This window comes from Hahella sp. HNIBRBA332 (genome assembly GCF_030719035.1).
In the GTDB taxonomy this organism is placed as follows: Bacteria; Pseudomonadota; Gammaproteobacteria; order Pseudomonadales; family Oleiphilaceae; genus Hahella.
Genome location: NZ_CP132203.1, coordinates 4842914 through 4958256 on the forward strand (window position 1 = coordinate 4842914; position 115343 = coordinate 4958256).

Annotated in this window: 106 protein-coding genes and 1 riboswitch; of the genes, 51 read left to right on the top strand and 55 right to left on the bottom strand. The window is 54.4% G+C overall.

From position 1 onward, the window contains the following. Positions 1–104: 104 nt before the first annotated feature. A complete protein-coding gene (locus O5O45_RS21355) occupies positions 105–929 on the bottom strand; it encodes a proteasome-type protease (protein WP_305901357.1) in 825 nt (274 codons plus the stop codon). Between the two features lie 208 nt (positions 930–1137). On the opposite strand from O5O45_RS21355, the gene O5O45_RS21360 reads away from it, so the two are divergent. Continuing rightward, positions 1138–1911: an acetoacetate decarboxylase family protein gene (locus O5O45_RS21360; protein ID WP_305901358.1), complete on the top strand. Its 774-nt coding sequence runs from the start codon at positions 1138–1140 to the stop codon at positions 1909–1911. Positions 1912–2530: 619 nt separating this feature from the next. On the opposite strand, the gene ald is transcribed toward O5O45_RS21360, so the two are convergent. Next, complete coding sequence (ald, locus tag O5O45_RS21365) at positions 2531–3652, bottom strand: alanine dehydrogenase (RefSeq protein ID WP_305901359.1); 1122 nt, start codon at positions 3650–3652, stop codon at positions 2531–2533. A 132-nt stretch (positions 3653–3784) separates the two neighbouring features. Between ald and O5O45_RS21370 the strand changes: the two genes are divergently transcribed. After that, the gene (locus O5O45_RS21370; protein ID WP_305901360.1) at positions 3785–4270 is read left to right on the top strand and encodes an Lrp/AsnC ligand binding domain-containing protein; all 486 of its coding nucleotides are present in this window, start codon (positions 3785–3787) and stop codon (positions 4268–4270) included. Positions 4271–4292: 22 nt separating this feature from the next. Here O5O45_RS21370 and creD read toward each other — a convergent pair whose 3' ends face one another. Then, positions 4293–5654 (bottom strand): cell envelope integrity protein CreD, encoded by a 1362-nt coding sequence (creD, locus tag O5O45_RS21375; protein ID WP_305901361.1) that lies wholly within the window; start codon positions 5652–5654, stop codon positions 4293–4295. A 213-nt stretch (positions 5655–5867) separates the two neighbouring features. On the opposite strand from creD, the gene O5O45_RS21380 reads away from it, so the two are divergent. From O5O45_RS21380 to O5O45_RS21390, 3 genes are all read left to right on the top strand, one after another. Next, on the top strand, positions 5868–7022 hold the full coding sequence (locus tag O5O45_RS21380) for an FIST signal transduction protein (RefSeq protein WP_305901362.1): 1155 nt from the start codon (positions 5868–5870) through the stop codon (positions 7020–7022). A gap of 33 nt (positions 7023–7055) precedes the next feature. Further along, a complete protein-coding gene (locus tag O5O45_RS21385) occupies positions 7056–9548 on the top strand; it encodes a hybrid sensor histidine kinase/response regulator (RefSeq protein ID WP_305901363.1) in 2493 nt (830 codons plus the stop codon). A 131-nt stretch (positions 9549–9679) separates the two neighbouring features. Further along, positions 9680–10888, top strand: coding sequence for an EAL domain-containing response regulator (locus tag O5O45_RS21390; RefSeq protein WP_305901364.1), 1209 nt, complete (start codon positions 9680–9682; stop codon positions 10886–10888). A gap of 1 nt (position 10889) precedes the next feature. On the opposite strand, the gene cobC is transcribed toward O5O45_RS21390, so the two are convergent. The 9 genes from cobC to O5O45_RS21435 form a co-directional block, all read right to left on the bottom strand. Next, positions 10890–11444 (bottom strand): alpha-ribazole phosphatase, encoded by a 555-nt coding sequence (gene cobC / locus O5O45_RS21395; protein WP_305901365.1) that lies wholly within the window; start codon positions 11442–11444, stop codon positions 10890–10892. Beyond that, positions 11429–12295, bottom strand: a complete 867-nt coding sequence (locus O5O45_RS21400) for an adenosylcobinamide-GDP ribazoletransferase (protein ID WP_305901366.1) — start codon at positions 12293–12295, stop codon at positions 11429–11431. The genes cobC and O5O45_RS21400 overlap by 16 nt, the downstream gene beginning before the upstream one ends. 12 nt (positions 12296–12307) lie before the next feature. Further along, the gene (cobT, locus tag O5O45_RS21405) at positions 12308–13354 is read right to left on the bottom strand and encodes a nicotinate-nucleotide--dimethylbenzimidazole phosphoribosyltransferase (RefSeq protein WP_305901367.1); all 1047 of its coding nucleotides are present in this window, start codon (positions 13352–13354) and stop codon (positions 12308–12310) included. A 115-nt stretch (positions 13355–13469) separates the two neighbouring features. Continuing rightward, positions 13470–13997: a bifunctional adenosylcobinamide kinase/adenosylcobinamide-phosphate guanylyltransferase gene (gene cobU / locus O5O45_RS21410; RefSeq protein WP_305901368.1), complete on the bottom strand. Its 528-nt coding sequence runs from the start codon at positions 13995–13997 to the stop codon at positions 13470–13472. After that, complete coding sequence (locus tag O5O45_RS21415) at positions 13994–15484, bottom strand: cobyric acid synthase (protein WP_305901369.1); 1491 nt, start codon at positions 15482–15484, stop codon at positions 13994–13996. Before O5O45_RS21415 ends, cobU begins: the two co-directional genes overlap by 4 nt. 60 nt (positions 15485–15544) lie before the next feature. Then, positions 15545–16735, bottom strand: coding sequence for an NHL repeat-containing protein (locus tag O5O45_RS21420; RefSeq protein ID WP_305901370.1), 1191 nt, complete (start codon positions 16733–16735; stop codon positions 15545–15547). Positions 16736–16766: 31 nt separating this feature from the next. After that, positions 16767–18713, bottom strand: coding sequence for a TonB-dependent receptor plug domain-containing protein (locus tag O5O45_RS21425; RefSeq protein ID WP_305901371.1), 1947 nt, complete (start codon positions 18711–18713; stop codon positions 16767–16769). Positions 18714–18824: 111 nt separating this feature from the next. After that, a riboswitch (cobalamin riboswitch) is annotated at positions 18825–19021 on the bottom strand. Between the two features lie 145 nt (positions 19022–19166). Beyond that, a complete protein-coding gene (locus O5O45_RS21430; protein WP_011394921.1) occupies positions 19167–19355 on the bottom strand; it encodes a DUF3012 domain-containing protein in 189 nt (62 codons plus the stop codon). A gap of 146 nt (positions 19356–19501) precedes the next feature. Beyond that, entirely contained in the window at positions 19502–19888 is a 387-nt protein-coding gene (locus O5O45_RS21435; RefSeq protein WP_305901372.1) for a hypothetical protein, read from the bottom strand. A 218-nt stretch (positions 19889–20106) separates the two neighbouring features. On the opposite strand from O5O45_RS21435, the gene O5O45_RS21440 reads away from it, so the two are divergent. The 6 genes from O5O45_RS21440 (at position 20107) to maiA (ending at position 25906) form a co-directional block, all read left to right on the top strand. Then, positions 20107–20790: a phospholipase D-like domain-containing protein gene (locus O5O45_RS21440; protein ID WP_305901373.1), complete on the top strand. Its 684-nt coding sequence runs from the start codon at positions 20107–20109 to the stop codon at positions 20788–20790. Positions 20791–21027: 237 nt separating this feature from the next. Continuing rightward, complete coding sequence (phhA, locus tag O5O45_RS21445; protein WP_305901374.1) at positions 21028–21846, top strand: phenylalanine 4-monooxygenase; 819 nt, start codon at positions 21028–21030, stop codon at positions 21844–21846. A 192-nt stretch (positions 21847–22038) separates the two neighbouring features. Continuing rightward, the gene (gene hppD, locus O5O45_RS21450; RefSeq protein ID WP_305901375.1) at positions 22039–23136 is read left to right on the top strand and encodes a 4-hydroxyphenylpyruvate dioxygenase; all 1098 of its coding nucleotides are present in this window, start codon (positions 22039–22041) and stop codon (positions 23134–23136) included. Then, a complete protein-coding gene (locus O5O45_RS21455) occupies positions 23129–24256 on the top strand; it encodes a homogentisate 1,2-dioxygenase (protein ID WP_305901376.1) in 1128 nt (375 codons plus the stop codon). Before hppD ends, O5O45_RS21455 begins: the two co-directional genes overlap by 8 nt. A gap of 22 nt (positions 24257–24278) precedes the next feature. Continuing rightward, a complete protein-coding gene (locus tag O5O45_RS21460; protein WP_305901377.1) occupies positions 24279–25262 on the top strand; it encodes a fumarylacetoacetate hydrolase family protein in 984 nt (327 codons plus the stop codon). Continuing rightward, positions 25259–25906, top strand: coding sequence for a maleylacetoacetate isomerase (gene maiA, locus O5O45_RS21465; protein ID WP_305901378.1), 648 nt, complete (start codon positions 25259–25261; stop codon positions 25904–25906). The genes O5O45_RS21460 and maiA overlap by 4 nt, the downstream gene beginning before the upstream one ends. Positions 25907–25940: 34 nt before the next feature. On the opposite strand, the gene O5O45_RS21470 is transcribed toward maiA, so the two are convergent. Further along, positions 25941–26693 carry a DUF5071 domain-containing protein gene (locus tag O5O45_RS21470; RefSeq protein WP_305901379.1) on the bottom strand — a complete coding sequence of 251 codons (753 nt, stop codon included), beginning with the start codon at positions 26691–26693 and terminating at the stop codon, positions 25941–25943. Positions 26694–26703: 10 nt separating this feature from the next. Beyond that, positions 26704–27378, bottom strand: a complete 675-nt coding sequence (locus O5O45_RS21475) for a PrsW family intramembrane metalloprotease (RefSeq protein WP_305901380.1) — start codon at positions 27376–27378, stop codon at positions 26704–26706. A gap of 66 nt (positions 27379–27444) precedes the next feature. On the opposite strand from O5O45_RS21475, the gene O5O45_RS21480 reads away from it, so the two are divergent. Then, on the top strand, positions 27445–28824 hold the full coding sequence (locus tag O5O45_RS21480) for a hypothetical protein (RefSeq protein WP_305901381.1): 1380 nt from the start codon (positions 27445–27447) through the stop codon (positions 28822–28824). A gap of 67 nt (positions 28825–28891) precedes the next feature. Here the strand turns inward: O5O45_RS21480 and O5O45_RS21485 are convergent, their stop codons facing one another. From O5O45_RS21485 to O5O45_RS21495, 3 genes are all read right to left on the bottom strand, one after another. Further along, a complete protein-coding gene (locus O5O45_RS21485) occupies positions 28892–30100 on the bottom strand; it encodes an MFS transporter (protein WP_305901382.1) in 1209 nt (402 codons plus the stop codon). 266 nt (positions 30101–30366) lie between these two features. Next, a complete protein-coding gene (locus O5O45_RS21490; RefSeq protein WP_305901383.1) occupies positions 30367–32565 on the bottom strand; it encodes a sensor histidine kinase in 2199 nt (732 codons plus the stop codon). Next, positions 32565–33299, bottom strand: coding sequence for a response regulator transcription factor (locus tag O5O45_RS21495; protein ID WP_305901384.1), 735 nt, complete (start codon positions 33297–33299; stop codon positions 32565–32567). The genes O5O45_RS21490 and O5O45_RS21495 overlap by 1 nt, the downstream gene beginning before the upstream one ends. A gap of 169 nt (positions 33300–33468) precedes the next feature. On the opposite strand from O5O45_RS21495, the gene O5O45_RS21500 reads away from it, so the two are divergent. From O5O45_RS21500 to O5O45_RS21510, 3 genes are read left to right on the top strand one after another with little or no spacing between them, the layout of a single operon-like run. Next, on the top strand, positions 33469–33999 hold the full coding sequence (locus O5O45_RS21500; protein ID WP_305901385.1) for a PspA/IM30 family protein: 531 nt from the start codon (positions 33469–33471) through the stop codon (positions 33997–33999). Beyond that, positions 33996–34559, top strand: a complete 564-nt coding sequence (locus O5O45_RS21505) for a hypothetical protein (RefSeq protein ID WP_305901386.1) — start codon at positions 33996–33998, stop codon at positions 34557–34559. Before O5O45_RS21500 ends, O5O45_RS21505 begins: the two co-directional genes overlap by 4 nt. Before the next feature lie 34 nt (positions 34560–34593). Beyond that, complete coding sequence (locus O5O45_RS21510) at positions 34594–35835, top strand: vWA domain-containing protein (RefSeq protein ID WP_305901387.1); 1242 nt, start codon at positions 34594–34596, stop codon at positions 35833–35835. Between the two features lie 60 nt (positions 35836–35895). Here O5O45_RS21510 and O5O45_RS21515 read toward each other — a convergent pair whose 3' ends face one another. The 7 genes from O5O45_RS21515 to O5O45_RS21545 all read right to left on the bottom strand — a co-directional run bounded on the left by O5O45_RS21515 (position 35896) and on the right by O5O45_RS21545 (position 45436). Continuing rightward, positions 35896–37167, bottom strand: a complete 1272-nt coding sequence (locus tag O5O45_RS21515) for an immunoglobulin domain-containing protein (RefSeq protein WP_305901388.1) — start codon at positions 37165–37167, stop codon at positions 35896–35898. 242 nt (positions 37168–37409) lie between these two features. After that, entirely contained in the window at positions 37410–37886 is a 477-nt protein-coding gene (locus tag O5O45_RS21520) for a GNAT family N-acetyltransferase (RefSeq protein ID WP_305901389.1), read from the bottom strand. 128 nt (positions 37887–38014) lie between these two features. Then, entirely contained in the window at positions 38015–39547 is a 1533-nt protein-coding gene (locus tag O5O45_RS21525; protein WP_305901390.1) for a right-handed parallel beta-helix repeat-containing protein, read from the bottom strand. A 106-nt stretch (positions 39548–39653) separates the two neighbouring features. Then, positions 39654–40415 (bottom strand): metallophosphoesterase, encoded by a 762-nt coding sequence (locus O5O45_RS21530; protein ID WP_305901391.1) that lies wholly within the window; start codon positions 40413–40415, stop codon positions 39654–39656. A 90-nt stretch (positions 40416–40505) separates the two neighbouring features. After that, entirely contained in the window at positions 40506–42032 is a 1527-nt protein-coding gene (locus tag O5O45_RS21535) for a type VI secretion system contractile sheath domain-containing protein (protein WP_305901392.1), read from the bottom strand. Between the two features lie 242 nt (positions 42033–42274). Next, a complete protein-coding gene (locus O5O45_RS21540; protein WP_305901393.1) occupies positions 42275–44362 on the bottom strand; it encodes a TRAP transporter permease in 2088 nt (695 codons plus the stop codon). Positions 44363–44422: 60 nt separating this feature from the next. Further along, entirely contained in the window at positions 44423–45436 is a 1014-nt protein-coding gene (locus tag O5O45_RS21545; RefSeq protein ID WP_305901394.1) for a TAXI family TRAP transporter solute-binding subunit, read from the bottom strand. Positions 45437–45709: 273 nt separating this feature from the next. On the opposite strand from O5O45_RS21545, the gene O5O45_RS21550 reads away from it, so the two are divergent. From O5O45_RS21550 to O5O45_RS21575, 6 genes are all read left to right on the top strand, one after another. After that, complete coding sequence (locus tag O5O45_RS21550) at positions 45710–46021, top strand: hypothetical protein (RefSeq protein ID WP_305901395.1); 312 nt, start codon at positions 45710–45712, stop codon at positions 46019–46021. Positions 46022–46088: 67 nt separating this feature from the next. Next, the gene (locus O5O45_RS21555) at positions 46089–46307 is read left to right on the top strand and encodes a hypothetical protein (RefSeq protein WP_305901396.1); all 219 of its coding nucleotides are present in this window, start codon (positions 46089–46091) and stop codon (positions 46305–46307) included. A gap of 133 nt (positions 46308–46440) precedes the next feature. Continuing rightward, positions 46441–47025 carry a hypothetical protein gene (locus tag O5O45_RS21560; RefSeq protein ID WP_305901397.1) on the top strand — a complete coding sequence of 195 codons (585 nt, stop codon included), beginning with the start codon at positions 46441–46443 and terminating at the stop codon, positions 47023–47025. Between the two features lie 161 nt (positions 47026–47186). Continuing rightward, entirely contained in the window at positions 47187–47648 is a 462-nt protein-coding gene (locus tag O5O45_RS21565; protein ID WP_305901398.1) for a hypothetical protein, read from the top strand. A 1-nt stretch (position 47649) separates the two neighbouring features. Beyond that, complete coding sequence (locus O5O45_RS21570; protein WP_305901399.1) at positions 47650–48417, top strand: hypothetical protein; 768 nt, start codon at positions 47650–47652, stop codon at positions 48415–48417. A gap of 117 nt (positions 48418–48534) precedes the next feature. Next, a complete protein-coding gene (locus tag O5O45_RS21575) occupies positions 48535–48912 on the top strand; it encodes a nuclear transport factor 2 family protein (protein ID WP_305901400.1) in 378 nt (125 codons plus the stop codon). Between the two features lie 15 nt (positions 48913–48927). On the opposite strand, the gene O5O45_RS21580 is transcribed toward O5O45_RS21575, so the two are convergent. Together O5O45_RS21580 and O5O45_RS21585 are read right to left on the bottom strand one after the other, a co-directional pair. Further along, entirely contained in the window at positions 48928–50286 is a 1359-nt protein-coding gene (locus O5O45_RS21580) for a sigma-54-dependent transcriptional regulator (RefSeq protein ID WP_305901401.1), read from the bottom strand. After that, positions 50279–52375 carry an ATP-binding protein gene (locus O5O45_RS21585; RefSeq protein ID WP_305901402.1) on the bottom strand — a complete coding sequence of 699 codons (2097 nt, stop codon included), beginning with the start codon at positions 52373–52375 and terminating at the stop codon, positions 50279–50281. Before O5O45_RS21585 ends, O5O45_RS21580 begins: the two co-directional genes overlap by 8 nt. 231 nt (positions 52376–52606) lie before the next feature. Here O5O45_RS21585 and atpD point away from each other — a divergent pair, with 231 nt between their 5' ends. The 8 genes from atpD (at position 52607) to O5O45_RS21625 (ending at position 58763) form a co-directional block, all read left to right on the top strand. Next, complete coding sequence (gene atpD, locus O5O45_RS21590; protein ID WP_305901403.1) at positions 52607–53986, top strand: F0F1 ATP synthase subunit beta; 1380 nt, start codon at positions 52607–52609, stop codon at positions 53984–53986. Beyond that, positions 53983–54366 (top strand): hypothetical protein, encoded by a 384-nt coding sequence (locus O5O45_RS21595; protein ID WP_305901404.1) that lies wholly within the window; start codon positions 53983–53985, stop codon positions 54364–54366. The genes atpD and O5O45_RS21595 overlap by 4 nt, the downstream gene beginning before the upstream one ends. 27 nt (positions 54367–54393) lie before the next feature. Then, positions 54394–54660, top strand: a complete 267-nt coding sequence (locus O5O45_RS21600; RefSeq protein ID WP_305901405.1) for an AtpZ/AtpI family protein — start codon at positions 54394–54396, stop codon at positions 54658–54660. A 65-nt stretch (positions 54661–54725) separates the two neighbouring features. Next, on the top strand, positions 54726–55430 hold the full coding sequence (locus O5O45_RS21605; protein ID WP_305901406.1) for a F0F1 ATP synthase subunit A: 705 nt from the start codon (positions 54726–54728) through the stop codon (positions 55428–55430). Next, positions 55430–55702 (top strand): ATP synthase subunit c family protein, encoded by a 273-nt coding sequence (locus tag O5O45_RS21610; RefSeq protein WP_305901407.1) that lies wholly within the window; start codon positions 55430–55432, stop codon positions 55700–55702. Before O5O45_RS21605 ends, O5O45_RS21610 begins: the two co-directional genes overlap by 1 nt. A gap of 27 nt (positions 55703–55729) precedes the next feature. Next, positions 55730–56458, top strand: coding sequence for a F0F1 ATP synthase subunit delta (locus O5O45_RS21615; protein WP_305901408.1), 729 nt, complete (start codon positions 55730–55732; stop codon positions 56456–56458). Continuing rightward, positions 56451–57956, top strand: coding sequence for a F0F1 ATP synthase subunit alpha (locus O5O45_RS21620; RefSeq protein ID WP_305901409.1), 1506 nt, complete (start codon positions 56451–56453; stop codon positions 57954–57956). The genes O5O45_RS21615 and O5O45_RS21620 overlap by 8 nt, the downstream gene beginning before the upstream one ends. A 3-nt stretch (positions 57957–57959) precedes the next feature. Then, positions 57960–58763: a F0F1 ATP synthase subunit gamma gene (locus O5O45_RS21625; protein WP_305901410.1), complete on the top strand. Its 804-nt coding sequence runs from the start codon at positions 57960–57962 to the stop codon at positions 58761–58763. Positions 58764–58785: 22 nt separating this feature from the next. On the opposite strand, the gene O5O45_RS21630 is transcribed toward O5O45_RS21625, so the two are convergent. Continuing rightward, on the bottom strand, positions 58786–59199 hold the full coding sequence (locus O5O45_RS21630; protein ID WP_305901411.1) for an FAD-binding oxidoreductase: 414 nt from the start codon (positions 59197–59199) through the stop codon (positions 58786–58788). Positions 59200–59361: 162 nt separating this feature from the next. Between O5O45_RS21630 and O5O45_RS21635 the strand changes: the two genes are divergently transcribed. Together O5O45_RS21635 and O5O45_RS21640 are read left to right on the top strand one after the other, a co-directional pair. After that, positions 59362–60081, top strand: coding sequence for a sterol desaturase family protein (locus tag O5O45_RS21635; RefSeq protein WP_305901412.1), 720 nt, complete (start codon positions 59362–59364; stop codon positions 60079–60081). A gap of 110 nt (positions 60082–60191) precedes the next feature. Next, positions 60192–61133 carry a ribose-phosphate diphosphokinase gene (locus O5O45_RS21640; RefSeq protein ID WP_305901413.1) on the top strand — a complete coding sequence of 314 codons (942 nt, stop codon included), beginning with the start codon at positions 60192–60194 and terminating at the stop codon, positions 61131–61133. Between the two features lie 12 nt (positions 61134–61145). Here O5O45_RS21640 and O5O45_RS21645 read toward each other — a convergent pair whose 3' ends face one another. Next, positions 61146–62114 (bottom strand): hypothetical protein, encoded by a 969-nt coding sequence (locus tag O5O45_RS21645; RefSeq protein WP_305901414.1) that lies wholly within the window; start codon positions 62112–62114, stop codon positions 61146–61148. A 202-nt stretch (positions 62115–62316) separates the two neighbouring features. Between O5O45_RS21645 and O5O45_RS21650 the strand changes: the two genes are divergently transcribed. Then, positions 62317–63117: a substrate-binding periplasmic protein gene (locus tag O5O45_RS21650; protein WP_305901415.1), complete on the top strand. Its 801-nt coding sequence runs from the start codon at positions 62317–62319 to the stop codon at positions 63115–63117. A gap of 64 nt (positions 63118–63181) precedes the next feature. Then, entirely contained in the window at positions 63182–63724 is a 543-nt protein-coding gene (locus tag O5O45_RS21655) for a YaeQ family protein (protein ID WP_305901416.1), read from the top strand. Positions 63725–63732: 8 nt separating this feature from the next. Here the strand turns inward: O5O45_RS21655 and O5O45_RS21660 are convergent, their stop codons facing one another. Then, positions 63733–64599, bottom strand: a complete 867-nt coding sequence (locus tag O5O45_RS21660; protein ID WP_305901417.1) for a DMT family transporter — start codon at positions 64597–64599, stop codon at positions 63733–63735. A gap of 154 nt (positions 64600–64753) precedes the next feature. Here O5O45_RS21660 and O5O45_RS21665 point away from each other — a divergent pair, with 154 nt between their 5' ends. Continuing rightward, positions 64754–65695 carry a LysR family transcriptional regulator gene (locus O5O45_RS21665; RefSeq protein ID WP_305901418.1) on the top strand — a complete coding sequence of 314 codons (942 nt, stop codon included), beginning with the start codon at positions 64754–64756 and terminating at the stop codon, positions 65693–65695. Between the two features lie 6 nt (positions 65696–65701). Here O5O45_RS21665 and O5O45_RS21670 read toward each other — a convergent pair whose 3' ends face one another. Together O5O45_RS21670 and O5O45_RS21675 are read right to left on the bottom strand one after the other, a co-directional pair. Further along, positions 65702–65905 carry a hypothetical protein gene (locus O5O45_RS21670; RefSeq protein WP_305901419.1) on the bottom strand — a complete coding sequence of 68 codons (204 nt, stop codon included), beginning with the start codon at positions 65903–65905 and terminating at the stop codon, positions 65702–65704. Further along, complete coding sequence (locus O5O45_RS21675) at positions 65902–66798, bottom strand: hypothetical protein (protein WP_305901420.1); 897 nt, start codon at positions 66796–66798, stop codon at positions 65902–65904. The genes O5O45_RS21670 and O5O45_RS21675 overlap by 4 nt, the downstream gene beginning before the upstream one ends. A 138-nt stretch (positions 66799–66936) precedes the next feature. Here O5O45_RS21675 and O5O45_RS21680 point away from each other — a divergent pair, with 138 nt between their 5' ends. Together O5O45_RS21680 and O5O45_RS21685 are read left to right on the top strand one after the other, a co-directional pair. After that, a complete protein-coding gene (locus O5O45_RS21680) occupies positions 66937–67647 on the top strand; it encodes a lipoprotein (RefSeq protein ID WP_305901421.1) in 711 nt (236 codons plus the stop codon). 82 nt (positions 67648–67729) lie between these two features. Next, positions 67730–68512 carry a secretin N-terminal domain-containing protein gene (locus tag O5O45_RS21685; protein ID WP_305901422.1) on the top strand — a complete coding sequence of 261 codons (783 nt, stop codon included), beginning with the start codon at positions 67730–67732 and terminating at the stop codon, positions 68510–68512. Here O5O45_RS21685 and O5O45_RS21690 read toward each other — a convergent pair whose 3' ends face one another. Beyond that, positions 68513–69616, bottom strand: coding sequence for an ABC transporter substrate-binding protein (locus O5O45_RS21690; RefSeq protein ID WP_305901423.1), 1104 nt, complete (start codon positions 69614–69616; stop codon positions 68513–68515). It abuts the gene before it with no gap. A 193-nt stretch (positions 69617–69809) separates the two neighbouring features. Here O5O45_RS21690 and blaOXA point away from each other — a divergent pair, with 193 nt between their 5' ends. The 3 genes from blaOXA (at position 69810) to O5O45_RS21705 (ending at position 72191) form a co-directional block, all read left to right on the top strand. Continuing rightward, the gene (gene blaOXA, locus O5O45_RS21695; protein ID WP_305901424.1) at positions 69810–70622 is read left to right on the top strand and encodes a class D beta-lactamase; all 813 of its coding nucleotides are present in this window, start codon (positions 69810–69812) and stop codon (positions 70620–70622) included. Between the two features lie 141 nt (positions 70623–70763). Then, positions 70764–71807 (top strand): hypothetical protein, encoded by a 1044-nt coding sequence (locus tag O5O45_RS21700; protein WP_305901425.1) that lies wholly within the window; start codon positions 70764–70766, stop codon positions 71805–71807. A gap of 159 nt (positions 71808–71966) precedes the next feature. After that, positions 71967–72191, top strand: a complete 225-nt coding sequence (locus O5O45_RS21705; RefSeq protein WP_127968486.1) for a hypothetical protein — start codon at positions 71967–71969, stop codon at positions 72189–72191. Between the two features lie 66 nt (positions 72192–72257). On the opposite strand, the gene O5O45_RS21710 is transcribed toward O5O45_RS21705, so the two are convergent. Together O5O45_RS21710 and sbcD are read right to left on the bottom strand one after the other, a co-directional pair. After that, a complete protein-coding gene (locus O5O45_RS21710; RefSeq protein WP_305901426.1) occupies positions 72258–75947 on the bottom strand; it encodes an AAA family ATPase in 3690 nt (1229 codons plus the stop codon). Beyond that, complete coding sequence (gene sbcD, locus O5O45_RS21715; RefSeq protein WP_305901427.1) at positions 75944–77260, bottom strand: exonuclease subunit SbcD; 1317 nt, start codon at positions 77258–77260, stop codon at positions 75944–75946. Before sbcD ends, O5O45_RS21710 begins: the two co-directional genes overlap by 4 nt. Before the next feature lie 309 nt (positions 77261–77569). Between sbcD and O5O45_RS21720 the strand changes: the two genes are divergently transcribed. Beyond that, the gene (locus O5O45_RS21720; protein WP_305901428.1) at positions 77570–79387 is read left to right on the top strand and encodes a putative Ig domain-containing protein; all 1818 of its coding nucleotides are present in this window, start codon (positions 77570–77572) and stop codon (positions 79385–79387) included. 129 nt (positions 79388–79516) lie between these two features. Here O5O45_RS21720 and O5O45_RS21725 read toward each other — a convergent pair whose 3' ends face one another. The 8 genes from O5O45_RS21725 to ehuB form a co-directional block, all read right to left on the bottom strand. Beyond that, entirely contained in the window at positions 79517–80485 is a 969-nt protein-coding gene (locus O5O45_RS21725) for an ankyrin repeat domain-containing protein (protein WP_305901429.1), read from the bottom strand. Then, the gene (locus tag O5O45_RS21730) at positions 80482–83247 is read right to left on the bottom strand and encodes a protein kinase domain-containing protein (protein ID WP_305901430.1); all 2766 of its coding nucleotides are present in this window, start codon (positions 83245–83247) and stop codon (positions 80482–80484) included. Before O5O45_RS21730 ends, O5O45_RS21725 begins: the two co-directional genes overlap by 4 nt. Next, a complete protein-coding gene (locus O5O45_RS21735; protein ID WP_305901431.1) occupies positions 83226–83987 on the bottom strand; it encodes a PP2C family serine/threonine-protein phosphatase in 762 nt (253 codons plus the stop codon). Before O5O45_RS21735 ends, O5O45_RS21730 begins: the two co-directional genes overlap by 22 nt. A 6-nt stretch (positions 83988–83993) precedes the next feature. Next, complete coding sequence (locus O5O45_RS21740; RefSeq protein WP_305901432.1) at positions 83994–84665, bottom strand: vWA domain-containing protein; 672 nt, start codon at positions 84663–84665, stop codon at positions 83994–83996. Between the two features lie 116 nt (positions 84666–84781). After that, on the bottom strand, positions 84782–85555 hold the full coding sequence (gene ehuA, locus O5O45_RS21745; RefSeq protein WP_305901433.1) for an ectoine/hydroxyectoine ABC transporter ATP-binding protein EhuA: 774 nt from the start codon (positions 85553–85555) through the stop codon (positions 84782–84784). Continuing rightward, positions 85552–86229 carry an ectoine/hydroxyectoine ABC transporter permease subunit EhuD gene (gene ehuD / locus O5O45_RS21750; protein WP_305901434.1) on the bottom strand — a complete coding sequence of 226 codons (678 nt, stop codon included), beginning with the start codon at positions 86227–86229 and terminating at the stop codon, positions 85552–85554. Before ehuD ends, ehuA begins: the two co-directional genes overlap by 4 nt. Continuing rightward, positions 86226–86888, bottom strand: coding sequence for an ectoine/hydroxyectoine ABC transporter permease subunit EhuC (gene ehuC, locus O5O45_RS21755; protein ID WP_305901435.1), 663 nt, complete (start codon positions 86886–86888; stop codon positions 86226–86228). The genes ehuD and ehuC overlap by 4 nt, the downstream gene beginning before the upstream one ends. Positions 86889–86899: 11 nt before the next feature. Beyond that, a complete protein-coding gene (gene ehuB, locus O5O45_RS21760; protein WP_305901436.1) occupies positions 86900–87727 on the bottom strand; it encodes an ectoine/hydroxyectoine ABC transporter substrate-binding protein EhuB in 828 nt (275 codons plus the stop codon). A gap of 373 nt (positions 87728–88100) precedes the next feature. On the opposite strand from ehuB, the gene O5O45_RS21765 reads away from it, so the two are divergent. Beyond that, a complete protein-coding gene (locus O5O45_RS21765; protein ID WP_305901437.1) occupies positions 88101–88898 on the top strand; it encodes an SdiA-regulated domain-containing protein in 798 nt (265 codons plus the stop codon). 74 nt (positions 88899–88972) lie between these two features. On the opposite strand, the gene O5O45_RS21770 is transcribed toward O5O45_RS21765, so the two are convergent. Beyond that, positions 88973–89239, bottom strand: coding sequence for a hypothetical protein (locus O5O45_RS21770; RefSeq protein ID WP_127968473.1), 267 nt, complete (start codon positions 89237–89239; stop codon positions 88973–88975). Between the two features lie 321 nt (positions 89240–89560). Here O5O45_RS21770 and O5O45_RS21775 point away from each other — a divergent pair, with 321 nt between their 5' ends. The 5 genes from O5O45_RS21775 (at position 89561) to O5O45_RS21795 (ending at position 96323) form a co-directional block, all read left to right on the top strand. Then, a complete protein-coding gene (locus O5O45_RS21775) occupies positions 89561–90547 on the top strand; it encodes a GlxA family transcriptional regulator (RefSeq protein WP_305901438.1) in 987 nt (328 codons plus the stop codon). A 17-nt stretch (positions 90548–90564) separates the two neighbouring features. After that, positions 90565–92238 (top strand): VRR-NUC domain-containing protein, encoded by a 1674-nt coding sequence (locus O5O45_RS21780; RefSeq protein ID WP_305901439.1) that lies wholly within the window; start codon positions 90565–90567, stop codon positions 92236–92238. Beyond that, positions 92229–94595: a helicase C-terminal domain-containing protein gene (locus tag O5O45_RS21785; protein ID WP_305901440.1), complete on the top strand. Its 2367-nt coding sequence runs from the start codon at positions 92229–92231 to the stop codon at positions 94593–94595. The genes O5O45_RS21780 and O5O45_RS21785 overlap by 10 nt, the downstream gene beginning before the upstream one ends. 271 nt (positions 94596–94866) lie before the next feature. Continuing rightward, on the top strand, positions 94867–95469 hold the full coding sequence (locus O5O45_RS21790) for a hypothetical protein (RefSeq protein WP_305901441.1): 603 nt from the start codon (positions 94867–94869) through the stop codon (positions 95467–95469). 143 nt (positions 95470–95612) lie between these two features. Continuing rightward, the gene (locus tag O5O45_RS21795; RefSeq protein ID WP_305901442.1) at positions 95613–96323 is read left to right on the top strand and encodes a CARDB domain-containing protein; all 711 of its coding nucleotides are present in this window, start codon (positions 95613–95615) and stop codon (positions 96321–96323) included. A gap of 69 nt (positions 96324–96392) precedes the next feature. Here the strand turns inward: O5O45_RS21795 and O5O45_RS21800 are convergent, their stop codons facing one another. The 5 genes from O5O45_RS21800 to O5O45_RS21820 all read right to left on the bottom strand — a co-directional run bounded on the left by O5O45_RS21800 (position 96393) and on the right by O5O45_RS21820 (position 99775). Then, a complete protein-coding gene (locus O5O45_RS21800) occupies positions 96393–96704 on the bottom strand; it encodes an AzlD domain-containing protein (RefSeq protein WP_305901443.1) in 312 nt (103 codons plus the stop codon). Continuing rightward, complete coding sequence (locus tag O5O45_RS21805) at positions 96704–97441, bottom strand: AzlC family ABC transporter permease (RefSeq protein ID WP_305901444.1); 738 nt, start codon at positions 97439–97441, stop codon at positions 96704–96706. Before O5O45_RS21805 ends, O5O45_RS21800 begins: the two co-directional genes overlap by 1 nt. A 73-nt stretch (positions 97442–97514) precedes the next feature. Beyond that, positions 97515–98330 (bottom strand): AraC family transcriptional regulator, encoded by an 816-nt coding sequence (locus O5O45_RS21810; protein ID WP_305901445.1) that lies wholly within the window; start codon positions 98328–98330, stop codon positions 97515–97517. Between the two features lie 274 nt (positions 98331–98604). After that, the gene (locus O5O45_RS21815) at positions 98605–98832 is read right to left on the bottom strand and encodes a hypothetical protein (protein ID WP_305901446.1); all 228 of its coding nucleotides are present in this window, start codon (positions 98830–98832) and stop codon (positions 98605–98607) included. Positions 98833–99292: 460 nt separating this feature from the next. Next, positions 99293–99775 carry a DUF2059 domain-containing protein gene (locus O5O45_RS21820; RefSeq protein ID WP_305901447.1) on the bottom strand — a complete coding sequence of 161 codons (483 nt, stop codon included), beginning with the start codon at positions 99773–99775 and terminating at the stop codon, positions 99293–99295. Positions 99776–100020: 245 nt separating this feature from the next. Between O5O45_RS21820 and lpdA the strand changes: the two genes are divergently transcribed. Next, on the top strand, positions 100021–101451 hold the full coding sequence (lpdA, locus tag O5O45_RS21825; protein ID WP_305901448.1) for a dihydrolipoyl dehydrogenase: 1431 nt from the start codon (positions 100021–100023) through the stop codon (positions 101449–101451). A 228-nt stretch (positions 101452–101679) separates the two neighbouring features. After that, the gene (locus O5O45_RS21830; RefSeq protein WP_305901449.1) at positions 101680–102153 is read left to right on the top strand and encodes a type III secretion system chaperone; all 474 of its coding nucleotides are present in this window, start codon (positions 101680–101682) and stop codon (positions 102151–102153) included. 14 nt (positions 102154–102167) lie between these two features. Here O5O45_RS21830 and O5O45_RS21835 read toward each other — a convergent pair whose 3' ends face one another. Next, positions 102168–102878, bottom strand: a complete 711-nt coding sequence (locus tag O5O45_RS21835; protein ID WP_305901450.1) for a DUF1223 domain-containing protein — start codon at positions 102876–102878, stop codon at positions 102168–102170. A gap of 619 nt (positions 102879–103497) precedes the next feature. Between O5O45_RS21835 and O5O45_RS21840 the strand changes: the two genes are divergently transcribed. Both O5O45_RS21840 and O5O45_RS21845 read left to right on the top strand, forming a co-directional pair. Further along, positions 103498–105777, top strand: coding sequence for an Ig-like domain-containing protein (locus O5O45_RS21840; RefSeq protein WP_305901451.1), 2280 nt, complete (start codon positions 103498–103500; stop codon positions 105775–105777). 331 nt (positions 105778–106108) lie between these two features. Continuing rightward, positions 106109–107398 (top strand): MFS transporter, encoded by a 1290-nt coding sequence (locus O5O45_RS21845; protein WP_305901452.1) that lies wholly within the window; start codon positions 106109–106111, stop codon positions 107396–107398. Position 107399: 1 nt separating this feature from the next. Here the strand turns inward: O5O45_RS21845 and O5O45_RS21850 are convergent, their stop codons facing one another. The 3 genes from O5O45_RS21850 to O5O45_RS21860 are packed head-to-tail and all read right to left on the bottom strand — an operon-like array spanning position 107400 to position 110099. Beyond that, a complete protein-coding gene (locus O5O45_RS21850; protein WP_305901453.1) occupies positions 107400–107927 on the bottom strand; it encodes a GDYXXLXY domain-containing protein in 528 nt (175 codons plus the stop codon). Then, positions 107924–109021 carry a DUF4401 domain-containing protein gene (locus tag O5O45_RS21855; RefSeq protein ID WP_305901454.1) on the bottom strand — a complete coding sequence of 366 codons (1098 nt, stop codon included), beginning with the start codon at positions 109019–109021 and terminating at the stop codon, positions 107924–107926. Before O5O45_RS21855 ends, O5O45_RS21850 begins: the two co-directional genes overlap by 4 nt. Further along, positions 109014–110099: a DUF2157 domain-containing protein gene (locus O5O45_RS21860; RefSeq protein ID WP_305901455.1), complete on the bottom strand. Its 1086-nt coding sequence runs from the start codon at positions 110097–110099 to the stop codon at positions 109014–109016. Before O5O45_RS21860 ends, O5O45_RS21855 begins: the two co-directional genes overlap by 8 nt. 221 nt (positions 110100–110320) lie before the next feature. Between O5O45_RS21860 and O5O45_RS21865 the strand changes: the two genes are divergently transcribed. Further along, the gene (locus tag O5O45_RS21865; RefSeq protein ID WP_305901456.1) at positions 110321–110668 is read left to right on the top strand and encodes a YceK/YidQ family lipoprotein; all 348 of its coding nucleotides are present in this window, start codon (positions 110321–110323) and stop codon (positions 110666–110668) included. A gap of 53 nt (positions 110669–110721) precedes the next feature. On the opposite strand, the gene O5O45_RS21870 is transcribed toward O5O45_RS21865, so the two are convergent. From O5O45_RS21870 to O5O45_RS21880, 3 genes are read right to left on the bottom strand one after another with little or no spacing between them, the layout of a single operon-like run. Further along, a complete protein-coding gene (locus O5O45_RS21870) occupies positions 110722–112131 on the bottom strand; it encodes a PleD family two-component system response regulator (protein ID WP_305901457.1) in 1410 nt (469 codons plus the stop codon). Positions 112132–112142: 11 nt separating this feature from the next. After that, positions 112143–114647, bottom strand: a complete 2505-nt coding sequence (locus tag O5O45_RS21875; RefSeq protein WP_305901458.1) for an ATP-binding protein — start codon at positions 114645–114647, stop codon at positions 112143–112145. Continuing rightward, positions 114637–115245, bottom strand: a complete 609-nt coding sequence (locus O5O45_RS21880) for a hypothetical protein (RefSeq protein WP_305901459.1) — start codon at positions 115243–115245, stop codon at positions 114637–114639. The genes O5O45_RS21875 and O5O45_RS21880 overlap by 11 nt, the downstream gene beginning before the upstream one ends. Between the last annotated feature and the right edge of the window lie 98 nt (positions 115246–115343).

Sequence of the window (115343 nt, forward strand, 5' to 3'; positions counted from 1 at the left end):
CTCCTACCTTGCACTGCAGCTGGGTCAGGAGCCGGCCGTCCAGTAAAGAAACACGTAAATCCATGTTGTCGCAGCGCTTTTATGCAACTACCGCGCCTTGGCGCTTATTTATTTTTTTCCCATTCAAACAGCGGCAACTCATTGAACAACGCCTTAAGCCCTTCGCCCCATTGCTTACGCAACGTCGCATAATAAGGTGAGTTCAGTTTCAGGTGCATGACGTGGGCCGGCTCCAGCTTACCCGTTTCATAAACCAGAAGATCAAACGGCGGCGCCACGGATAAATTACTGCGCATGGTGGAGTCCATGGAAACCAGCGCGCATCGGGCCGCCGCTTCAAGACTGGAATTGGTGCGAATCACCCGATCCAGAATTGGCTTGCCATATTTGGTTTCCCCTATCTGCAGGTACGGCGCGTAGGGCGAGCTTTGAATATAGTTTCCTTCAGGATAGACCATTAATATCTCATGAGGCCCATCTTTATATTGCCCGCCAACGATCAAAGTGCAGTCGAAATTGGCTCCCTGTTTCAAATCCTTTTCATAATAGTTTTTCAATTCGACGCTCAATGCGCCGATGTAGCGAGCCGCGTCGCTCATATCATTGCAACCGGCCAGTCCGCCCTCTCCAGAGGGATTCTCCAAATCGCGCGAGATGCGCCTCACTACTGCCTGGGTCGTGGCCAGGTTGCCGGAGGTCAGCAACGTGACAAAGGCTTTTTCCGGCACATTGAATGAATACATTTTGGGATAGGTGTTGACGTTATCAACCCCTGCATTGGTACGGGAATCAGATGCAAACACCAATCCGGCATCAACGGATATCGCCAAACAGTATGTCACGACCGCACTCTCATTAAACAACAGGGAATCGGCTGCATAATGTACTTGGCGACGCATGCTTGCAATAAATTCTTTGTTAATATTCATATGCGGCGCAAGCGGATTGAGGGCAGCTCCTCGCCGGAATAATATGCGCTCCCCAATGCGGATCAGGATGGACGTTGGCGACCTGAAAAGCCCGCCGACTGCGCGAACTGACTCACATCAAACCCTGAGAGCAAGTTCGTGTTACTCTGTGTAAATCACCCGGCCAGGAGCCGCCGCCTCAATCCACGCCATCTGCGGAGACATCCCGATGACCGGAGTCAAACTAGGATTAACCACTCCATCTCCCATGCCAAGCACAGACAAAGGCGCACTCTCCGCGTCGATCAGCTACCTCGACAGCGCCTGCATCAACGCATTTTTTCCCGTTTCCGTGGAGGCGGCGACATCCCTGCTAATAGGCAGTGGGCTCAAACCGGCTTTTGCGCTGGGTTCTCACACCTTGGTCGTGCTCAGCATCTACGATCACAAGCGTTGCGCCATCGGCGCGCACAAAGAAGCCGGCCTGGTCATTCCCGTGCTGCCGGAAGGAGAAAGCCTGCCTTTGAGCAACGTGCTGGATTTATATCTGCCGATTAATCAGCGCCGCATCGGTTTTTTCCCATTGGATCTCCCGGTCACTTCGGAGAACGCGCTTTCGACAGGCAGAGAGCTATGGGGGCTGCCGCGCTTCCCGGCGGAGATCACTTTCGCCAGCCAACGCAGACAGATACACACGCAAGTCCGCTCCGACGGCGAAACGCTGTTTACTCTGAGTGGCGAGACACTGCCTGGTATTCCAGTGATCCCCGTCAACCTCCTGATTTACACCCAGGTGGAACATCGACTGACCAAAACCAAAGTCCGTTTGAAAGGATTTGGAAAGCTCTACCCTGCCGGAACCGTCAGACTGACGGTGGGCGAAACTGACCATCCGATGACGGAGCATCTGACTCGTTTGGGCCTCGATGAAAAAAGCCCGGCTTTGTTGATGCGCGCCGAACGTCTGCAAATGTTGATGGAGCCTGCGGTAAGGATTGAGTGACGCTACGCTTGTCTGCACAAGCGCACAGTGATTGACCAAGCTCCAGGATCACCGCCCCATCTTGGAGCCTCCAGCGAATATTCGGGGCGATAACATGAAGGAAAAACGTCCTCAGTTACATGGAAGCTATCCAAAGATTAACGCTTTTTCTTTTGCTTTCAGTGAATTGCCCGGAAGTTGAAAGCCGCTGGCACGGCTTATGCTGAAACTGGAGTGAAAGAGGTGTCCCAAACCAAACGATAGACCCACAACCCAACGAAGACGGATTGTCTCAATCAAACCACTGAGAAGAAGGATTTAGCTATGAAACCCGAAACCAACGAAAGTCTGCTGTTCGCATTAACCCACCCCTATGAGGTGACGGTTATGCAGGAAATGAGAGAGTATTTTGAGTGGATGTATTACGCCAACTAAGAAGGCATCCCGCCGAGCAGGAAACGCACAGTACAAGGACGTTCTCCTGCCTCTGCGCTGTTTTTGCGTTCCCCGCAAAAACAAAAGCGGCCACTCAGGGCCGCAAGGAAGACGAGAATCCATTCTCCAATGCACTAGAGAGCATAAGCGCCGAAGCGCTCGTGCGGAGGTTTAACGGTTTTACCCGTTAGAACAATGTCGCCTGTTACAGCAACGCCAGACCTTCTTCCGGAGTCAGGGACTCAATGTCCTGAGCAACGCCGACGGAAGGACAGGTCAGCTTACCTTTCACTACGTTCAGACCTTGCAGCAGGAAGGCGTTGTCTTCCAGAGCCTGCTTCGCGCCTTTATTGGCCAGTTGCAGAACGAATGGCAGTGTTGCGTTGGTCAGCGCCAGAGTAGAAGTACGCGCTACAGCGCCAGGCATGTTGGCTACGCAGTAGTGAACGACGTCGTCAACGATAAAAGTGGGTTCCGCATGGGTAGTCGCATGAGAAGTCTCGAAGCATCCGCCCTGGTCGATCGCCACGTCGACAACCGCCGCGCCGCGCTTCATTTTTCTCACCATTTCGCGAGAAACCAGTTTCGGTGCCGCCGCGCCTGGGATCAGAACGCCGCCGATTACCACGTCAGCTTGCGTCACCCACTCTTCAACCGCTTGCGCAGTGGAGAATACGGTTTGTACGCTATTGCCGAAAGTCGCGTCGAAGCGTCTCAGTACGTCAACGGATTTGTCCATAACGACAACACGCGCGCCCATGCCGACAGCCATCTGGGTGGCGTTGAAACCAACCACGCCGCCGCCAAGAACTACAACCAGCGCCGCTTCCACACCAGGAACGCCGCCCAACAACAGACCACGACCCGCCTGGGATTTTTCCAGACAGCGCGCAGCAGCCTGGATGCTCATGCGTCCAGCAACTTCTGACATAGGGGATAACAACGGCAGGCGACCTTGCGCGTCAGTCACAGTTTCATATGCGATACAGGTAGCGCCGCTGTTCAACAGATCTTGGGTCTGAGGAACGTCTGGGGCCAGGTGCAAATAGGTAAACAGGGTTTGCCCAGGACGCAACATTGCGCGTTCTTGAGCTTGAGGTTCTTTCACCTTGACGATCATATCGGCGACTTCAAACACTTGCTCAGCGGTAGCCGCGATTTCCGCGCCAGCCGCAACATACTGGTCGTCAGTGAAGTCGATGGCTGCGCCGGCATCCTTTTGCACCACCACTTTGTGCCCATTGCGAATCAGCTCCTGGACAGCGGCGGGAGTCAATCCGACACGGTATTCGTGGTTTTTTACTTCTTTTGGTACACCGACAATCATTAATAAGCCCTCTCAAGGTTAGTAATAATTCCAGTCTACGCTTTGTATGCAGAATTTATCTCTGTTGTTAAAATCAAACTCAGTGATTTATTCTTTAATTTTGAGATTTTCAGAAAATTCAACTGGCCAAAAATGAAAAAGCAGCTGGACCGCATAGACCACGCCATTTTGCGCGAACTACAAAGTGAAGGACGCCTCAGTAACAGTGAACTGTCCCGGCGGGTGAACCTGAGCCCCACTCCCTGCCTTGAGCGGGTAAAACGGCTGGAAAGAGACGGCTACATTCGACGTTACACCGCCGTTCTGAACGCCAAAAAACTCGGAGTGGGACTGGTGGTGTTTATTGAAATTGGCCTAAACAGAACCTCTCGGGACGTTTTCGCTGATTTCAAGGACTCCGTCATCAAAGTCCCGGAAGTGCAGGAATGCCACCTTGTCTCCGGCAACTTCGACTATCTGATAAAAGCCAGGGTGGCCAACATGGATCAGTACCGGGCTTTGCTGGGAGAAAAAATCCTCGTGCTACCCGGCGTAAGGGAGTCACGCAGTTATGTAGTGATGGAGACGGTAAAGGAAGGTCAGGAACTGAAACTGGACGGCTGGCGCGAAGACGTCTGAGCCTCGCGCCAGTCGTTCCCGATCAATCTTCCGCCGCGCCTCCTTCATCGCCCCGGAGGTTATACCAGTCGATCTTGCGGGTGGCGAACATCGCCGCGCCAAGGATGACAAACAATCCGAGAGAGCCGTATAGCAGCGCCAGATCTTGTTCGTTCAACAACGACAATAGATAACCGTACAACACAATCAACAATGTGACGAAGGCGACAGTTAGCTTTCTCCGCCGAATAAACTGTCCGGCGTACCATCCCACCTGGCCGATAACGGCGCCACAAGCAATCAAATAAGCCGCCCAGGTTCCCAGGTGCTCTGACAGCGAGAGAAACAGCAGGTAGAACAGGCACAGAGTGAGCCCCGTAAACAGATATTGCATAACATGGATGCGCACGCCGCTGATGACTTCAAAGAGCCACAAGCACGCAAAGGTGCAGGTAAGGAACAGTAACGCATACTTCACCGAACGACTGATTTCCTGGTACCCCGCCCCCGCCGCAGGTCGTGACACGCCGACTAACGGTGAAACATGATCAAGCAAGGCGGGCGCTGAACCCGTCCAGGATGCAGGCACCCCTTTGGCCAGAAACGGAATGTCCCATTTGGCGTAAAAGGCGTCCTGTTCCAGCTTACGCTCCACCGGCAGCCAATTCCCCTGAAAACTGGGATCCGCCCAGTCGCCGTTGATTTCGATATTGCTCTCCTGTCCGACTGGCGACACATACAATGCCTGTGCGCCCTTTAAACGTATCGCCAGATTGAAATCATTAGGGGCGTCGGCGTTTATCGATCCTACCGGCAATCGCATATGTACGCCGTTAACGTCCGCCATGCCGCCGCCTGGAGAGGGCGCGGCCTCGCGCTCATTCCAAAGAAATTTAATCGGGCTTTGAATCGCTTTGACATCCCCAATCGCCACCGAAAGATAGGCGTCTTTAAACCGCAGCGACTGGTTTTCCTCCAGCTCCTGTAATTGTGGACGCAGATCAAACGCCCCTTTCAGGTTGGCGTCCGTATGATAAAGGGGCGCCTCATAAATACCTCGGTAGCGGATATCGCTGGTAACTTTGAATTTGGCGTGTAGATAGGTAGGCGTCACCATCAAATAATGGGTCCGCATAATTGGCCTGATGGTGGACTCCTGTGCGACTGCTTTGGATGCTGTGTCCACCGGTATGACAAGAAAGGGACCATTCACCGTCTGTTCGCCGCCCCATTTCTCCGTAATCTCCGTTACGACATCATGATATCTGACGCTGCGCTCGCCGATCAGACCATTAATCTTCATGATGGGAATCTGCAATATCAGGATCAGCACTCCAATCATAAAGGCTTTGCCCAGTGGGGAATGAAGCCCAAACCGCCGCCAACTTACTTCTTTTACATTCACCTTGCCCGCTCCTTTGTTTGTTCTGTGGCTATCAAAACAAACAAATAGGGCGAACTGATGGGAAAATCAGGGCGAAATGTGGCGCGGAGAACTTTATTGGGCGGGATGAATTCTCATCATTGAGCAACTAGACTTTAGGTAACGCCTGAACTGATGCATTTCACCGGCCTTGAGCCGTCATTTTAATAACAGCTGTTACCGTGAAGGTGTCCCATGAAAGCCTGCTCCACTTCCACTAACGCCGCCGATCCTTATCGGGCGGGGACCATGATGGGCGACGTCCTCGCCGCCATACGCCCTGAAGTCATCTTCTTATTCTCCACCGTTCACTATGAGAACCCGCAAGAGCTTGTCGAAGGGCTGTACGACAGTATTGGCAACGATGACCTGGTGATTATCGGCAGCACCGGAGATGGATTCTTTGAAAGCGAAGGGCCAAGGGACATCGGCGCCTGCGCACTGGGACTCAACTCGGAAGGTCTTGTCAGGTGGCGCGCCTCCCACGCATTGGGCGTCGGCGAGCAGCCTGCGCAAACCGCGCGCACCGCCCTTTCCGCCGCGTTGCAAGCCTGTGGCGATGACAAACCAGCATGCATGTTTATGGTGTCGGATTTTCGCGCCGACGCCTCGCAGATTGAAAAGGTGTTGGAGGTCGAGACGGACATCCCCATTGTCGGAGGCTTCGCCGCCGACGATAACAAGATGGCCAGTTGCACCCTGTACGCCAACCGCCACGCCCTTTCCGATGCGGTCGTAGTCATGACGGCGTCCGGCAAGCTTCATTTCGATATCTCCATCGGCAACACCTTGAATGCTGTCGGCCAGCCCGGAGTAATCGACAGGGCGGAAGGCGCTACGATTTTCTCCATCGACGGCACCGACGCCATGGATTTCATCGAACGGGAAACCGGCAAGCCGGTGTTGCAATCGGACCGCGGCATCACCTCCCTGTCGATTATTGATTCTGATGAGCCGGATATCACACGACTGCGCTCCATCGTGCCGGACTTTTCCGTTTCCGAGCGATTTCTGGGGCTTTATGGCGGCATAGAACAAGGCAAGACGGTACAAGTATGCCTTGCACAACCGGAAACCATTATCAGCGAGGTATACAGTATCGCCGAAAAGGCCCGCAATCGTGGCGTGAAACCCGTTGCAGCGCTTATCGTAAGCTGCGTGGGCCGCAAATGGTTATTGGGCCGGGAGATCGAGCATGAAATCCGCGCCTTAGCTGAACACTTCGGCAGCGCCCTGCCAATCGCAGGATTTCCGTCATTTGGGGAGATAGGTCCGCTCAAGACCGCGAAGGGCTATTCTAGAAACTTGTTCCACAACATGACCTATGTACTTCTGTTAATATCCGAATAACCCGTTCGCGCTTCCGTAGGGCATTGATAATAAATGAAAGCCAGGTTAATCAGTACGCTCGACCCCGCACCGCCAGGCTTCACCTTCCGCCACCCGCAAAAACGCGATCTGGTGGCCGGACCGGTTGTGGTGGTCACGGACAATGCGGAGCAAGTGCTCGCCATTGTCGACCATCGCAGCGACCGCTTACAGGGAGCGATAGTCCGCTTCGGCGACGCCTTTGATTTGCAACCCCTGGGGCCACGCTGCTGGCTGTTGCTGGCGCCTCATCACTGGTTCAACGACCTGGCGCAAATCTTCACCCCCATGTTGCAGGTGCTGGACGACACCATTCCACTGCTGGACGAATCCCAGGAACTGCAGTTGAAACTGGAGCGCGCCAGTCGCGACCTGTCCACGACCCACGACGATTACCAACGGGTCAACGCACGCCTGCAAAACAAAGTGGAAGCAGTCACCAAAGCCCAAAGCGAAATATTGGCGCTGAACACCGCCCTGGAAAAACGCGTGGAAGCGCGCACTGCCGAGCTGGCGGAAACCAACCGCAAGCTGCTTGACGCCAAAGAGGCGGCGGAAAGCGCCAACGAAGCCAAAAGCTTGTTTCTGGCGACCATGAGCCATGAAATCCGCACGCCGATGAACGGTATTCTGGGAATGCTGGAGCTGCTGTCTCATTCGCAGCTCAGCGCGGAACAAACCAAGATGATCAGCACAGTCAGGGATTCCGCCTTCTCCCTGCTGAATATTCTCAACGACATTCTCGACTTCTCCAAAATAGAAGCCGGACGCATGGAGCTGGAAAGCATTACCCTGTCCGTAGAGGAAATCATCGAAGGCGTTGCGGAGACAGTGGCGGCCAGCGCCAATAAGCGCAATCTGCACTTGCATAGCTACGTGGACCCGGATATTCCCGACGCGCTCATCGGCGACGAAGTGCGTCTGCGCCAGATTCTGTTCAACCTGTGCAGCAACGCCACCAAGTTCACCGACACCGCCAACGGACAGCAAGGGTGCGTCACCTTGCGCGCCGATCTTCTGCACAGCGCCGGCCAGCTCTATTCCATGCGCATTAGCGTCAAAGACAACGGCATCGGGATGGATCAAGTTACCCTGGACAAGTTGTTCAGCCCATTCACACAAGGAGAAAGCTCCACCACCCGTCGCTATGGCGGCACCGGATTGGGTCTGTCCATTTGTAAGCGCCTTACGGAGATAATGGGGGGCGCCATAGAGGTCTCCAGCGAACCTGGTCAGGGCACGGAATTTCGACTCAATCTGACGCTGGCCGCCGCACCGGGCGCTCGCGTAGCCCCCCCTCCCACTCTGGATGGCATCGAGACGCTGGTAGTGCTAAGCGACGCACTGACGCGCACGACTGTCACCAACTACTTGCTGAAATTCGGCGCAACCGTACAAAGCTGCCAGGACATAAAAGAGGCGTCCATACACCTCTCCAAAGCCCTGCAGCTGGACCGTACGCCCCCCGTTCTGCTGACTTATGCAGAGCAGGACAGCGATCTCTCTCCCTTGCTGAAGTTACGCGGACAACCCTGGGGACAGGACGTGCGCTTTATCATCCTGACGCCGCGACGATATCGGTCACTGAATCCGCCGCCGGATTCCGTCAAAGTCTATGTCTACCCACTGTGCCGCAACGATCTCGTGATGGCCGCCGCAGCAGCGGCCGGGCGCTGCAGTCCACCGGTCAGACACTTCCAGGACCCTGACAAGATCCCCCGTTTCGACGTGCCGAATCGCCCAGGCCTGCACCCTGTGAGCATACTGGTGGCGGAAGACAACCTCACCAATCAGGAAGTCATCCGCCTGCAGCTGAAACGACTCGGCCTGGACTGCATCATCGTGGAGAATGGTTGCCAGGCGCTGGCGGTATGGCAGCAGCGTCAGGTGGACCTGGTGCTTACGGATTGCCATATGCCGGAAATGGACGGCTTTCAGTTAACGTCGGCGATCCGGGAAAAAGAGGGTACGGGCCTGCGCACTCCGATTATCGCCATTACCGCCAACGCCTTGCGGGGCGAAGCGGAACGCTGCCTGCACGCAGGCATGGATGACTACCTATCCAAGCCCGTGGAAATACGCAAACTGTATGAGACGCTGGCCAAGTGGCTGCCGCATCAGCGTCGCAAACTTAACCCCGCCGACCACCCGGAAATGGTGGAAGGCTCCGTAGATCTCAATGTACTGGGCGACTCGGTGGGACCTGATATCGACGTGCAACATGAAATTCTCACCAAATACAGGGAAGACGCCGCCGCCAATCTACGGGCGCTACAGCTTGCAGCCCAACAGGACAACCCTGAAGCTGTAGCGTTCGAAGCGCACCGTCTCAAATCCTCTTCCCGCGCCATCGGCGCGGAAGCGTTGGGAGAATGGAGTGAAAAAGCGGAAATGGCCGGGCGCGGCGCCAATTGGCGCGATATCCGCTTCGCAATCAGCGGTATTGAGCAAGAGTTCGAAAAAGTAGACTATTATTTACAAAACTGGCTGGCCCATAACGGAGGTTGAGCCGACTGCGACAACAACCGTCACGCAGCCCCGTCACCCTCGACAGTTCCGTCCCCACATTGCGGCCGCTTGGTCGATACGACGGAGCAAGACCCGACGACACGGTTCAAAAGAGTTAAGAATTGATTGTTATGAGCGAAAAGCAGTTTTGTCACCTGAACGCCCTGATTATCGATGACGACGCCTTCATGCGCAGCATTATCACCAAAACGCTGCAACGGCTTAATCTGGGGCGGGTGGAAAGCGTTGCGAGTGGAGAAGAAGCGCTGACCTTACTGGAAGACGCAGATTCTCACTTCGATATTCTATTGGTGGACCTGCTGATGCCTGGCATGGACGGTATCGAACTACTGCGCCACTTGGCTGAACATGAATACCAGGGCGGCGTGCTGCTGTTCAGCGGCGCGGACAGTAAAGTGTTAAAAGCCGCCGTGAACGTAGCGCGGGCGCGTTACCTGAATGTGTTGGGCTCTTTGCAGAAGCCCGTCACCGTCGACGCGCTCACTTATTACCTCACTCATTACCAGTCTTATTTCCGCTCCCGTCATACGGTTTCCGGCGGTTCCCTGCTCAATACCAGCGAGCTGCGCCAAGGCCTGAGTGATGGTCACCTCACACTTTTCTATCAACCTCAGGTGGATATGAAAACCGAAGCCGTCGTCGGGGTGGAGGCCCTGGCCCGTTGGAAGCACCCGCAGCATGGCTTGCTGGGCCCTGGCGCATTTGTGCCGTTAGCAGAAGAAAGCAATCTCGTCGGCGATTTCACCACTGCCGTGATCGCGCAGGCGATAGATCAAATGCAGAAGTGGAAGCAGAAGCAACTCAACCTGCAGGTCGCCATCAACATTTCCTCTTCCTCCATTTCCATCCTGGATCTGCCGCACTTGCTGGAGCACTACTGCCAGCATCATAAAGTAGAGGCGTCGAGAATCACGCTTGAGATTACCGAGACTCAAGTGGGACAGGATATGGTGACCATGCTGGAAGTGCTCACCCGCATAAAACTGAAAGGCTTGGGGCTGTCCATTGACGACTTTGGCACCGGCTATTCCTCATTGGAGCGCTTGCAGCGCATTCCATTCGACGAACTCAAAATCGACGGCAGCTTTGTCCACGGCTCCAATCGCGATCAGGCGGCGCGGGCCATTTTTGACTCCAGCGCCGCCCTGGGCAAACAACTGGGCATGAGCATCGTGGCGGAGGGAGTGGAAAATCAGGATGACTGGGACTACGCCGCCAAACTGGGCTGCGATATCGCTCAGGGATTCTATATCGCCCAGCCAATGGCGCCGGAGGACTTTGAGGATTGGCTGAAACGCCGCGAGGCGGCGAAAGAGTAGCTTAGCCTTCAGGCAGATTGGGAGCGGGAATGTGAATCACACCGCCATAATCCAGAGGAATACTGAAAGTCTTCGACTTATCCCAGCGGCAATATTCAGGATGCAGTTGCAGACACAGGCAGCGTAGTAAACCTGAATGGGCCACCACCAGCGCCACTTTTCCCTTGGCTTCCCGCACCAGGCGCTCAACGAATTGCTCGCTTCTCTGATACAAATCCGGAAAACCTTCCCCTCCTGGAGTGCGCTGCGTCAACCAATTGTCTCCCCAGTCGCGCGCTTCCTTCTGCGGCAAGTCGGTTAGCAACTTGCCGTCCCAATCGCCAAAGCTCATTTCCATCAGAAGGTCGTCAAAGTCCGGCGCGGGGTCCAACCAGTCCGCCAGCGTTTTACAACGGGTCAGCGGACTGCTGTATAACAGGTCCCAGGCCGCCGGCAACTGCGCGCGGATAGTGGCCGCTTCTTCTGCAAACGTATCGGCCAGAGCGACATCGGATTGCCCGTACAGCGTTCCTTTCGGAACCGCAACCCGAGTATGGCGGATCAGATAGAGCTCCATAGCGCCCCCAGCAACAGGAATAGAACAATTTCAGCCAGTTGTTGCACAGCGCCCAGACAGTCTCCGGTGTAGCCGCCCAAGCGGCGGGACAGGTAACCAATACTGATGCGACGCAGGAACCACAAGCCCACGACCGCCAACGCCAGCGCTTTGACGCCCGCCAGCAGCAGCGGCGCGAGCGCTATCACTGCGGCAATGGCGATGTCTCTCGTTGCGATGCCTTTAGCGACCGGCTTGACCTTGCTGAGCTGGTCCGCGCGCACGTAGTCCAGACTCGCGATCAGACTGATCGCCAAGGCGCGACTGCAGGCATGGGATATCCAAAGCAATAACAGGGCGGCGTCTGGAGCAAGCTGCGCCAGAATGACCATTTTCAGAGAAAGACTTAACGCCAGCGCCAGCGCGCCATAGGTCCCCACCCGGCTGTCCTTCATGATTTCCAGGATACGCTCTGGCGTGTGTCCGCCGCCAAACCCATCAGCGGCGTCCGCCAGTCCATCTTCATGAAACGCGCCTGTGATAAGAACTCCTGCCGCTATGGCCAGCACTGCCCCGCCCCAGGGTCCATAAAAGTAGAGACCCAGCAAGTAGGCGCAAGCAGCCGCCAGAGCCACCAGCCAACCGGTCAGGGAGATATAGCGACTGGCCTGATTCAGATCCGCTTCATTGAAGTCATACAGTAAGCGCACCGGGATACGGGTATAGAACTGCAAGGACAGCATCAGCAGGCGCCATTGCCGACGCAGGATCTCCGCCCAGCGCTGCGCCGCGGACTCCTCGGTTTCATTCACGGTTTCGCCGCCGTCCATGATTGTTCGGGATCTTTGGTCAACGCGCTCGTAGTCGCTCACGAATCGAGTCCGCTAACTTTTTTCACTGACGCCAGCATCCGCGAAGCTGGCCATTTCATTGAAGAAGTTCAGAGAAGACTGCAACAAGGGGTACGCCAATGCACAGCCAGTCCCCTCTCCCAGCCGCAAATCCATCTTCAGAATCGGATCTGCTTTTAACGCTTCCAGCATATGTTGATGCCCCTGCTCCATAGAGCGGTGGCAGAAAATAGCATATTCGCCAATGGCCGGGGCCAGCTTATAGGCGGCCAGATAGGCTGCTGTAGCGATAAAGCCGTCTATCAGCACCAGCATGCGGTTTTGCGCCGCACGTAATATGCCGCCGACCATGGCGACAATTTCAAAGCCTGCGAATGTCTGCAGAATATCAATCGGGCTTTTCAGGTCGGGGTATTTCTCAGCCGCCTGCTGCAGTAAGTTAACCTTGCGCTCAAATTGCTCGTCGCTCAGCCCTGTGCCGCGCCCCACGCAGTGGTCTAGTGGAACGTCGAGAAGATAGCTCATCAGCATGGAGGCGGAAGACGTGTTGCCGATACCCATCTCACCAAAGCCCAATACGTTACAGCCTTCTTCCGCGATCGCATCGACTTGAGCCGCCCCCAAGCGCAACGCCTTTTCACAGAGTTCCTCGGACATGGCCGGTTGCTCCAGAAAATTCTCTGTTCCCGGACCGATTTTTCCTTTCACCAATTGCGGGTGGTCTTCAAATTCGTGATTCACGCCTGCGTCGATTACCCGCATGCTGATATTGTGCTGACGCGCAAAGACGTTGATCGCCGCCCCGCCCTGCAGGAAGTTATGCACCATCTGCCAGGTGACGTCCTGTGGATAGGCGCTGACGCCGGATTTCGCCACGCCATGATCGCCGGCGAATACCAGAATGTAGGGATTCTTCAACGTGGGGGTCATCGTGCCCTGTATGCGGGCGACCTGAAACGCCAGTCGTTCCAGTTGCCCCAATGCGCCCAGGGGTTTGGTTTTCTGATCGATTTTCTGGTGCAACGCCGCATCCAGCGTGTTGTCTATCGGGGGAACGCGCAAGCGTCTGATAAATTCCATTTTCATCCTCTTCTCGTCAAATAGTCAGTCATTGTTGTTTTCCAAACCCACGCGTTAAAACGTCAACAGGCCCAACCTGAGGTTCAGACCTTATTTTTAATAGTAATCAGTATACTTAGGCAAGCTCCAAACGACCTTTCAGACAATGAGGCAGTCCTGCGACGGTTAACACCACCCGATCACACAAGGCGGCGAGCGCCTGATGCAGCAGCCCGGCTTCATCGCAATAGCGGCGCGATAGCTCCCCTAATGGCGTGACGCCCATGTTGGTTTCATTGCTGACAAAGATAATGTCGCCATCAAGGTGGGGCAACATATCCAGTAACGCCCGCCGCTGTTGGTCAAAAAGTTCGTTGGAGTTGGAGATCAAGAGGTTGGTAAGCCAAAGCGTCAGACAGTCCACCAGCACTACACTCCCTTCCTGCATGGCGTCACAGATGGCGTCGGCGAGGTAAACAGGCGCCTCAATCAACCCCCAGGCGGCGGGACGTCGAGCGCGATGATGAGCGATCCTCGCGGCCATTTCGCCATCGCCGGCGGTAGCCGTGGCGATATAGACGACAGAGTTTCCCTGGGCGCTCGCCAGCCGTTCGGCCAAAGCGCTCTTTCCCGACTTCACTCCGCCTAGAATCAAGGTCCTCACGCCCTACTCTCCCTGTTGTCGCGCAGTGGCGCAACCTGTAGAAACTCTGCGATTTCGCCCCAGTTTAAGTACTGATCCACGACATCCGCCAGGCGATTTATGTCAGCTTCTCGTAAAGCATCGTAATCCAGATGTTGCACTTCGTTCAGGCCCGCCCAACGCAACAGCGCCGTCAATGCCTGCGGGCTTTCAAACAGTCCATGCAAGTACAGCCCCAGCACGTGATTATCATCGCTGACGACGCCATCCAGGCGCCCGTCGTCAAGGCGCACCGCCGGCGTTTGTGACGCGGCGCCGCGAGTCACCCCGGCATGAATCTCATAGCCGGTAATCCGGGCGTCATCTAACCACAGGCGTCCTTCCACTTGCCGCAATTGTTTTTCCGGCTCCAGAGTAGTGGCGATATCCAGCCATCCCAGGCCGGAACTCTCTCCGGCAACGCCTTCCAGGCCATGAGGGTCGGCAATGCTACGTCCCAACATTTGGTAACCCCCGCAAATACCGATGATCCGACCGCCATAGCGCAGATGCTTGCGAATAGCCTCTTCCCAACCATTTTCGCGCAACCACTGCAGGTCGTTGCGTACGGATTTGGAGCCAGGAAGGATAATGAGATCAGCTGACGGCGGCGACTGGCCCGGCCCGATAAACTCGAAATCCACCTGTGGGTGTAAGCGCAGCGGGTCAAAGTCAGTGTGATTGCTGATTCGGGGCATGGCTGGCGCAATGACTTTGAGCGTCGCGCCGGGCTTAACGATAGCATCTCGCGGCAAGGCGTCTTCCGCTTCCAGATGCAAGCCATTCAGATAGGGCAAGACTCCCAACACGGGCTTGCCGGTATATTCCTCCAGCCACTGCAGGCCCGGCTCAAGCAAGGCAATGTCGCCGCGGAAACGGTTGATGACAAAACCGCGCACGCGCTGCTGCTCGCTTTCACTCAACAAAGCCAAGGTACCGACCAAATGAGCGAACACGCCCCCCCGATCAATATCCGCGATCAAAATGACCGGGCAGTCGACCGTCTCCGCAAACCCCATATTGGCGATATCGCGATCGCGCAGATTAATCTCCGCCGGAGAGCCTGCGCCCTCCACCAGTACCGCATCGTAAGCGGAGGAGAGTCGTTGAAAGGATTCCAGCACCGCCTGCATGGCGGTGCGCTTGTAGTCGTGATAGGCCACGGCGTCCATATTGGCGCGGGCTTTTCCATGAATGATGACCTGCGCGCCAATGTCCGTATTGGGCTTCAACAGCACCGGATTCATGTCCGTGTGCGGTTGCAGACCACAGGCCTGCGCCTGCACCGCCTGCGCCCGCCCAATCTCTCCGCCGTCTACTGTCACGGCGCTGTTCAGCGCCATATTCTGCGGTTTGAACGGCGCGACTCTCACACCGCGCCGCAACAAACTGCGGCACATCGCAGTGACCAGCGTGCTCTTGCCCGCATCGGATGTGGTTCCCTGGATCATGAGCATGTTCTTGATCATCCAGATACACGTCCTTCTATGTCAAAACGACTTGCTGAAACAGGCGCATGTACGACCACGTCAGTCTTTTTCAGCGAAAACTATTTCTGCTGGGTTTTTATTAACGCCGATAGTTTTGATGATGGTTTCAGTCGATGTGTTAGCGATAACCAAGTCAGGATTTGCTCCACCTATGCCAAACCACAGCTCCCCCGTTGGACTGGCGGCGATAGAACGTAAATCCACACTGGCCGTACCAGGGATCGCCGAAGCAACAACTTCTCCCGTACTTGGGTTAAAACGATAAAGAGAAGTTTTTTGGAATTCTTCATAACCGTTGAAGTAGCCCACCGTATTAGAAACGATGGTCATATCCGTGATCAAACCATACGGATGACTGACATCATTGCCATCGTCGATGAGTACATAGTGGTCATAGGTGCTTGGATTTACGACCTCTATGCCCCCCGTGTACTCAGCTGGTCGGGCGGGACTTGAAAAAGTATCGTCATACCGCCCAAGACCCGCGATAAATATCGAACCGCCCTGCTCTATGATGGTATGTGGGTTTTTGATATTCAGAGCCAAGCCTTTTTGGGCTCCACCGGAGATATTTATTTCTTCATTAGTGGCGACATTAATTACCGCAAGATAAGCCGTTCCTGGGGCGAAATCAGCGTCCATGTTCTGCATAACGACATACAACTTGCCATTGTATATCACCCCCGCTGACATCTCTGGAACGCCATCATCATCGTAGCTGCTCAGGTCTATCTCACCTGTTTTAAACAGGTCCTCATCGCTTAAAGCAACAGATGGGTTCACCACCCAAATAGACGAATCGCCATACCTCAAAACGTATGCCTTTGTATCGCTGACAAATATTATGTCATAAGGGTTGCTGAGTGATTCGCCATCGTCATTGGTAGTGAACTGCCAGTCAGACACGCCTGGACTGTCATAGTTGTATTTCGAAATATTATCCTGGTTAAATCGTCCAATACGATAAAAACTGTCTCCATACGCCGCTACAGACATATCTGACTTGTTGGAGCTGGCATACCCCTCTACAACATCGTATGGCGCTTCAGCAGATGCAATTGAGACTTCACTCGATGAATAGTCATTCGCCACACCAGCGATAACCGCAACCCACTCCGAATTAGGCGTTGTTCCGCCATTACCGCTGTCACCGCCGCCACAACCCGCCATCGTCGCAAACGCCAGGGTTAAACCCGCCCATCTCAACGTTGTTGCTATACTCTGTTGCATGCCCGCGTCCTCTTAGTTATTAAACAAGAAACTAAAATAAATGCTGTAAAGTCACAAAATAGTGACGTCCGGGAGAGGGGAAACCGTTAAAGGCTTCAACGACCTCATCGGTCACATTGTTTGCGCTGACTTCAACGGTCGTTTCGCCATCGGACCAGCGACCCACTACATCGACAATGTTTTGATCTTCCACTTCCGTTTCCTGGGCGCTGTCGTAATACGCCCCGGATTCATGGCGATATTCGACAGACGTGGTGATACGACCGATATTCCAGGCGGCGGATAAAAAGTGGGAATAGGTGTAAGCGCCCGCCAGTTGCTTGCCGTGCAGGTCACGGGCGTCTGACAGGTTTTCTGTGTCCTGGGCGGTGCTTCTGGCGATAAACGTCCAGGCGGGAACAGGTCGATACATGGCGTCCACTTCCACTCCGCTAACCCTTGCTTTGCCGACATTCTCAAAGCGGCCGACTCCCCTTGAGTCATAAGAGGGGACGATAGCATCTTTTAAATCCCGATAGAAATAGGCTGCAGATACACTAAAACTATCTACGCCCACTTCAAATCCGATGTCGCCGTTCAATGCTGTTTCCGGTTGCAACTCACTATTACCAATGAAGAATCCTCTATCGCCGAACTTCTCCGCTAACTGAGGGAACCTCACATCTCGGGAAGCATTCGTTTTTAGAGACAGCCAATCTGTCAGACGATAGCGAACGCCAGCCTGCAAAGAGTGATATTGAGCGGAATCGGTGGCTTCCTCGGTGCGCCCGCTCAAAGACGCAGCAGGGGTTTCGTCTTTAAGGAAATACTGGCGTGCGCTAAGACGCACCAGCCAAATGTCTTCCACATCCGCCCACTCATCCTGAACGCCCAATAGATAGGTCATGCGCTCAAACTCCTGCTTCTGGCTGCGCCCAGTCAGATCTTCTTCTTGGTAAGTTTCCCGGCGCGCTTCCAACGTAGCGGAGAGCAGATGCAAGCCGATTGAATAGGAGCCATATAACTCGGCGCCGACCACATCTGTGTCAGCGCGCGTTTTCTGCACGCCCAGGCCGATTCGGCTTTGACTGTCGTCATAACGCTCTTCTTGGGTGGACCAGAAAATACGCCCCGAATAATTTTCCTGCGCATTTCTGGCGAAGCTCAGTTTGCTCTGCAGACGAGTGAAATCAGTATCCAGGCTAGTCCGCGTACTCTCCAGGTTGGCGATATCGGGCAAATGCTGGTCTTTATTAAAGTGCTGCGCCATCAGTTGCAAGTCCGTGCGATCCGAGAGGCTGCGCTCCGCCATCAGCATGCCGTTGAACTGACTGAAGTCTGCGTTGCGACGGCGCTCCACGCGATCATCGTAGGGATTAAATTCAGTCTGGTTATCGTTCAGCATCTCGAAGTCGTTATCACTGCCGAGATAATCAAGGGACGCGAGGTAGTTGGTTTCGCCCACACTATCGGCGAAGGTAAGCGCCCCTTTGCGACTGTTGAATGAGCCATATCCAAGACTCAATTGCCTGAGGGGCTTGCTGAAGCGCAGGGACTTGATATTAATAGCGCCGCCAACGCCAGAGTAGCCCAGCTGAATCGGCGTCGCGCCCTTATAAATTTCAATCTGTTCAATACCGCTCAGCAGTATCTGACTCAAGTCCACCGAGCCGCCAGTCGCGTCGTTCAGCAATACCCCATCAAGATAAACGTTCACCTGCTTACTGGTAGAGCCACGCAGATAAACGGCGGAGTATGATCCCAGTCCACCGCTCTGCCGTACTTGAACGCCGGTTTCATTTTTCAGCACGTCTGCGACGGTCGCGACTTTCGAGTCGAATTGCTCGCGCTTGATCACCTTCACAAAGCCAGTTTGATACTCCGCGTCAATCTCATCCGCAGATGGAGCCTTGGCTTCGACGACAACAGGCTCCAACTCTTCCGCGCGAACGGCGGTCAGTTGTGAGCCAACTAAAAGCAAAAGGGTTACAAGCCTCATAATGTTCCGAAAGAGTAGCGCCAGTGGATGCAATTGTTACGCAGCGAATACAAGCACAGAGGGAAAGGAGTCGAGTCAGACGAATCCCGGCAAAGCCCTCCGCTAAGCCACGCGATCAGCAGGCGTCAGGCCGGTCTCCGGGCTTATGAGTGGCGAGGCCGGCGACAACGTCTTCCCGCGAATACGCAGTGACAGGGAGTTGTCGTTTGACTCATTTACCGTTGCGGGGGCAGCGTCGGATTTAAACCGACTTCCCGTTTCATCCCTTGAACGAATGTTCTCAGGACACCTGATGCAATGGGGGCGTAAGCTAAATGGCCGCCCCAGCAAAGTCAAGGCGCGCAAAGCGCCTCGCTGAAATCACAGGCCCCGCAGTGGCGGCAACCTGTTGATAACTATCTAAATGTGAAGAGCATCTCGTTTATCCCAACGTTTCAACCTGGGACTGCTCGCTTAGCTGTCAGAGCGGAACAGGCAGTGTTTAGCGTAATCCGTCGCCTCATTGGCCGTCCAGTCGCCCTTCGGCTTGGTCGCCATATCCTCACACCAGTCCTTGCTTCCCACCTCCGGAGAACAGCCAGCCAAAGCGCCCAAGCTCAACCCCACCACCAATAGCCAAGAAGATACGCGTTTAATCGCCATAGGAAATCCTGAATAACAAGTCATCAATTCATCTTTAGCGAGCAAGTATACAGGAGAGAGATAGAAATTGGAGTGACTGCCGGCCCCTAGCTGTCGACCTCTCTGAAGATATGGGTCACCAGCACAAACAACGCTAAAACAGTGTATTAAGGACATGCTTCAGATGCGTGCGCGTAAAGTGAAACATTCAACCACACCCCTGAATATGTTGTTCCACAATCCCGATATCCCATGCTTTCAATAAAGTAGACTACCGACATTTCCATCCACCAACCTATAAAAAGCAAGCATAATAAGGCAGCAAAAATAATTCCTCCCTGCGCTTTTTTAAAGAATGCCGAATCTAATCTCCGGTCGATCACTCCTGTGATAGTGATAACCGTGACGACAAGCGGCAGTAGCAGGTAACGCACGCCGCCCTTAACCTCAATTGCGCTAACCCCATTGGCTGCCGCCTGCTGTTCTGAATAAACGATAGATATGAAGTGAAAGACGAAAACGGCCGTCAGCAGTTGTAAAAGAACAATAAGCAAAATTTTGCCGTACCTAGACTTTATCACTGGTAACTCACACTGCCCGAACAAAAGGCTTACAATTCATAATACTCACCGTACAAATGCAACATTTGTTTTTGCTCGACGGGAAATTTCCAAACTAGCCTCCATCTCCCTCGACGACGCCTGTCACTATTTCGATTTGCGACTCAAAAAGTTACTCTTTTCCGAGTTTCGAAGTAAAAGGCGTAAGCACAATGCAACTGGACCAACTAACTTTCTTCCTCCAACAAACCCTCACGGATGAAAGGTTCGATAATGCTGAGAAACAGGCGTTGCTGGCGATGCTTGAGACTTTACAGCCGGATCAGGTGCGTTTCATGCGTAATCGCGCCTTTGAATTAACCCGTCCGTTGATCGTCAATGGAGGCGATGGGGCGCTCAGAGCATTGAAGTGGCTGGAGCGGGTGATCAAGGCCCTGGACTCGGGGGAGGATGAGAGCAATTTAACGCGGGCTTACTTCAGCCCAGGAGAGCAATGTCGTCGTGCAATCATCGAGCGCATACGTCATGCTCAAAGCAGTTTGCAGATCTGCGTTTTCACCATTTCTGACGACAAAATCGCGGACGAAATTATTAACGCCCATAAAAGGGGGCTAAAAATCCGCATCATTACGGACAATGACAAGTCCTTCGATCGCGGCAGCGACATCAATCGATTTAAAGAAGCCGGCATTTCTGTGAAGATGGACGATGAACCCCACCATATGCACCATAAATTCGCTTTGATCGATGACAGCGTGCTGATTCACGGCAGCTTTAACTGGACTCGCAGCGCCAGCACTTATAACCAGGAAAACATCGTGGTTACTGATCACCCCGGCCTCGTCAAAGAGTTCTCCGGAGAGTTCGCCAAGCTATGGCGCACCTTCTCTGACTAAGACGTGAACGAATAAAAATTGTCATTAAATCTCACTCGCTAATCGCCAGCCGTTATTAGCAATGTATAGACAAATTCTGCGGATTGTCATTTAATCAGAGGAAGGCCCGGCCGGAAAAAATCCGACCTCGCGCCGTCCAACCCAACTGACGGCCGCCAGATGAAGCCGGCCACAAGCCGGTAGAATAATAAGAGTGCCATGGAATACACCCTTCCTGACACGTCACGAGGTGAGAAAATGGGCAAAGGTACAAAGTATGTTGCGAGAGAGCCTGACGCATCTGGCTTTATCGCCTACCCTGATTCGGAACACGCCGTCTGGCGTGAGCTGATCACACGACAACATAAGGTCATACGCAATGTGGCCTGCGACGAATACCTTCATGGACTGAAGTTACTGGATTTACCCGAAGACCGTATCCCCCAACTAGAGGAGGTTTCCTCCGTATTACGCCGTGAAACTGGCTGGGAAGTGGCGCAAGTGCCCGCATTGATCCCCTTCGATACCTTCTTCGACCTGCTCTCAAATAAGAAATTTCCCTGCGCCACCTTTATCCGCACGCCGGATGAAATGGACTATTTGCAGGAGCCGGACATATTTCATGAAATATTCGGTCACTGCGCGATGCTGACCAACCCCTACTTCGCGGAATTCACTCAAATGTACGGCAAACTGGGCTACTCAGCCTCCAAGGAAGACCGCATCTTCCTGGCGCGGCTGTACTGGTTCACCGTCGAGTTCGGCCTGATGAACTCCGCTGAGGGACAACGAATTTATGGCGGCGGCATTCTGTCCTCTATCGGCGAGACGCAATATTGCTTCTCCGATACGCCGGAACGCCGCCCCTTTGATATTGTGGATGTGCTAAGAACGCCTTACCGCATCGATATCATGCAACCTATTTATTATGTGCTGGATGGCCTCAAACAGCTTTACGAAGTCGCCCACTGCGACATCATGGATAAAGTGCGCCAAGCCAAAGAACTTGGGCTGTTCGCCCCGACTTTTCCACCCAAACAACAATCCAATACGGAGAAGTTAGCCGCCGGCGCCTGATGCGCGGGAACGGCGACGACGTACAGACGAAGCAGGTTAAATCCACCAAGGTTATGAACGATTTTGCATTACTCGCATTGAAGCTATTGATAGCCGCAGAAATACGCGCCCAATGGAGCTAAGCGGGGCTTTGCCCCGGCTGACGACAATTCCATTACGCGTTTTTTAATTGATAATACAGAGGACTGTATCATGAGTAATGTATATACAAACCCACTTGGCACTGACGGTTTTGAATTCGTTGAATTTGGAGCTCCAGACAAAGCAGGCGCAGAAAGCCTGAAACCTCTTTTCGAAACGCTGGGCTTCACCGCCATCGCCAAACACAAGCGTAAAGCCATCACCCTGTATCGTCAGGGCGACATCAACTTTTTGGTCAACGAAAACGTCCCCAGCTATTTCCACAAATTCAGCATGGATCATGGCCCCTGCGCCTGCGCTATGGCGTTCCGCGTCAAAGACGCGCAAAAAGCTTTCGAATACGCCGTATCTCAAGGCGCCAAGCCCTTTGACCAAGGCGACGTTCAAGGCGAAGAAGTTCGCATCCCTGCAGTGTATGGCATCGGCGGCAGCGTGCTTTATTTTGTTGATAAATATGGTGAAGACAGCATTTACGACATTGATTTCGAGTACTTCCCCGGCGTGGACAAACACCCGAAAGGCCTGGGCCTGACCACTCTGGACCACCTGACTCACAACGTCTTCCGCGGCAACATGGACACCTGGGCCGGCTTTTATGAGCGCATCGGCAACTTCCGCGAGATTCGTTATTTCGACATCGAAGGCAAGCTGACCGGCCTGCACAGCCGCGCCATGACCTCCCCCTGCTGCAAAATCCGCATTCCGATCAACGAATCCGCCGACGACAAGTCTCAGATCGAAGAATATCTGCAGGAGTACAAAGGCGAAGGCATCCAGCATATCGCGCTGTCCACCGAGGATATCTACAAGACCGTACGCGATATGCGTGAAGCTGGCGTCGTGTTCATGGACACTCCCGATACTTACTACGAAAAAATCGACGCCCGCGTCCCCGGCCACGATGAAAATGTAGAGAACCTGAAAGATCTGCGCATCCTGATCGACGGCGCGCCGCACGATAACGACGGCCTGCTGCTGCAGATTTTCACCAGCACCGTTATCGGCCCGATTTTCTTTGAAATCATTCAACGCAAAGGCAATGAAGGATTCGGCGAGGGCAACTTCCAGGCGCTGTTTGAATCCATTGAGGAAGACCAGATTCGCCGCGGTCTGCTGTCACCCAACGCCGGAGAGAAGGAACATGCGTAAGTGGATCTCTTTTCCGCATAAAGAAGGACTTGTCTCCAGACAAGCCCACGCAGACCTGCCCAGCGAAGCCATCTATGAAAGGGAAGCCGGACGCAGCGGTTTCTTCGGGCCCACCGCCCATTTCCACCACAAGCGTCCGCCTACCGATTGGGATAGCTGGGAAGGGCCGCTGCGCCCCCGGGCTTTTGACCTCAACAGGCTGAACATCGAGACCAAGTCTCCGTTCGACGCCCCAGTATTGCTGCACAACGCGCACTGCCAGTATCGTTACTGGCGTTGCACGCAGAAGATGGACACCCTCGCCCGCAATGCGGATGGCGACGATCTGTTCTTCATTCACCAAGGGGAAGGCGACTTCTTCTGTGATTACGGCCGCCTGACCGTGCGCGAAGGCGATTATGTCGTGCTGCCGCGCAGCACCATGTGGCGACTGGAACCCAAGTCTCCCATCACCATGTTGATGATCGAAGCCACTAACGACAGCTATCAGTTGCCGGAAAAAGGACTGGTGGGTCCGCAAGCGATCTTTGATCCCGCCATGCTGGACGTCCCACGCATTGACGACGCCTTCCTCGCCCAGCAGGACGACACCCAATGGGTGGTGGAGATCAAGCGTCGCAATGCCATTTCCAAAGTGACCTATCCTTATAGCCCGCTGGACGCTCTAGGCTGGCACGGCGATCTGTCCGTGGTGCGCATCAACTGGCGCGACATTCGCCCATTGGCGTCTCACCGTTACCACTTGCCGCCGTCAGCGCACTCTACTTTCGTCGCCAGTCGTTTTGTGGTGTGCACCTTCGTGCCCCGCCCGATCGAGTCCGATCCGGGCGCATTGAAAGTGCCTTTCTACCACAACAATGACGATTTCGATGAGGTCATTTTCTACCATCAAGGCAACTTCTTCAGCCGCGACAATATTGGCCCGGCCATGGTGACCTTCCATCCTTCCGGTTTCACTCACGGGCCGCACCCCAAAGCGTTCGCCGCGGGACTCGAATACACCCGCAAAGAAACCGATGAAGTCGCCGTCATGCTCGATACCCGCGATGCGCTGGAAGTCGGACCGGCCGCCTGTCAGGTGGAGACCATCGAATACGCAGACAGTTGGAAAATGAAATAGCGACGGTTAAGGAGCAATATCCATGAAATTCGCAACACTAAAAAGCAATTCGCGGGACGGCGTTTTGGTTGTCGTCAGCCGCGACCTGCAACAGGCCGTCGCCGTCCCACAGATCGCTCCCACGCTGCAAGCCGCTTTGGACCAGTGGAACGACCTCTCTTCCGCGCTCGAAGAGGTGTACAACGCCTTGAATGAAGGCCGAGTCAAAGACGCAATTGCGTTTGACCCCAACCAGTGCGCTTCCCCTCTGCCCCGCGCTTATCAGTGGGCTGACGGCAGCGCCTACGTCAATCATGTGGAGCTGGTGCGCAAAGCCCGCGGCGCGGAAATGCCGGAAAGCTTCTGGACTGACCCACTGATGTACCAGGGCGGCAGCGACGCCTTCCTGGGGCCTCGCGAGGATATCGCCATGGCTTCGGAAGACTGGGGGATTGATATGGAAGCGGAAGTGGCGGTGATTACCGACGATGTCCGTATGGGCGTCGACGCCGCGGACGCTGGCAAACATATTCGCCTGCTGATGCTGGTTAACGACGTATCCCTGCGCAACCTGATTCCCGGTGAGTTGGCGAAAGGCTTCGGCTTTTTCCAGAGCAAACCCTCCAGCGCCTTTTCTCCCGTGGCGGTAACGCCGGATGAGTTAGGCGACGCCTGGGACGGCGGCAAGGTGCACTTACCCCTGATCACGCATTTGAATGACAAGCTGCTGGGCCAACCCAACGCGGGCGTCGATATGACCTTCGACTTCCCCACCCTGATCGCTCACGCAGCGAAAACCCGTCCACTCTCTGCTGGCGCGATCGTCGGTTCCGGCACAGTCTCCAACAAAGACCGCTCCACCGGCTCAAGCTGCCTGGCGGAAGTGCGCATGCTGGAGATCATCGAAAACGGCTCGCCGAAAACGCCGTTCATGCGTTTTGGAGACCAAGTGCGTATTGAGATGCTGGATAAACAGGGGCGCTCAATTTTCGGCGCCATCGACCAGAAAGTGACGCGCCACTCATGATACGCCTCTACGATTACTGGCGCTCCAGCGCCGCCTATCGAGTTCGCATCGCGCTGAATCTGAAAGGGCTTCCCTACGAAGCCCATAGCGTGCATCTGGTGAAAGACGGCGGTCAGCAACGCCAGCCGGACTACAAGGCGCTGAATCCTCAGGGCCTTGTACCGCTACTGACTGACGGCGAGTTTCGCCTGAACCAGTCTCTGGCCATCATTGAGTATCTGGAGGACAGTCATTCGACTCCCGCTCTGCTGCCAGCAGATCCCAAAGCCAGAGCCCAGGTGCGGGCTTTCAGTCAGATTATCGCTTGTGACATTCATCCGCTGGATAACCTGCGGGTGTTGCAATATCTGACCGGCCCCATGGAAGTCAGTGAGGAGAAAAAGCTGGTGTGGTATCAGCACTGGATTCTTGAAGGCTTCAAGGCGCTTGAGCAGATGGCGGCGAGCTATGCGGATGCAGGCCCCTATTGCTTTGGAGAGCAGGTGACGATGGCGGATGTCTGCCTGATTCCTCAGGTATACAACGCCGACCGTTTCAACTGCCCGATGACGGACTTTCCGAGACTACGGGTGATCAACGACAACTGCTTGAAGCTGGAAGCTTTCCAGAAAGCAGCGCCAGAGCAACAGGCGGACGCGACTTAGTTGTTCGTATCAGGCTCCTTACAAGGGAAGTTAGCTACGGTTGATTTCCCTCTTCCTCTTCCTCTTCCTCTTCCTTGAGAGCGTCTTGCAACTCTGCAATATACTCAGCGTACGCATCTATCTTTATCCGCGCCCATCTGCGCAGATTCTGCTGGTCGCCCAGCTTATGACGCAACAAGAGCTGGATAACCTGAACGCTCAACTCCTGGTCTTCACTCATTATCCAGTGTGACAACTCCATTCGAAGCGCCTCAACTGAACTCGCCGGCAGCCTGTTGATCAGGTTAAGGATGAGATTTGACACCCACCAGGAATCATTATCCTGACGCGCCATTTGGAGCGCCTGCAGCAACGCGGGAGTTAACTTGTCCCCCAGCGCCGCCAAGGGCTCGACAATGGCGCCCGCGACAGGCCAATTGGGGTCCTGCAACCACATCAGCATTTCCGGTAAACAAGGTTCAATGCGCTCAAACGGTAATTGCAGTAATTTCTTTGCTTTATCCGTATCGCATTTATCTTCCGGGCGCAGTTCCTGCAGCGCTTCCGGCCATTCTGGACTATGAACCCAGGCGGATCGTTGTAATAAATCAGGGTGAACCATGTTTGTCGATGGGTCATAGGTAGAAGCGTACGCCTGCCAGACGTCCTCATAACATAGCTCTACCTGAAGCATTAATTCCTCTTCGTCAGGATCAAGATTGGCGCGGGAGTGCAAACGGCGCGTCATGTCTTCGAGCCAGAAGCGCAGCGCCTGCAAGGAATAAACGTAATCGTTGGAATTAATCATACGCGCACCATCAAGCCTCGTTTTGCACGCGGTGCAGAATCCGCAACCGCCACATCCAGATCGCCAGGATCAACAGTGGCGGCGCAATATTCGCCCAGATGGATAACCCAATACTGAAAAAGTCGAACACGCCATGCAGAAACATCGCGATGAGGAGAAAGCAAAGAGTCACGAGGTATCGATTGCCGCCATGAGAGTCAGTATAACCATACGCATAGCCCCAAATGGAGGCGAACATGACATGGACCATCGGCGCCGTCAGCGACCTGGCCAGCGCTTCCCATCCCTCCAGATAGGTCAGGTAATAACTGTTCTCATGTAATGAAAATCCGAGCGCGATAAACGAGGAATAAATAATGCCGTCTATCGGTTCATCAAAGTGCGGCAATCTCACGATGATAAGAAGAAAAGGAATAAACTTGGCTAATTCTTCTATCGGCCCTATGACTAAAACGGAATATAAAAATAATTGCAGACTTGAGCTTTCCGCCAGTTCATAGGCGTCAAAACGCAAATGAATATAATCCAACGCTTCATACAAATATAAACCGATATAGGCGGAGCAATACCCTAAAACAAGGGCCAGCACCAGCATTACAACAGGTTCTGGCTTATGCCGGTCTTTGTAGTAGTGGTAGGCGGCCCAGAACAGGCACGGAAGATAGAGTAAAGACCAGTATTCCATTGCTATATATCGCGTCAAATATAAAGCGCCGCGGGCGCAAACTTCATGTGGGATAAGGACTCGACAATGAGTCGGGCCGAAATACTATCACCTTATGATATACTCGGCCAGCTAACGCCTCACATATCCAACACACTACTGACAAGCCTCATCCATTACGTAGATATGCAGTTTACTTATCAATTACTTAGCTATGGGCTCTATATCATTCCCGCATTCATTCTATGGGGAATTATTAAGTTCATCTGCAGTCTGCCTTTTAATGATTACCCTGTCACCAACGCCGTACTGACCATTGCAGAAAGCCGAACAACCTATCCATGGAATGCAGGGGCCAATCAGGATGTCCCTTATCAGTCTGTAATTCGAGTCTACAGCGGCGTCAGCCGGGGAAGCAGATCGTACAATTTCTGGGGCGATAACGACATCAATCTTCCCAGTGGCGACGTCATCGCCGAGATCAACGCCAATGACAACGGCAAGGTGGAGACATTTCAGGTTAAAGACGCCAACGGCGTCTTGCTGGCCTCTTCTGAAGAGCGCGAAGTCCGAAAGTGGCTGGGGCTGGCGGGCCGCAAGGAGGCGCTGATCGGCCGAGTTCTTGTTGAAGACCAGCTTATTCCTGTCTTCGCCATCAACGAAAATGATCCCACTTTTGGGCGGGAGGAGACCGAAGTGTATGGCTCCATCAACAACGGCGACGTCCACGAGATTAAACCGCTGTATACCGTTATCGAAGGTCGAGGCATGCTGGGCATGTTGGGCGAACGCATCCGCACCGGCACAAAGTTAAAGGACGAACGCCAGCAGTTGCTCATGGAAACGCAGGAAGACGGCATTTTGCTGGGAGATTTGTTTTTTCACCAGGGCAGCGACCTCAACATTTTGGGCGCTCATTATCGTGTTGAAGAAGAGTATCCCCTGAGTAATTTTCTGGGACGTCCTCGCAGTTGGTTCGATGGCTATTCCCTGTATCAAGGCTTGGAGGTTGGTCCAGACAGCAAGCCTGTCGCCAGAATCAACATCGACGCCCGAGCTTTCACCCACGAGCTGGGTTATGAGTTTTGGTACGACGCCAACCGAAATGGCGAGTTCGAAGCGGAAGAAAAGCTGTGCACGGTTGTATATGGAACCACCGTCGTGCAAACCGCCGACTCGGAAAAGCGCACCTCAGGTAAGGAACTCAACCACCTATGGGTCGCCTCCAGCCTGCATTCTGAAGACGCGATTCATCGCAATCTCGACTATGTGGATGCAATCCTGAAGATGATGCCTGACGCCATCAACCACAATCCCACACTGCATAGTATCGAGCACCTTCTGGACGGCTATAGGCTGGCGCTCAAGCCTGAGTTGAAAACCCTCGCAGACGCCTCTACCGAAGAAGACGCTCTGTCCTTTTTCGACGCCTACGCACTACTCTTCCCCGAGGCGCAGCCTAAGTGACGCTCTATAGCCGGAGCGGATTACCATACGCTCCAGCTGATCCAGCTTAACCCGTCTATGCAGCGAGTTAACTCGCCGCCGCAACCGGCTCCATTTGCTCTTCTTCCAACTGTCTGAACGCCAACACCGTAGACGCCATCGCTAACAGGCAGCAAAAGAATGAGAAAATAAATATAGATTCGTAGCCGAACCAGGAGACGATCGAGCCGCCGATAATGCCCGCAATCAGAATTCCAATATCAAAGCAGGATTCATAGGTGCTCAGCGCCAGTCCAATATTCTTATCCGGCAGACTTTTCAGGGCTGGCAGCGCCAGTAGCGGATACACCATGGACAGGCCAAAGCCGGTCAGGAAGGCGCCTATCATGGCCTGCTGCGGTGAGGTCGCCAGTCCAATCAATAGCAGTCCCACCGCTTCTATGAGAAGTGAGAACAATGTCATTTTCAGTCCAGAACTGTCCGCCCTCCAACCCAGCGTCAAACGCGCACAGACATAGCCCACGCCAAAGAGCGATAAAGAGAAAGCCGCCTCTTCCCGCCAGCCGCTTTCTACAAAGTACAGCACCAGGAAAGCGGTAATCGCCGCATAGCCAATATTCGCGAGAGAAAAGCCTGACCCCGACTTCCAGATCCGACTGATCGCATAAGCGAGCTTGATTTCGCTTCTTTCTGGATGCACATCCACGGGACGGACAACCGCCACAAATACAAAGCCAATGACTGGCGGCAGGCTCATGAAAAGCGCCGCATAGACAATGCCTACTGAGTAATAAGACCAGGCGCCGACATAGTTGTCGGCGGCCAGCCCTAAAAACATAGCGATCCCCACCCAGGACATAATCTTACCGGCATGCTCCCGCCCAACCAGCCCGATTGGCCAAGTTCCGCTACAGGTAAAAATCAGGCTCTCGCCAATTCCCATCAAAATACGGGAAAAGCAGATAATCACAAAAGTAAGAACCGATGCCGGCAACAACGCAAATGACAAATAGCACAGCATCCCTGCACTGAAGGTCAATGCGAGCCCCAACACCATCCCTTTTCTGGGACCATGATTATCCGAAAACCTGCCGGCGTAGGCGCGGGAAAGCAACGTCGACACAGACTCAATCGCCACCACCATCCCCACATAAAACGCAGAGTAGCCCAGCGTTTTATTTACGTACAACGGCAAGACAGCCAGAGAAAGCCCCAGGCTGACTATGGCGAGAAACAGAATACTGGCGACCATAATGGCCGCTATGAGGTCGTTTTTAATACGAAATACAGCGCGCATAATCCTACTCAATCCTTAATCATTCAGCGCTTTCACATCCAACAGCAAAGCACAGCGACAGCCTACTGCGCCTGGAGGGAAATAGTTCAGAGGAGGTTGGTATTCGCGGCTAACCAGCTGTAGCGCAGAGGAGAACTAAATAGTCGTGGGATAAGTTCGCAACAAGCGAAGCGGGGATACATTATCGTTTGCGTCCTGCAACAAGTCTTAAAACAGATAAGTGACTATTCTATATGGAATATTACCGTTAGCCACCTATTCTGGCGTCAACTCAACACCACTTCAAACTCCGCGCCCGGGCTGCGGTTGAGCACGTCGACTTCGCCGCCCATGGCGCGGGTCAGCTGTCGCACCAGCGCCAGCCCAATTCCGGTGCCGACGGTTTCGCGGGTCAGTTCATTGCCGGAACGGTAGAACAGTTGAAAGATCTTTTTCATCTGGCTTTTCTGAACGCCAGGGCCGTAATCCCTGACGCTCCAGGCGACGGACTTGGCGCCTCTGGGCCGGGCGTGGATTTCAATACGTTTACGCTCGGATTTAGCGGAGAATTTAATGGCGTTATCCACCAGATTGATGATCACTTGCACAAAGGCGTCTGCGTCTACGTGCAACTCTCTGCCCGCACAGGAAGGATCAAGCTCATAGCTGCACTCAAACCCGGCCCGTTCCACCTGACTGCTGATTTTGGAGCGCACCATGTCCATCAGGGCCTGGGTTCCGACAGGCTTGAGTTCCAGCTTCAGGTCGTTACGCTCCATTCTAGCCAGTTGCAGCACGTTGGCGATGAGGCGGGAAAGTCGCTCGCTCTCATCATGAATAAAGTCGTAGTACTCCCGTTTTTTCTCTTCGCCTACCCAGCCTTCCCGCAGCATTTCGCCGTACATGCGAATAGAGGTCAGCGGCGTTTTCAGTTCATGGCTGACAGCGGAAACAAAATCCTGCTGCTGTCGCGCTAGTTTGATCTGCCGCAAGCCAAGCCGATACAACATGATGAATCCCAGCAGCAGCACGCCGCCGAGAATCACACTGGCCCAGATGACTACCCGAGCGCCGGGGCCTGCCGGAAGACGGTTAATCGACCACAGCAACTGAAAGTCGCCAAGGGGTGCTGACAAGCGCACCTGATGCAACAGCTCGCCATTTAATTCATCGCTTTGGTCCATGTAGCCGCGTCTGACGGAGCCGGAGACCGTTTGCAGGATATCTCCCTGAAACGCCACCACCATATTGCTCATCTGCGCCAGCGCCGCGCCTTGAAACGCCTGAGCCATCGCGCCTTCGATAAAGGCGTTCTGCTCAATGATCGCCCCCTGAATAATGCGCTGACCGTCACGCCAGACTTTTCTGAACAGCACAAACTGGCCGCTGTCCAACAAGGCCAGCTCCAAGGGATCGACTTCACTCTCGAAGATTTTGACTTTGGGCGCAGCGACGGCGGGTTCGCCAGGGGCCGCTTCGGACTCCACTTCCTCGACCAACGCGGTCTGCTCTATGCGCGTGGCTCGATTAGGGGCCGGCGCTGAAACGCCTGCCGCCTTCGACAGGGTCTTGCTCGCGACGTTTTCTTTCTTGAAGCTGCTCTGTAGCTTGAGGTCTTCCAGGCGCTTATCACTCTGGCTACGCTGTCGTTGCTCAAACACCGGCGAGTTTAGATTATCAAACGCCTGCTGGGCGTATACCGGCGGGGATTTGGCTTTGTATTCTTCCTGCGCCTGCGCCTGCGCCTGCGCCTGCGCTTGGGTGATTTCTTTCTCCTGCGCAGCCGGCGCGGCTGGCGTTGATATTGGTTCAGCCATAGCCAGACTGTCCATCTCTGTATCAATGGCGCCGCCAGAATCGGCGCTCTCGTTCACGCCACCCAGTCCAGACTCGTATGACGAACTGAATCGACTTGAGGATGTCCCCGCCGCATCCGCCAAGCCTGTGTCTTCATCCATCAAATTGAGAGGCTTGTCATCCGCCCTGCGACGTTGCACCAATTGATTCTGGCTGAGAATATCCAACAAGGTGTCGCGCAATGCGGTTCTCTGAGTCAGCTCCTCCGCACTCAGACCCCAACGCTCTGGGTTATCCAGCGTCTCGGGGGTCGCCGGCGTGGAGAACACGCCTTCCGCATCCACTTGAAAGTACCCTAGCAGCCCTGGAATAGACGACTCCACTGGATACGACGCCAAAGGAGAGCGCTGCACATAACTGGACGTATTGGGATCGCCGGTTAAAACCAGAAACTGATAATCCGCGTAAGAATGCGCTTCTTCCACGGCGATCCAGCGCTGCAGTTCAGAGTCGATACGCTGTGACAACTCCTCCGCCAACAAGCGGTATTGATGAAACGCCTCCCACTTGATCTGTTGCTGGGTCTGCCAAACCAATACCGCAAAGGGGATCAGCAGAGCCAAAAACAAAACCGCCAGGAACAGGCGCAGGCGTCCCGGCGTAAGTCCACGTCGCAGCGAGGCGGCCATCAGGACTCCGTCATCAGGCGGTAGCCGCCGCCGCGCACAGTCACCAGCCGCTGCGGCTGTTTGGGATCGTCTTCAATCTTACGACGCAACTTGGCGATATGAATATCGACGGTGCGGGTTTCAATATCCAGATCCCTAGCGTAACCCCAGACCTTGTTCAGTAACTCTTCTCGTGATACCGGACGCTCGCTGTGCTCATGCAGATATTGCAGGACATCCATCTCCCTGCGCGTAAACGCCACGTCCTCGCCCTTGCGTTGAGAGCTCAGATTCAGGGTGTCGATCTCCAGACCGCCAACCAGACGAATATGGGCGTCATCCAGCGTCGTGGAGCGAGAGCGTCGCAATACCGCCTGCACCCGAAGCACTAATTGCGCCACGGAAAAAGGTTTGGCGACGTAGTCATCGGCCCCCAGTGACAGGCCATGGATGACATCTTCGTCGGAAGACTTGGCGGTCAGCATGATGATGGGTTGATCGCGGTCCTTAAGGCGCACGGCTTCACATATCTCGTAGCCGTTTTTACCCGGCAACATTACATCCAGCAGGATCAGATCATAAGCGCCATTCAGCGACTTGCTCAGACCTTCGTCGCCGTCCACGGCGAAATCCACCTCATAGCCATGGTAAACGAAGACATCCACCAGACCGGTGCGAATCGCCGTTTCATCTTCCACGATCAGAATGCGCGCTTTGCGTTGCATCTCCACCTCAACCAGTACCGAAAAGAACATTCTCGCGATAGGAATGTAGTTACAAACGAGTCTAACAACAAGAGCCGTCACGCCATGTAAATTCTTTGTAAACAGCGCGGCGAAGGTTTTACAAAAGCCTGTCTACGACGCCGGCGCTCTCCTTTTTAGACTGGAAACACATCAACGAACACCCTGCAAGGAGACGAACATGGCGCTGATCACCAGACTGACTCGTTTATTTAAAGCGGATATGCACGCCGTGCTGGACCGCCTGGAAGAACCCGACGCCCTTCTGCGTCAGGCGATACGGGAAATGGAGGAAGAAGTATCGCAAAACGCGCGTAAGCTGCAAGCAAAAGAGTATGAGATACAGCAGGTTGGCAATCGCATCAAAGAGGTGGAAAAGTCCCTGAACGGACTCGACGCTCAACTGGACCTTTGCTTTGAGGCGGAGAATGAAAACCTCGCCCGCAATCTGCTCCGTCGCAAACTGGAAGGCGAGCTGCTGCTGTCGCAATTCCGTCAGCAGGCCAGCCAACTGACCGACGCCATTACCTCTCAAACCTCATTACTCTGCGATCAGCGTCGTCGGCTTGAGAGCATGCGCCAGAAAGCCGCGCTGTTCGAGGCCGATCACAGCGTCGAGCCCAAGGCCTGGGATAACAAAGACGTCAGCATTACCGAGGAAGACATTGATCTGGCAATGCTGCGCGAGCAACAAAAGCGGAGGGCATCATGAGCAAGACTACCTTTTGGCGCGGCGCGGCAATTGCGCTGGCGCTCAGTATATTCGGCGCGTTGGCGCTGGTTCTGTTCGCGCCACTGGTTGGCGAAGGATTCGGACTCAGATTGCTCATTTCCGCACTGGGACTGGCGTATGTGGTGATCTTGTTGCGCGATAGTCGCGCCCGCACCGGACGCCTGGTCGTGTTCGCCGCCTGGATGACCGCGACCGCCGCTTTGTTCTTGCTTAACCCCGGCGTTTGGGTCTGGCTGACAATACAAACAGCCGCCATCTGGCTGACGCGATGCCTGTATATTCACGACAGCCTGATCGCCGCGGCGCTGGATGCGCTCCTCAATGGCGCCGCCCTGCTAGCGGCCCTGGTCGCCGCGCTACATACACACAGCCTGTTTCTGGCTCTTTGGACGTTCTTTCTCGTGCAAGCGGCCTTCGTTTACATCCCTCGCAAACTGTCTGCGTCAGGACGCGGCGAAGCTCCCGTCAGCAACGAAGATTTCGAACGCGCCTATCGCAATGCGGACGCCGCCTTGCGCCGTCTATCCAGACATTCCTGACATCGGCTCATTCATTTATTGGAGGAACTAAACCATGAAATCGAAACTGTTCGCCTTCACCCTGTTTGCAGCCACCGCCGGCGTGGTCGCCTTTTACCCTACGCTGCAAAACCTCGCCATTGCGAAGCCGGCAGTCAACCAGATTACCTATCCAGTCACGACAACGGACCCCATCACCACAACGAACCCGATCGCGACAATTAATGAGAAGCGGGCCAAAATTGAAGTCGTGTTCGCTCTGGACACCACCAGCAGCATGAGTGGTCTGATTCAGGCGGCGAAAGAAAACATCTGGTCCATCGCCAGCACCATGGCTTCCGCGCAACCCGCTCCAGAAATCAAAATGGGGCTGGTCGCCTTCAGGGATCGTGGAGACAGTTATATCACCCGCGTCATCGACCTTTCGCCGGATTTAGACTCCATGTACGCCACCTTAATGGACTTCCAGGCTGAAGGCGGCGGCGACGGTCCAGAAAGCGTCAATCAAGCGCTGTTCGACGCCGTGCACAAGATTTCCTGGAGTCAGGATAAAGACAGCTATCGGGTCATCTTTCTGGTTGGCGACGCGCCTCCGCACATGGACTATCAGAACGAACAGCAATACCCGCAAACATTGAAAGACGCACTGACCAAGGGCATCGTCGTCAACACCATCCAGGCGGGCGACGATCCTTTTACGCAGACAGAATGGCGCCGCATTGCGCAGTTGAACCAGGGCTCCTTCTTCCAGGTGGAGCAATCCGGTCAGGCTGTCGCGGTGGCCACGCCATTTGATGAGCAGTTGGCTTCCCTATCCAGAGAAATGGACAAGACCCGTATGTTCTACGGCACGGAAGAAAAACGTAAGGCGCTCGCCGCCAAAAGCGCCGCCACGGACAAACTGAATGCAGTCAGCTCCGATGCCGCACTGGCTAAACGGGCCGCCTTTAATGCATCCGCCGCGGGTGAAGGCAACTTCCTCGCGGAAAGCGAGCTGGTCGATGACATTAGCAGCGGCCGCGTCGACCTGGACAATATCGCCCCGGCGACGCTACCCGCCCCGTTACAAGCGCTGGAAAAAGACGAACAGGCGAAAGTCATCAAGGAAACGGCGGAAAAACGCGATGCCCTGCGCACGCAAATTGCGGATCTATCACGCCAGCGCCAGGAATTTATCGAACAGAAACTCAAAGACAGCGGCGCAGAAGAAGAATCCCTGGACTACAAAATTTACTCAACAGTTAAAGCCCAGGCGGCGGAAAAAGGCATCCAATACGAGAGCGCGCCAGCTTACTGAGGGATGTGAGGGTAATAGAAGTAAGGGAAGTAAAAAGGGCGGATATTCCGCCCTTGTTTTTTATAAGACTTTTTTCATCACAATATCTGACGTGTCGCTCTCCAGCCCATTTACATCCACAGCCGACACGGCGAAGTAGTGGGTACCGACGGGCAGATTGTCGAAGGAGAAGCTGATTTCATCCGGCGACGCTTCATATACTGTTTCCACGGAGCCGTCTTCAGACAAATGATAGATCCGGTATAGCTGGATTTCCGATGCGGCAAGCACGCTACCGTCTTCCCGGGTCGCCGGGGGCGTCCAGCTCAGCAACGCAGTGCGATCGACCACGACATCCAGCATCGCCGCATCACTGATCACAACACCGCTTTCGTTGCCAATCATGACGTCATAGCTGCCTTCGTCCGCTTCGCTCACATTGGGAATGGTATAGCTGGAGGTCACCGCATCAGGAATATTCTGACCGTTTTTACGCCATTGATAATACAGCGTATTGCTGCCGGTGGCGCTAACGTTCAGGGTAACGGAAGAACCCACGGAGGCTGTCTGTGAAGCCGGCGGTAGAGAAATAACGATATCCACCCCATCAGTCTGAGTCTGGTCTGTGGAAGTATCTGTGGTGGATGTATCCGTCGTCGCCGTGGTATCGGTTGTACTGGACGTGTCAGTCGTACTGGTCGTGTCAGTCGTGGTGGTCTGATTCGACGACGTATCAGTAGTGCTGGCGTCCGTAGTCTGATCGCTGCTTGAAGCAGTCGTATCAGTCGTCGTACTGGATGAGTCCGTGGTTGTCGTGTCGGTCGACGTTGTGTCCGTAGTGGAGGCGTCAGTTGTTGATGTATCCGTAGTCGACGTATCCGTTGATCCCGATGTATCCGTGGTCGTGTCGGTCGAACCGCCGTCGCCCCATCTTCCGCCTCCTCCCTTGGTCCCGCCTTTACCGCCCTTAGTAGAAGTGGTGTAAGACGAATCCAGCACCGTATCGCCGCTCAGTTCCGTTTCTGAAACAGTGATGGAACTCTCCGTCGAAGTCTGTGTTTTTGGCGCGGCGCTGGCCGGCGTCGCGCCCCCGCACCCTGCCAGGAATAACGGGGACAAAGTTAAAACGGATGTCAGTACGGTGCGTCGTAAATTACGCTGAATCTTAAGAGTGCGCCGTATTTGCCGGTCTGACACCAAATGTTCTTCGACCAGGATCTCACCCAGCTTCTTATGGGATGTCTTCTGCAAAGACATCGCCCTTTCCAGTTGCTCCTGGGTGATGAGATTCCGCTCAAGCAACAGGTCCCCTAAACGGGTCTTATCTGACGATGATACGGGTGCTTCCGCCATGTCCACTCCCCCCTCTGAGGATACTTCCCGCCGACTCGCCTCCTGGCGCTTCACTGCGCATGACTTCGGGCTGCGACGGATATGTTGTTCTGGCGTGAATAAATATGCGGGCTGTTCTCGTCCGTTTGGGCGCAAAATCCAAAAAGCACTATTTATGCGGCGCCATTATTTACAGTTTAGTAAAGGATTTACTCTGTAAATAACGACGATAAGATCAAATGGATATAAAAAAACCAAATGTGCTAGCGTTTTGTTAACTTCTTTTCCATTGTGAAATTAACCAGTATCTGACCGTTGCGTTGTATTTCATTAAGTTGCGTCGTTACAAAGCCTTTTGACTCGAAAAATGGGCGCGCAGCCCTTGATGCTTCTACATAAAGGCGCGTCATACCTGCGTCAATCGCCTCCCGCTCCAACCGCTGATAGAGCCGGGCCGCCACACCACGCCGCTGAAACTCAACATGGGTGTACAGGCAATCAATATGGCCATCGGCCTCCAGCTCGATAAAACCAAGCAGACGCCCATCGCTTATCGCCAAAAATGGCTTTTTGATATCCAGTCTGGCTTTCCATTTATCATAATCAGGCGGCGTCGGAGCCCACGCTTCCCTCTGCTCAGGGGTGTACATCTGTGAGTCGACGCCATGCACCGCCCCATGAAATAAATCAGCCACCGCCACGGCATACTGAGAGTCGTAATCAATCACATCAATATTCACAACAAGATCGCCCTAACCATTAATCCAGTAGAGGCATAGCGCCCTTCCGTTTGCCTGAAACAACAGGACCCGCACGCGCCAGGCCCTGACTTCCGCAGCTTATCGCCGTCCAGGCGCATCCCTTTTATTTAGCGCTTTGCGCCGTTGTATGTTGTTGTCTCAAGAGAAACATTATTTCTGAAGAACTCTGTCGTCACAGAGTAAGAATCAGAATCATCAAGACGACACCAATCCCAGAGCTGCCTGGCTCTGGCCGCGCATGTGGACTGAATCACGTTGGAGCCATAGGTTGCATCCAGCCAGTTCTCCCGCGGGTGTGCAGGACACTTGGTTACCGCGACCTCACATCGGTTAGGCGGAGGTAGCGTCTCCAGCTCCGCGCAGGCATTCCCCGGACTTTTTTCTTCGGGAAGGCAGCGGTAGTTTTGATCCCGGTTCCCCGCAAACGCGGCAGCGGCGCCATGATTAAGCACAAACGTCTTGCCACTTACATTTGTCGTTGAAGTGCGAGTGATATTATCGAGAATGCTGACGCCAATGACTGGAGAGCCTAGCTCCACCAGTTGCGCGTTCCCGACGACAGCGTCATACACCATTTTGTGTTTTACATTCGGGTCGCTCAGATCGTTCCAGCTTGTGCCGTGAAAGGTATTGCCGGAAATGGTTTGAAAGCTGTCCATTACCTTTATGGAGGCGACATTGTTTACAAACGCATTTTCCCTTATGACATTGTGTCTGGAGTAATCAAAGTATCGGTTGCCATATCCCGGCATCGCATCGTCCGAGCAGCCGGATAACGCAGCCGCCTGTCGCGCAGCAATAATAATCGCCGCGCCGCCGTTGTAGTTGTCGTGATAGCTAAACGTATTGCGTTCAATGAGGTTGTCATTCGCATGCATAGTCCGTGTAACGCCAGCCTCGCCGCAATTTTTATAGGTTGCTATCGCTGCGTACTTATTGTCTTTAAACAAGTTGTTGGAAATGACGTTCTCAGAGGAGGCGTCGATTGCGATGGCTTCACGTCCGGAAGCGCTGCCGGAGAATCCATTATGAATAAAGCTGGAGTTGGTCACGCGTGTTCGGACGCTGTATGCCTCCAGATAGATCCCTGACAGTCTCGTATTTTCAACGACAACATTATCAAGCAAGAAATCCTGACTGTATGGACCGACAATGAGGCCTTCTCCTCCAAGCGGGTTACTCGCGTCATAAACGCCAATGTCTTTGATCGCAACATTTTTCACTCGAAACCGTTTAAGTCCCGTTGCGTAATTCGCGCCGCCGATCCCTAGCGCCGCGGGGGTCAGAAGTAGCCCTTTTTGATAATTTTTGAATACGCAGTTTTCGATGCTTACATTCTCCAATGCTTCAGCCGAGTCTACTGCTCTTGACGTTTTTTCAGTCGTAGAAGGGATAGTTCCGTCAAAGGTATTACCGCCGCAGTCCAACGTAATATTGGATGCTTTTAGCTTGAATCGCGTCCCCCGAATCACCTCTTCCTGAGGACATAATGCAATGCTTTCGGAAACGAGAATGAGCCTTTCATTATCGATATTGCTGGAGGGAAGGCTATCCAGATTGACGCACTCCTCCGCCCTCACATTCGCTATTCCGGACAATAGAAAGAGCGCCAGAGATAAGCTTTTGCTGTATTTTTTCATTTATTTGTACCTGATACCTGTACCTGATATTTTTCCGTGCTCATGCAGTCCAGAGTGCCGCCACTTCCGTCACATGGATATGGATAGACCTGTTTTAGCTGCTGAATTATAAAAGGCTGACCGTGAAAGCCGGATCAAAATCCGGATTGCGTTCGCCGGGATAGCCGCGGGGATTACACACAACTCGAGTGGTTCCTATCTGGTAATCACTGCTGTTATGCAAATGCCCGTGAATCCACAGGCTCGGCTGCAAGGATTCGATCACTGGCTCCAGATTGGAAGCATACGCTGAGCTGATGATGTCATTTTTCCTATGCGACGGCAGTGAGTGACTCGTGGGGGCATGGTGAGTAATAACGACGCGCCGGCTGGTTGGATGCGTCTCGTCGCAATGGGCGAAGGCGCCTTTTAGCCAGTGCAGCGAGCGAGTATGAATCACCGCCAAATCCAATGAGCGCACTTTGGAGTAGCCGGGTTCTCTGCGAATTTTACGAAAATCACTCATCACCTGTTGGCACTCATAACCCGCCACACGTGGATCGCAGAGCAACTCGAAGTCCGTCCACAACGTACATCCGAAAAAAACGACGTCGCCTAGCGCCACGGACTCATTCTCCAGCACATGAACATGCGTTTCCTGCGTCATCTCTCGTAACTTTCTAGCCAGTTTCGGGTAGATATGCCGGTAATACTCGTGATTCCCCAGTACATAAATGATCGGCTTCGCCGGACTCTGCTCCAGCGCCCAACGCACGCCTTTGTCGCCAACATGTATGTCCCCAGCCAGGACCAGCGCATCCACATCGTCGATATCGAAAGCGAAGTCCTCAAACTCCAAATGGAGATCGCTTAATACTCTTATTTTCATACTACTGCTGCTTACTTGCTCGCCCTACATCTGTCTCATGACAGAGAGAGCGCCTGAGCCCCCTTCTCAAGGTGTCAGGCGACCATTAATTCACGCGTTCCAAGGACCGTTAAGGTCAGGGCTCGCCGCTGCAATCGAGTGGAAATTGGGTATCAATACACTGTCTTTCCCTACGATGGAACGCACTGCCATCAAACCGACCTGACTCAAGGCTCTCACCGCCGAGTCGGTGATGTTGATCTCCGCACAGGGCGTTACTACGGATTCGCCATCTTCGCTGTATACATGCAATGGCAGACGGTCCACCTGCTGCTTTTTACCCGGGGCAAAATTCCAGCCGAAATCTGTATAGTGTTGCGCCAGCAGCATCACCGCCAACCAGGCGCCATTGCCCCACAGGTAGAAAGAATGTCGGTTACGCTCCGGCAGTTCCTCAAAGTCAAAACGCTCCGTGCGGGAGGTGCGTTTGCCATAAGGCATGCGCAGCAATACTCGCGGCGCCACCAGCGCCAGACTGCCGGCGCAAACCTGTTCCCTCACCGTTTTCCAGTGTTCAGAGAATGCCGCATCGACAGCGTCAACCCAGTCATCCGGATCAGGCGTCGCCGCCAGATCGCCGCACCCCGCCAGTGCTACGGAGCCGCCAGTCAGGGCCGCAGCTCCGACTACATGGGCGGAGCCCGCCAGCGTGGAAAGGAAGTTCAGAGACTCTGTCTCCGGTCCGAAGGCGTAATCAGCGAGAATCATACTGAATGGCGCGGAGCCGCTGGCGCTTCGCTTCTCCACCAGCAACTTGTACAGGCCCGTCTCGTCGATGGATTCGGCGGAGTTCGCGTCAGCGATCAACTCCTGGCGCGTCGCATCGACAATAAAAACACGCAGGTTTGCATCCGTCTCCAGCCTGCGCACCAACAGATACAGCCCGCGCCAGCTCGCTTCCAATGCATGAAAAGCGCTGTGATGCATGATTTTGCGCATCAGGTCGCTGGCGGCTTGGTCCACCGCTTCCAACATTTCCTGCTGGCGGGGATCGGGCCCCTGGCTCACATAGGGCGCAAAGATTTCCTGCACCAGCGTGCGCACATCAAACGCGTTACTGGAACGCTGAACGCCGGATGTGCTGTCCAGCAGGCTGTCCAGCAAAGAACCGCTGTCATTGGAAGCGCCCACACTCGACGGCCTAGCCTCCATAGCAGGCGCTTCCGCTTGCGGAGCGGAGCCACTCCAACCGCGGATTTCTTCCGCCGCCGCCTGGAAGGTTTCATTACTCTTGAGGCGACGCTTCAGGCTTTTGAACTTCTCAAACAACGCGGTGCGGTCATAGATGTAATCTGGATGCATATCATCCAGCTCGCGAAAACGAATGACATCATCGATGACGGGAATATCCAGCTCCACCTTCATCTGTTCAAAGACGTCATCATAATTATCCCGGTCCACTTCTATCACTTTGCGTTTCGCCAGCGTCTCCGGTTCATGCAGGCCACGATGTCCGCGGCCGCTGAAGTCTCCCAACACCACGATGTGACAGGGTTGATTGGCTGGCGTCGCTTTCTTGTCGCCGGCATCTTTGGTTTTAAACTGAATTTCGCCCGTGCTGATGGTTGTTCTGGACATAAGAGCTTCCCTTGAGGTTGTCGCCGCCTCTCATTGGAGGTGGGTTTAGACGCCATATTTTATGCAAAGCGGGCGCGCCCGGCGTCCGCGGTCATACAAATTGAATCGGTCGAGAATACCGCGTCGTGAAAAAGAGTAAAAGCGTTGAAAAGGGAGGCGCTTCGGCGCCGGAGAAATGAAGCCATCCGTGGCTTAGTGTGAAATTGGCGAATGCCCTCCTTCCTGAACAGAAGGCTGAAGGATTATTGCATCTGTATGTGCGGCGCATCTCCGGATGGGTTGCGCGCACGGTTCAGTAGACGCAGTACGATCAACATCCCCAGGCCGCCAAGATGCCACCACAGCGAAAGCGGCCAAAGCAACAGCAGCGCGGCGGCGCAAACCAATACACGCATAACGGGGTTCAACGCCTGCCCCAGCCATCCCACGAACACAGCTGCGAACGCGTACAAACCCAATGCCGAGAACACGAAGATCTGCAGCGCTTCGCCCCAGTCGCCGCTCAAAAACGGCGTATAGGCGAACAGGAACGGAACGATATACAAGGCTTTCGCCAGGCTCCAGGCGGACAGACCAGCCGACATCGGCGAGGTTTTGGCGATGGCCGCCGCCGTGAAGGCGGTCAGACAGACAGGCGGCGTAACGTTACTGTCCTGAGACAACCAGAAGATGATCATGTGGGCTGATAACAGAGCCAAGGTAATCATTTCCGGCGCAATCGCCACATCCAGCAGCGTCGGCAGGATATCCCGGCTGATGCCTTCCACCAGCGCGGCGGCTTGATCGTAAGGAATGGGTTGACTGAGATCCACATCCGTCACTCCCGCCATAAACTGCAGCGTCACTCGCGCAGTCTCCGGCAATTGTCCGGCCACCAGCAAATCCACCAACTGGTTTTGCAGAATCAGTTGCTGCAACGCCGGCGCCGCGATTGTCGCCACCATGATGTACGCTGCGGTTACCGGCAGCCCCATGCCCAGTACCAGTGAGGCCAGGGCGATCAGTACGATGGCGATCCACAATTGTCCGCCCGCCCATTGCACGATCATGAATGAGAACGTATTGCCAATGCCAGTGGTGGCTACCACGTTGACGATCAATCCCACGCTGATCAGTAACAGCGCGGTCATCACCATATTCTTGGCGCCCAACGCCAGCGCCTCACAGATCTCCGCCAGCCCCATACGGTTGGGCGTCAACCAGGAGGACGCAATCACCGCCAGGATCGCGAACCCCGCCGCGTAGGTGGGGCTCAATCCCCATATGAGCAGGCCAATCAGCAGGACAATCGGCACAAGAAACGAGTATCCGCCGCGTTTCATCAACACTGACAGCGGTTCCGGGTTATCGTCCTCGATAGGTTTCAGGCCTTCCTTCTTAGCCTGTAGCCGTACAAAAGCCGCGATCGTCAGGAAGTACAGCAACGCCGGCAGAAACGATACGACAACAATATCCGTGTAAGGAATCTGAGTGTAGTTGGCCATGACAAACGCTCCGGCGCCCATGATCGGCGGCATGAGTTGCCCTCCGGTAGAGGCGGCGGCTTCGACGCCGGCGGAAAAACGCGGCGAATAGCCCGCCTTTTTCATCAAAGGAATGGTGATGACGCCCGTAGAGGCGGTATTGGCCACCGCGGAACCGGAAATGGTGCCCGTTAAACCTGAAGCGATGACTGCGATCAAGCCCGGTCCGCCGTGCATCTTGCCTGCGGAGCGTTTGGCCAGGTCGATAATGAAGTCCCCTGCGCCTGAGCGCACCAAAAAGGCGCCAAACAGTATGAACATCATTACGAAGCTGGAGGAAATGGTCGCGATGCTTCCAAACATGCCGTCATCGCCGAAAAGACTGCGAAACATGATGGTTTCAAGACTCAGCCCGCTGAAGCGGAACACGCCGGGAAGGTACTGCCCCCACCATGCGACGTAGCCTAGCGCGATAATAATCAGCGTTGGTATCAGCCAGCCCGCCATGCGCCGGGTCAACTCTAACGAAGACAGCACCACCACGCATCCGGCCAACCAGTCCGCCCAGATTAAATGAAGACCACGTTCATATATGACGTCCTCGCTGAAAAACAGCCAAAGCGTCGCCGCCGTTGCGGCCGCGGCCAACGCATAGTTGAACGCCTTCAATGTTTTGCTGGCGTCTTTGGAGACATACCAGCCCACGCATAACCAGGCGAATCCAATGAAATGAATGACGTTTGGCCAAAAACCGCTGATCCAACCGGTCATATTAATAACAATATGGATCAGGGACACTACGACGGCCGCATAAAAAAACAGGCGGCTGTCACGGAGCTGACTCCACTCCGTTGCAGACTGACTCATTACAAATCTCCAAAGTAAGCGGGGGACGCATCCCCCGTTGTGACTCAGGTATGGAGGCTGTTATTTCATCAGCCGGTCAGGAATATTCAGTCCTTGTTCTTTGTAGTAGCGAATTGCGCCCGGGTGCAATGGAATCGGCAGGCCGGCGATCGCCTTTTCCAGCGCCATATCGCTGGTGGCCTTATGGATGCTGTTCAGGAACGGGAGGTTTTCGTAAATCGCCTTGGTCAGCAGATAAACGGTTTCCTCGTCGATGTCGTCGCGCACCGCCAGGAAGTTAGGCTGGGCGATAGTAACGATATCTTTATTCACGCCGGGGTATACGCCTGCTTTCACCGTGAAAGGCGTCCACAAGTCGAAACCATTGTCCGCCTGTTGAATTTGCTCCGGGGTGAAAGACAGCAAGGTGATGTCGGATCGTTGCGCGAAGGCGTTAATCACAGCGCCTACTGGAACGCCAGCCGGCGTACCCATGCCCACGACTTTACCGTCTTGCAGCGCCTGACTGCTGGGACCGTAGCCGGCGTAAAGGAGGTCAAAATCTTTATCCAGGTCCAGACCGAAGTTGGCGAGGATCGTGCGGTTGGACTCGATAGTGCCGGAATTCTTGGAGCCCAAAGCCAGACGTTCGCCCTTGGCGTTGATCAGATCGCTGATAGTGCCGGTTTTGGCGTATTTGTTGTCCAAGACGAAATGCTCCACGTTCTGCCATAGCATGGTGATGGAGCGGATATTGCGTTGCTTGCCCTCGTTGGCGAACACGCCGGAGCCTTCCCACGCATATTTGCCGAAAAGCCCCTGCAGAATAGAGAACTGCGCTTCGTTATCCCGCATCAATTTGATATTTTCCGCAGACCCTGCGGAACTGATGGCGGATATGCCGATTTTATGCGTCGGCTGCAGCTTTACTTTCGTCAAGGTGGCGATAGCGACGCCAACGGGATAGTAAGTGCCTCCTGTGCTGGCGGTCGCCATGATGTAATTCTTCTCCTCAGCGGCGCGCAAGCCGGACGAGAACACAGTTAAGGACAGAACGGAAAGGGTGAGAGAGATTAGTCGGATATACCGATTCATACTGAATACCTCAAAGTTTTATTTTTTTAAGTCACAGGCGTTCAAATGCTTCGCAAAGGTCATGCCGCTTACCACCTTTACACAACTTACTGATTTATAAAGAAGCCAACCAAAATACAGAAAGCGCCATAAGCTAATTTTGGCTTATCGTTAAAACTTTATAGGCAAAATTTTGCTTATCGACCAATGAATGTGGCTTTATGCTTGAAAACCGTGACGACACCATCAGTGCATGCAAGCTGTAACAAAACGTTAAATGAGGAGACGTTTCCTATGCCGAACCAACGCATTCTGGCGCTCACACTGTGCCTTTTCGCATTGCCGACCCTGGCCGCGGAAGCGCCCATGCTTAAAAACGATCCCAAGCGCCCTGTCGCGGATATCAGCCGGGAATTGGGCGTAACGCCGGACCAATTCATCGCCTGTTTCAACGACGTCAATCCGGTTCCACAGGGTCAAACGCCCACAAAAGCCAGAGAGCGCATGAATAAATCCGTGCTCTTACCCTGCCTGCAACAAGCCAACCCAGAGATCACCAACGACAGGCTTGATCAGGTGATGGATAAATACAGACCGAAAAATTAGCGGGGCCAAGAGTCGCACTCTACGAGCTCAATCTGAATCACAAGGCAAAAAATACAGGGAGATGGACATGCATAGAGCCACCCAACTGCTTATCCTCGTCGGCGGCGCACTGCTTACCCAGGCCTGCTCAACCGAGCAGGCTTACTACGCCGTACGGGAAAACCAAAGACAACAGTGCGAAAAATACATTGAACAATCGCAGTATGAAGCCTGTATGAAGCAGGCGAATGAAAGTTACGACGACTACGAAAGACGCAGAAAGGAGCTGGCGAGACAGAAGCCGTAAGCGCCTTTTGAATTTGCACAATCTTTCCTTATTTCAGCCGACGGCCTTCCTCGTGGGTGAGCGCTTTCAGAGTTATGAATATCTATCACCAATTCTGAGCGGCGACGCAACCATCAACAAGAAGGCTAACACCATGGCAAGTCAGTACATTTACATTCCTGTGAACAGTGACGAAATGAGCGAATTCGCGGAAAGATTTGCGAAAGCGCTGGGCATCCCAGTCAATCAAATACTGGCTAACAAGTGCGTTTCAGGCAAAGGCAAAGCGATGTATCGCTGGATTGACAAATGTCTCAGTAAGCTCACCAAGGACGACACGCTCTATGTCGTCACCCACGGCACTGGAGCCGCTGACGCCCTGACCATCGGCTCGGAGCGCAACATGGGGAAAAACAAACAGAAAAGAGTCAACGTTAACGGCAACGACACCTGGGAAGGCGGCGAGTGGAAAAGTTACACGCCGGATCAGCTCACCTCCACACTGACCAAAGAGGGATTACCCAACACCTTTGTCAACCTGCACGTTTGCGCCTGCGGCGGGGGTTACGAAGGAAAAATGGCGCCATGGGCCAGCCGCCTGAAAGACGCCATGAAGCAGTCCTTTCCCAAGGTCCAGGTTACCGGCTATCAAGGCGCTTTTTCCGTTACTCCTACACGCATCGCAATTATCGATAAAGGCGCGCTGTATCCCATGAACGAGCGCTCCGTCACGTTTTAAACCGCATAAACGCCGCGCGATTGAGGCGTCGCGTGGCGCACGTTGGCGTTCACTGAATCCTGATATACACTGACCGCCTTTTTTACTCCCCAACGACAGTCAGGGAAGACAGCTCCACGCAATACGCTGTGGCCATGATGAACGATTGAGATTTGATGCTTATGCCGCCAAATAGACACAGCAAGATAGCCGGAACAGGCGTTATTCTCGCCGCGCTAGGCGTACTTCTGCTGGGAGTCACCCAGTATTATTGGTCTATCAACGATCAGTATGTGACTTTCTTCGCACAGTTCTACGCCCATATATTGTCTGCTTTCTCCATCGCTCCTCCTGTCGCGGAGCCCGCCTTTATCACTGGCGGCTTTTCACTTACCGAAGAGTTAGCTGTGCAGATCAATCACGGTATCGCGTTTTCTGGCGCCCTCGCCGCCATATTCTGTGCGTTCCTGGCGAGACGGAGAAAAGAAAGTCCAGTATATGCCGGCGCCTCCCTGGTTTTTGGGGCCGGTGTGTTTATCTTGTTTAACCTGACACTCGGATTGTTAGTGGTCACGGCTTGTTTCCTAATTATGCTAGCTCAGAAAAAGAGTCCGCCATCGATCCCGTTTCCCCAGGAGAACTGATATGACGCTATTCCTAAGATCAGTTGGCGTTACTGGGGCCATATTATTTGGCTTTTTATTCGCCATTACATTCGTTGCCACAGACACATTGGAACGTTCAGCAAAGAGCTTTATCCAAGGACAGATTGAAAAGGAAGTCCGTGAAAAGTTTCAGCAAAGCAAAGCGTCATCGCTGAGAGAAAAGGCCGAAACCCTCGCCAAATCGCTAAGTATTGAAGAGCAACAAATACTTGAAGATCTCAAAAACAACCTGCCAGATAAAATCGCCAGCATCATCGCCTCCATGTGCGGATATGACTGCGAAAAGAAAAAGAGGTTATCCCAGTCCATCACAAACAACTTTCTAAACCGAATATCCTCTTTAGAAAGCGCAAAAGGCAGGCTGGAAAACATTATAAAAGAGAAGTACATGGATATTACGGAGTCGCTCAAGGCGGACTTACGAATATTTCTCGGCACAAATTTAGCCGCCTTCCTTGCGGTGCTGCTCATTTCTCTGGTCAAGCCCAAAGCCCATATACAGCTCGCCGTTCCCGGCATACTGATAATCATCTCAACAATCATCAGCTCCACAATTTACCTTATAGGACAGGACTGGTTTTACACCATCCTCTACAACGACTACATGGGAACCGGATACATCGCTTACATCAGCGTGATATTTGGATTCCTTATGGACATCACCCTCAACAGGGCGCAGATAACGACGCATATTCTGAATGGCGTTAGTGACGCATTAGGCTCCGCCCTGCAAGTAACTCCATGTTGATATGCACTTTTTAGCTTACCAACTAATAAAGGCTTGCTTAGGGGCTTCCTTCTTCATACCCGAATCATGGATGATTCCCACGTATTTATATAAGGAAATGGAATCTAATCGCTGACCATGAACGCAAAGACCGTAGTTAGAAAATACTGGGAACTCATGCAAACCAATGACTTCCATAAGGCCAGCGAGATGCTGTCGGAGGATTATGTCTGCCATTGGCCACAGTCTGGTGAAGTCATTCGAGGGCGTGAGAATTTTGTTCTGATCAACGCCAATTATCCCGCGCAGGGCCAGTGGCGTTTTACGCTTAATCACATCCTTTGTGAAGGCGAGCAGGTAGTGACGGATGTGTCCGTCACTGATGGAGTGATTAGTGGACGCGCCCTCACCTTCAGTACGGTTCGAGACGGTTTAATCGTCAAACAGGTTGAGTACTGGCCAGACGACTTTGCTCCGCAGGACTGGCGTAAAGAATGGGTGGATATCGTCAACTGATCCTGCCGATCCCGCTTATCCTCCCAAAAAATCCTCCCGCCGTAATCCATAACGCTGCATCTTCTGATTCAGCGTGCGGCGGGGCAGGTCCAGTTCTTCCATCACCTGATTGATATTGCCTTTCTTGGCGGTCAATTCCGCGCTGATAACTGCTTTTTCGTATTCCGCGACACGGGACGCCAGGGATTGATCTGAATGACTGATCGTATCCAGTTTTTCGCCAGAGAGCACTTCCCTTATGGACTCATCGCTGAACTGGCTCCGCAATAGGTAGCGCTCCGCCAAGTTCTTGAGTTCCCGCACGTTGCCCGGCCAGTTATGGCTCTCAAGGGCGATCCAGTCATCGCCGCGTAGCTCGGGCGCTTCTTTATCATGTTTCTGCGCCGCCAGCTTCAGGAAGTGAGCGAACAACAACGCAATGTCTTCGCGTCGCTCACGCAACGGAGGAATGCGCAACTCCGCCACCATCAACCGGTAATAAAGATCACTGCGGAAGCGTCCTTCATCTCCGGCTTTTTTCAGATCCTCCTTGGTCGCCGCCACCACGCGCACATCCAGCGCTATCGCCTGATGCGAGCCGAGCCGAACCACTTCCCGCTCCTGCAAGGCACGCAACACCTTAACCTGAAAATGTAGCGGCATGCTTTCCACTTCATCCAGGAACAGCGTGCCTTTGTTAGCATACTCGAACTTACCCGCCTGAGCTTTCTGCGCCCCTGTGAAAGCGCCGGCGGTATGCCCAAACAGTTCACTTTCAAACAGATTTTCCGGAATCGCCGCCACATTCAGGGCGACAAAAGGATGTTTGGCGCGCTTTCCGAAATCATGTAAGCATCGAGCCACCAACTCCTTGCCTACGCCAGTTTCACCATGGATCAACACGTCCACGTCCAGCTGCGCCAGCTCATAGACATGTCGACGCAGTCGTTTGATGCCCGGCGAGTCCCCGATAAGAATGGATTCCAGCCCCTGCTGGGACGCCAGCGCTTTGCGTAAGCGCTGATTTTCCAATAGCAGAGAACGCTGCCGGCAAGCGCGCTTGATTGCATCCACCAGATGCGTAGGCTGAAACGGCTTTTCGATAAAGTCATAAGCGCCCTGTTTCATCGCCTCCACCGCCATGGCGATGTCGCCATGACCAGTGATCAGCAACACTGGGATATTTTTCGGCATTTTCTGCAACAGCGCCATGCCGTCCAGACCAGGCATCTTAACGTCTGACACCACCACGCCAGCGAAATTCTCATCAATGGTTTGCAAGGCGGCCTCTGCGGACGCCCATCCTTTGGCTTCCAGGCCAGCCAGCGCCAACCACTCTTCCAACGCCTCTCTGACGGAGCTATCGTCGTCGATGATATAAACCAATTTAGTCATAATGCATTACAGCCGGTAAGCTAAGGGTGAATTCGCTGCCTTCACCCGGTGTACTGGTAACGGTTATCTCCCCGTGCATGTCCTGCAGCAGGTTATAACTGATCGCCAATCCCAGGCCTAACCCCTCACTTCCTGTCTTGGTGGTGAAGAACGGATCGAACAGGTGGCGCATACGTTCTTCGTCCATCCCTTCGCCATTGTCGCGAACGGATATCATAACCTTATCGCCGCAGGGTTCCGCCGCAACGAAAATATCAGGCTGCACGGCGGACTTCACTGCAGCGATGGCGTTATCAAGCAAGTTAATCATGACTTGCTCCAACATATGCTGATCCGCAATGACCTGAAGCCCTTCCGGAATCTGCGTACGAATGATCGACCGTTGCTGCTTGAGCTTATGCTCCAGCACCTCCTCCACATAACGCATGACCGCCGGTAAAGCAGTCGGCCGCAAGTCGACGGAGCGAATGCCAGCAAACGACTTGAGCTGAGAGGAAATTCTGGCGATGCGTTGCACCAGCGCATCCATTTTATCCAAGGTAGCGGCGCTTTTGTCTTTTTGTTCCTGCGCCAGATACAGACGTCCCATGGCGACATAACTGACCAGTGCAGTCAGCGGCTGATTCAGCTCATGGGCAATGGCCGCGGACATGCGCCCCATCGCCGCCAGTTTTCGCTCCTGCATCAATGCTTCCTGAGTCGCCCGCAGCGCCTGGGTGCGCTCCTCCACTCTCGCCTCAAGCTCTTCATTGGCCTGCAGCAAAGACGCCTGCGCTGCTTTCAGTTCGCTGACGTCGTGTACGGTTAGCAAATATTCCCGATCCGGTCCCGTACGAATCAGGCTGACGCAATACAGAATGGGAAATGACGCGCCATCCGGACGATAGCCTTCCGCTTCTCTAACCTCTCCGTCGGGCGTATTGATCCACGGCGACAACAAGCGCGTCGGGTCCAGAGATACGCCTTGCCCCTGCGCCTCCACGGCGAAAAGTTCCGCCGCTTTCTGGTTCACCTCTCGAATTTCAAAGCTTTCGTTAAGGGTCATTAATCCCGCGTCCGTGTTCTGAATAATGGCGCGTTGATGTGCATCGCTCTCTTCGATCACTTTCAACAGTCGGTGTTCCGTGCGGCGTTTCTGGCGCGCCTCGCGGTAATACAGGGCGAGCACGATCATTAGCAACACGGCGCCGCCGCACGCGGCGGAGATCAGCGCCGCCATGGTGTTCACATCCACTACCGGCAACGCCCGGTGCATCCGCCAGGGCTGACTGACGACCTGGCGCGAAAACAGCAGCAAACGAACGCCGTCCACTTCCACAATAGGCGCTTTAGACCATGCGTCCGCTTCCGCCGGCAATGGCTTCGATTCAGCAGAGCCGTATTGCTTGGTGACTTTGAGCTCCGCCATCACAGTTTGCTCCAACGGCTTCAATGAGCGATACAACGCAGCCGGGTCGGAAGCCAGGAAAATAATGTCATTGGGCCCGCTCAGGAATATCCGGTTGCCGGTTGCGGCCCAACTCGTCTGTTGCGGCGTCAGGTCCAGTTTAACGACAGTGACGCCGAGTATGCGTCCAGTGTTGTCCCGTATCGGTGCGGAGATAAACAACCCCGCCTTGCCGGTAGTGACGCCGACCGCATAGTAAAACCCGGTGCGTCCGGCCACGGCGTCGGCGTAATAAGGCCGGAATGCATAAGAGTGACCGACAAAGCTGGTGGCGTCGCGATAGTTGCTGGAAGCCAGGGTCAGCCCCTCCGCGTTCATAATGAATATCTCATCAGAGCCCGCCGCCTGATTGAAGCGATTCAGCAGTTCGGAAATGTCGTCGTCGCGTTCATTACGGCGCAACATCCGCTGAAAACGCGGGTCCGCAGTCAGGATAGCGGGAAAATAGACATATTTATCAATCGCCGTCAGCAAAGCGCTTTCAAACGCCTGTAACAGTTGCTCCGACTCAACGCCGTTATGTTTGATCAGCAGGTTGCGGGAGAGGAAAAAACTCAACGACACCGTCGCCAGCAACAAAAAAGCCAGCGCGACCTGGCGCGCCTTGCGATGGGGCGGATGGAACGAATCAGCCGGGAGCATGGTCAACTACACTTGTTTTTATTGGCGTTCATCTTAACGACATTCCGAACCTGTGGGAATCAAGGTCTCTACCTTACCATCCTGCCAGCTTTCCCAAAAAATGCGCCAAATCAACCGGAGCCTCCTTCCCGCCGCCTACACTCAAAAAACTCTTTTTTGACTCGCCGATTGTCACTGATTATTTTTATTCCATAGGAAACAAACAATTATGCACGACAAGGATCTCGCCACATGACCGCAGACGCTGCGCCTATTGGAGAAATTGTCGAAGTTCACGGCCCGGTGGCGGTTATTCGCTGCCCTCAGCTGCCGCCTCTGCGACGCGCAGTCTATACCCGTCTTGATGGCGACACCTGCATTTTTGAAGTGCACCGTCACATCAGCCCCAATGAACTCCAGGCGGTGACGCTGCACAGCACCCAAGGCTTATGGCGCGGCATGCAGGTGTATGACAGCGGTTCGCCATTGCATGTCCCCGTAGCGGAAAGCTGTCTGGGACGTCTGCTGAATATCTTCGGCGAGCCGCTTGACGGCGGCCCCGTCATAGAAACCGATCAATACCGCAATATCCATCACTCCCCCGCTCCGCTTAACGAACTGACAGCCCAAGGCGACCTTCTGCCAACCGGCATCAAAGTGGTCGATCTTCTCTGCCCGTTTTTCCGCGGCGGCAAGGCGGGCCTGTTCGGCGGCGCCGGCGTGGGGAAAACCGTGTTGATCATGGAGTTCATGCACGCGATTGCGCATCTTCATCAAGGCGTTTCCGTGTTCTCCGGGATCGGCGAACGCATTCGCGAGGCGCACGAACTCTGGCGGGACATGCAGGACGCCGGCGTCATGGATCGCGCCCTGCTGGTCTTCGGGCAGATGGATGAGTCTCCCGGCGTGCGTTTCCGGGTCAGTTTATCGGCCCTGGCGTATGCGGAATATTTTCGCGACAGCCTGCGCCGGGACGTGCTGCTGGTAATGGATAATGTATTCAGATTCGTGCAAGCCGGCGCGGAAGTCTCCAGTCTGCTGGGCCGCATGCCCGCCACGGTGGGCTATCAACCGACTTTGGGTAGCGAAGTGGCTGAGCTGGAAGACCGCATCACCTCCTCTCTGCATGGAGCCATTACCTCCGTGCAAGCAGTGTACGTTCCCGCCGACGACATGACCGACCCGGCGGTGACCACCATTTTAAGCCACCTGGACACCAGCGTAATTCTATCCCGCACCCAGGCGGCGAAAGGACTGTACCCCGCCGTGGACCCACTGCTGTCAGGGAGCAAGGCTTTGGATCGCCATACCCTTGGCGCCGCCCACTACACGGTCGCTGAAGCGGTGCGCGGGCATCTCGCCCGCTATAAAGAGCTGGAGGACATTATCGCCATGTTGGGCGTGGAGGAGTTGTCCGCGGAGGACCAACTGGTCGTAGCCAGAGCCAGAAAACTGCAACGTTATCTCACCCAGCCCTTTGCCGTCACCGCCGCCCATACAGGCATGACCGGAGCCTCCGTGGAGTTGAAGCAGACCATTTCAGACTGCGACGGCATCCTTGCAGGTCGCTATGACGATGTCAGCGAAGACCAGTTTTACATGCGCGGCGGATTGGAAGGATTGACGTCATGACGCCTTTCACCGCCATTCTACGAGACAGCGACCAGGAGTTACGCATTGACGATCTGGTTTCCTTTCGTAGCCGCGACGCCAGCGGCGGTTTCTGCCTGCAGGCGCGCCATGCCGACTTCCTCACCCTGACCGAGCCCGGGCTCAGTCAGCTGACGCGCGGCCAGGGAGCGCAATTTCTGGCGGCCACTGGCGGCTTGTTGGAATTTGAGAAAGGCGTGCTTTACTTCAGCACACGACGTTTTTTTATTAACGCCAACGCGGACATTATCCAGCAGCGCTTAATGGAATGGCTGGCCAATGAGAAAGAGCGTCGCGCCAGTTCTCATGTCCATCTGCAACAGTTGGAGCATGAACTGATGCGCAGACTGAGCCGCGCCTGAATTAACTGACTAGGAAGCCAGCGAGCCATGGAATACAAACGCTTACGGGACAATCTGGAACGGGACAAGGCCCGTCTCGACAAGGCCGATCGGGAACGCTCTACTCTGATGCAGGCGACCCGCATTCTTGGCGTACTGGGTTTCCTGTTTGTATTGCCTGTCATCGGAGGCGCTTATCTGGGGCATTGGCTGGATGGCCTCGGCGAAGGTTACTCCGTACGTTGGACAGTGGGCTTTATTTTACTTGGCATCGTCGTGGGCGGCGTCAACGCCTATCTGGCGTTGCGGGAGTAAGTCATGTGGGTTAACCGATCCGGGTTTTCTTTTACTATTTCAGAGCATCGCATAAGGGAACACTTATGAATGACGGCGTCTCTACTCCGGTATGGCTGCAGATTGGTCCGCTGGCGATTCATGAAACAGTGGTCATGACCTGGCTGATCATGCTCGTTCTGGTCGTCGCCAGCATTCTTATGACGCGCAGACTTTCCCTGCAGCCGGGTCGCGCCCAGGCCATGTTGGAAGGCGTCGTCCTGACATTGGAAAACGCCATCGCCAGCGCCGACAGCCGTAATGCGCGGCGCCTGTTGCCGCTGATAGGCACTTTCTGGATTTTTCTTCCCGTGGCCAACCTGCTTGGCGTCATTCCCGGCCTGCATTCGCCCACTCGCGATCTGTCGGTCACCGCCGCCCTGGCGCTGGTCGTGTTTTGTGCGGTGCACGCCTATGGCGTTCGCCAGTCCGGCCTGGGCTACTTTAAGCACTACCTGTCTCCCAGTCCGATTCTGCTGCCGTTTCACATTATCAGCGAAATCACCCGCACCGTGGCGCTAGCCATTCGCCTGTTCGGCAACATCATGAGCCTGGAAATGGCTGCGCTGCTGATTCTGCTGGTGGCGGGTTTTCTGGCGCCCGTGCCTATTCTCATGTTGCACATCATTGAAGCGCTGGTGCAGGCGTACATCTTCGGCATGCTGGCGCTAATCTATGTCGCCGGAGCCATGCAACAAACAACGGAATCCCCCATAACGACCTCGTCACGTTCAAACTCAGGAGCCCCCTAATGGAGACCATGAACAGCTTTGCATCCTTCTCGACCGTCGCCGCGATTATCGGCATCGCGCTGGGCGCCATGCTGCCCGCATTGGCTATGGGCAAGGCCATCAGCAGCGCGCTCGATGCATTGGCGCGACAGCCCGAAGCGGAAAAGTCGATAACCCGTACGCTGTTCATCGGCTTGGCGATGATTGAATCCCTGGCGATCTACGTGCTGGTCATCGTGCTGATCGTCTTGTTCCGCAACCCGCTTCTGGAGTACCTGCTGCCAGCGCAATAACGCCGATCGGCCTAAAAGGAAAATACCGTGGAACTGGACTGGACCACCGTCGCACTGGAAATTATCAATTTCATTATTCTGGTGTGGTTACTGAAACGCTTTCTCTACCGTCCCGTGCTGAACATCGTCGAGCAGCGGCAGGCCAATATCAAAGCCTCCCTTGATCGGGCCCGCGATGTCCAGGAGCAGGCCGACGCTCTCAAGCGCCAGTACAACGAGCGTCTGCAGACCTGGGAACAGGAGAGGCAGGAAGCCCGTCATAAACTGCAGGAGGAACTCGCCCGCGAAAAAGCGGGCAAGCTGGAATCATTACGAACGCGACTGGACCAGGAAGTGGACAAAGCCCGCGCAGCTCGCGAAAGCCAGAACCAGCAGTGGCGCAGAGAGACCGCAGAACAGGCGTTGCAGATGGGCGCCGGTTTCGCCTCCGCGCTATTGCGGCCATTGGCTGATCCTCATTTGGAAGAGCGTTTGGTCAATCTGTTCTGCGAGCGGGTCAGCGCGTGGCCCACTGAACGACTCAGCGGCTTGCGCAATGGCGGAGACATTGAAATCAGCACCGCCTATCCACTGCAGGAAAGCGCCCAGCGTCGCCTGCAGGAGACGCTACAAACGTTGGCGGCGGATCATCGCTCAGTGCTCTTTCAGCAAGACGCAAGCCTTCTGGCCGGGATCAGAATCGCCTCTGGAGGCTGGACCCTGGGCTTGAACCTGGCGGATGAGTTAAGAGGTTTCGCCGAGTCACACCATGAATAATCTCACCGATCCCATGCAAGACCGCAATCCCGGCAAAGATGGCGGCGCACTGCAGCGCACTCGTGACTGGATATCCGATTACTCCCCTGACGTCCGCATACAGGAACGCGGCGTGTTGGTGTCCGTCGGCGATGGCGTCGCCTGGATCAAAGGCCTGCCGTCAGCGCGTATGGAAGAGTTGCTGGACTTTGAAGACGGCAGCCAGGGCATGGTGTTCGATCTTTGCGAAGAGCTGGTCGGCGCCGTCATCCTGCAGCAAACCGGCTCCCTGACCGCCGGACAGGAAGTCCATCGCACCCGTCGACCCTTGGGACTGCTGGCCCACGACAGCCTGCTTGGCCGCGTAATTGATCCCATCGGTCGAGCTCTGGATGGTCAATCGCCCCTGCATGAGGGCGTCTGGGTAAACCTTAACGCTCCTACGCCGGCCATCATTGAACGGGACTTCGTGCATGAACCGCTTTATACCGGCATCCGTATGATCGACGCCATGATTCCTATCGGCAGAGGACAGCGGCAGTTGATCATTGGCGACGAAGGACTGGGCCGCACTTCCATCGCGCTGAATGCGGTTTTACACCAGAAAGATAAAGATGTTCGCTGTGTCTATGTGTTGATCGGACAAAAACGGGGCGCAGCGGTCAGTGTCATGCAAACGCTGCAACGGCATGGCGCGGATGCTTACACCACGCTGGTGGTGGCCGACGCCGGCTCGCCGCCCGGATTGCAGTATCTGGCGCCGTTCGCCGGATCGGCGTTGGCGTCGCACTGGATGCGTCAAGGACGCCATGTTCTGGTGGTGTATGACGACCTCTCCAGCCATGCGCGCAGCTATCGGGAGCTGTCTTTGTTGCTGCGCAGACCGCCTGGGCGCGAGGCCTACCCCGGCGATGTGTTTTCCGTACACGCCCGATTGCTGGAGCAGGCGACCTGTCTTTCGCCCGAGCAAGGCGGCGGAAGTCTTACCGCGTTGCCCATTGCAGAAACCCAGCAGGGAGAAATCGCCGCTTACATCCCCACTAATCTGATCTCCATCACGGACGGCCAGATCTATCTGGAGCGCAGCCTGTTCGCCGCCGGCGTACGTCCCGCCATTGACGTGGGGCGCTCGGTATCGCGTATCGGCGGCAAAGCCCAGCATCCCGCCATTAAACATGAGGCGGGCCGCATGAAGCTGGACTATTCCCGTTTTTTGGAACTGGAAATCTTCACCCGTTTCGGCGCCAAGCTGGACCCAGGCATGCAGACCATCATCAAACGCGGCCAGTTGCTCCGCGAACTCCTCAAACAGGACCGATTCGAACGCTTTTCGCCGGAGCAGGAACTGGCCTGGATGATCGCTTACAACGAAGGACTTCTGGACGACCATAACCTCACAGACATTCCTTCAGCGTTACTGAAGATACGGTCCGGGCTCAACGCTCGCCTGAGTCTGGAAACGCCACGCGAAGACTGGATGGCGGCGCTTCAGGAAATGCTGACGAGCCAGAGTGACTGAACCATGCCAAGCAGACGCCAGTTGCAGGGTAAGAAAGAGCTATACGCTACATTGAATAAAATCATGGCGGCGCTAAAGGCCCTCGCCTATGCGGAAACCCGCAAATTACAGCGACAAATCCCGCCACAGTTGGCTATCACTGAACGCATGCGCGCAGCAATAGCAAAACTGCAGCAGGGCTCCAATGCAAGCAAGCCCCCTCATAAACTGATCATCGTGCTGGGAACGGAAAGAGGCTTTTGCGGCGACATCAACCGGCGTCTGCTGGACGCAACCACTGAGATTATTAGGACAACGCCATGCGGCGTCATTCTGGTGGGCGATCGTTTATATCGCCATACGCACGCGGACTTTGAAGTGTTGGCGCAAGTCACCGGTCCTTCCGTGGCGGAGGACGTCGAATCCGTCACCGATAAGCTGGTCACTCTTCTGTCCCAACACAGCGAACGCTACCCACTGACCGAGGCGGAGATACTCTACTATCGGGAGCAGGACGGACATCCCCGCCGATTTCCACTTTTCCCGAAACAGAATCATGGAGACGGCGCCGCAAGTATAACTCCCATGATGTACCGTCCCGCACCGGAGCTGTTGCTGGAACTCACCCCCATGTACCTGTTCGCCTCTCTGCAATCCTGTCTCAAGGATGCATTACTGGGGGAAAACAGGAAGCGGCTCAGTCATCTGGAGTATGCAACGCGACACTTGCAGGAACGTATGAACGTGTTAACCCTGCAAACCAATATGCTGCGCCAGGAAGAGATTATCGAGGATATTGAGGCGTTACTATTCGTCGTAGCGGACTGACGCCTCGGCTCACTCCACCGCACTATTGCGCAGTCAACGTCTCCAATGCCTTTTCAACCTGATGCGCCTCCTCGTCAGTGAGCGCCTTGTACCCTCTCAGATAAGGCCAGCCATACCCCCAGCGAAAACCGGTAGGCCAGTATGGCGATCCACCGAAGCGCACTCCGGTTTCCATCACAAACGACAGGTTTTCCTCTCCAACGTTGGCGACGCATTGCTGCAGGGCTTTATCCGCCTGCACGCGCTCTTCGTATGTCCCGCCTCTCCAATAAGCCAGATCATGCTGGTAACAACACTCCAGCCAAAGGTTTTCTTCACTGAGCGAGCCATCTGGAAACAGACTGCAGCCATCGCTGGTGAAAGGCTTGAGTTCCTCCCCGACGCATAACGTGGGGCCGAGCAATAATAACGACAAAACAATATTGCGGGCGCGCATAGACAGAATCGTTTCAACACAAGTAATCCTGCCCGTAGCTTATGCTAGAACCCTGCGTATTACAAAGCGCGACGTGCGCCTCCAAGTTAGCGCCGACGCGGATCAATCAGGCAAGGTAGCCGCTCTTCCAAGGACTCCAACCACTCTTGTCAGGACCGCATCATGCTGCTTTGTCTCTTCTTGATCTTTATCGGTTGTTTTATTCTGGAACGTGTGCACACCGGTTGGCGCCTTCCACAGGTAAAGACCTGGTGGTTCCGCGTATTACTGGTGAATGCATTCCAACTGGCGGTGGTGTTGCTGGCTGGCGTCACCTGGGAAATCTGGCTGTCCGCTTACTCCGTTTTTCATCTCTCTGATCACCTGAATCCCATCGCCGGCGGACTGTTCGCCTACTTCATCGCCACCTTTGTTTTCTATTGGTGGCATCGCTGGCGCCATGAAAGCGATGTTTTATGGCGCATCTTTCATCAGATACATCACAGCCCTCAGCGTCTTGAGGTGATCACATCCTTTTATAAACACCCGGGTGAAATGATCTTCAACTCCATCCTGGGCGGCCTGCTGGTCTATGCACTACTCGGTCTGGACCCCGCCGCAGGCGCGGTATATACCTTCTGCACTGCGATAGGCGAATTCTTTTATCACACCAATGTTAAAACGCCGCACTGGGTGGGTTACCTTTTTCAGCGTCCGGAGATGCATCGCATCCACCATGAATATGGCCGCCACAAGAACAACTATGGGGATATCACTTGGTGGGACATGCTTTTTGGCACTTATGAGAACCCCAAAACCTGGAATAAAACCTGCGGTTTTGACGACGTCAAAGAACAACGCCTATGGGATATGCTGATGTACCGCGACGTCCACAAGGAATAAAGAGCTCCGCCTCAAATAAGCTGGAGGGCGCCAATAAAATAGCGCAATTCCTTGAATTGATGTGTAATACGAGTTATCAATGCAGCGCGGAACCCAACGAGAGAAGCGCAATGAAACATCCCCTGAAAGTGTTTACCGGCAACTCCAACCCAGCCCTGGCCCGCGAAATATGCGGGCACTTGGGGATAGAACTAAGCCCCCTGCAAATCTCACGTTTCTCCAACGATAACCTGTTTGTACAGATTCAAGAGAACGTGCGCGAGCGGGATGTGTTTGTAGTACAGCCGTTTACCGAGCCGGTCAGCGAACACATCATGGAACTACTGATTACGCTGGACGCCTTACGCAGCGCTTCCGCCCGCCGTATCACCGCAGTCATTCCCTATTACTCCTACGCCCGTTCCGACAAGAAAGACGCCCCCCGCATTTCCATCGCAGGCAAGCTGATGGCTGATTTGCTGCAAACCGCCGGCGCCAATCGGGTGCTGACCATGGATTTACACGCAGACCAGGTGCATGGATTTTTTAACATCCCCGTGGACCACCTGACCGCCGTCCCGCTGATCGCCGACTACTTCAAAGCGAACTACGACCTGAGCCGGATGGTGGCGGTAGCGACGGACGCCGGCGGCGCAAAACGGGCGGGACGTTTTTCCGAACGCTTGAATATTCCTCTGGCGATCATCGATAAGCGACGCGTCAGCGACACCCAAGTCAAACAAGGGCACGTCGTCGGTGACGTAAAGGACATGGACGCCGTGATCTTCGAAGATGAAATTTCCACCGGCGGCACGCTGATGTCCACCGTCAAAACCCTGCAGCAAGCCGGCGTACGCAGTATTCATGTAGGCGCAGTGCACCCCGTTTTGTGCGGCCCCGCGATCACCAACCTGAGAGAGGCGGACATCTCCTCCCTCGTGGTCACCAATACCGTGTATCTACCGGAACATAAACAGTTGGAGAAAATCACCCAACTCTCCGTCGCCTCCTTAATGGCGGAGGCGATCAGCCGAATCCATTCCGGGGAGAGTGTGGGGGCTTTGTTTAGTTAATAACGGAAGCTATTAACGGAACAGACTATTGTTAACCGGGTCCCACCAAGACGCCAGATAGGTGGACTTCTTATGCCATGCGCTGATGTAGCTCATCGCCTCATCTATAACGCGCTGCGGCAATGGCGTATTACTTTGTGAGTTGTAGCTGGCCTCATCGTAGCCTACGTTTTTCATGTACGCTATCTTCGCCATCGCCCGCATCCGCTGGGACACAGTCGGACTGGGGGCATACTTAGTTATATTGACCGTAGGTATTCCCAGGAAGGCGCCAAAATCCATTCCTCCGCTCATCATGCCTATCGACGCAAAAACCCCCATACCATGGGCGCAAAGTAACAGGCCGCCTTGGCTGACATAAGAAGTTTTCGATGCATAAAGCGTGTTTTGCACAGGAGTCAGATCAATCGCTTTTGCAGGAACCTTCTTGATATCCCGGAGGTCGCCTACAAGCACCGCCACAAGACCTAGCGCATCTAGCGCATTCACAATCTGCTGCAAAGACGCCTCTGACGTACCTCTCCTGTCCTTGCTACTGCGCCGGACCCACACCAATACTTTGTTTCGCTGTATATTGCCCAAAAGACGGTGTAGCTGACCTTCAATGTTTGGATTAACCGGGCTACAGGCGAATACAAACGCCTTTCTGATTTCTTCACGAATTAACGGAGATCCAAGCTCGTCGAGGTGACTATAGGCAGTAAGAGTGGTGCGGTTTGTCGCGAGAGGATCGTCTTTATTCTGTCGCTTAAGCTTAGAATTTATTGGATGAAATTTATGTAAAAAGTGCAATATCTGCCCGTCGGAAACAACACTATTTTGCGGCCCCAACGGGTCAATGATTAACTCGACATCCGATGCCTTTCCGATGTAACACATCGCAACCAGCCATGCAGCAGTGTGAAGAACTTCTCCGAAGCCGTTGGTTGCGAGAACAGCCTGAGTCCTTTTCAAATCATCCGGGTTAATTGCGAAATCCATAGTTTCATTTCCTTGGGCTACTAAAACAAACCATTAGCGCCAAAAAAGATGAAAACACCTCACGTGTAATAAATAATTACATGAAATACAAGGACTATTCCACAGCAGCAAAGCTCATGGAGAGCTCATTTAGATTCCAGGGTGAAAGCTTTCGGTTATACATTAAACTTATTCCTGGTACGCCACATCAAAAGGACAAACTATGACTCTTAGCAGCACCGTTATGGAAGACTCACCCTTAAGTATTAAAGGAAAGCTTGGCGTACTACTCGTCACAATAACGCTCGCGCTATGTTCCCTAAGAGTGTTCGCCGCCGACATCAAAGTCGTCACCACCGACTTCCCGCCCTACTCCTTTGAAGAAAACGGAGATGTCGGCGGTATGGCGACGGAGGTGGTGAAAGCCGTGCTGGCGAAGTCAGGCGTCAGCATATCTTCGTTCCGCGTTTTTCCTTGGGCGCGGGCTTATAAGCTGGCTCAAACCGAGCCCAATACGCTTATTTATTCCATCGCCCGCTCGCCTGAGCGAGAGCCGTTGTTCAAATGGGTGGGAGAAATTGCGCCGTTTCGGGTCAATCTTTACAAGCTGAAAAGTCGGACGGACATCAATATCAGCAGCCTGGAAGACGCCAAGCGCTATATCGTCGGCGGCGAGTATCAGGATATCAAGCAGGGTTATCTGGTTAAACAGGGCTTCGAGGTAGGCAAGAATATTGTGCTGATGCCGGAAGACGAGCTCAACATTCGCATGCTGTTCGCCAAGCGCATCGACCTGATTCCGTTCAGTGAGTTCAGCCTCCCTATCATGTTGAAACAGGAAGGTTTTTCCCCTGCGGAGGTAGAGAACGTGCTGACGTTGGATGACATTTCCTACAACCTCTACATGGCTTGCAGCCTGGAGACGCCGGACGTGACGGTGGACAGTCTCAGACGCGCGCTGCAAACGCTGTGGGATAAAGGAGAAATCCAGGCGATCCAGCAGAAATACCTTAACCCGGAGTAATCGCCCCTCTCACTGTGATCGCTGCAGAGGTATAATCCCCGCCGAAATCAGCGGAGCAACCCCCATGGCGTTAAAAGCAACCATTTATAAAGCCGTACTGCATGTTGCAGATATGGACCGGAACTATTACGAGGATCTGACGCTCACCATCGCCAGACACCCTTCAGAAACCGACGAACGCATGATGCTGCGTCTGGTCGCTTTCGCGCTGCACGCATCAGATCGTCTGCAGTTCACCAAAGGCATTAGCACGCAGGACGAACCGGATATCTGGGAAAAAAGCCTGAGCGACGAAATAGACCTGTGGATTGACCTCGGGCTACCGGAGGAAAGCCGCATTCGCAAAGCCTGCGGCCGCGCCAGGCAAGTCATCATTTACGCCTACGGCGGTCGAGCCGTTCCGTTATGGTGGCGGAAGTATCAGGACGAGCTCACCCGCTTCGCTAACCTGCGCATTATGGAAGTCAGCGCGGAGACAACCAAACAATTGGCGGAATTGTCACAGCGCGCCATGGACCTGCAATGCACCATTCAGGATGGGCAGGTCTGGCTGAGCGACGCCTCCAACAGCGTCGCCATCGAACCCGTCCGACTGTTTCCCATGTAACGCCTCGCCTATATCGCAACCGGCGCGCGCTTCCTGGCGCGCCTTGCGCTGATCTCCCAACGCATCAACAACAAACCGCTCGCCACGATCAACAGGGCGCCGATTAGCGCCAGGGACGCAGGCGTTTCCTCCCAGAATACGTAAGCCAACGCCATTCCCCACACCAACTGAGAGTATTGCATCGCGCTAACCGTGCTGGGCGACCCGCTCTGAAATGCGGACAGCACCAACAACGTGGCCAGGGCGTAACACACGCCACCCGCCGCACTAATCGTCAGCGCCGACATATCAAAAGAGAACAGAGACCATCCAGGCCAGCATCCCGTCACGACGACGATCAGGCTCAATCCATAAACGGCGAACGCCAGGGGGTGTTCCTGGTCTTTGTATTTCGCCACAATAATGAAGGCCGCGGCCTCGATCATGGCGCTCGCCAAGGCGGGCAATAAAGCCATGTTCACCACACCGAAACTGGGTGAGAGCACAACCAACGCGCCGACAAACCCCACCAGCGCCAGCATGAAACGTCCCGTATCGAAACGTTCTATGTTCATCGCCATGGCGAACACCGCGACAAAGACAGGCATGGTCAGAATCAGACTGTACGCCTCCGTTAACGGCGCGGCGCCATAGCTGTAAAACGCCAAGGCGTCGACCAGCAACAGCATGACGGCCCGAGCTAAATGCAAGCCCGGTCGCGATGTCTTCAACAGCGTCCAGCGAGGAGCCACCCATACCGATAACGCCAGCAGAGCAAACAGGCAGTTGAAGAAAATCACCTGCGGCAGCGGGTAAGTCGCCAACAAATGCTTGATGCTCAAGTCCATCCAGGTAAAAAAGAAAAAGCCGCACAGGGCCATCAGCGCCGCTCTCATAGTCGCCTCCCCTCAAATCAGTCCTGCAACACATCGCACGCGCCACGTCCTTGGATCAGCAGTGCGTGGTGGAAAAATTTCACTTGGGATAGCTTGCGGCAGCGTCTAACATTTGTGAAACGAGTTTATTTTTCTTAATTAATAAAATTATTTTATGAATTTATCTCATCACATCATCGCTCATCTGCCCTTTCTCGCCGCGGTTTATCGCGCTCGCAGCTTTACCCGCGCGGCGGCGGAAATGCACCTCTCTCAAGCGGCGGTGAGTTACCAGATTCGGCAGTTGGAGCAAAAGATCGGAGTTCGTCTGGTCGTGCGCCAATCCGGCAGTCGTATCCATCTGACCCATGCCGGGCAGAATCTGGTGGATGAGTACCTGATTAGCGAGCAACGCTTGCAGGCGACTCTCGACAGCCTGAGTGGAGAGAGCCTCGGTGGAAGGTTAAAGGTCACGGCTCCCGTCGACTTCGGCAGTCTGGTTATGCCTGCCGCCATTGCAGAACTGGAGCGTCTGGCGCCCGCGCTGCAAATAGAGCTGCATGTCAGTGATGACCTTATCGATCTTGTCGCGCAGCAGTTTGACGTCGCAATTCGCTCTCCTGCGACAGGCGCTGGGCTAACGCATCACCTGCTGACGACCTCCAAAAAACAGGTGGTGGCCGGCAAAGAGTATCTGCAACGGCGCGGCCTGCCGGCAACCCTCGCAGATCTGAGACATCATCGCCTGCTTACCCGCGCCAACGGCAAAGCCGCCAGCTGGGGACAGTTATTAAGGCAAAATGATCTCAGTCTGGATGCGATGCCGGAGCGCATGCGCCTTGGCAATACCTTCGCGCTGGCGGAGGGCGTGCGTAATAATCTGGGGATGGCGATATTGCCCAGCTTCGCTGTGGGACGAGATATCGCGGAAGGCAAAGTCATTGAGCTGTTTCCGTCGTTTAGCGCGCCGTTACTGACGGAGTTTTACTTGAGTTACCCGCCGTCTACGCCAATCCGCAAGCGACTCGCGGCTCTGGCGCAAGCCATACGGACGGTGATGGTCTCCGAGCGCTTCAGCGACGGATTCATAGAGGCGGATGGGCTATTGAGTGATTAAAGTCGTTCAACGCAAACGCCCCATGTCGTCGTCTTCGGACAACTCCTCGGCTTTGTGGCATGCTTTGTCCGTTTGCGTCTCGTCACAAACCGGGTGCTGAGTTTGCGGATCAGGCTGATGGTGCGACGCGCAGGATGACAACACCAGCGCCAACAGAGCGACCAGCACAGGCCGCAGCCAGCGCATCTTCTGTCTAAACAGCTTTTTCACTTGGTTTTTCCTTTTAATTTGCACTCATCAATCAGGCTGCGAACCCGCTCATCCGTCAATACATTTTCCCGCGCCCATACGAAGTCTTTGCTGCGTCCAATCGCAGGTGCTTGATAGGGTTGGTAATCAAAGTCAGCAAATCGGGCGCTGACCTTGAGCAGACATGCGAAAAAATAAATGACCTCGTCCGCATTTTCCAACAGTGACGCAAAACGTAGTCCGTTCCTGGCGATACTCCACTGGAAAGGCTCTTCAGCCAACAGCTCTTTAGTACGCGCCAGAAAACTAGATTCATGGAAATAACTTAGGGTTTCCGGATCTTTCGTCCACACGCCCTGGCGTTTCGACGCGTTGAGATAGCAGGCGAGGATATTCTGCCGCAACTTATAACGAATGACTAAATTAGCCAGTTGCGTCTGCTCAAGAATATCCAGTGCGGACTGATAAGCCTGAATCGCCTCTCTGCGATACGCCAACATCCGTTGCTCCTGATTGCGTTTACGCGCGCCAAGGCAACGGTCAAACAGCATATCTCCCAACAGCCACAACAAGCGCGCGCGTCCCACTGGCTCCCGCCCTGCAATGCTCAGTTCATGGCGCAGGAAATGCTCCAGGCGCCCGATATTCTCCTCCTGCGACAAGTCGCCATTGCGACGATACAGGTCTTCGTACAGATCGAACATGCCTTCCAATGCCGCAGGAAAAGGGTTGGGAAACTCCCTTTCATGCAAAGCGTTAATAATGTCCACTGTATTTTTATTGGGTTTATGGTGGGGATGGAGATAGTTGGCCTTCAGCGTTTTGATATCCGGGCCTGCCTCATACTGGGCCACAAATGCTTCCCATGTCCAAAGACGCTTCAGGCGATGAATTTTATTAAAAGTTGTTGACATACCATCCCCGCAAAATGTCAAGACCAGTTTTTGCTGTAAAACTGGTTTTTTAGGCCCCTTTTCAAATCGCTATGCTGACCGGGAATCAAAGGCTGCGTCAAGCGCAGCCACTGCCGCAATCAGCACTAGGAATCGATCATGAAAAAATTTGTTTTAGCCGCCTTTACACTCCTCTACCTCAGTGGCTGCGCCACCTCTTCTCACTTCAATCGCGCCGCGCTGGAAGGGATCTCCGCCGAGCCTGGACAGCCCAAAGAATACGCACGAGCGGACTCGGTCAAAGAAATCGAGGCCCTGAAGCCACAAGCAGAGCTTCCATTGCGTTTGTACGTACCACAGCCCGCCAATGACAACCCATGGAGCCAGGAGGAGATTGAGGAAATCGAGTCATGGAAGCCCTTTTTGAAACAAAACGGATTGGTGTCCGAATTGTTTGTCGCGCCAGAATCGACACGCAGAAATTGCTATCAGTATGACAACTGCCAGCTTGAAGAACAGCGTATGGAAGCCGCGCGCTTTCAGGCGGACGCCTGGCTCGCTTTCGACATTAACAGCAGTGAGGAGGAATACGCTAACCCTCTAAGCATTCTCAACATCACGGTAGTAGGCATGTGGGTGGTCCCAGCGCACCACACCAGCTCGGACGTGCGTTTGGAAGGCTCTCTGGTGGATGTTCGCAACGGCTATCTTTACGCTTTCGCCCGCGCTTTCGGCAAAGCGTCGCATACCAAGCCGTTGATGTATTCCGAAAGATATGAAACCAGAGGTTTGGCCCGCTTGAATGCGTTGAAAAACTTCGGTGTGCGACTCAAACAAGAAACCAGCGCCAGCGCCGCGCCGGCTCTTTAACTCCTCAGCGACGTCCTTTATCCTCAGTTGAACCGCCTCCACTTTTCGTGGTCAGGCCAGAATCGATTGAGGGAGTATGGACATGCTACGCGCCATCACATTGCTGTTAGCTTTGGGCCTGAGTCTCATGGCGCAGGCCCAGCGTCTGGAGACGATCACACTACAACACCGGACAGCGGAGGACATGGCGCGGCAGGTTCGGGAACTGTACCCCGAGGATCAGGCCCATATCAGCGGTCATCGCAACCAGTTGCTCATTCGGGCTGACGACTCAGTCATTGCGGAAATACATGACTTGGTGATGCAACTGGATACTCCGCAACGGCAATTCCTCATTACCGTCAGCCGTGACCGCAACCGACTGGGGGAAAACAGCGGCTGGGGCGTCTCAGGCGTCATCAGCAACGACGGCGGATCGGCGCGGGTCGAAGCAGGCAAGAAAGTTTACTCCACACGAGGTGGCGGACAGCAAACGCTCACAGTCGTGGAAGGCTCTTCCGCCTTTATCAATACCGGCCAAAAGCAGCCGGTCAGAACGACACAACGGATCAATGGCCGATTGGTGGATAGCGTGGAATATCTGGATCTGAGCAGCGGCGTCTACGTAGAGCCCCGCCTGACCGGACAAAACCGGGTTGAATTGAAAGTCCGCTCACAAAGCAACGAACAAGACGACATTCAACAGCACCGCATCAATACATCTTCTCTGGACACCATTCGCGTCGTCCAACTTGGAGAGTGGGTAGAGTTGGGAGGCGCGTCGCTAACCAGCAACCGCTCAGACAGCGGCATTACCTACTCCACACGCAGACAGAGCGCAGATGAACAAAGCGTTCTTATCAAAGTGGAGTTATTGGGGAATTAGCTACTCAGTAAAAAAATCGTGGAAGTGGTAGCCCTTATTTTCCGGGCGCAACGATAAAGAGAAACGGCGGAAATCCTCTTTAGCCCAGTGGGCTTCGGTGACGACATCGATAGCCTTATCCACGTTGGCCGCCGTCGCCAGAGCCAGATGCGTGCGAATAGTAACCCCCAGATAATCCGCAAAATCAACGCCGTTGAAATAATCATACAGAAGCACGACCGCCCAGCCTGCCTCGACAAAGTGCCCACCCACACTATGGGACAGACGCCCGTCCTTTACCCCCTGCAACCCTTCATTCGACCAATCCACACCACCTATCAGGCGCTCCGGCTCAGGAGCCACCGAGCGCGCCGCCAGCGCCATCAAATCACTGGCGGCCCAGATCAGGTCCACAGATGGATAACGTTCCAGCATTTTCGGGGTGCGGGCAGTGACTTCATCCCAAAACCAGTTGGCGTACACCAGCTGCTTCAGGATTACCTTATTACTGTGCTCTGACAGAAAGCGCTGTAAACCAGCGTTACGGTCCAGGGCCGCAGTGGAGTCCATGCCGCCGCTAATGGCAAGCAGGTCAAAGCTGTTCTTACGCGGCCACTTGACTTGAGCCTGTCGTAACAACTCCTCCGCGACCAGATACCCCACCTCCTCATCATCGGGATACATATGTCCCAGCCAGTTGGGAAACTTCTCAGAGCGCGGCAGCCCCACTAGAGCCCGGTCGCGCTCCGGTACACTGGTATTCACGAGAAAAATGCCAACGCCACGAGTATTGGCTTCCTGCAGGAGTTTTTCTGTAATGGAAAAAAAATATCCGACAATAATCGCCTTCGGCGGATTAGGGCGCTGCAGCGCCTCCATGCCCATTTTGAGCACATTAAAGCGTTGATCGTTCCCGTACATGACTTCCAGTTTAACACCCAGGTCTTTCGCCACCACTTTAGCGAAGGCGCCGGTCTTCCCCCAGAAAATGTTTTCAGTGGGGGATGGAGAGATAAACAGGAAATAATCCGTATCGGACAAGCGCCCGACAGGCGGGCCGCCAGCATGACACAGCCAGGACGAAACAGTAACCCAGACGACAATGAAGCCGCGCAAGAACTTCATTACAGTTGCGAGATTCATAGTTAATTATAGATAAGGCACCTTCATTAAGAGTGGACCATAACCGCTAGTTTGCAAAGAATCCGCCCTGCGCCCAATGACGTAAAATATTTACTTTCATGTCGGCGCTTCCTGATTGCGCGACCTGCGTCTCCGTAATAGTATGCGCTCCCCGCCCCAAGACTCGGAGTGCACCATGTTACGGCGCTTTCTGACTACCCTGTATTTTTTATGTTTTTGCTCTTCTCTTTACGCCCGCGAGCTAACGGAGCGCAGCGACTGGCGCGAGTATTTCCGCAACGCTCAGGTTCAGGGCGTATTCATGCTTTGCAGACAAAATACGGACAACTGTCAGACCAGCAACCTGCAGCGCGCCTCAGAAGGCTTCGTCCCCGCCTCCACATTCAAAATCCTGCAGGTGTTGATTGCATTGGAAACCGGAGTCCTGAAAGACGGTCGGGAGATATTTCGCTGGGACGGACAAAAACGTCCGTTCAAAATATGGGAAGACGATTTCACCTTACGTGGAGCTATGCAAAATTCCGTCGAGCCTGTTTTTCAGGACCTCGCGCTGCAGATTGGTGAGGAGCGCATGCGCCACCATGTCGCTCAAGCGAACTATGGCAACGCAGATATCAGCGGCGGTGCTGACCATTTCTGGCTTGACGGCGCACTGCGAATATCCGCTGCGGAACAAATTGAATTTCTGTCCCGCCTTTATTACGCCGGACTGCCGTTTTCTGAACGCAATCAACTAATTGTACAAGAGGCGCTGTTGACTGAAGCCGCCAACGCCTATGTATTAAGAAGCAAAACCGGCTATAGCCTGGGTATGCCAGGATACAACGACGCCACGAAGCCAGGATTGGCCTGGTGGGTCGGCTGGGTGGAAAAAGGCCCGGACCTGTATTTCTTCGCAGCCAACTTCGATATCGACAAAAATGAAAAGCTGGCGTTCAGAAAGAGCATTCCCCGACGCATTATGACGTCGGAAGGTATTCTGCAATAAACTCAGCGCGGCTTGCCGCCGCCAGCGAATAACCCGCTGTTTTCGAGGACTGTTTATCAGTTTGCCCTGAAATTAAGTGCTAGCCTGCCCAGTCAACAGCTGCCATGTCGATTCAGCAACGCCTATTTCAGGGTAACAGCCATGCCATTAACAATAATAAAATCGCAGTTCTCCCGCCGTTTTCGCCACACTGTTCGCGTCAGTCTTTTCGCCAGCCTGGTCTTCAGCCTGCAAGGGTGCGCCGTCTCCTGGTGGAGTGATGCGCAAACACCAGAACCACCTGAAGAGGTGACCCGAGCGGAAGCGTCCATCGCCGCTGAGGATACCGCCTCTCCGACCCAGGTTAATATGGCCTCCGCATCCGGGGACACTCTGCAAGACAATAATGCAGTATCACCTGGCGCACCTGCGGAAATCCTCAGTAGTCCTCCTCCCGCAGCCGGACATGAAGCCCCGCAATTGGCGCCCGAAGACGCGCATAAAGACCTGTCACAAACAAATACGCAAACAGCGGAAGCGCTCACTGTCGTCCTAGAAGAAGCCGCCCCGCCGGCGCAACCCGCTACGGTAGCGTCTCCCGTTCATTCAGCGTCTTCGCAGCAAATATTGACGGTTGCAGAAAACACTCAATCTCAGCCTGTTAACGTCGACACTAAAGCTACAAAACCGAGTGAAGAAGTGATAGATGAGGAAACCGGGTCGCTGAAGGTGGTGGAAGTCAAAGCACAGCCTGCATCTATCGAACGCTCTTCCACAACGGCCGCGCTGAGTCAGAACGTCGGTTCATTCGGCATCTGGACGCTGGAGCGCAATTGGGACGGGGAACATCCAGATAGCTGCCGCCTCAGCACCCCAACCCGCCAAGTGGAAGTCGGCGACCACACGTCTCAGATATGGCTATCCTTAGAGCCGGGCCGCTTTGTCGTTTACGCCTCGTCAGACATTTTCCTGAAAAAGCACGGTGTAGGGTTACGCCTGGACCAATCCAAGCTGATGTCATTCTCGCAACAGGATTACCCTACCCGCACACTTGTACTGTCGGACCTGAGCGAGCAACTCGAAAAGAGCAAAATGCTACATGTTTACCTGGTATTAGGTGAGCAAAAGTCTTCGCTTTCTCACCAGGAATTCAGTTTGCAGGATATGCGTAAAGCCATCCCTGCGCTCAAACGCTGCAATGGTTGAAAAGCCTTATTTTTCAAGGGCGAACCGCACGTTCGCCCAGGCTTAAGTTCACGCTTTCCGCCTTAAGCAATAATGCTTACAGAGAATCCACTACAGACCGCTAACCGACTGATTCTTTAGACTACACTCGAATACATAGAAACATATACGGTTAATGTTGTGGACTGGATAATCAATAGCAGCCAAAGAAACGCCATTCATCCAAGCGGACTTGAGCTGTTTTTTTACGCATTCGGCGGCGAGTTACGGGAGTTGATGCCCCGTAATATCCCGGAAGAATTATCAGCCTCAGAAGTCCGTGAATTAGTGCAAGATGGTGAAAAGAAAATCACCAACTTCTTCGGACTTGAGAGCGACCCCCGCAAAGTGCACATACTGCTCTAAGCGGACAAAAAAACCGAGGCAAGCGCCTCGGTTTTTTATTGCCTTCACATTCTTCCAAATCGCGCTCTACATCGCGCTCTCCAGGCAATACCGGTTATCCAGCCGGCTGACGCCCAAACCGCTCATCTTCTTCACTTTAATCTGCACGGAAATACGCTCTTTCATCGCCTCCACATGACTGATGACGCCGATCATCTTGCCACTGGCGTTCAGGCAGTCCAGAGCATCCAGCGCCACCTCCAGAGTCTCGCTGTCCAGTGTGCCGAAGCCCTCGTCCAGAAAAAGAGAGTCGATGCTGGTTTTGTGACTGACCAAATCTGACAATGCCAACGCCAACGCCAGACTCACCAGGAAGCTCTCCCCGCCAGACAAGGTTTTGGTGTCTCTGACGGTATCCGCTTGCCAGGTATCCACCACTTGCAATTCAAGGGCTTCACCTTCACGACGCTCCAATTCATAACGACCGTGTAACCGACTTAAATGTTGATTGGCGAGATATACCAGATGGTCCAGGGTCAGGCCTTGCGCATAACGCCGGAATTTGGCGCCGTCCGCGGCCCCAATCAGGCCACTCAAATATGCCCAGTCATCGTAACGCTGCTGCAGCAGCTCAATATCGACCAGCAGCTTTTGCCGGCTCATCCGTCTGGACTGATCGCTTTGTAACAGTTGTCTGATTTCACCCTGTTTTTGACTGATGGCTTTCAGTCCGTCCGCGACAGCTTGTAGCTGCTCCGTCAATTCTGCCTCTTTCAGCTGAGTCGCCGGCGCCGCCAACAACTCATTCAGTTCGGCTTCCGCACGTTGCTTCAGCGTCGCCGCCCGATCCTTCTGTTGATCCAACTCCTGCTTCAATACCGCCAGCGCCTGTCGTTCCTCTTCATTAATCAACGCCTGTTCAAAGGCGGCTTGATCCGCAAATCGGCTGGCGGCGAGCGCTTCACTCCATAAGCGCTCCGCATCGGATAAGAGTGCGCGCTGAGAGCCCAATTGCGTCTTCAGCACTTCCTCGCGTCCCAGGTGTTGCTGCAACGCCGTGTCGGCCCTTTCTTTGTCTTCCTGCAACGTGGCCCAACGCTTCTCCGTCGTCGCCAGCTGCTCTTGCATGCGCTTGCGTTCCTCCGCCGGCGATTTATCGCCAAATAACGCCTGACGCTGCGATTTTTTCTCAGTCAACGCTGCTTCCGTCTGCGCCAGGTTTTCCTGCAATCCTGTTAAGGTCTGCGCAATTTCCGCGGTTTTCTCCGCCGCGTGCTCAAGCTGGCGCTCCAGATCTCCCGCTTGTTTCACGCCCAGCTCCAGTTTCTCTTGCCGAGCCTGATACTCTCGTGCTTCAGCGTTGCGAGCCTCCAGCCAGGCATCCTGGTCATCGTCCTTAGGCATCGCATAGCCCATGCTGGAAAACGCTTCCGTCAACCCCTGTTCCAAGGCGCTCAGCGCAGAGCGTTGTTCCGTCTGCTGCGTAAGGAGCCCCTCAATCTCTTTGTTGAGATTCAGCAGGTCGCGCTGTTGCAACTCCAGCTTTCTGCGAATCTCGCCAAGCTCCTGCTCCGCAACTGTGGCGGACTCTTTAGCTTGCTGCAATTGCTTTTCCGTTTGCTCCAATGAGCGCACGCGCTCAGCCAGAGCATTTTCTTTGGTTTCTTCTTTCTGTAAATAAACATCAACCGCGTTTTCCGCCCCAGCAGGCGCATCGATCGCCAGATTGACGCTGAAATCCTTGCACAGCTGCTCCCATTCCCCCCGCAGGGCCGCCATTTCCTGCTCCAGCTTGCCGCGTGTAGCCACCCCCAATTCCAACTCACTGGACAACCGGGCCGCCGCTTCATTCAGCTTCTTGCCCTTGTCTTCCAATTCCTGCAGCTGCTTGCGCTTCTCTTGCAGACGTTTTTCCGTGTCGGACTCCCGCTGCGCCTCATAGGCAGCGATGCCAGGATGATCGTGGGAGCCACACAAGGGACAAGGTTCCCCGGGACTCAGACGAGCGCGATGCTCGCTAAGCGAAGCAATCTGACGCTCTTGCTGCAGCAGACGGTCCAGGTCATCCAGATGCGTCTTTTCCGCTTTATACTGCTTACGCATCAACGCCAGAGACTGCTTTCCTTGCTCTAACTCGCTCTCGCGCTGACTGAGTTGCGCATTCAGCGCCATCAATTCCTGACTACGTTTGCTGTGGTCATCCGCCAAACGCCCAAGCCGGAAGCGGTCCGTGCGGCTTTTTTGCATTGCCGCCAAGCGTTCCCGCAGATCCACCTCAGCCTCTCCCGACAATACGTCGAGTATGGCTTGTTGAGTCGCCATGACGGCCTGACGACGCTCTTCCAGAGCGCTATGCGCAGTAGCCTGCGCCTCCTGCAAACGAGCAGACTCCGCTTCCTGCTGGCGATGCACCGCCTGTCGCGTGCTGACAGCCTCTTGCAACTTGGCCAGTTCAATCTTCGCTTTTGTTCGCTGCGCCAGACGCTCCCGCCATAACGGCAGATTCTCCGGCAATAGCTTATGGGAGCGCCTGCTTTCGAGGTATTCATTCGCTTCTTGAATCCCCCCCCGCAACGCCTTCAGCTGATGGGAGAGATTTTTTTCCTGCTCTCCAGATTCCACCTGGCGACGCAGGGTCTCAGTGACGGTTTCCTGTTGCTGCTGCATCAGAGAACGAAGTTGTTCGATCGCCTGATCCAGCGGCATGACCTTTTCCGCCACCAGGCTTTCCAGCTCTTCCCGTTGCGTCTGCAATTGCATCAACGCTTGTTTCGCCAGCGCAAGCTCAGAAGATTTGCGCTCCAGCTCTTCACGGGCTAACTCCAGACTTTCCGTCAGAGATTTGATATGCCGTTCTGTCTGCGCATAAGCGTCATGAGCCTGCTGAAAATCTTTATAGAAAGGACGCAGCTTCTCCGCCGGCTCACTGAGCGCCAAACGCCCCAGGTCGGATTTCTCCTGCTCCAGCCGCGCCGTCGCTTCACTAAGACGCTGTTCAGCTTCGTTGTAGGACTGTTGCGCCTGATTCAATCGGTCCAGCCACTGCTTTTGCGCCCGCAAAGACTCCAGGCGTTCGGCATCTGTTTTTTCCTGAGTTTCGAGAGCCGCCGCTTCTTCGTAGTAGGCGGTCAGTTCATCGTCACTGAGTAGATCCTGCCCCTCCGCTTTAGCGCGCAGACGCTCCAGCTCCCCTTTCGCCTCGCGCTGGCGCTCGAATACCCGGGCGGAAATCTTGCCGTAGATTTCCGTGCCGGTCAGTTCCTCCAGCAACTCAGCCCGTTCATTCGCGGGAGCGTTAAGAAACGCAGCGAAGCCACCCTGCGCCAGTAACATTGATTTGGTGAAGCGAGCAAAGTCCAGACCCGTTAACTCAGCTATCAGCGTCAGCTTGTCCTTCACTTTATCCGCAAGAATTTTGCCGTCCGCAGTCGCCAGCTCGACCTGAGGCGGCTGAAACCGACCTTCCGCCTGATTGCGCGCACGCCGCTGACTCCAGAAGGCGCGATAGGCCTCGCCTTTGACTTCAAACTCGACTTCCGCGAGACACTCCGCCGTATGTCGGGTCATGATCTCATTATTCAGGGGCGAGACGTTGATACGTGGCGTCTGGTGGTACAACGCAAGACAGATCGCATCCAGCAGTGTAGTTTTGCCGGCGCCGGTCGGTCCGGTGATGGCGAACAGCCCATTGCTATGAAAAGGATCCGCTCTGAAGTCTATTTTCCACTCACCTTTAAGGGAGTTCAGGTTCTTGAGGCGAAGGCTCAAAATTCTCATGCATCGCCCCCCGTCACAGAGGTTTCGACACTGGATTCAGCGACAACATCCGCCTCCACACCGTCCGCGAGCACATCACTCTCTACCTGACGGAACATGCCCATCAGACGCTGCCGTCGCGCCTCTGCATCCTCGCCTTCCCAGACTTCCTGGGCGAGGCGGCGCTCAAAAACTTCTTCCACCGTCAGCTCCGCCAAGGTTTCTTTCTCCAGCCGCTCCAGCCTGAGCCCCTTATTCTTGCGCTCACGCCGCACCAAAAGCACTTCCACCGGCAATGCGCCGACCATATCCTGAATGCGACGCTGCAAATCATCGAGATAATCCTGAGTCGCCGCCACCTCGATATCGACCCAGACCTTATCCGCATTACTGAACAGCGACAGTTGCGAATTAGGGGCGACAATAGAGCCCAATTGCTTTTCTATTGATTTCAGGTCGCCGCGAATCACCTGCATGGGTTGAAAGCAGGGGGTCTCCAGCGGCGTCACCTGTTGCAGGCGCCCATCTTCAAAGTCCACCATCAACACTGACTTGGTTTGCTCCGCTTCGTCAAAACTCAGAGGAATCGGCGAACCGCTATAGCGAATATGCTCCTGACCGCCCACCTTCTGTGAGCGATGAATGTGGCCTAAAGCAATGTAGTCAACGGGAGGAAAAGCTCCAGATGGAAAAGCATCCAACGCGCCAATATAGATATCCCGCACCGAATCAGAGAGTTCCGCTCCCACGGTCGTCAGATGACCGGTAGCGATGATCGGCAGCGCCTCGCCAAACTCCTCGCGGCGCGCCTGCGCCAACTGAAACAGGCGTGCATAGTAGTCGGCAATCGCCTGCTGCAAAGCCTGCTGTTTCTCCACACCATCCTGTCCCGCTTTACTGGTGGTGAGATCCCGCTGCCGCAGGAAAGGAACCGCACACAAAATGGCGCCCGGCTCCTCATTGCGGTCATTCAGCAGCAACACATTGTTTTCCGGCGTTTCCGGCATACCCGCCACGACATGCACATTCAGGCAGGCCAGCAGATCTTTGGATTCATTCAGCGTGGCGACGGAGTCATGATTGCCCGCCAACAGCACTAATTGGCAGTCAGTCCGCTGCAACTCCACGACAAAGCGGTTGTATAGCTCCCTCGCATAACTGGGCGGCGCTCCGGTGTCAAAAATATCACCCGCGACGATCAGAGCATCCACTTCATGTACCTGGACTTGCTCCAACAGCCAGTTGAAAAACATGGCGTGCTCATCCGCCCGCGTTTTACCGAAAAAATGCTGGCCAAGATGCCAGTCCGAGGTATGAAGAATACGAAAGGTCATTAGAAGAAGTCAGCCGAATCCAAAATTCGGCAAAGTTTACGAAGCTTGGCGGGTAAAGGCTATAGATGAAGTCACCAGCTCTAAGTTTCCATCTTATAAAAACAGGACGGTTCCCCTACATTCCAGCACACATCAAAAATACATTTAGTCACTTATTTTCAAATGGTTACCTAGTAAACACCCCAGTTATGTCGTTATTAGTCGTAAGATAAATTACACGGCCGGGCCCGGTGGAGAAAAGCATTATTACCGTCCGCCCGAATACAAAAAACAACTCTCTTATTTACGACCAAGGAGCTAGTGACGGTCATGTCAGGAATAAATACTACTCAATTCCCTCAAATAAACTGGCGCAGAAAGCTAATGCTTGCCGCGCCCGCTATGCTAGTTGCGCATTTGGCGCAGGCAAGCTCAACTCCAAGTCCGTATCAGCTTAACGTCCGCGTTCAAACTGAAGAGACTGTTCAGGTCTATGACAACCCACCAACCAGCTCAACGGCGAGTATTGGCAGCCAGCCTCAAGGAGCTACCGGCATCATTGTTGCCGGGAAAAAATACCCAAGTTCAGTGGGTCCGGTATGGTACCTGATTGATTACGACACAGGAGAGGACGGCTGGACACTAGCCACTTCGTTAACAGAAATATCTGAGCCACTGGGACAGCCCGCCAATAAATACTCAATGGTGAGCGACACGCCACAGGTTATTTCCTGGCCAATCACAAAAGCATATCCCGGAGTTGAATATAACACTCGGTTAGGCGTTGTGGGCGGACGTTACCCTTATTACTTTATGCTGGATCAAAAGCCATCAGGCATGACTATTGATCCACGTAGCGGCGAAATTTCCTGGACACCCTCTTCGCAATTGGAAGGGCAAACATTTAGCGTACAAGTTGCTATTTATGACAGCAATCAAGAAGCCGCCTCACAATCATTTACTGTTGAAGTAACAAAATCAGGATTTCGCTTCGTTTCTCCCAACGGTTCTGACTCATCTGGAGATGGTACTCAGGCGGCGCCCTGGAAATCTATCTCTTATGGAATTTCCGAAAGTAACGCCGATGATATTTTGTATATCAAAGGTGGGAACTATACGGAAGTGTTTCAATATGAGGAGGATAAAGCAAATAAGCTGATCGCCTATCCTGGCGAAACTCCGGTTATAGACTTTAACTTTGAGGAAGCAACGACTGCTCGCGGAAAGTTTGGAGTTATTGACGGGTTAGAAATCAAAAACTGCGTGACCTATTGCATAAAGCTGAGTGCGAGCAATCCTGATTGGCTATTCAGACGTAACCACATGCATACCTTATATGACGCCACAGATAAAGGTAATCCAAGCTTTATCTATTATGGAGACAGTCGCAAAAGCGCGGAGCGCATAATCATCCAGGATAATGAGTTTCATGATCTGTTTGATCGAGGATCAGGGATTCATGGAGATATAATATCAAATACTCATGGCTCTTCTAGCGCGCTATTCAACGTACATTACGCTCTAGTGGAAGATAATATCGCACATGATATTGATGGGTTTGGCTTTCGTGACAAGGACTCTTCTTATAAGAATACATTGCGTGGCAACCTTGCCTATAATGTTAAATATGGTCTAGGAGTATTGAGTCAAGAGTATTCGTACAGTGTTGACGTACTTTACAACAGGCTTGCAGGGTCACGTTATGGATTACTAGTAGGCAGTATGGTTGGAGGGTTTGGCAACATACTGGCCCAGAACAATACCATATTAGGTGGAGTTGGCCATGATGGCGGCACGCCAACCGGAGGAGCGAATAGCGTTCAGATGCGTAACAATATTATTGATGATATAGGCGGAAGAACTCTGCCCTACAATTGTTGTGACGCTAAAGAAAACGAGTATTGGACATCCGACTTGTTTATCAGAGACTTTAACCTGATACATTCCTCCAGTGTATATGTCGCTGGAAAATGGAATGGCAAGTTCACAGAAACCCGCTGGAAAAATGCCGGTTTTGATATCAATAGTCTATTTACAGATCCGTTGTTAACTGACTATAACAATCAAAACTACACCCCGCTCCCCAACTCCCCGGTCTGCGGCGCGGCCAGTGACGGTTCCGACATCGGCGCGGTTCCCTGTAACTGATGTCATTGATAAGAGTGTAATGATCGGCTGACTAACAGCCGCAAGACAGGCCGAACATCCGTCGGGATGCTCGGCCTTTTTTATTAGAGTGACCCGTCCTGAGTAAAGGGTGGACTTACTGTTTACCAGCTATAACAACCAATTATGATAGGGCCTGTCCATCAAATAATACTTACAGGAGTCTCTGCGCTGCTTTTCGGACAGTGCTTGCAATCGGGTGTAGGTTGCATCCTGCTGTAACAGCTCCCTGGTGTCCGCCGGCCTTCCTCCGCCTGACATCGCCTGCCTGAGCATACGACTGCCAATCATGGCGATGCGCAGCTTGGGGGCGTCCACGCAGGCATAAGACTTCAGGTTTACGTTTGGCGGCTTTGGCAGGCTGAACAGCACGTCCAGAATCGATGGGTTTTCCAAATACACCGCATACATCATGACGCTCCAACCAAAGTCATCCTTCTGGTTCAGAAGCGCCTGGTACGAGCTCAAATACTTCACCGCCTCTTTATTCTGATAAAGAATCGCCAGCATCAATGCGTTGCGGCCAAACTCCGTCCGCGCCATCACTACTTTTTTATCCAGCGCGCGCAACGCTTTGACCTTGTTACGAGCCGCCAGACGATGGGCGATATTCCACTTATCAATAGACGATACCAACGCCATGGTGAGATAAGGATTTTCATGCTTCTTCGATTCAATCACAGCAGTGTACATGGCGTCATAGTTGTCGCTATGGGGAAACTCCACGCCAGCGCGAAGCGCATCCAAAAGCGCTTCATACATACCATCTCGGGCTAGAAAGTTAAGATAGGACACACCAGAGTAACCTTGCGTATCTTCCAGCGAGAATGCGTCCTGGCTGAAGCTCTGCGCCGGATAGCGGGAGTCCTTGGCGTTTTTCATCAGCTCAGGCCAAGCCGTATCCACCACCGAGTCCCACTGCAGCTTATCCGCGGCATACAGAGCGCTGGCTTTCGCTTCTTCCGATTGCCCATGGGCGGCGCACGCCAGCGACAGCAGCATGACAGCCCCTGTGGTCCGCGCCGCCTGCATTCCAGCTTTCTTGAGCAGACAGGCTCTCAAAATGAAAAACGCCTTCATGATTCGCTATCGCCCCCGAAAAAGTACTCATCCAGCATTTCCGCAGGGGTGCGCCTACCCAGCGCCGCTAAAGCCGCCTCTTCCTCTTTCGACACGATGTCCTGCGAAGCCAGGCGCTGCTGGTAGAGATCTTTCGCCGTCAGTTTGCTGCCATTGGCTCGCAGGGCGGGGGCACCCAGATCTGGCAGACTCTGCACCAGTTCCGGTGACGCCCAGCTCACCAGATAGTGCGCCAGAGTATTTCCGTCTTTATCCACCCACTCAGCTGCAGACTGATCTTTCAACAACCAGATAACCAGCCTCTCCGTATTCTTGCGAGTCCCTTTGAGAATCAAGCGAATCTGGCCTTCCCAATGCGGAAAGTCCCGCGCAATATCCCAGAGCACTTTCTGCTTAACGCCAGGCGTCTCAGCCTCAACCTTGTTTAAGAAGTCAGCGACGCTTTGCAGGTGCTTTCCTCCATCACGTTGCATCCCGGTCATCCCCGCCAGCGTACAAGCCAATTGCGGTTGACGGACCAAATACTCTATCCCCCCTTTCTTCATCTGTATCTGCGATGATGAGCGTTCAGTACTTCGCCAAGAGCTATAATACGACGTTGAATCATCTCGGAATTTTATTATGTTGCGGTTGTCGACACCCACATAATGAAAAGCGCTGGACAGCTCGTCGCAACTCAAGGACAACTCTCTAATGGCTTTCGGAAGTAGAGAAATATCTTTGGCCTTGAGTGAGTTGGCGGCGATTACCTGATCCCGCTCAGTTCGCTGCCTGTTGGAAAGCTTATCGTCGTTAAAAGCTATCGCCGGGTGTTTAAGAAGCGTCTCCACGCTTTCCTGCTTATCTTCCACCACCGTCGCGACGATCCAGCCCACTTTATCCAAATCCACCACCAGCCGTGGAGGCAATAACTCCACAAAGTCATTAACGTTATGCTTGACGGTCCATTTCCAAAGAAGCACAAATATAGATTCCTCTATGGCGTTCACGACTCTCTTGGACTGCTCATACTCAGGCGCCAACTCATCACCAAGTGTTTTGCCGTCCAACGCCCGGCGACCATGCTCTTCACTCAAAACAGCCAAGCGCCGCCGCCAGACATCCCGCAAGTCCCGGCTATATAACTGCGTTCCCAAATACTCTGTAACCGCTTTGTCAATGTAATCCAGTGGTTCGCTGTAGTAGCCCAGATAGGAGCCGTTGTAACTCTGTGAGTTCGATTCCGAGCTTAGCCAGCGTTGATATGATTGTGGCGCGGAGGACACCTTTTGCAACAACAGCCAGAATGTTTCGTCATCAAATACACGGTTATCGCCGATGCCTCCGTTGGCGTAGTCGACGGTTATGTCTCCCAAACAACCGAGACCACTGACGTTGTCCAGCGCCAGCTGGATGTGCGCCTGGTTATTGGTCAACAGAGCCTGATAAAGCAGGTTGTATTCCCTGTCTCTGTCACAAACTGGCCATCCTATATCAAGTGCTGCTTCCGTAATCCCAGGCCAACGCCAGGATGCAATCACGGGGTTTAATATTGCTGACAGTAGAAATGGCGCAACCACGGCAGATAAGCCCGCGATGAGCCCCCACTTAACCTTGCGCGGCATAACAATAGGCTGCGCGGCGGGCTGAGGTCGTGGTCTATATTGAGGTTGGGGCGCAGCGCGTTGAGCTCTCCCGCCTCTGGGCGGCGGAGTCCTGGCGGGCCTCTTGGCTTTACGCTTTACGCTGCTCGCCGCCTTCTGCTCTATCGGACAGAAGGGACACCCGGAACCGAAACTCAAGTGCTCCTTGTTGTTCGGACATGGTTGTAGCGGTGAATCCTCCCCGGCGACCAACCAGTGCAAGTGGTCACTCCACTCCTGAGCGCTCGGTCTGGCGTAGGGCGATTGAGTGAAGGCGCTTTCAAACAACTGTTGCGTGCGCGCATCCAGCGACTGATGAATGCTCCAGGGGGAAGGGGCAATCCGAGGATGCTCCTTTGAGCCATAAGCATATAGACCCGCCCCTATGCGCTCGTGGTTGGTCGTGGGCAAATTGGCGCCGCCCTTGGGGGCTCCCTGAAACGGGTGTACGCCTTGATTGAGCAATTGAAACAGGATGACCGCCAGTGCAAAGCGATCCTGCTCTTCGCCAAGCTGGTCCGGCCCCTGACGCCCATTAATGGCTTCCGGGGCGATGTAGTCAGGCGTGTACTGGTGCGCCGAGAACCGCTTGCCAGCGCCTTGAATGCTGAAACCATCACAGTCCAACAATGCGGTAAAGAAGGTTTCCCGATAAACATTGATGTTCACCGGCTTCATGTCGATGACATGATGGCGCTTGCGATGCAACGCGGCAATCAAAGACGCCAGATTCTTGGCGGCGGACAGGCGGTAGCCGTAGTGCTCAGGCAACTTACTGAACTGTCGCGTTTTGCGGTTCAGCAGCATCTCCAGCGAAACCGCTCGGGACAGGTCGACGAAAGGCATCAGATAGCCTTTCAGCTCGCCACGCCGATCCGTCAGAATGGACTGCGGCCAGGCGATTTGCACAAAGCGATGTCCATCGTGCTCAATGTGGGACAGCTCCGGCGAATTCGCCAGCATGGCTTCCAGTTTGGCGCGTCGTCCTGGGTCCTGCTCTGGCTTGTGATAGATCTTGGCGACCAGATCAGGACGCCCATCGACGCGGTATATCGCCGCATCCGCGCCTTGTCCCAAAGGTTTATCCAGCAGGCGGACGGCTCCGCCGCCCACCTCAATCAGCGTTTGCGTTTGGCCCATAACAGCGTCTTGTCGTCGCCGGAAATACGGCGGGCGTTGGCGTGATCGAGAATCTGCTTAAGCGCAGCAACGCCCCGCTCTTCGTCGTTCTGTTCCAGAAATGCGCAAACCGGAGCGATAAAGTCGCGGTCCAATCCATTGGCGGCGGGTTTGGCGGTGAAGCTGTAAGCGCCGTCAGTCACCAGTATCAGCTCATCATATTCAGAGGACACAGGGGTTATGCGCAGATGCTCACGCCAGTGATCCTGAGTGAAAAAGAAAGTTTCTTCCGCGTATTCGCCGTTTTCCGGTAAACACAGCAGGCAAGGCGCCCATTGACGCTCCTGCACAGCCGCCGCCATTCCGTCGCCGATTTGCAGGACAAATCCGCCGCTAGCGTCCATGAAGACTGCCGCCAGTGTTGCATGAAAGTCCGCCAGATTGGCGTCGGGGTAGGTTTGCAGCAATTCAGCGCGGCAAGTTTCAATCGCCTGCTCCGCAATCCTTCGTACGTCGGACTCTTGCAGCCCTGCCTCCAACTCTTCAGCGAAGGCGTCCACGACACACTGACTTAACATGCGGCTCCCCTGCTCTGAGTGCGTCGCCGAGCCAGCGCCGTCGCTTATCGCCGCCACCAGCCGCTCACCAATAACGCGCCAACTGAACGCATCCTGACAGGGAAGTCCTTCCCGAACATGATGCGGACCAGCAACGCTGGCCGCGACCACTTTCCAGGCCGACTCTGGATAACTGTTTGTCATAAAGAATTAAACTTCGACTTCAGACCAATCTGTCGCAGGCAACTGCACTTTTTCGCCAGGAGACGACACGGATACGGTGGCCATACTCCGGCTCAGCCAGACAAAGAGTTCACGGAATTGCAGGCCCTTCAGCTTCTTGGCGCCTTTATTGGAGAATTGATTAAGCGTCTCGAATGTCGCGCCTTCCACACCAATGGGGAAAATCACGACTTTACGGTTCTGTTCCGCATGACGGCAGCGGTCCGCGGCGGTTTCCCAGTCAAAGTCGGTGGGAGCGCCATCGCTGATGAGAATAATCCAGGGACGAGTGGAGGAAATGCCGTTGGCGTCATACGCGGCTTTCTGATCTTCGATTTTATCGAGCGCCAGATTCATGGCGGCGCCCAGCGGCGTTGTGCCGTTGGCGAACACCTCGGGGGCGTTGAAGTCCATCGCATCCACCCAATCCGTCAGCACTTCCGCCTGATCATGGTTGCCGGCGCGGATCACCAGAAGCTGCACTCGCATCGCTGTGCTGGCGTCCTCTTTCAGGGCCTGCTCCAGCAACTTCAAGCCTTCATTAAGCTGTCTGATCGGCTCGCCGAACATGGAGCTGGAGCCGTCCAGCACTAGAACGCAGGGGGTGCGCTGACTGTTGTTATCATTAAAAACCACATCCGGTATCAATGTGTCGGACATACCTACTCCTCGCTTACTTCCAGAATTTCGGGCAACAAGAAAAACAAAGCGTTTTTTTTGAATAGCGCCCTTCATATAAAAAGCGTTACTTGATTTTGACGTGATTCTGCAGGATATCAGGCGCTGATAAAAGCATTTAAAAATGCATGCGTACGCTCCATCTCCGGCGCCACAAAAATTTTATCCGGCGGCCCTTCTTCGAGAATCCTGCCCTGGTCGAAAAAGCAGACGCGGTCGCTTATCTCCCGGGCGAAATACATTTCATGGGTCACCAACAGCATGGTGAAGCTGTGCTCCCTGGCGAGGTTACGGATAACGTCCAACACTTCATCCACCAACTCCGGATCCAGCGCTGAGGTAATTTCATCCAAAAGCAGGATCTCGGGGCGCATTGCCAAGGCCCGGGCAATACCGACTCGCTGCTTCTGTCCGCCTGATAATTGGGCGGGATAGCTGTCCGCTTTATCTTGCAGCCCCACCAGCGCCAGCAGGTCCATCGCCTCTCGTTCCGCCTCCTGCCGGGTTTTGCCTTTCACCCGCATCGGCGCCTCGGTGATGTTGCGCCGCACCGTCATATGTGGAAACAGATTAAAGTGCTGAAACACCATCCCCATATGGTTACGCATCTTGCGCAGATGCTTTTTGTCAGCAGGAACAAGCCGATCGCCTTTGGGCATATGCCATAACGGCTCGCCTTTCACCCTGACCACCCCGCCATCGATATCCTCAAGGGTCATCAGGATGCGTAATAACGTGCTTTTCCCGGAACCGCTGGAGCCGATAATGGAAACGATCTCGCCTTCGTCGACGCTGAAGTTAAAGTTTTCAAACAACGCCAGTTCGCCGAACTGCTTTTTTACGTTCTGAAATTCAATGATAGGGGAGGTCATCGTAGGCTGAATCCTTCTTTGGGAAAACGACGCTCGATCTGATGCACGCCCAGCGCGGCGACAATGCTGAACGCCAGGTAAAGCAAGCCGACCAGGGTGAACGGCTCCAGGTAACGGAAATTTTCAGAGCCCAGGATTTTGGCGGTCTGCAACATTTCCAACAATGTGATGGCTGAGAGCTGCGGGGTTTCCTTGAACATGGCGATAATATAGTTGCCGGTGGCCGGAATCATCGCCCGCAACGCCTGTGGCAATACGATATCGCGATAGGTCATGAATTGAGACAGGTTAAGCGCTCTGGCGGCTTCCCACTGCCCCTTCTCCACACCATCGATGCCGCTGCGAAATACTTCTGACAGGTAAGCGCCATAGTGCGCGCCCAGCGCCAACACGCCCGTCGTCATTGGCGACAGGCTCACGCCGAACTCCGGCATGACGTAGTAGAGGAAAAAGATCTGCACCAGCAACGGCGTACTGCGCACAAATTCAACCAGCCAGTAAACCGGCCAACTGATCCAGCGCGAGGGACTGCGCCGCAGCAATGACAACGCCAGTCCCACGCCTATCGCCAGCAGGCTGCCCAGCAAGGTGGCGGACAATGTAATCTGTGCGGCGTTCAGTAGATCCGGCAGTACTTCCCAAGTGAATTCCCAGTCCCAATCCAGTTCTATCATGAGCGCAGACCTCCTCTATCCAGGCCCCGGCCCAAACGCGCCTCCAGCAACCGGAACAAATAGGCCATCGCTTGCGCCATCACAAAATAAATGAGCAATACCAGACCAAAAATTTCGCCCACCTGCAGGGTCGCGTCCGCCAGAGTTTTGGCTTTATAGGTAAGGTCGCCAATGGTGATCAGAGACACCAGGGAAGTCGCTTTCATCAATTCGATGGCGAGGTTGCCAAACGGCGGAACCATATTGATCAGCGACTGCGGCAGAATAATGCGCCACAATCGGCTCCAGGGCGTAAAATTCAACGCCACCGCCGCCTCATACTGCCCTTTGGGCACAGCCAGCACAGCCCCTCTCACCACCTCAGCGCCATAAGCGCCGATATTCAATCCAAGCGCAATAACGCTCGCCGTCATCGCATCCAGATTCAAGCCGAAAAATGGCAACACAAAATAAATCCAATACAGCTGAATCAAGGCGGAAGTGCCGCGAAAAAACTCAATATACACCCGCGCTATCTGCCGCAAAGGCGTGGGTGCGAATAGCCGCGTCAAGCCAGCGATAAAAGCCAGCGCCCCCGCGACAGGCAGAGACAGGCAGAGAATTTTCAGGGTAACCCACGCGCCCTGTAGCAGGATGGGCGTCAGTTCGCTCAGTTCCATGAGATATAGACTTAGTTACACAACTCCTGAGTGGTGACGTCGCCCGGCAAGGTGTGCTTACCGAAACCGTATTCCTTCACCATGCTGACGTGCTGCTCCGTTCCCAGGAAACCGTCCAGCACTCGATTGAAGTTGTCGCGCAAGGTTTCATCGCCTTTACGGAAACCGAAAGCGCCGTAGCCTTTGACGGATTCCCCATCGATCTTCAGCTCATCAAACGGCTGCGCCAACTCCACCCGCTCTTCTTTTTGCGCCAGTTGCGCCATGGTGAGACTGGTGCCCGCCAACGCATCAATGCGCCCGGCCTTCAGCGCCGCTACACCAGCGGGATAATCCGGCAACGTCACGATGCGATCCATTGGCACGCCGAATTTTTTCGCGTAGCCAAATTCAACCGCGCCAGCCATCACGCCCATTTTTACTTCATCCGCTTTTTTCACGTCGCCGTAGCCATGCAACCCCTTGGGGTTGCCGTCCAGCACCAAAAAACCTTCGCCGATGGTGTAAGTGGGATTGGAAAACAGCACTTGCTTGCATCGTTTAGGGTTCACATACATGCCGGCGGCGATAACGTCGAACCGGCCCGCTTTCAGTCCGGGAATCAGGGAGCCGAATTCCGTCACCACCACTTCCACGTCTTCCACGCCGAGCTTATCCAAAACATACATGGCGATGGATGGCGCCTCTCCAGCAGGCTCCCCCATTGGAGTGAGATATCCATAGGGGCGCTCATTGGCCACGCCCAGGGTGATCTTGCCTTCTTTGCTGATCTCATCCCAAGTGTCCGCCATTGTGACGGTGGAGAGCGCGAACAATATAAACACGAATATACTTTTCATGACTTCCCTCGAATTCCTTATATCACTAAACAAAAATATCTATCAGAATCCTTAAAAATCATAAGTAGGTGAAAATTAATTCTCAATAATTATTTTGAATTCTAACAATATTATTTAGCTGTCCCGCGCCTACGACAGCGCCGCCGGTCCCTATTACCGTGACTCTTAAGCCGTTGCCCGGCGATTCGACAGGTTTTGCATTACAATAGCGCCCCAACCTTTCAACTAAATGTTCGACATCAAACTTATGCGTCGTTGCTCGTTTTCCTATTTACACCTTTTTGCCCAATCACTCCGTCGCCTCCTGACTCGCCGACCTGGACTCATGGTGCTAATGGCCGCCGGCATTTCCCTGCCCGCACAGGCGACGTCCATGGAAATATCGCTGCAGTTCACCGAGGTCCATTCCGTTAAAAACAAAGCCCTGGGCTTGACGGAGCCATCTGGATTGACGTTCGACGCCAACGGCGGTCTGTGGACAGTCAGCGATGACACCGCCAGGCTATTTCTGCTTGATCGCCAGGGGAACACGCTCAAGAGCCTGGATGCGCCGGTTTCCGGCTTTGAAGGCGTCACCTACGACGCCCAACACGACCGACTGATTGCGGTGAAAGAAGAGAGCAATGAGTTTTTCATTATCGACCTCAGCGCAGGCGAACCTGTGGCTCAGCGTCGACTATCAGACTTGGACGGTTTCGCCCAGACCGCAGTCCATTTTGTTCAAACCAAAGAGAACAAAGGCCTTGAAGGCGTCGCCTGGAACCCCGCCGACGCCACCCTTTACGCCATAAAAGAGGGCGAACCCGGCGTACTGTTGCATCTGTCCGGCGACCTCAACAAGGTGATAAGCAGCGTCAAACTGACGGAAACAGGCGTCAGCGACGACGATACCGCTCTGGAGGACATCGATTACTCAGGTCTGGCGGTGATCCCCGAGCGCAATTTATTGGCCATCGTCAGCGACAAAGCAGCGAGGATTTATTTCTATGACCTGACGAGCGGTCGGATAAAAGGGTCAGCGGCGCTGACAAAGCCTGGCAAGAAGCCCGGCAAATTCAAGTCCGTGCGTAAGGCGGAAGGGGTCGCTTACGATCCGGCGAACCAGTCGCTCTATGTGATTAGCGATAAAGACGCCGAATTGTATGTATATAAAGTGGTGATACGCGAATGAGAGACATGCGACGCCAAAGTCATTAATACTCTGGCGCGCCGTTGATCAGGGCCGGCGACGCCGGCCTGAGCGAATCAGTACAGCGCCGATTCATCCTCCAAGACTTCGTTGAGCACGTCCAGGAACAGCTTGTCCGCATCGCTCATGTTTTCAGGAATGCGGATCGTGGTGCTGGCGCTGATTTCATCAGCCATTTTACGCTCCGCGTCTTTTTCCTGCTGCAGCCTGCGTGCGATTTCCATGCACTTGACCGGAATGGTGGGATCCATCAGCACCTTCTTAATGAAGCCCCGCATCTCCGCAATCATTTTTGCCTGCCGGCTCTCTTCCGCCATACTCATTGGCGATCTCCTATAACAGCTTGTTCTAATAATTTATTCCGCAAAAACCAAGAGACAACGTATCTGAGTTCTTATAGTGAGTATAGTGAGGGTTTATCCATAAAAAAACCCACGCCCGACGCCTTCATGGGAGCCGCCGAACATGGGCTGATAAGTACCGCTGACGCGGTGCGTATGAGACAAATCAAACCAGAAAGGATAGCTGTTAGGCCGCTATCTGGTTGGCCAAAGCAGAATGTCATGCATCGCCCCTCTCCGACACTGTCTGTTTCGACATTTTTTAGGCTAATATAGCCAATCCAAGCGATGACGGGTAAAAGCATGCAGCAAGTCACAATTCTCGGGTTCGACTACGCGGTATCTTCCGCCATCACCGGCGTGGTGGATTTACTGGCCATGGCCGGGGTCACCTGGAATCATATTCAACGCAGCCAACCCCACCCCAAATTCAACATCCGCGTGGCCACTCGGGACGCACAACCGGTGCGCTGTCATAACCGGCTGTTGATTCAGGCGGACGCGCGTTTCGACGACATCAAGCCGAGCGATATCCTGGTTATTCCCTCCATCGCCGGCGACATCGAAAAAACATTGGCGCAGAACCCGCAACTAATTGCCGTGCTTAAAACCATGAACAATCAGGGGACGATCATCGCCGGCAACTGCACCGGCGCCTTCTTCATGGCGGAAGCGGGCATTCTCGACAATCGTACTGCGACCACCCACTGGGCCTTTGTGGACATGTTCCGTCAGCGATATCCCAACGTGGACCTGCGCCCGGAGCAAATGCTCACCGCCTCTGAAAACGTGTTTTGCTCCGGCGGCGGCATCGCCTGGCTGGACTTGTGTCTGTATTTGATTGAGCATTTCTGCGGCCACGAAGTGGCGGTGCAGACCGCCAAAACCTTTGTTATCGATATGGGACGAACCTATCAGTCCAGCTATTCCTCCATGCGGGCGCGCAAGTATCACCGCGACGAAGATGTGCTGCGGGTGCAAAACTGGCTCGAAACGAACTGCGACCAGGACGTGCGCATTGACGATCTGGCGGGACGTTTCAATATGAGTCCACGCACTCTGGCGCGCCGCTTCAAGGCCGCCACCGGCGACACGCCACTGGGCTACCTGCAGACGCTACGTCTGGAAGAGGCCAAAAAGCTCTTGGAGGAAACGTCCGACAATGTCAGTCAGATTACTTTGGCGGTAGGCTACGAAGACGTCAGCTCTTTCACCAAACTGTTCCGGCAGAAAACCGGGCTGACGCCGAAAGAGTATCGAAACAAATTCCAGCGCCGCAGCATAACCTGATGTCCGAAGCCAACCTTATGCCTGAAACAAACGCCGTCGACCTGGACGCCGCCTCCAATCCGGACGTTCCCGAGACTGCGCCGCCGCTTCAGCCATTTTATTACCTGGACAACTTCCTTACCCTGTTGAGCTGTGTGGAGGCTCAGTACGCCAACCTGCTGAGCGCGGAAGAAAGCGCCTACATCCGCAACTTCCGCACCCTGACGCGCACGCAACAGGCATTACTGGTAAGGCTGTACGGTCGCAAAGGCCCCCTGTTCCGCAGCGACAAACTGGCCTATGCGGAGATTCCCCGACTTAACGATGACCTGGACATCCTCGCAGACAGGGGCTGGGTTGAGTTCAACCCGGCTGCGGAAGTCTCGGCGTTACTGGCGCTGCTGACCAAAGAGGAAATCCGCCAGAACTGGCGCGCGGACGCCCCTCGCAGCAGCAAACGCGACAGGCTGCTGGATGGCCTTGTGCTGACCTGCGCGGACATTTATCAGCAGAGCGATTTCCGCTTTCTGCACCTCAACCATACCGATTTGGTGTTGCTGTTCCGGCTGCTGTTTTTCGGCAACCTCTATCAGGACCTGACCACTTTCGTCACCTCGGACCTGGGCGTCATTCGCTACGAAAACTATCAGCTTGATCCCGAGCATCGACTATTCGCCACACGAGAGGATATTGATCGCATCAAGCAGCTGGTGGCGCTGGCGGACGAATATTCTGCTCTCGAATCTTTAAGCGTCGACGCTTGCGCCGATATCATCGCCCGCACACCTGCGCCGGGGGATAACGCCTCCCTGCGCCGTCGCCACGACCGCTTCTGCAATAAAGTCGCTCGCGATTTGGAGCGCTTACAGGAGCTGGACCTGGCGTATCAGGTCTACCTGCGCACCCAGGAGCCGCCGTCTCGCGAGCGCCGCGCCCGCATTCTGTTCAAACAGGAAAAGTATGAGGCGGCGCACGATGTCTGCGCAAGCATCATTGACTCGCCTTACACCGAAGCGGAGTTGATTTTCGCCGAGCAGTTCACCGACAAATGCGCTAAAGCACTGGGGCGTACAAAGCCCCACACCCCGCCCTTCCGTCCTCTACAACGCTTGCTGACTATCGCCGCCAATCCAGAGTTGCGGGTAGAAGAACTGGTGCGTCAGGAAGTCGCCGGCGCAGGCGGTGTTTGCATCTATGTGGAGAACTGGCTCTTCAACGCGGTATTCGGGCTGACCTTCTGGCCGGCTGTCTTCGCCCCGGTCTCCGGCGCTTTCAGCCATCCATATCAACATCGCCCCCATGACCTTTACGACGCCAGCTTCACCCAAAAACGTCATGCGCTGATCCAGGCCGCGTTTGCTTTATTAGGCGAAGCAGACTGGCCGGAGGTCGTTCTGGCGCGATGGCGAGACAAATTTGGCTTGAGCAACCCATTCGTCGGCTGGCCGGAAGCGGGAGAAGTCTGCCTGCAGATAGCGTTGGAGCGCATCCCGCGCGAGCATTGGCGGGCGGTCTTTCAGCGCATGCTGCGGGACTTGCGGGAAAACGGCAGCGGTTTTCCAGACCTGATTTATTTCCCTGAACAGGGCGGTTACGAATTACTGGAAGTGAAAAGTCCCACCGACAGCCTGCAACCCAATCAAAAACGCTGGATGGCGACGTTCGAGCAGAACAGCATCCCTTACCAACTGGTTCAGGTCACTTGGCTATAAAGACTCCCTCTCCCGACAAACTGTCCTACAAACTCAGCGTGCGGGAAGCGGCGCATTTCCTTGCGCAACTGGGCGACCTTGATCACCAGGATCGGGACACCGCCAGCGCCCGCGAAGGGCAACTTGCGCACAAGCAGGTGCAGGAAGGCTGGCCAGCGGATTATGTGAGCGAGGCCCCGGTAAAGATCACGCTCTCTGAAGCGGATTTTCAACTACAACTGCAGGGGCGCATAGACGGCCTCCGTATTGCTGACGACCATGTATTGTTCGAGGAAATCAAAACGCTACGCCAGGACCCACAACGTATCCCCCTTGGACTGGCGGAAAGACACCGATTGCAACTGCTTTTGTATGCGCTGATGTGGCGACGGGAACAGACGACGCCGTCTGCTTCGCCAATCAGGCTGCGCCTGAACTATGTGCGCGTTCCAGACATGGAGCAGACACAATTCGATAGCGAAATGTCCTGCGAAGAGTCGCAACAAGAGAGCGACGCGCTGTTCCAGCGTCTGCAAGACTGGTATCGGCGTCTGACGCAGCATCGTCTTGAACGTAACAGTCTGCTGCGCGATCTCGACTTTCCTTATAGCGGATTCCGCCCGGGCCAGCGGGAATTGGCGCGCCAGACCTATCTCAGCCTACGCGACGCCAGTCAGGCGCTGATAGAAGCGCCCACCGGCAGCGGCAAATCGCTGGCGACGCTGTTTCCGGCGCTGAAAGCCATGGGCGAAGGTCATCTGGATCAAGTGATGCTGATCACCGCCAAGACCTCGTCTCAGGAGGCCGCTCTGAAAGCGTTGCGGGACATGCGCTTACACACGAGTTCTTTGCGCACGCTGCACCTGCATGCGCGCGAGCGCATCTGCGGCGGAGATTCCGTCTGTGACCCTCTGGACTGTCCGCGCCGCAGAGACTTCTATCAACGTCTGCCGGAAGCGCGGGAAGAGGCGCTGGCGGCGGCATGGCTGGATGGCGAACGCTTGCGCGAGATTGCCCTGAAATACGACCTCTGCCCTCACGGTTTGCAGGGCGAGCTGGCGCCCTGGGTGGATGTCCTTATCGGGGACTATAACTATGCGTTTTCTCCCCAGGTCAGATCAGACAGCCTTTTCGCCCGCAACCGTATCGGTCTGCTGGCGGATGAAGCGCACAATCTTCCTGATCGGGCGCGGGATCTGTTCTCTGCGGAACTGTCCGAGATTCCCTTCACTCGCATTGGACGCCAGTGCAAGGCGTTAAGGAAAGACGCCACCGCCGTCGCCAAAGCAATCAGGCAAATGCATATCACTACAGAGCAGGCGCCGGGAAAAGGCCAACAGGCGCTGGAGGCGCGTCTGCAGGATTTTTGCTCCGTGGCGGAACAATGGTTGATGTCGCCCCAGGATTTACTGGCGTCAACAGATACGGAACTGAACCGACAAGTGCAGGAGGCGATTTTTACTGCGCAGGGCTGGATACGTCTGTCCCCCAGCATCGGCGACGATTTCGCCTGTTTCGAACGCGACTGGGAGCAACAGCGCGTCCTGAGTTTACGCTGCCTGTCTCCCGCCCGCTTGCTGCGTCCGATGCTGCAGGCCTGCCATGGCGTCACCCTGTTTTCCGCGACACTGACGCCGCCGTACTACTACCAGAGCGTACTGGGCTTGGACGAAAATCCTCAGCTTTTGCGCAGCTTGTCGCCTTTTCCGCCGGAGCATTTGGGGGTGTTTATTGCGCCCTATTTAAACTTCCGACTGCGCAGTAGAGACGCACAGCTGGACGCAGTGTGCGCGCTGATCCAACAGACTATCGCCTCCCGCCCAGGTAATTACTGGGTGTTCACGCCCGCATTCAGTTACATGGAACAGCTCACCGAACGCTTCGCCAATCTGTATCCAGAGATAGAGTTTGCGCAGCAGACCCGGCAGGCCAGCCAGGAAGATCAGCAGCGTTTTCTCACCCGCTTCCGCAAGGCCCGCGACTTATTGGGTTTCACCGTTATTGGCGGCGTTTATGGAGAAAGTATTGATATGGTCGGAGACAGCTTGGTGGGTTGTATTATTCTGGGGCCCGGCCTCCCGCAGATCAGCCCGGTTAACGAGCAGATCTGCGCCTATTTTGAGCGCCAGGGCATGGATGGCTTCGCCTACGCTTACCAATTGCCGGGCTGGCAAAAGGTAGTGCAGGCCGCAGGACGGGTAATCCGGACGGAGTCCGACAAAGGCGTCGTGATCCTGGTGGACGACCGTTTCACCAAACCGCCCTATCCAGCATTAGCCCCACAACATTGGCGTCCACAGCTCGTCAGAACCAGTCAGCACCTGCAAACTGGCCTTACTCAATTCTGGTCGCAAGACCCAATATCTGATGACCATTGAGCGACTATACGACGCTTTAAACTCAGGGATAAAAAAAGGCCCCGAGCAGGGGCCGAGTAGCGTTCAAGAAAACATCATTCGAGAGGTTCGAACCGCTGGTCTGATGAGGCAGACTGCGCATTCGCTGTGTCTTCCTAAGTGTAGGCAAAGTTGTGCAGTCCGCCAGGAAAAATAACAACTTCTCAACAAAATAAGGATAATACGGCGTCGTCATCCGGCAGCGCGTTAGATTTGAGCCATCCGATTACACCAACCTATGCGAGCAATAAACTTGAATTTCCGCAAAATCATCCGCTTCCTGACTCTATTGACGCTGGCGTTGACTATCAATGCATGCGCCAACAAACCACCTGCGCAGAAGCCTAAATTAAGAAAAGAAACTTCTGGCATGAGAAAAGTATCCTTTTGGTTACACGTTGTTCTGGCGCTTATCTTTACTCATCTACTCTCCGCCTGTGACACGTCGAATGCGTTTATAAGTCATATCCAGGAGAGCAATGGCGACTTTAGTATTTGCGAGCTCGCACTGCCTGCGGATGGTGGAAGCATGGCCTATTGCATTAATACCGGCAGCGAAAAATTGTGGGTGACTTTCGACAAGGCGCTTGAGTCAGAACATCCTTGCACCTTTATCGTGGGCCAAATTGAGGGAAATACTCAAAGAGTCAAGCAGGACTCCAATCAAGAAAAGGTATTAATTAATTCCTTCTCCAAGTGGCTGACCAACAACGCCAGCAAAGAATCCATCGACGCTTTTAGCAAGCAGTCACTGGCCGATTTTCATAACGAGGAAGCAGTGCATGCATACGTGGTCTGGCATATGCTACAAAGTGTAAAAGAAAGAGAAAACAGCGCATATTGCTCAACGATGTAATAGCTCCGCGCCTTAAACCAATAAGTTCCTTTCCGTTATTTCCAATACAATCCCGCCGACTCTAAACTAGCCATACCGGGCATGGACTATAAACGCCCGGGCAGGATGCCTTTATCACTTCAGGATTATGATGGAGGGACACCATGACATTTCTTCGCTGTATTTCTAGCGCACTTTTGCTTGCGATTTCCAATGCATTCGCTGATCCCATTCAGGACAGCGTTTCCAACCACTACAAAGCAGGCTGGTATCCAAACGTCTATGAAAACGAGGGACCTTTAACCTGTCCGAAAACCTGCCGGGCCTGGACGGGATGGCGGGCGGAAGGTGAGCAGGCTCCGTATGACGGCATAAAACGCACCTACGTGTGCAAATCCAACAACCTCGACACCATTCCTTCACCGGCGGACAGAGACGCCTGGCTCTACGGCAATCAGTTTGACGACAAAACGGCCTGCTTCATGGGAACGCCCAATGAAAAGACTGTAGTCAGCGAACGCTATTACTGCCTCTGCGTCAGCAATTGCAGTGGTCCGGATTTGGTGATTCGTACGGTATACGACCCTGTATGGGATTCTACGACCGGCGAGTCCGTCATAAAAATTGTCGTCACGAATGTGGGCGTCAGCATGTCTGCGGCAACGGACGCACGCGTCTACGACCCCGGTACGGGCGCGTCTGACGTCCAACCCGTCGCTGCATTGGCGCCGGGAGCGTCCGCCGGCGTTAAGTTCCGGCTTGGCTATTGGGTATTCGATCCTGACGCCGAGCTGCACTTCATGGTGGACTATTCCCACAAAGTGGACGAGTGCGACGAAAACAACAATACCGCTATCTATAAAAAGCCGGGATAGTAATAACCGCGCAGGAGGCAGGCTAACGGCGCTCTTCTGGGCGTCGTTCCCTCCCAAGAATAGAAAGTGTTACAGCCAAAACCGCCATAAAGCGAAAAGCCCCATGCCTGCGGCGATAGTCGCCAGCAGATTTCGGGTGAGCGCGGCGACAATAACCGCCACTACCGCAGCGACCAGATAAGGGTTACGCCAGTCAAGCCAAAGTTCGCCTTTGGGAACTAATACCGCAGGCGCAATAATCGCCGACAGGACCGCCATCGGCGCATAGCTCAAAGCTCTCTCCACCCAAGGATTGAGGCGCAGCCGGTCCGCCAGGGCGAACGGCAGATAGCGAATGCCAAAGGTTACCGCCATCATGCCCAATAACATGGCCCACTCCATCAGCAACCTCCTTCGGCCAGTTCAGACCTGCGGTCTTGCAACGCTACTTCCGCGCCCAAACCGCAGAATATTCCCGTCAACGCCGCCGCAAACAGCCCCAACTGATGCGGCCAATCACGCCACCATACCGAGCAGACGCCAGCCGCCAACACCGCCGCCAGGCGAGGACGGTTAACTACCTGTGGCGCCACAATACCGATGAAGGTCACCGCCATGGCCACATCCAGCCCCCAGTTTTCGATATCAGGAACCCATTCACCCAAAGTCAATCCCAACAGAGTGCAGAGTTGCCAATTGAGGTACATGGATAACGCAGACCCCAGGTAATACCAGTGAAACTGCCCCGTATGCTCGTCCCCCATGCGGCCGGCGACAACGGCGAAGGTTTCATCCGTCAGCCAAAACGCCATCGGCGCCCGCCAGCGCTGCGGCAAGGTGCGCACCATGGGAATCAGGGTGACGGCGTACAGCAAGTGACGCAGGTTAACCACAAAGGTAGTCAGAACGATCAACCAAGGGGACGCTCCCGCCGCCAATAAGCCCAGGGAGATAAATTGCGCGGAGCCGGCGAATACAATCAAAGACATCGCCAGCGTCGCTTCAAAAGACAGCCCATTCACCGGTCCCAGAGTGCCGAATACGATGCCAAATGGAATAGCGCCGACGATCAAAGGAATCGTGTTCTGTGCGCCGGCTCGAAACGCCTGTCCGGGCGATTCAAATACGTGAGTCGTCATAATAGAACTGCTCTCAGAAAATTATTAGTCGCTCATAGAAAGCGTCGAGGATGGGCGCTGCGGAGTTGTCAATCTAACAGACTTTCGCAAAACGCCCGGGGGAGACGCCCATAATTCGCTGGAAGTGACGGCTTAAGTGGCTTTGATCAGAAAACCCGGTTGCCGCCGCCACATCCGTCAGGCTAAGTCCCATCCGCAGCAACTGTTGCGCGCGGCTTACCCGCACCTGATTCAAATATGCATGCGGGGGCATGTCCGTCATCCGCGTAAACAGCCGTGTCAGATAGCTGGGGCTCAACCCTGTACAGTCCGTCAGATCCTTTAATGAAACCGCGTCGGCATAGTGCGCCTGCAGATATTCCTTCACTTTGGCCACCGCCCAGTGCGAACCGCCTTTTTCCAGAAGCTGACGGGGACGCATACGGGCATGCCGTTGCATCAGCTGTCCCATCATCTGGTAATACAGCGTTTCGCAGTGCAGTGGCTCATCGCCCTGCTCCAAAAGGCAGTGCAGAACCTGCAGCCCTCTGGCCAACTGCGGATCGCGCACCACCGGCTCCGGAAACCACGGCTCAACGCCGGGGCCGAATATATCCGCGATAACCGGCGCCAGCTCGGCCGGGGTGGGATAAATCGCCCGATAAGACCACCCTTCTTCCGTCGCAGTGCGTCCCGTATGCACCTGATCGGAATTGACCAAGACAATACTGCCGACAGGCGCAGTATGCTCAGCGCCATCGCGAAGGAAATGCTGCGCCCCTTTTTCAATGACCGCCACGCAATAACCCTCGTGCACATGCCGGGGAAAGTGCTGTTTGACGAAGGTGGCTTTCAGAATCTCGACGCCGCCGAGCGCTTTATCCTGCCAATACTTAGCATGCTCAATCACAAACCGACACTCATGATAAAGGTCATTTAACGATAGATGGGAAGGCCCAATATAGAGCCAGTCTAGCGGCTTCATTAACGGCTGTATTGTACGTTTTTGCTCTTTGCGTTGCGGATAACGCGCGTTAAGGTTCCAAATGAGGCTGTAGATGCGAAGAGGGGGTTAATTAATTCGAGTTTGGCGGAGCGGACGAACAGGCGCGGGACTGTTGAGAAGCTAAGCGGCTGACAGCCAGGTCGCTGAAACCAGCGCCTGCAGCCATTCTTAATGAAAATCAGCTCTTCTTTCTTTTTACCTGAGAAGCAGCGACTCCGCCATTCATGACTTCTGCGATCTGGCGCAGTCCCATATTTCTGCGATATCGGCAGTCCCGTTGTTCATCCGTAGTCGTCCAGATCTGCTCCTCCGCCCATTGCGGCGCATCAGGAACATATATCGGAGCGTAGCGTTTGATGGCCTCCTCAACCATTTGCTGAGGCGTGGGCTGCTTTTGCTTATCCATATGCATTACTACCTGTATCGTTTAAGAAATTCTGATTCGCTTGGGTCGTTTCCACCACATCGGTTGCAGCGTTTCGAAACTTGCTGTGATCCCATGGACCGCGCCATAGACTTGCTGGAACACTTATCAAATCCGCCTCCGCAAGCTACACCCAAACATGAGTAACTATCTTTTTCTCGAAACCGCCGAGTATAGGACGGGAACCGTTTCCAGGCGATCACCCAAAGGATCTATATTTGTCCTAGTCCAGACCAGGCCTGGGCTCCCGATAAATGAACATCGTTCAAAATTTTTCCAGAAATCTAACCATTCAGCATGTTTGAAGGAAAGTTCAGGAAAAAGCCCAGATCCCTGACACGCCGTCAGGTCGGTTAAAAAGAGCGATAATTGAGCAGTATAGTGACGAAGAGATTTGAAGAAATAGTTGAAAGCCGCGACACATCCTTGTGCCGGAAACGTTTTACTGAGGAGTAGGACCGCCCTCAGTTTTCAGACGCTCGGCTTCCGCCTTGATCATCTGCTCCAGTTCCTGAATATTCGCCTGCACGCGAGTGGCGCCCAATTGTGCGCCCTTACTCATTAACTCCGGCATTTTTTGAATGGCTTTCTGGCCGGTTTCGGTCTGATAGAAAGCAATAATCTCATTGAGCTCTTTTTCAGTGAAAGCATCCGCGTAGATATTTACGAAGTCTCCCTTCAGAGTGTCGTAGCTCATCTGCTTTTTAAAGTACTTCATCATGACATCCCGGAAAGGCGCCAGATTGGGATTTTGCTGCAACTGAATCGTCATCATTTGCTCGATGGAGTGCTCCATCATGACTTCCATATTCATGACGTCCAACAGTTTGGCGGCGGCTTTCTTGGCGCCATCATCCGCAGCAAAAGCGGAAGGGCTGAGCAGAACCGCCGTCATGACGCAGGCGACTACAGATTTCAACATCATTTTTCTCCTTGGGAATCAATAGATTTATAGTCAGACGCTGCGGCCATTGTAACGAATCATTCACTCTGACGCCCTGCAATTCACTACAACCTGGGGTTTTCCCCAGGCGCTGAAGGCGCATCGCCCATACGCCCCAAACCGCCGTCAGATCCCGTCGACAAACATCTTATTGACCCGGTGAGAATAAGCCTTTAGTTTGCCTAGCTGGTAAAAAATCTAACCTAGAAGACAACTAAGGAGACTATATGGCCGGGCAAACGACTCATTCCCAGGTTGTAGTGTTGGGCAGCGGACCGGGGGGCTACTCCGCAGCGTTCAGAGCCGCGGATATGGGCTTGGAAGTAACCTTGATTGAACGCTATTCATCCTTGGGCGGCGTTTGTCTTAATGTAGGCTGTATTCCGTCCAAAGCGCTCCTGCACGTCGCTTACGTTATGGAAGAAGCGCATTCCGCCTCCGCTGTGGGCGTTACTTACGCCAAACCGGAAGTAGACCTGGATAAAGTGCGCGCGTTCAAAGACAACACGGTCAAGAAGCTGACCCAGGGCATCCAGGGCATGGCCAAAGGCCGTAAAGTAAAAGTGGTGCACGGTTACGGCGAATTCGCCGGCCCCAACCAGATTACCGTGGACAATGACGGCGTCAAAACCGAAATTACTTTTGATCACTGCATCATCGCAGCAGGTTCACAAAGCGTTAAGCTGCCTTTCATTCCCCACGACGACCCCCGCGTTCTGGACTCCACCTCAGCACTGGAACTGAAAGAAATACCCAAACGCCTGCTAATCGTTGGCGGCGGCATCATTGGCCTGGAAATGGGCACTGTATATGAAGCCCTGGGCAGCGAAGTCAGCATCGTCGAATTCGCCGACCAGCTAGTACCTGCTGCGGACAAAGACCTGATCGCCGTCTACAGCAAATTCGTCAAAGACCAGTTCAATGTCATGCTGTCCACCAAAGTAACTGCGGTGGAAGCGAAGAAAGACGGGCTGTACGTGACTTTCGAAGGCAAGAACGCGCCAGAAGGCCAGCAGTCTTATGACGCCATCCTGGTGGCGGTGGGCCGCTCTCCCAATGGTAAGAAGATCGGCGCCGAAAAAGCGGGCATCCAAGTGGATGAACGCGGTTTCATCAACACTGACAACCAGCAGCGCACCAACGTACCGCACATCTACGCCATCGGCGACATCGCCGGCAACCCGATGCTGGCTCACAAAGCCACCCATCAGGGCCATGTAGCGGCGGAAGTGATCGCAGGTCACAAGTGCGTGTTCGATCCTAAAGTGATTCCCTCCATCGCCTACACCAACCCGGAAATCGCCTGGACTGGTTTGACCGAGAAAGAAGCCAAAGCGGCCGGCATCCCCTACAAAACCGCTGTATTCCCCTGGGTAGCCAGCGGACGCGCTTTAGGCGCCGCGCGCAGCGAAGGTAAAACCAAGTTGATCTACAAAGAAGACGGCACGCTGATTGGCGGCGGCATCGTGGGCATTAACGCCGGCGAACTGTTGGGCGAACTGAGTCTGGCTATTGAGTTCGGCGCAGACGTGGAAGACCTGGCGTTGACCATTCACGCTCACCCAACGCTGCACGAAACTGTTGGCTTGGCGGGCGAGCTGGCGGCGGGCACCATTACTGACCTGCCCAACCCCATGGCGAAGATCAAGAAATCCTGATCACCTCACTCGCTATCCTAAAGCCGGCTTCCATGCCGGCTTTTTTGTTTCCAACGCAGTCCAGGATCAATTAATGTCTGGATGCGCCAAGCAGATATAATCTTTTTGGACTAGGAACTTTTTCGCTTTCCCTGTTACTTACAAGTTGAGGCGCTATGACCAGCAGGACGAGTCGGCGCTGCATTTATACCGGGTAGTATCAACCACAGGAGTTTAGCGAGTTCCAATATGACTCTATATCAAACGCATATTCATCAATTGCTGCAGGTGATAGGAAACCGTTGCGGCGTTGATCTGACGCTGAAGAACGGCTACTGCACGCTCTCCTTTGATCAGGAGTCCCGTTTGCACGTGCAGGTCAGCCGGGATTCAGAAACGGTGGTATTCAGAATGCCTCTGACGCAGCCTCCCAACGCCAATAAGGAGGCGTTTTACGCAAAGCTGCTGAATATCAACTCACAACCTGAGACTACATTGGGGGCATGGCTGGCGCTATCAGAACACTCGGGAGCGGTGGAGCTGTGCATGAGTCGCGAAGCGCTCAGCCTGGACGACAGCGAAATGGCCGCCATCCTGCTGAACATGATGGATCTGCGCCAGTCGCTCAGGCAGGAACTGGAGACGCCCCAGAGCACGCCTAAGCCATGCAGCCCACAACACTTCGGCGCAAGCGTCCTGCACGCCCGCCATCAAGCGCTCTGACGTCTCGCAGCGCATTAAGGCTGAAGGTATCCGCCGACAGCCTGAATAATACGGGGAGAATCCGGCGGCGACACCCAAATCGCCAACGCCGTTTTCTCCTGGCCTATCTGCGGCGGCGGGGGAAGTTCGATATTCCACTCGCCTTCCCCCGTCGTCTGCACCCTGTCCAGCACGACAAAATCATGTATCAGCATACGTCCGCGGTTTTCCCCCGCCTTGACCTCGGACGTCAACCCTACACCCAGGTATGCGACATTTAAAACAGCTTTGCTTTGATCCGCGAACGAGGCATGTAAACGACCATCCTGCAACTGCGCCGACAACACGCCGGGCTTGGCGTCACCGCTGCGCCATCGTCTAGCCCCGGAAAACCAACGACGCCACTCCTTGCTGTTCACCACGATCCCCGGCGTGTAAACATGGGCGACCAGGCCCGAACGCACGTAATCCCGCTGCCTTTCACTGTACTCCTCCCGCGAAAAACGATCCGTCCAGCCCAGTTGATTCCAATAATCCACATGAAAGGCCATGGGAATGAAGTCTTTAAACAGCCCCTTATCCCCTTTCATTTCCGACAGCCACTCATCCGCACGAGGACAACTGCTGCAGCCTTCGGAGGTAAAGAGCTCAACCACATCTGTGGCCTGCCTGGCGCTGACAAACTCCTGCCCCGACGCCAATAATGGCCACGCCAACAATAACCATGCAAACAGATTAGCTTTCACTTTTCGCTCCTCGCGCTTCAGGGGCTGTTGACGTTTGGACGGCAGCCCCTGAGTATTGAATAAAACCAAAGTCTGTCGGTTTAGAGTACACGGAAGACAATCAGTTCCCCTGTACGCCCTGCTGCGTCGATTCCATTTTGAACCTCTTATCAATATCTGGCCTCGACAGTTGTCATTGAAAACGCTTTCCAAAGAAAGTAGTGGCCCCTCAAGAATAAGCCACGCCAAAGCATCGTTATAAGGCGCGTTTGTTATCTCTCATACCCCTGGTTGTAGTCCAAATGGGGGTTTGCAATATTTCGAAGGAAAGCTAGAGTATTTCGCACACATAATGAAAACGATTCCACTTCAACGTCTTGTCCCGTCTGAATGACCACGGACAAAGGCGTTACTTATTTAAGCACCAGCAAACACTCTCGTCGCGACGAATTACCGGGGGCGACATGACGGGCGCCGTCTTCCGTCCGTCATGGCTGCTGGCGCGCTAATACCGCATTGGCTATGTCGAAGTTGTGAACTCGGCTCCAGCCCCACCGGCGTAAAGCTTCCTCGGGAGATTCCGACGCGCGCAGTGAGCGCGTCGGCCTTTTAAACCTGACAATTACATAAGGTATCGCCAATGATTAAGCAGGGACTTAAAGCGACGGCTATCGCCGCGCTTATCGCAGCCGGGCCGGCAATGGCCTATGACTGCGCAGGACTTAGCAACTGGGACGCCGCCGCCGTTTATGTCGGCGGCAAAACTGTCCAGCACAAGCACAACGCCTACACCGCCAACTGGTGGAACCAAGGCGCAGACCCGGAAGCCCATTCCGGACAATGGCAGGAATGGAAAGCGGAAGGCGCCTGCGATGGCGCCGGCGGCAACCAACGCCCCACCGCCAAGCTGACTTCCCCCGGCGCAGGGCAGTCATTCAAAGTTGGGGCGACGGTCGCGATTAACGCGGAAGCCGCCGATGCAGACGGTTCGGTATCCAGCGTCGCCTTCTTCGTGGACGGCGCGCAAATCGCCCAGGACGCCAGCGCGCCCTATGCAGCGACCTGGACCGCCACCGCTGGCGAACATACCCTGAAGGTCGTCGCTACTGATGACCGCTCCGCACAGGGTGAGTCAGCAACCATTTCAATTAATGTCACCGATGATGACACGCAACCGCCCTCCACAGACTGCGACGCCCCGCAATACGCAGCAGGAAACGCATACGCCAATGGCGATCACGTACAAAACCTGGGACGGGTTTACGAGTGCAAGGTGGGCGGATGGTGCTCTTCCAGCGCCGCCTGGGCGTACGAGCCTGGCAAAGGGCTTTACTGGGAACAAGCCTGGGGCGATCTTGGCGTATGCAGCGACGGCAACGCCGCACCGACCGTTTCTCTGACCGAGCCGACAGATGGCGCGATCATCCTCTCCGGTACGGCGATCAATCTGAAGGCGAACGCTTCTGACAGCGACGGCATGGTCACGGAAGTCTCTTTCTATGAAGGCTCAAACCTGCTGGGTAGCACTGTAAACGCGCCTTATGCCTATGAATGGCTGAATGCGCCTGTCGGCCAGCATACGTTGACCGCGGTCGCCAAAGACGACGGGGGGAAATCCACTACGTCCGACAGCGTCACCATCACTGTCAGCGATGAAGCCGTCGCGACTGCGATTACATCGCCGCAAAACAACGCTCGCATCTCCCTCGGCGCCAACGTCAGTATTAACGCCAGCGCCAGCTCCATCAACGGAGCGATCGCCAAGGTCGAGTTCTTCGTCAACGGCGTGTCCATTTCCACAGACGCTAGCGCCCCTTACCAAAGTAATTGGACGCCAACGGCGGAAGGCCAGTATCAGCTTACCGTCACCGCGACGGACAAAGACGGCTATGAAGCCACATCCGCGCCGATATTGTTGACAGTGCTCGGCGGCAAGACGTCCGATCGCGTCATCGTGGGTTACTGGCACAATTTCGACAATGGCTCCGGCTTCGTAAGACTGCCTGACGTCTCACCAGATTGGGATGTCATCGATGTCGCCTTCGCCACGCCCAAACTGGGCAGCCATTCCGACATGGAATTCTCTCCGTTTCAGATTTCACCGGAGCAGATGAAAGCGGATATCGCCGCCGTGCAGGCTCGCGGCCAGAAAGTCATTATCTCCATCGGCGGCGCGGAAGCCGTGGTGAGGCTGACTGACGCCAACGCAGAACAGGAGTTCGTCGATAGCATGACCGCGCTGATTCGCGAATACGGCTTCGACGGATTCGATATCGATCTGGAGGGCAGTTCTTTGTCTCTGGACGCTGGCGACACCGACTTCAAAAATCCGAAATCTCCGGTACTGACGCACCTGATCTCCGCCAGCAAGCGCATTATCGGTAATTTCGGCGGCGCCCTGATGTTGACCATGGCGCCGGAAACCTACTACGTACAAGGCGGGTTCAGCGCTTATGGCGGCGGCTCGGGCGCTTACTTACCGGTCATTCACGCCTTGCGCAATGAACTCAGCTTCATTCATGTGCAGCACTATAACTCCGGCTGCATGCTGGGGCTGGACGGCAAGTGCTACAGCGTCAGCACCGCGGACTTCCACGTCGCTATGGCGGAAATGCTGTTAGCCGGCTTCCCTGTGGGCGGTAATGCCAATAACCGTTTCCCACCCCTGCCGGCGGAAAAAGTGGCGATCGGCCTGCCCGCCTCGGCTTCGGCCGCAGGCAGCGGCTACACCTCGCCATCCGTCGTGCATCAAGCCGTCAACTATCTGGTGAAAGGACAGTCTTTCGGCGGTTCTTACCAGTTGCAGAATCCTGATGGCTATCCAGGTTTCAAAGGCCTGATGACCTGGTCCATCAACTGGGATCGCGTCAACAACAACGAATATCTGAAGAACCATAAGCCGTTCCTCAACGGTTTATAGTCACTGCCTTGGGCGCCTTTCGGCGCCCTTTTTTCCCCTGTTCTTCTCCCTATCCCACCCCTCTCGTCACTGGGTATATCGATTAACCTAATCGGCTAGCAATTCACCAATTACAATTTCTACACAAAAGTCATCAAACAGATATTTTCATATAAAACAGTAAGATGCATTAATGGCAACCCCTCACTTTGCCGAATAAGACCGCCGTCACAGGTATCTTCACGTACCCCCGCTCACTTGAATAAATAACTGCATACACTATAGTCCCCAGAAAAATGCGCATGTCTCCTGTTTTTACCAAAGTGAGTTTGTTTCCACTATGAGTCTGACCATGTCAGCCCCCCGCTCAGGCGCCCTTGGCGTCATGCCCCCTCTCTTCAGCATGCTGATCTTCGTTATCGGCCACGGCTTGTTAACCACGTTACTGACTGTGCGCATGTCTGCGGAGAATGCTTCCACCTTCGCTATAGGTATGATTTCCACCGCGTATTTCGCCGGCCTGGTAATCGGTTCATTTGTCAACGCCAAGCTCATTATCCGGGTCGGCCATATTCGCGCCTATGCGGCGTACGCGTCCATGCTGGCCAGCGTCGCCATCATGTATGGACTGGTGGTGGAGCCTTACACTTGGGCCTTTCTGCGCCTGTTGGGCGGTTTCGCCACCGGCGGCCTGTTAGTGGTGATCGAATCCTGGATGCTGGTGTCCAGCTCTTCCGAAAACCGCGGCAAGGTGATGGCGATCTACATGATTCTCTTCTACGCCTCACTGGCGTGCGGGCAGTTATTGCTGAAGTACATCGATCCTTTAACGTTGATTCCTTTCGCGCTGGCCGCTATCGCCGCGTCCCTGTCCGTTGTGCCGCTTTCCCTCACCCGCGTGCCGATGCCGGAAATGGGCGAGCCGCATCCATTGAGCATGGTGGAGCTGATTCGCCTTACGCCAGCAGGCGTGCTGAGCAGTTTTATGTCGGGAATGGTGTTGGGCGTGGTGTACGGATTGTTGCCCCTGTTCTTCACCCAGTCCGGCTATGATTTGGACTGGGTCGCCAACCTGATGGCGGTGGTGATCGTCGGCGGTATGGCGCTGCAATATCCGGTCGGTCGCGCTTCTGACCGCTATGACCGACGTCTGACGCTCACAGCGTTGGCGGCGGCATTGGCGATTCTCAGCAGCATCATGAGCCTGATGAGCTATGGCGCGGGCGGCAGCAACGCCATGATGGCGCTAATGATATTTCTATTGGGGGGCGTCGCGTTCTCGATTTATCCCATCAGTCTCAGCCACGCCTGCGACGAGTTGCAGCCAGAGCAGGTGATCAGCGCCAATCAGGGGCTGCTGATCGCTTACAGCATCGGCGCTATGACTGGGCCCCTAGTGGAGCCGGCCTTCGTCTCTCTTATGGGCCCAAAGGGCATCTTCACTTACTTCGCTGTCGTCTCTCTCGCCCTGGTTGGATTCCTGTTGTGGCGTCGGAGAGTCAGAAACCCAGTGCCGCTGGAAGAGCACCAGGCTTACACGCTGACCACACCGAATACGCCAGTGATGGCGGAGTTCGACCCGCGTTCGGATCACGAAGAGGGCTCGGAAGACAAGCCTAACGAGGAAGAAAAAGCGGCGTAACTTACTCCGCTTCCAGCAAAGCAGGCTGCAGGGGGCGTTTCTCACGGTCCCGCAGCCCAACCAGCAATACGTCGCCGCCAGGGCTGACTTTTACTTCGCCATAGCGGGCGGATTCGTAAAACTCACCAAACCCTTCCTGAAAGAAAAACGCGTCCGAAGCAATTTTTATCCGCCCGCCTCTGATCCGAAACAACATCGCCACTTCAGATGGACCCGCCTCATCCGCCGACTGCGCCAGGCGTTGAAAGCGGGCGACCTTGTCCTCATCCAGCGTCGCAATCACATAACCGTCCGCCGTCGCCACGTCTGCCTGGTCGCCCAACGCATTGTTGATCTCCCGCACCAGCGAATAGCGCAGACGCATATAGTCGCCCTGCATAATCGAACGGGGATCGCGGGGCGCCAGCTCCAGCAGCACGGTTTCACCGCTTGCGAGCAGTCTTTCTTTGGCGATGATCAGCCCGTTGCATACCAGTAAGACCAGCGCCAAGCCGCCCCAGAGAATCCGTCTGCGCATCGCCTCAGTCATGACTTGATCTCCTCATCAACGCCAATGCGATCAAGCAATTTGCGTACGCCAATCAGGACCGCGCCTGTCGCAACCAGACTGATTGACTTCGCCAACAGGCTGATTTCGATTCCATAGAAGTAAGCCGTCAGAAACACAGCCAAAAACACCACGCCCAACCCAATATAGAAAGAGCGACGTTGCGCCACGCCCACCACCAAAGCCAGGGACGCGACCATCAAACCCGGCGCGTTATGCGCGGTTACCGCAGTAATCAGCACCGTCGCAATCAGGATTGCTGGCGCACGCTTGTCTTCACCAAAGACAGGAAACAACATCCGCCAAATCGACCAGATTAAAACCACCGCTACTCCCAAGGTGGAAATCCAGGGGTTGGGGTAAAACACAAAATCATCCAGCAGATCCGGCAGTACATAGACCGCCGACAATAAAGACCATCCTAACGCAGCAACGATCATCCCCGCCGCGAGAGGCGACGTCAGAGCTTCGTATTGGCGTAACCCGCTTTGCGAGTCATTCAGGGTCAGCCAGGCGAATCCCGCCGCCAACAGAGGCGGCGCAACAGGTATCAGCGTTTGTTGCTTGTAGATGTACAGCAATATGGCTGTCGCAATGCAGATAAAGAGAACGGACAAAAAGCGATGCGCGCGGTCGGCGAACAACGGAATCAACGCCAGATTGAGCACGATCAGCGTCGCCAGTATGCCTTCCACATCATCAACCAGATCCATTTCTTCCAGACCAAATCCCAGCATCAGCTGACCGGCCATACTCGTCGCCAACGCCACTTGATTGACGAACAGATGATCCACCAGACGACTCAGAACGGTCGCGCCGACAATAAACAACAGCCCCAGGGCGACATATCCCCCGTCGGAAGCCATCAAACTAACGCCTAACGCAAAAGCGATAAACAGCCAGCTGCCCAACCAGGCGCCAAACCCCACCAGCGCCTTGATGAACCAGGGCTGCTCCTCAAACTGTAACAGCCGTTGCTGCAGCGGCGCCGGCAATTCGGACGCAGCGGTAATAGCGGGATTCTCCGACCGCATGCGCTCCAGAAGCTGCGCCAGGGTTAATTTATCATTACTCATGCGGAGCCCCCCTGCGAATCTTACGCGCCAGTTCACGCAGCCATAACGCAGCGAAGGCGGTTTGCCCGATCACCAGCAACGCCATAAACAATGCGAACTCGAATGAGTCCGCCCAAAGTCTTGCTATTAAAGAGTTCACCACCAAAATGATCGCAAGCGCGCACTCCGCCAGAACCAGCAAATCAGGCCTGCGGCGTTGATAAAACCAAAGGCAGCCGCCGACCACCGCGACAAACCCGACAGGTGTTAACGGGGCTAAGCGCGCTCCATGCTCCCAACCGTCAAATATCACCGATAAACTGGCGCTAGCCATTAACGCCAGTACGCCCGTAGCAATAACGCGGGGAAACCAGCGTCCCTGCATCCAGCTCACCCCGCGTTCGGCGCAAAGCTCCCACATGACGAGCACCAGACCATTCAGTAGCAGTAGCGATAACGCCAGCCCCTGGTCCCACACCATCTGTCCTAGCATGAGCAGTGGGCCGCCAAAGTCTTCGCTCCAGCTTGAGTGGGGATAAAGCATCTGCGTCCAATACAGAATCAGGGACAGGTTGGCCAGCACCGCCGCCAGCATCCATAAACCGGGCTGTCGTCCAATCGCCACCCAGGCCGCCGCTAGAACGCCCCAGGCGATAAAAAGTCCATAAGGGTCTGCGCCGGTCTGATATATCTGTCCATACACCGCTAAGTGAACGCCAGTCAAAAACGCAGCGGCGAACAGGCAGCAGCGCCCGACAACGCTATCCAATCCTTTACGCCAGGCGCCCCATGCTCCGGCTACGACACCCGTCTGGATCAAAGCGAATTTGGCGAACTTATGCAGATCCTGCCAGTTGAAGGCAAAAAATGCGGCGACCCCAGCCAATATCAACGCCGCGCCGCACAACATAAAAAACAGGCGGCATCTGGCGAGCCAATCCGGGCGAGAGGTCTGATAACCAGCATGACTCAACGCCCGCTCCAGAGTCGCCTGGTCCCATTGCAATTCATTGGCGAGACAAAAGATCAAGGCGCGTGAGAGTGGCAGCTCGGCGGCTTCTTTTGCGGTGGAAGGAGAAAGATTCTGATTCGTCTGCATAGGCGGATTTTCATAGGGTCATTAGCCGGTAGTCTATCCCAGACTCGCTTATTAGAATACTTTTCTATAATCAAGTTCGGTTGACAATGTTGATAAAGTTCACGCCAAAAGGCTGATCTTTTGGCTAGACTTTTCACAAATCAACATCGCGCCGACTAATAAAAAAACAGATGTATAAAAACAATAACTAAACCATAAATACAGCAGTTAATCCGCCAACAATGAATAAATTAAAAACCGTCATTCTGGGCAGCCTTACGGCTGTCTCCGTCACGGCTTTTACCGGCTGTGGCACAGTGAACACCGTCATGCGCGGCGATGATGTCGCCGCGCGCAATCTCAACGAAATCGGCACCCATTGTGAATCCATCCCCCGGGTTTACAGCGGCGTGGCTTATGACCTCTGCCGCCTGCATGGCGCGCCCGCTCCCATTCACACCTGGCAGGGGACGGATGGAGAAGCGCACATGTTAGTGGTGGACTTGGTCTTATCGGGCGTGCTCGATACTTTGTCCCTGCCCTACACCATTCTCAGGCAGTCAGAGCAAGGCAATATCCGCATCAAGTGACTGCGGGGCCCATCGATAGAAAATGTGCCTGGAAATAGTCTGAGACGTGAAGTTTACGCCGGGTCGTCCGGCGGCTCCATGCGACTGCATACCCGGTTACGCCCTTCCTTCTTGGCCTGATACAGGCACTCATCGGCGGTGGACAGCAGGTTTTCGCGGCTGATGTGTGGGCCAGGATAGCAAGTCACCAGCCCAGCGCTGATGGTGACGATCTTTTTGCCATCGTTATGCTCATGGGCGATCGCCAGTTTGCGCACGGCGTTCAACATGGCGTCAGCGAAACGCTGTCCGCCTTCCGCGTCCGTGTCAGGAAGAATGACTACGAATTCCTCCCCCCCCAAACGGGCGACAAAATCCGTGTTGCGCTTGCGCACTTGATAAATCATCTTGGCCACTTTCTGTAAGCAGGCGTCGCCGGCGGGATGACCATAAAAGTCATTGAACCGCTTGAAGTTGTCAATATCGATCATGATCAACGATAACGGCTCTCGCGCTCGGCAGGCGCGGAACCATTCGCGGCGATAGACTTCCTGGAAGTTGCGCCGGTTTGGCACGCCGGTGAGCGCGTCGGTCAATGTCAGTTTCTTCAACAAGTCCCGGTTGCGCACCAGCTCCAGCAAGTTACGCGTTCGCGCTTTTACGATGGAGTGGCTGTAGGGTTTGATAATGTAATCGATAGCGCCGGCTTCCAAACCGCGCGTCTCATCTTCCGCTGAGTCCCGCGAGGTGACGAAGACAATGGGAATATCGCGGGTTTCCGGCTCGCGCTTCAGTTGTTTACAGACCTGATAGCCGTCCGTATCCGGCAGCACCACGTCTAACATGATCAGATGTGGATGCGCCTCACGGGCGATCTGCTTGGCCTGCTCGCCATTGACCGCAAAGAACAGCTCGTACTCGTCCCCCAGCATACTCGCCAGAGTTTCGATATTGCTGACGGAGTCGTCCACGATCAGAACCCGCTGTTTGGTTTGCGGCCTGCCGCCGCCCAGGGTCAGCTCGGTTTCTTCCAACGACAACTGAATCTGGCGCAGGAATAACTCTTCCCGCTCCTGAGCGTTGCGCAGTTCCGACTTCATTTCCCGCAACACCAACTGAGTGTTGACCTTGGCGATGAGTTCGAACCAATTGAACGGTTTGATGACATAGTCCACGGCGCCTTGTTTGTAGCCGTTGACCATGTCGTCCACATCATTTTTCGCAGTCAGAAAAATGACGGGAATATGCCGGGTATTCGCATTGCTTTTAAGCCTGCGGCATACTTCAAAGCCATCCATGCCGGGCAACTGGATATCTAGCAAGATAATGTCCGGTAAGTCCCGGATCGCCATTTCCAGCGCCTCTTCGCCAGTCATGGCGAACTCCACTTCGTGCACTTCTTTGAAGATGTTATGCAGAAGCTCAATATTGGTGGCCTGATCATCCACCACCAAAATACGCCCGGCCGGTTGTTGCTTAGCCATAGGTCGTCGCTCTAATCGTCTGTTCGTATCAGGTTTCGCAAACGTCTCAACGCTTCCAGCGCCTCTTTAAAGTTCAACTTCTGTAAGTTTAATAGCAAATCCTGATTTTCTCTCTTTGCGGCGTCACTTAATACGTATGCGCTGACTTCTTTAGCGACGTCCCTGGCGCGTAAGTTATTGCTGGAAATGAGTTTTTCCAGCTCGTCCAGTATTTCCAGCAATGCTCCCCGGGCTAACGGCCCATCCTCGTTCTGAGGCTGCGGCTCGGGATCGCCGTTGCTTTCCAGTTCCAGCAACAGCAGCTCCGCCTGACGCGCGGAGCCGGACATTTCGTCCAATGCGTCGGCCAGTATCACCAAGGATTCGTTTCTCACCTGTCCAAGGCGTATCTCTTTTTCCAGGGTCATGGCGGCTTGATAAACGCCTTCGGCGCCGAGATTACCGGCTTCGCCTTTCAGGCTGTGGGCCAAATGTTCCGCCCCCTGCTCATCGCCTTGATCCAGCATGTCCTGCAAACGGGCGCAGGCGTGGGAGTTGTTTTCAATAAAATCCACGACCAGATTCAGCAACAGCGATATATTGCCTAAGAATCGCGCTTGCGCCTGCTGCCAATCGATCCCCGGCAGATCCAGTTCTATGGAGTTCTCCGTGATCTTACGGGCAGGCTTGTCCGTAGCGGGCTCAGCAGCCTCAGCCCGCTTGCTTGGAGGCGCTTCCCGCATCCAGGCTTTTAACGTCCGGTACAACTGGTTAACGTCGATAGGCTTGGTAATATAATCATTCATACCCGCCTTAAGGCAACGTTCTTTATCACCGGCAATCGCCATCGCCGTCATGGCGACAACTGGCGTTTTGTCCAAACCCGGCAGTTTGCGCAACAATTGCGTCGCCTGCAAGCCATCCATCTCCGGCATCTGAATATCCATGAATATCAGGTCCCAGAGTCCTTCTTTGCGGTACAGAGCGTCTTTAATTCGGTTAATGGCCTGCAAGCCGTTGTTACAGATGTCTACATGCAGCCCCAGATCACCCAGTAGATGACGGGCCACTTCCTGGTTACCCGGATTATCTTCCACCACCAGCACTTTGCCTGACACTCTGGGACGAGCTACTGGGCCGACGTCTTTCGCTTCCTGTGGCGGCGGCGCCTCATCCGTATCCACCTGAAAACCAGCCGTGAACACAAACGTACTGCCTTTTCCTGGCGTGCTCTTAGCCCAGATCTTGCCCCCCATTAACTGCACCAGTTGCTTACAGATGGCGAGCCCCAGCCCGGTGCCTTCATAACGCCGGCTCAGACGACTATCCACCTGACTGAATGCAGCGAACAGACGCGATAGATTTTTCGGCGCAATACCAACGCCAGTGTCACGGATGGAAAAGCGCAGCATCACAGGTCCTTCGTCGCCTGCTTCTTTCTTGTACAGGCGCACCGTCACCACAATCTTGCCGCGTTCCGTGAACTTAATGGCGTTGTTCACCAGATTGAGCAGGATCTGTCCCAGGCGATCCGGGTCACCCTTCAGACGCTGCGGCACATCCTGGGATACGGAAAAAATCAGCTCCAGTTGCTTCTCCGCCGCCTTCGCCGCTTCCATTTGCGCCAGCTGTTGTAAAACGCCGTCGAGCGTAAAGGGTCTGTTTTCAATCTTGAGCTTGCCTGCTTCAATCTTGGAAAAGTCGAGAATGTCATTGATCAACGCCAGCAGCGACTTGGCGGCGACGTTGATGCGATTGAGAAAATCCGTCTGCCTTGCATCCAGGTCCGTGCGCTGCATCAGGTAGCACATACCCAAGATCGCATTCATGGGCGTGCGAATTTCATGGCTGACATTGGCGACAAAGAAACTCTTGGCCTCACTGGCGGTCTCAGCCTGTTCTTTGGCCAGAATGAGTTCTTTTTCCGTCTGCTTGCGCGCATCGATCTCACCGCGCAGTTTCCGAATCAGAATGTTGATCGCCACCCAGGCGATGAGCAACAGACATAACGTCAGTAACGCATCCATTAAAAACGCATGCTGCATATTACGCTTGAGCTTACTGAAGAAGAGATGGCTGACCTCAAAACGCGCGACGCCCAACAGTTCGTCCGTCACCCTGGAATACAGCTCAATTTGAGCGGCGTAGCAACCTGCGCATTTGCGCACGCCCCAGGTTCGATTGAGAATCCCTGATGGCGCATTCAACGTGGTGTAGTCCAGCTCCAGCGTCACGCTCTGAAAGAAAGGCGTCTCCGACACCGGATCGGTCAACAGCAGAATCTGATCAATCACACGCTCTACCCGCTCCCGGTCCACCGGCTGGCCAGGGTGCTCCGTAAGCACATCCGCCAGCGCCACCCCCTGCGAGTAGGCCAGGATCTGGGCGTTCGCCTGCGCTTCTTCGCTTAAACGGGGCTCCAGTCCGAGAAACCAATAAACCGCCAGCACCCCCTCCAACGCGAGCGCCAGCAAGGAAAACGCAAGCGTGGCGGCGATAGGCACGCGGGATCGCTCTGCACGGTTGTCACGGGCCATATGTTTTCGCCACCTTCAGAAAAAAAGCTTTGATACGAATCTGCGATTCCGCCAACGTCTGCAGATTGATGTAAGGTTTTATATGCGCCTCGACCGCCAGTCCGCCCAGTACGCCTTTGGGCACGTCCCCTTCAAACGGAGAGTAAAGCACCACCTGCTTGTCGACGCCGAACTCGATCAACTGCTTTAGTTCATCGTCAAACAACTTTTCAATGATGAATATGCCGGCGGGCGGCGCTGTCTGATATTTGCTCAAGGCGAAGTCATTGGAAATCTCTACTCGAATTGGCAGCCCACGCACCCGCGCCTGTAATTCGCCCTCGCCCAGCTCCAACAGCTCACGGCCATAGAACTCCGCCTTGGCGCTGTTGTTGGCGTAAATGAGCACTATTTTCAAATAATCGTCGTGGGTCTTTTTGGACTCGATATCCTGATCCGCCGCCAGCAGGGCGCGGAACAACTTCAGGCCGGTGCGGATACGACGCTCCTCCATGGTGTCCGCATGCGCCGTCAGCGTCCAGGCGCAACTGAGGAGCAACAGGAGTAAGGATAGAAGCCGCCTGAAATTATGCGAGCCGGTAACAAAATGAATCGGCATACAGGCTTATTGGAGCTTGCCGCATGACTTGCGGCGACGCGCCCGCGCTGTATATTCGTCGCCAGTTCGGACGCCAAGAGGCTGTTGACGTTTCGGCA

Bases quoted from the DNA above. Each gene is read 5' to 3' on its own strand.
- O5O45_RS21355 (WP_305901357.1), bottom strand. From the start codon at position 929: ATGAATATTAACAAAGAATTTATTGCAAGCATGCGTCGCCAAGTACAT.
- O5O45_RS21360 (WP_305901358.1), top strand. From the start codon at position 1,138: ATGACCGGAGTCAAACTAGGATTAACCACTCCATCTCCCATGCCAAGC.
- ald (WP_305901359.1), bottom strand. From the start codon at position 3,652: ATGATTGTCGGTGTACCAAAAGAAGTAAAAAACCACGAATACCGTGTC.
- O5O45_RS21370 (WP_305901360.1), top strand. From the start codon at position 3,785: ATGAAAAAGCAGCTGGACCGCATAGACCACGCCATTTTGCGCGAACTA.
- O5O45_RS21380 (WP_305901362.1), top strand. From the start codon at position 5,868: ATGAAAGCCTGCTCCACTTCCACTAACGCCGCCGATCCTTATCGGGCG.
- O5O45_RS21385 (WP_305901363.1), top strand. From the start codon at position 7,056: ATGAAAGCCAGGTTAATCAGTACGCTCGACCCCGCACCGCCAGGCTTC.
- O5O45_RS21390 (WP_305901364.1), top strand. From the start codon at position 9,680: ATGAGCGAAAAGCAGTTTTGTCACCTGAACGCCCTGATTATCGATGAC.
- cobC (WP_305901365.1), bottom strand. From the start codon at position 11,444: ATGGAGCTCTATCTGATCCGCCATACTCGGGTTGCGGTTCCGAAAGGA.
- cobT (WP_305901367.1), bottom strand. From the start codon at position 13,354: ATGGAATTTATCAGACGCTTGCGCGTTCCCCCGATAGACAACACGCTG.
- O5O45_RS21415 (WP_305901369.1), bottom strand. From the start codon at position 15,484: ATGATCAAGAACATGCTCATGATCCAGGGAACCACATCCGATGCGGGC.
- O5O45_RS21420 (WP_305901370.1), bottom strand. From the start codon at position 16,735: ATGCAACAGAGTATAGCAACAACGTTGAGATGGGCGGGTTTAACCCTG.
- O5O45_RS21425 (WP_305901371.1), bottom strand. From the start codon at position 18,713: ATGAGGCTTGTAACCCTTTTGCTTTTAGTTGGCTCACAACTGACCGCC.
- O5O45_RS21430 (WP_011394921.1), bottom strand. From the start codon at position 19,355: ATGGCGATTAAACGCGTATCTTCTTGGCTATTGGTGGTGGGGTTGAGC.
- O5O45_RS21440 (WP_305901373.1), top strand. From the start codon at position 20,107: ATGCAACTGGACCAACTAACTTTCTTCCTCCAACAAACCCTCACGGAT.
- phhA (WP_305901374.1), top strand. From the start codon at position 21,028: ATGGGCAAAGGTACAAAGTATGTTGCGAGAGAGCCTGACGCATCTGGC.
- hppD (WP_305901375.1), top strand. From the start codon at position 22,039: ATGAGTAATGTATATACAAACCCACTTGGCACTGACGGTTTTGAATTC.
- O5O45_RS21455 (WP_305901376.1), top strand. From the start codon at position 23,129: ATGCGTAAGTGGATCTCTTTTCCGCATAAAGAAGGACTTGTCTCCAGA.
- O5O45_RS21460 (WP_305901377.1), top strand. From the start codon at position 24,279: ATGAAATTCGCAACACTAAAAAGCAATTCGCGGGACGGCGTTTTGGTT.
- maiA (WP_305901378.1), top strand. From the start codon at position 25,259: ATGATACGCCTCTACGATTACTGGCGCTCCAGCGCCGCCTATCGAGTT.
- O5O45_RS21470 (WP_305901379.1), bottom strand. From the start codon at position 26,693: ATGATTAATTCCAACGATTACGTTTATTCCTTGCAGGCGCTGCGCTTC.
- O5O45_RS21475 (WP_305901380.1), bottom strand. From the start codon at position 27,378: ATGGAATACTGGTCTTTACTCTATCTTCCGTGCCTGTTCTGGGCCGCC.
- O5O45_RS21480 (WP_305901381.1), top strand. From the start codon at position 27,445: ATGAGTCGGGCCGAAATACTATCACCTTATGATATACTCGGCCAGCTA.
- O5O45_RS21485 (WP_305901382.1), bottom strand. From the start codon at position 30,100: ATGCGCGCTGTATTTCGTATTAAAAACGACCTCATAGCGGCCATTATG.
- O5O45_RS21490 (WP_305901383.1), bottom strand. From the start codon at position 32,565: ATGGCCGCCTCGCTGCGACGTGGACTTACGCCGGGACGCCTGCGCCTG.
- O5O45_RS21495 (WP_305901384.1), bottom strand. From the start codon at position 33,299: ATGTTCTTTTCGGTACTGGTTGAGGTGGAGATGCAACGCAAAGCGCGC.
- O5O45_RS21500 (WP_305901385.1), top strand. From the start codon at position 33,469: ATGGCGCTGATCACCAGACTGACTCGTTTATTTAAAGCGGATATGCAC.
- O5O45_RS21505 (WP_305901386.1), top strand. From the start codon at position 33,996: ATGAGCAAGACTACCTTTTGGCGCGGCGCGGCAATTGCGCTGGCGCTC.
- O5O45_RS21510 (WP_305901387.1), top strand. From the start codon at position 34,594: ATGAAATCGAAACTGTTCGCCTTCACCCTGTTTGCAGCCACCGCCGGC.
- O5O45_RS21515 (WP_305901388.1), bottom strand. From the start codon at position 37,167: ATGGCGGAAGCACCCGTATCATCGTCAGATAAGACCCGTTTAGGGGAC.
- O5O45_RS21525 (WP_305901390.1), bottom strand. From the start codon at position 39,547: ATGAAAAAATACAGCAAAAGCTTATCTCTGGCGCTCTTTCTATTGTCC.
- O5O45_RS21530 (WP_305901391.1), bottom strand. From the start codon at position 40,415: ATGAAAATAAGAGTATTAAGCGATCTCCATTTGGAGTTTGAGGACTTC.
- O5O45_RS21535 (WP_305901392.1), bottom strand. From the start codon at position 42,032: ATGTCCAGAACAACCATCAGCACGGGCGAAATTCAGTTTAAAACCAAA.
- O5O45_RS21540 (WP_305901393.1), bottom strand. From the start codon at position 44,362: ATGAGTCAGTCTGCAACGGAGTGGAGTCAGCTCCGTGACAGCCGCCTG.
- O5O45_RS21545 (WP_305901394.1), bottom strand. From the start codon at position 45,436: ATGAATCGGTATATCCGACTAATCTCTCTCACCCTTTCCGTTCTGTCC.
- O5O45_RS21550 (WP_305901395.1), top strand. From the start codon at position 45,710: ATGCCGAACCAACGCATTCTGGCGCTCACACTGTGCCTTTTCGCATTG.
- O5O45_RS21555 (WP_305901396.1), top strand. From the start codon at position 46,089: ATGCATAGAGCCACCCAACTGCTTATCCTCGTCGGCGGCGCACTGCTT.
- O5O45_RS21560 (WP_305901397.1), top strand. From the start codon at position 46,441: ATGGCAAGTCAGTACATTTACATTCCTGTGAACAGTGACGAAATGAGC.
- O5O45_RS21565 (WP_305901398.1), top strand. From the start codon at position 47,187: ATGCCGCCAAATAGACACAGCAAGATAGCCGGAACAGGCGTTATTCTC.
- O5O45_RS21570 (WP_305901399.1), top strand. From the start codon at position 47,650: ATGACGCTATTCCTAAGATCAGTTGGCGTTACTGGGGCCATATTATTT.
- O5O45_RS21575 (WP_305901400.1), top strand. From the start codon at position 48,535: ATGAACGCAAAGACCGTAGTTAGAAAATACTGGGAACTCATGCAAACC.
- O5O45_RS21580 (WP_305901401.1), bottom strand. From the start codon at position 50,286: ATGACTAAATTGGTTTATATCATCGACGACGATAGCTCCGTCAGAGAG.
- O5O45_RS21585 (WP_305901402.1), bottom strand. From the start codon at position 52,375: ATGCTCCCGGCTGATTCGTTCCATCCGCCCCATCGCAAGGCGCGCCAG.
- atpD (WP_305901403.1), top strand. From the start codon at position 52,607: ATGACCGCAGACGCTGCGCCTATTGGAGAAATTGTCGAAGTTCACGGC.
- O5O45_RS21595 (WP_305901404.1), top strand. From the start codon at position 53,983: ATGACGCCTTTCACCGCCATTCTACGAGACAGCGACCAGGAGTTACGC.
- O5O45_RS21600 (WP_305901405.1), top strand. From the start codon at position 54,394: ATGGAATACAAACGCTTACGGGACAATCTGGAACGGGACAAGGCCCGT.
- O5O45_RS21605 (WP_305901406.1), top strand. From the start codon at position 54,726: ATGAATGACGGCGTCTCTACTCCGGTATGGCTGCAGATTGGTCCGCTG.
- O5O45_RS21610 (WP_305901407.1), top strand. From the start codon at position 55,430: ATGGAGACCATGAACAGCTTTGCATCCTTCTCGACCGTCGCCGCGATT.
- O5O45_RS21620 (WP_305901409.1), top strand. From the start codon at position 56,451: ATGAATAATCTCACCGATCCCATGCAAGACCGCAATCCCGGCAAAGAT.
- O5O45_RS21625 (WP_305901410.1), top strand. From the start codon at position 57,960: ATGCCAAGCAGACGCCAGTTGCAGGGTAAGAAAGAGCTATACGCTACA.
- O5O45_RS21630 (WP_305901411.1), bottom strand. From the start codon at position 59,199: ATGCGCGCCCGCAATATTGTTTTGTCGTTATTATTGCTCGGCCCCACG.
- O5O45_RS21635 (WP_305901412.1), top strand. From the start codon at position 59,362: ATGCTGCTTTGTCTCTTCTTGATCTTTATCGGTTGTTTTATTCTGGAA.
- O5O45_RS21640 (WP_305901413.1), top strand. From the start codon at position 60,192: ATGAAACATCCCCTGAAAGTGTTTACCGGCAACTCCAACCCAGCCCTG.
- O5O45_RS21645 (WP_305901414.1), bottom strand. From the start codon at position 62,114: ATGGATTTCGCAATTAACCCGGATGATTTGAAAAGGACTCAGGCTGTT.
- O5O45_RS21650 (WP_305901415.1), top strand. From the start codon at position 62,317: ATGACTCTTAGCAGCACCGTTATGGAAGACTCACCCTTAAGTATTAAA.
- O5O45_RS21655 (WP_305901416.1), top strand. From the start codon at position 63,182: ATGGCGTTAAAAGCAACCATTTATAAAGCCGTACTGCATGTTGCAGAT.
- O5O45_RS21660 (WP_305901417.1), bottom strand. From the start codon at position 64,599: ATGAGAGCGGCGCTGATGGCCCTGTGCGGCTTTTTCTTTTTTACCTGG.
- O5O45_RS21665 (WP_305901418.1), top strand. From the start codon at position 64,754: ATGAATTTATCTCATCACATCATCGCTCATCTGCCCTTTCTCGCCGCG.
- O5O45_RS21675 (WP_305901420.1), bottom strand. From the start codon at position 66,798: ATGTCAACAACTTTTAATAAAATTCATCGCCTGAAGCGTCTTTGGACA.
- O5O45_RS21680 (WP_305901421.1), top strand. From the start codon at position 66,937: ATGAAAAAATTTGTTTTAGCCGCCTTTACACTCCTCTACCTCAGTGGC.
- O5O45_RS21685 (WP_305901422.1), top strand. From the start codon at position 67,730: ATGCTACGCGCCATCACATTGCTGTTAGCTTTGGGCCTGAGTCTCATG.
- O5O45_RS21690 (WP_305901423.1), bottom strand. From the start codon at position 69,616: ATGAAGTTCTTGCGCGGCTTCATTGTCGTCTGGGTTACTGTTTCGTCC.
- blaOXA (WP_305901424.1), top strand. From the start codon at position 69,810: ATGTTACGGCGCTTTCTGACTACCCTGTATTTTTTATGTTTTTGCTCT.
- O5O45_RS21700 (WP_305901425.1), top strand. From the start codon at position 70,764: ATGCCATTAACAATAATAAAATCGCAGTTCTCCCGCCGTTTTCGCCAC.
- O5O45_RS21710 (WP_305901426.1), bottom strand. From the start codon at position 75,947: ATGAGAATTTTGAGCCTTCGCCTCAAGAACCTGAACTCCCTTAAAGGT.
- sbcD (WP_305901427.1), bottom strand. From the start codon at position 77,260: ATGACCTTTCGTATTCTTCATACCTCGGACTGGCATCTTGGCCAGCAT.
- O5O45_RS21720 (WP_305901428.1), top strand. From the start codon at position 77,570: ATGTCAGGAATAAATACTACTCAATTCCCTCAAATAAACTGGCGCAGA.
- O5O45_RS21725 (WP_305901429.1), bottom strand. From the start codon at position 80,485: ATGAAGGCGTTTTTCATTTTGAGAGCCTGTCTGCTCAAGAAAGCTGGA.
- O5O45_RS21730 (WP_305901430.1), bottom strand. From the start codon at position 83,247: ATGGGCCAAACGCAAACGCTGATTGAGGTGGGCGGCGGAGCCGTCCGC.
- O5O45_RS21735 (WP_305901431.1), bottom strand. From the start codon at position 83,987: ATGACAAACAGTTATCCAGAGTCGGCCTGGAAAGTGGTCGCGGCCAGC.
- O5O45_RS21740 (WP_305901432.1), bottom strand. From the start codon at position 84,665: ATGTCCGACACATTGATACCGGATGTGGTTTTTAATGATAACAACAGT.
- ehuA (WP_305901433.1), bottom strand. From the start codon at position 85,555: ATGACCTCCCCTATCATTGAATTTCAGAACGTAAAAAAGCAGTTCGGC.
- ehuD (WP_305901434.1), bottom strand. From the start codon at position 86,229: ATGATAGAACTGGATTGGGACTGGGAATTCACTTGGGAAGTACTGCCG.
- ehuC (WP_305901435.1), bottom strand. From the start codon at position 86,888: ATGGAACTGAGCGAACTGACGCCCATCCTGCTACAGGGCGCGTGGGTT.
- ehuB (WP_305901436.1), bottom strand. From the start codon at position 87,727: ATGAAAAGTATATTCGTGTTTATATTGTTCGCGCTCTCCACCGTCACA.
- O5O45_RS21765 (WP_305901437.1), top strand. From the start codon at position 88,101: ATGGAAATATCGCTGCAGTTCACCGAGGTCCATTCCGTTAAAAACAAA.
- O5O45_RS21770 (WP_127968473.1), bottom strand. From the start codon at position 89,239: ATGAGTATGGCGGAAGAGAGCCGGCAGGCAAAAATGATTGCGGAGATG.
- O5O45_RS21775 (WP_305901438.1), top strand. From the start codon at position 89,561: ATGCAGCAAGTCACAATTCTCGGGTTCGACTACGCGGTATCTTCCGCC.
- O5O45_RS21780 (WP_305901439.1), top strand. From the start codon at position 90,565: ATGCCTGAAACAAACGCCGTCGACCTGGACGCCGCCTCCAATCCGGAC.
- O5O45_RS21795 (WP_305901442.1), top strand. From the start codon at position 95,613: ATGACATTTCTTCGCTGTATTTCTAGCGCACTTTTGCTTGCGATTTCC.
- O5O45_RS21800 (WP_305901443.1), bottom strand. From the start codon at position 96,704: ATGGAGTGGGCCATGTTATTGGGCATGATGGCGGTAACCTTTGGCATT.
- O5O45_RS21805 (WP_305901444.1), bottom strand. From the start codon at position 97,441: ATGACGACTCACGTATTTGAATCGCCCGGACAGGCGTTTCGAGCCGGC.
- O5O45_RS21815 (WP_305901446.1), bottom strand. From the start codon at position 98,832: ATGGATAAGCAAAAGCAGCCCACGCCTCAGCAAATGGTTGAGGAGGCC.
- O5O45_RS21820 (WP_305901447.1), bottom strand. From the start codon at position 99,775: ATGATGTTGAAATCTGTAGTCGCCTGCGTCATGACGGCGGTTCTGCTC.
- lpdA (WP_305901448.1), top strand. From the start codon at position 100,021: ATGGCCGGGCAAACGACTCATTCCCAGGTTGTAGTGTTGGGCAGCGGA.
- O5O45_RS21830 (WP_305901449.1), top strand. From the start codon at position 101,680: ATGACTCTATATCAAACGCATATTCATCAATTGCTGCAGGTGATAGGA.
- O5O45_RS21840 (WP_305901451.1), top strand. From the start codon at position 103,498: ATGATTAAGCAGGGACTTAAAGCGACGGCTATCGCCGCGCTTATCGCA.
- O5O45_RS21845 (WP_305901452.1), top strand. From the start codon at position 106,109: ATGTCAGCCCCCCGCTCAGGCGCCCTTGGCGTCATGCCCCCTCTCTTC.
- O5O45_RS21850 (WP_305901453.1), bottom strand. From the start codon at position 107,927: ATGACTGAGGCGATGCGCAGACGGATTCTCTGGGGCGGCTTGGCGCTG.
- O5O45_RS21855 (WP_305901454.1), bottom strand. From the start codon at position 109,021: ATGAGTAATGATAAATTAACCCTGGCGCAGCTTCTGGAGCGCATGCGG.
- O5O45_RS21860 (WP_305901455.1), bottom strand. From the start codon at position 110,099: ATGCAGACGAATCAGAATCTTTCTCCTTCCACCGCAAAAGAAGCCGCC.
- O5O45_RS21865 (WP_305901456.1), top strand. From the start codon at position 110,321: ATGAATAAATTAAAAACCGTCATTCTGGGCAGCCTTACGGCTGTCTCC.
- O5O45_RS21870 (WP_305901457.1), bottom strand. From the start codon at position 112,131: ATGGCTAAGCAACAACCGGCCGGGCGTATTTTGGTGGTGGATGATCAG.
- O5O45_RS21875 (WP_305901458.1), bottom strand. From the start codon at position 114,647: ATGGCCCGTGACAACCGTGCAGAGCGATCCCGCGTGCCTATCGCCGCC.
- O5O45_RS21880 (WP_305901459.1), bottom strand. From the start codon at position 115,245: ATGCCGATTCATTTTGTTACCGGCTCGCATAATTTCAGGCGGCTTCTA.